This window comes from Streptomyces sp. NPDC126503, assembly GCF_040302405.1.
Taxonomy (GTDB): Bacteria; Actinomycetota; Actinomycetes; order Streptomycetales; family Streptomycetaceae; genus Streptomyces; species Streptomyces gulbargensis.
The window spans coordinates 1-82,149 of record NZ_JBEORS010000029.1; the positions used below are offsets into that span (position 1 = coordinate 1).

General features: G+C 72.8%; 81 protein-coding genes, 4 tRNA genes and 2 pseudogenes. 58 read left to right on the forward strand and 29 right to left on the reverse strand.

Going from position 1 to position 82,149, the window contains the following annotated elements:
* On the forward strand, nt 1-1,818 hold a 1,818-nt coding region (locus tag ABTY40_RS27335; RefSeq protein WP_352061935.1), incomplete at its 5' end, for an FtsX-like permease family protein.
* Between the two features lie 103 nt (nt 1,819-1,921).
* Here ABTY40_RS27335 and ABTY40_RS27340 read toward each other — a convergent pair.
* A complete protein-coding gene (locus ABTY40_RS27340) occupies nt 1,922-3,133 on the reverse strand; it encodes an MFS transporter (RefSeq protein ID WP_352061936.1) in 1,212 nt (403 codons plus the stop codon).
* Between the two features lie 125 nt (nt 3,134-3,258).
* On the opposite strand from ABTY40_RS27340, the gene ABTY40_RS27345 reads away from it, so the two are divergent.
* From ABTY40_RS27345 to ABTY40_RS27355, 3 genes are read left to right on the forward strand one after another with little or no spacing between them, the layout of a single operon-like run.
* Entirely contained in the window at nt 3,259-4,245 is a 987-nt protein-coding gene (locus ABTY40_RS27345; protein ID WP_352061937.1) for an ArsR/SmtB family transcription factor, read from the forward strand.
* 35 nt (nt 4,246-4,280) lie between these two features.
* Nucleotides 4,281-5,165: an alpha/beta fold hydrolase gene (locus ABTY40_RS27350; protein ID WP_352061938.1), complete on the forward strand. Its 885-nt coding sequence runs from the start codon at nt 4,281-4,283 to the stop codon at nt 5,163-5,165.
* Nucleotides 5,166-5,218: 53 nt separating this feature from the next.
* Nucleotides 5,219-6,280 carry an aldo/keto reductase gene (locus ABTY40_RS27355; RefSeq protein WP_352061939.1) on the forward strand — a complete coding sequence of 354 codons (1,062 nt, stop codon included), beginning with the start codon at nt 5,219-5,221 and terminating at the stop codon, nt 6,278-6,280.
* Nucleotides 6,281-6,431: 151 nt separating this feature from the next.
* Here the strand turns inward: ABTY40_RS27355 and ABTY40_RS27360 are convergent, their stop codons facing one another.
* On the reverse strand, nt 6,432-7,061 hold the full coding sequence (locus ABTY40_RS27360; RefSeq protein WP_352061940.1) for a MarC family protein: 630 nt from the start codon (nt 7,059-7,061) through the stop codon (nt 6,432-6,434).
* A gap of 136 nt (nt 7,062-7,197) precedes the next feature.
* Between ABTY40_RS27360 and ABTY40_RS27365 the strand changes: the two genes are divergently transcribed.
* Nucleotides 7,198-7,614, forward strand: a complete 417-nt coding sequence (locus ABTY40_RS27365) for a YciI family protein (RefSeq protein ID WP_352061941.1) — start codon at nt 7,198-7,200, stop codon at nt 7,612-7,614.
* A gap of 105 nt (nt 7,615-7,719) precedes the next feature.
* On the opposite strand, the gene ABTY40_RS27370 is transcribed toward ABTY40_RS27365, so the two are convergent.
* Complete coding sequence (locus tag ABTY40_RS27370) at nt 7,720-9,192, reverse strand: MFS transporter (RefSeq protein ID WP_352061942.1); 1,473 nt, start codon at nt 9,190-9,192, stop codon at nt 7,720-7,722.
* Between the two features lie 65 nt (nt 9,193-9,257).
* Between ABTY40_RS27370 and ABTY40_RS27375 the strand changes: the two genes are divergently transcribed.
* On the forward strand, nt 9,258-9,980 hold the full coding sequence (locus tag ABTY40_RS27375) for a TetR/AcrR family transcriptional regulator (protein WP_352061943.1): 723 nt from the start codon (nt 9,258-9,260) through the stop codon (nt 9,978-9,980).
* 152 nt (nt 9,981-10,132) lie between these two features.
* Nucleotides 10,133-10,420, forward strand: a complete 288-nt coding sequence (locus tag ABTY40_RS27380) for a metal-sensitive transcriptional regulator (RefSeq protein ID WP_352061944.1) — start codon at nt 10,133-10,135, stop codon at nt 10,418-10,420.
* 79 nt (nt 10,421-10,499) lie between these two features.
* On the opposite strand, the gene wrbA is transcribed toward ABTY40_RS27380, so the two are convergent.
* On the reverse strand, nt 10,500-11,108 hold the full coding sequence (gene wrbA / locus ABTY40_RS27385; protein WP_352061945.1) for an NAD(P)H:quinone oxidoreductase: 609 nt from the start codon (nt 11,106-11,108) through the stop codon (nt 10,500-10,502).
* 185 nt (nt 11,109-11,293) lie between these two features.
* Between wrbA and ABTY40_RS27390 the strand changes: the two genes are divergently transcribed.
* From ABTY40_RS27390 to ABTY40_RS27400, 3 genes and pseudogenes are all read left to right on the forward strand, one after another.
* A complete protein-coding gene (locus ABTY40_RS27390; RefSeq protein WP_352061946.1) occupies nt 11,294-11,929 on the forward strand; it encodes a TetR/AcrR family transcriptional regulator in 636 nt (211 codons plus the stop codon).
* 203 nt (nt 11,930-12,132) lie between these two features.
* Nucleotides 12,133-12,714, forward strand: a pseudogene (locus ABTY40_RS27395) (HhH-GPD-type base excision DNA repair protein); the annotation flags it as partial.
* A gap of 298 nt (nt 12,715-13,012) precedes the next feature.
* Nucleotides 13,013-14,566: a M28 family metallopeptidase gene (locus ABTY40_RS27400; RefSeq protein ID WP_352061947.1), complete on the forward strand. Its 1,554-nt coding sequence runs from the start codon at nt 13,013-13,015 to the stop codon at nt 14,564-14,566.
* A gap of 28 nt (nt 14,567-14,594) precedes the next feature.
* On the opposite strand, the gene ABTY40_RS27405 is transcribed toward ABTY40_RS27400, so the two are convergent.
* A complete protein-coding gene (locus ABTY40_RS27405) occupies nt 14,595-16,217 on the reverse strand; it encodes a helicase HerA-like domain-containing protein (protein ID WP_502990690.1) in 1,623 nt (540 codons plus the stop codon).
* 97 nt (nt 16,218-16,314) lie between these two features.
* On the opposite strand from ABTY40_RS27405, the gene ABTY40_RS27410 reads away from it, so the two are divergent.
* Together ABTY40_RS27410 and ABTY40_RS27415 are read left to right on the forward strand one after the other, a co-directional pair.
* On the forward strand, nt 16,315-16,611 hold the full coding sequence (locus ABTY40_RS27410; protein ID WP_003999914.1) for a type II toxin-antitoxin system VapB family antitoxin: 297 nt from the start codon (nt 16,315-16,317) through the stop codon (nt 16,609-16,611).
* 87 nt (nt 16,612-16,698) lie between these two features.
* Complete coding sequence (locus tag ABTY40_RS27415; RefSeq protein ID WP_352061949.1) at nt 16,699-17,334, forward strand: LytR C-terminal domain-containing protein; 636 nt, start codon at nt 16,699-16,701, stop codon at nt 17,332-17,334.
* A 51-nt stretch (nt 17,335-17,385) separates the two neighbouring features.
* Here ABTY40_RS27415 and upp read toward each other — a convergent pair whose 3' ends face one another.
* Nucleotides 17,386-18,021: a uracil phosphoribosyltransferase gene (upp, locus tag ABTY40_RS27420; protein ID WP_309052066.1), complete on the reverse strand. Its 636-nt coding sequence runs from the start codon at nt 18,019-18,021 to the stop codon at nt 17,386-17,388.
* Nucleotides 18,022-18,113: 92 nt separating this feature from the next.
* On the opposite strand from upp, the gene ABTY40_RS27425 reads away from it, so the two are divergent.
* From ABTY40_RS27425 to ABTY40_RS27465, 9 genes are all read left to right on the forward strand, one after another.
* Nucleotides 18,114-18,311 carry a hypothetical protein gene (locus ABTY40_RS27425; protein ID WP_345288337.1) on the forward strand — a complete coding sequence of 66 codons (198 nt, stop codon included), beginning with the start codon at nt 18,114-18,116 and terminating at the stop codon, nt 18,309-18,311.
* A gap of 323 nt (nt 18,312-18,634) precedes the next feature.
* Nucleotides 18,635-19,174, forward strand: a complete 540-nt coding sequence (locus ABTY40_RS27430; RefSeq protein ID WP_352061950.1) for a tRNA adenosine deaminase-associated protein — start codon at nt 18,635-18,637, stop codon at nt 19,172-19,174.
* The gene (tadA, locus tag ABTY40_RS27435) at nt 19,174-19,791 is read left to right on the forward strand and encodes a tRNA adenosine(34) deaminase TadA (protein WP_502990691.1); all 618 of its coding nucleotides are present in this window, start codon (nt 19,174-19,176) and stop codon (nt 19,789-19,791) included. Before ABTY40_RS27430 ends, tadA begins: the two co-directional genes overlap by 1 nt.
* 67 nt (nt 19,792-19,858) lie before the next feature.
* Nucleotides 19,859-19,943 (forward strand) — tRNA-Ser (locus tag ABTY40_RS27440).
* Nucleotides 19,944-20,403: 460 nt separating this feature from the next.
* Nucleotides 20,404-20,568, forward strand: a complete 165-nt coding sequence (locus ABTY40_RS27445) for a hypothetical protein (protein ID WP_345288341.1) — start codon at nt 20,404-20,406, stop codon at nt 20,566-20,568.
* Between the two features lie 9 nt (nt 20,569-20,577).
* A complete protein-coding gene (locus ABTY40_RS27450) occupies nt 20,578-20,871 on the forward strand; it encodes a Dabb family protein (protein ID WP_345288343.1) in 294 nt (97 codons plus the stop codon).
* Between the two features lie 232 nt (nt 20,872-21,103).
* Nucleotides 21,104-21,952, forward strand: a complete 849-nt coding sequence (locus ABTY40_RS27455) for an RNA polymerase sigma factor SigF (protein ID WP_309054369.1) — start codon at nt 21,104-21,106, stop codon at nt 21,950-21,952.
* A 235-nt stretch (nt 21,953-22,187) separates the two neighbouring features.
* The gene (locus ABTY40_RS27460; protein ID WP_352061951.1) at nt 22,188-23,201 is read left to right on the forward strand and encodes an RNA polymerase sigma factor SigF; all 1,014 of its coding nucleotides are present in this window, start codon (nt 22,188-22,190) and stop codon (nt 23,199-23,201) included.
* Between the two features lie 65 nt (nt 23,202-23,266).
* Nucleotides 23,267-24,103, forward strand: coding sequence for a hypothetical protein (locus tag ABTY40_RS27465; protein ID WP_352061952.1), 837 nt, complete (start codon nt 23,267-23,269; stop codon nt 24,101-24,103).
* Here ABTY40_RS27465 and ABTY40_RS27470 read toward each other — a convergent pair.
* Complete coding sequence (locus ABTY40_RS27470; RefSeq protein WP_352061953.1) at nt 24,090-25,028, reverse strand: oxidoreductase; 939 nt, start codon at nt 25,026-25,028, stop codon at nt 24,090-24,092. The two genes, ABTY40_RS27465 and ABTY40_RS27470, sit on opposite strands and share 14 nt — an antisense overlap.
* An 81-nt stretch (nt 25,029-25,109) precedes the next feature.
* Between ABTY40_RS27470 and ABTY40_RS27475 the strand changes: the two genes are divergently transcribed.
* Nucleotides 25,110-25,838: a TetR family transcriptional regulator gene (locus ABTY40_RS27475; protein WP_352061954.1), complete on the forward strand. Its 729-nt coding sequence runs from the start codon at nt 25,110-25,112 to the stop codon at nt 25,836-25,838.
* A 66-nt stretch (nt 25,839-25,904) separates the two neighbouring features.
* Here ABTY40_RS27475 and ABTY40_RS27480 read toward each other — a convergent pair whose 3' ends face one another.
* On the reverse strand, nt 25,905-26,129 hold the full coding sequence (locus ABTY40_RS27480) for a hypothetical protein (protein ID WP_345288356.1): 225 nt from the start codon (nt 26,127-26,129) through the stop codon (nt 25,905-25,907).
* Nucleotides 26,130-26,289: 160 nt separating this feature from the next.
* On the opposite strand from ABTY40_RS27480, the gene ABTY40_RS27485 reads away from it, so the two are divergent.
* Together ABTY40_RS27485 and ABTY40_RS27490 are read left to right on the forward strand one after the other, a co-directional pair.
* Nucleotides 26,290-26,748, forward strand: a complete 459-nt coding sequence (locus tag ABTY40_RS27485; protein WP_352062004.1) for a MarR family winged helix-turn-helix transcriptional regulator — start codon at nt 26,290-26,292, stop codon at nt 26,746-26,748.
* A gap of 117 nt (nt 26,749-26,865) precedes the next feature.
* Nucleotides 26,866-28,410: pseudogene (locus tag ABTY40_RS27490) on the forward strand (MDR family MFS transporter); the annotation flags it as partial.
* A gap of 161 nt (nt 28,411-28,571) precedes the next feature.
* On the opposite strand, the gene ABTY40_RS27495 reads toward ABTY40_RS27490, so the two are convergent.
* From ABTY40_RS27495 to ABTY40_RS27535, 9 genes are all read right to left on the reverse strand, one after another.
* A complete protein-coding gene (locus tag ABTY40_RS27495; protein ID WP_352061956.1) occupies nt 28,572-29,345 on the reverse strand; it encodes a TetR/AcrR family transcriptional regulator in 774 nt (257 codons plus the stop codon).
* A gap of 34 nt (nt 29,346-29,379) precedes the next feature.
* Nucleotides 29,380-30,948, reverse strand: coding sequence for an MFS transporter (locus tag ABTY40_RS27500; RefSeq protein ID WP_352061957.1), 1,569 nt, complete (start codon nt 30,946-30,948; stop codon nt 29,380-29,382).
* A 120-nt stretch (nt 30,949-31,068) separates the two neighbouring features.
* Complete coding sequence (locus ABTY40_RS27505) at nt 31,069-31,839, reverse strand: response regulator transcription factor (RefSeq protein WP_352061958.1); 771 nt, start codon at nt 31,837-31,839, stop codon at nt 31,069-31,071.
* Nucleotides 31,840-31,921: 82 nt separating this feature from the next.
* Nucleotides 31,922-32,803, reverse strand: coding sequence for an amidohydrolase family protein (locus tag ABTY40_RS27510; RefSeq protein ID WP_352061959.1), 882 nt, complete (start codon nt 32,801-32,803; stop codon nt 31,922-31,924).
* 271 nt (nt 32,804-33,074) lie between these two features.
* The gene (locus tag ABTY40_RS27515) at nt 33,075-33,953 is read right to left on the reverse strand and encodes a DUF2797 domain-containing protein (RefSeq protein ID WP_352061960.1); all 879 of its coding nucleotides are present in this window, start codon (nt 33,951-33,953) and stop codon (nt 33,075-33,077) included.
* A gap of 92 nt (nt 33,954-34,045) precedes the next feature.
* Nucleotides 34,046-34,870, reverse strand: a complete 825-nt coding sequence (locus ABTY40_RS27520; protein ID WP_352061961.1) for a BRO-N domain-containing protein — start codon at nt 34,868-34,870, stop codon at nt 34,046-34,048.
* 128 nt (nt 34,871-34,998) lie between these two features.
* A complete protein-coding gene (locus ABTY40_RS27525; protein ID WP_345288374.1) occupies nt 34,999-35,364 on the reverse strand; it encodes a PH domain-containing protein in 366 nt (121 codons plus the stop codon).
* 260 nt (nt 35,365-35,624) lie between these two features.
* Nucleotides 35,625-36,209: a GNAT family N-acetyltransferase gene (locus ABTY40_RS27530; protein WP_352061962.1), complete on the reverse strand. Its 585-nt coding sequence runs from the start codon at nt 36,207-36,209 to the stop codon at nt 35,625-35,627.
* Entirely contained in the window at nt 36,206-36,976 is a 771-nt protein-coding gene (locus tag ABTY40_RS27535; RefSeq protein ID WP_352061963.1) for a GntR family transcriptional regulator, read from the reverse strand. The genes ABTY40_RS27530 and ABTY40_RS27535 overlap by 4 nt, the downstream gene beginning before the upstream one ends.
* A gap of 445 nt (nt 36,977-37,421) precedes the next feature.
* Here ABTY40_RS27535 and kilB point away from each other — a divergent pair, with 445 nt between their 5' ends.
* From kilB to ABTY40_RS27610, 15 genes are all read left to right on the forward strand, one after another.
* Nucleotides 37,422-37,880 (forward strand): plasmid transfer protein KilB, encoded by a 459-nt coding sequence (gene kilB / locus ABTY40_RS27540; protein WP_352061964.1) that lies wholly within the window; start codon nt 37,422-37,424, stop codon nt 37,878-37,880.
* A gap of 139 nt (nt 37,881-38,019) precedes the next feature.
* The gene (locus ABTY40_RS27545; protein ID WP_352061965.1) at nt 38,020-38,286 is read left to right on the forward strand and encodes a DUF6284 family protein; all 267 of its coding nucleotides are present in this window, start codon (nt 38,020-38,022) and stop codon (nt 38,284-38,286) included.
* Entirely contained in the window at nt 38,283-38,471 is a 189-nt protein-coding gene (locus ABTY40_RS27550; protein WP_352057485.1) for a hypothetical protein, read from the forward strand. Before ABTY40_RS27545 ends, ABTY40_RS27550 begins: the two co-directional genes overlap by 4 nt.
* Nucleotides 38,468-39,664, forward strand: coding sequence for a conjugal transfer protein (locus ABTY40_RS27555; protein WP_352061966.1), 1,197 nt, complete (start codon nt 38,468-38,470; stop codon nt 39,662-39,664). The genes ABTY40_RS27550 and ABTY40_RS27555 overlap by 4 nt, the downstream gene beginning before the upstream one ends.
* On the forward strand, nt 39,661-40,002 hold the full coding sequence (locus tag ABTY40_RS27560; RefSeq protein WP_352061967.1) for an RRQRL motif-containing zinc-binding protein: 342 nt from the start codon (nt 39,661-39,663) through the stop codon (nt 40,000-40,002). The genes ABTY40_RS27555 and ABTY40_RS27560 overlap by 4 nt, the downstream gene beginning before the upstream one ends.
* A 13-nt stretch (nt 40,003-40,015) precedes the next feature.
* The gene (locus ABTY40_RS27565; RefSeq protein WP_352061968.1) at nt 40,016-40,231 is read left to right on the forward strand and encodes a hypothetical protein; all 216 of its coding nucleotides are present in this window, start codon (nt 40,016-40,018) and stop codon (nt 40,229-40,231) included.
* Between the two features lie 13 nt (nt 40,232-40,244).
* Entirely contained in the window at nt 40,245-40,625 is a 381-nt protein-coding gene (locus ABTY40_RS27570) for a DUF6251 family protein (RefSeq protein WP_352061969.1), read from the forward strand.
* Nucleotide 40,626: 1 nt separating this feature from the next.
* Nucleotides 40,627-40,818, forward strand: a complete 192-nt coding sequence (locus ABTY40_RS27575; RefSeq protein WP_352061970.1) for a hypothetical protein — start codon at nt 40,627-40,629, stop codon at nt 40,816-40,818.
* 75 nt (nt 40,819-40,893) lie between these two features.
* Nucleotides 40,894-41,109, forward strand: a complete 216-nt coding sequence (locus ABTY40_RS27580) for a DUF6257 family protein (RefSeq protein ID WP_352061971.1) — start codon at nt 40,894-40,896, stop codon at nt 41,107-41,109.
* A gap of 91 nt (nt 41,110-41,200) precedes the next feature.
* Nucleotides 41,201-43,336 (forward strand): FtsK/SpoIIIE domain-containing protein, encoded by a 2,136-nt coding sequence (locus tag ABTY40_RS27585; protein ID WP_352061972.1) that lies wholly within the window; start codon nt 41,201-41,203, stop codon nt 43,334-43,336.
* Nucleotides 43,337-43,595: 259 nt separating this feature from the next.
* Nucleotides 43,596-44,057 (forward strand): hypothetical protein, encoded by a 462-nt coding sequence (locus tag ABTY40_RS27590; protein WP_352061973.1) that lies wholly within the window; start codon nt 43,596-43,598, stop codon nt 44,055-44,057.
* Nucleotides 44,058-44,259: 202 nt separating this feature from the next.
* Nucleotides 44,260-45,159 (forward strand): bifunctional DNA primase/polymerase, encoded by a 900-nt coding sequence (locus tag ABTY40_RS27595; protein WP_352062005.1) that lies wholly within the window; start codon nt 44,260-44,262, stop codon nt 45,157-45,159.
* A 191-nt stretch (nt 45,160-45,350) separates the two neighbouring features.
* Nucleotides 45,351-46,511: a DUF3631 domain-containing protein gene (locus ABTY40_RS27600; protein WP_352061974.1), complete on the forward strand. Its 1,161-nt coding sequence runs from the start codon at nt 45,351-45,353 to the stop codon at nt 46,509-46,511.
* A 200-nt stretch (nt 46,512-46,711) separates the two neighbouring features.
* On the forward strand, nt 46,712-46,909 hold the full coding sequence (locus ABTY40_RS27605; RefSeq protein ID WP_352061975.1) for a helix-turn-helix domain-containing protein: 198 nt from the start codon (nt 46,712-46,714) through the stop codon (nt 46,907-46,909).
* Nucleotides 46,909-48,162 carry a tyrosine-type recombinase/integrase gene (locus tag ABTY40_RS27610; RefSeq protein WP_352061976.1) on the forward strand — a complete coding sequence of 418 codons (1,254 nt, stop codon included), beginning with the start codon at nt 46,909-46,911 and terminating at the stop codon, nt 48,160-48,162. The genes ABTY40_RS27605 and ABTY40_RS27610 overlap by 1 nt, the downstream gene beginning before the upstream one ends.
* Before the next feature lie 104 nt (nt 48,163-48,266).
* Here ABTY40_RS27610 and ABTY40_RS27615 read toward each other — a convergent pair.
* Together ABTY40_RS27615 and ABTY40_RS27620 are read right to left on the reverse strand one after the other, a co-directional pair.
* Nucleotides 48,267-48,339 (reverse strand) — tRNA-Arg (locus ABTY40_RS27615).
* A gap of 330 nt (nt 48,340-48,669) precedes the next feature.
* Nucleotides 48,670-48,760, reverse strand: a tRNA-Ser gene (locus tag ABTY40_RS27620).
* 214 nt (nt 48,761-48,974) lie between these two features.
* Between ABTY40_RS27620 and ABTY40_RS27625 the strand changes: the two genes are divergently transcribed.
* Both ABTY40_RS27625 and ABTY40_RS27630 read left to right on the forward strand, forming a co-directional pair.
* The gene (locus ABTY40_RS27625; RefSeq protein ID WP_352061977.1) at nt 48,975-49,430 is read left to right on the forward strand and encodes an SSI family serine proteinase inhibitor; all 456 of its coding nucleotides are present in this window, start codon (nt 48,975-48,977) and stop codon (nt 49,428-49,430) included.
* A gap of 183 nt (nt 49,431-49,613) precedes the next feature.
* Nucleotides 49,614-53,678 (forward strand): PAS domain-containing protein, encoded by a 4,065-nt coding sequence (locus ABTY40_RS27630; protein ID WP_352061978.1) that lies wholly within the window; start codon nt 49,614-49,616, stop codon nt 53,676-53,678.
* Between the two features lie 52 nt (nt 53,679-53,730).
* On the opposite strand, the gene ABTY40_RS27635 is transcribed toward ABTY40_RS27630, so the two are convergent.
* The 4 genes from ABTY40_RS27635 to ABTY40_RS27650 all read right to left on the reverse strand — a co-directional run bounded on the left by ABTY40_RS27635 (nt 53,731) and on the right by ABTY40_RS27650 (nt 57,130).
* Nucleotides 53,731-55,383: a long-chain fatty acid--CoA ligase gene (locus tag ABTY40_RS27635; RefSeq protein ID WP_352061979.1), complete on the reverse strand. Its 1,653-nt coding sequence runs from the start codon at nt 55,381-55,383 to the stop codon at nt 53,731-53,733.
* Between the two features lie 148 nt (nt 55,384-55,531).
* Entirely contained in the window at nt 55,532-56,089 is a 558-nt protein-coding gene (locus ABTY40_RS27640; RefSeq protein WP_352061980.1) for a SigE family RNA polymerase sigma factor, read from the reverse strand.
* 166 nt (nt 56,090-56,255) lie between these two features.
* Nucleotides 56,256-56,780: an O-acetyl-ADP-ribose deacetylase gene (locus tag ABTY40_RS27645; protein ID WP_352061981.1), complete on the reverse strand. Its 525-nt coding sequence runs from the start codon at nt 56,778-56,780 to the stop codon at nt 56,256-56,258.
* A 131-nt stretch (nt 56,781-56,911) separates the two neighbouring features.
* Nucleotides 56,912-57,130 carry an antitoxin gene (locus tag ABTY40_RS27650; protein WP_352061982.1) on the reverse strand — a complete coding sequence of 73 codons (219 nt, stop codon included), beginning with the start codon at nt 57,128-57,130 and terminating at the stop codon, nt 56,912-56,914.
* A gap of 191 nt (nt 57,131-57,321) precedes the next feature.
* Here ABTY40_RS27650 and ABTY40_RS27655 point away from each other — a divergent pair, with 191 nt between their 5' ends.
* On the forward strand, nt 57,322-57,615 hold the full coding sequence (locus tag ABTY40_RS27655) for a hypothetical protein (RefSeq protein ID WP_352061983.1): 294 nt from the start codon (nt 57,322-57,324) through the stop codon (nt 57,613-57,615).
* Nucleotides 57,616-57,719: 104 nt separating this feature from the next.
* On the opposite strand, the gene ABTY40_RS27660 is transcribed toward ABTY40_RS27655, so the two are convergent.
* Nucleotides 57,720-57,806 (reverse strand) — tRNA-Ser (locus ABTY40_RS27660).
* An 89-nt stretch (nt 57,807-57,895) separates the two neighbouring features.
* A complete protein-coding gene (locus ABTY40_RS27665; RefSeq protein ID WP_352061984.1) occupies nt 57,896-59,287 on the reverse strand; it encodes a S1C family serine protease in 1,392 nt (463 codons plus the stop codon).
* A gap of 218 nt (nt 59,288-59,505) precedes the next feature.
* Here ABTY40_RS27665 and ABTY40_RS27670 point away from each other — a divergent pair, with 218 nt between their 5' ends.
* The 3 genes from ABTY40_RS27670 (at nt 59,506) to ABTY40_RS27680 (ending at nt 62,418) form a co-directional block, all read left to right on the forward strand.
* Nucleotides 59,506-60,351, forward strand: a complete 846-nt coding sequence (locus ABTY40_RS27670; protein ID WP_352061985.1) for a glycerophosphodiester phosphodiesterase — start codon at nt 59,506-59,508, stop codon at nt 60,349-60,351.
* Between the two features lie 311 nt (nt 60,352-60,662).
* Nucleotides 60,663-61,268, forward strand: a complete 606-nt coding sequence (locus ABTY40_RS27675) for an ATP-binding protein (protein WP_345280542.1) — start codon at nt 60,663-60,665, stop codon at nt 61,266-61,268.
* Nucleotides 61,269-61,431: 163 nt separating this feature from the next.
* A complete protein-coding gene (locus ABTY40_RS27680; protein ID WP_352061986.1) occupies nt 61,432-62,418 on the forward strand; it encodes a DUF5926 family protein in 987 nt (328 codons plus the stop codon).
* 220 nt (nt 62,419-62,638) lie between these two features.
* On the opposite strand, the gene ABTY40_RS27685 is transcribed toward ABTY40_RS27680, so the two are convergent.
* Both ABTY40_RS27685 and ABTY40_RS27690 read right to left on the reverse strand, forming a co-directional pair.
* Nucleotides 62,639-63,292: a hypothetical protein gene (locus ABTY40_RS27685; RefSeq protein ID WP_352061987.1), complete on the reverse strand. Its 654-nt coding sequence runs from the start codon at nt 63,290-63,292 to the stop codon at nt 62,639-62,641.
* Between the two features lie 313 nt (nt 63,293-63,605).
* The gene (locus ABTY40_RS27690) at nt 63,606-64,289 is read right to left on the reverse strand and encodes a bifunctional DNA primase/polymerase (RefSeq protein ID WP_352061988.1); all 684 of its coding nucleotides are present in this window, start codon (nt 64,287-64,289) and stop codon (nt 63,606-63,608) included.
* Nucleotides 64,290-64,794: 505 nt separating this feature from the next.
* Here ABTY40_RS27690 and ABTY40_RS27695 point away from each other — a divergent pair.
* Together ABTY40_RS27695 and ABTY40_RS27700 are read left to right on the forward strand one after the other, a co-directional pair.
* Nucleotides 64,795-66,396 carry a PP2C family protein-serine/threonine phosphatase gene (locus ABTY40_RS27695; RefSeq protein ID WP_352061989.1) on the forward strand — a complete coding sequence of 534 codons (1,602 nt, stop codon included), beginning with the start codon at nt 64,795-64,797 and terminating at the stop codon, nt 66,394-66,396.
* Between the two features lie 182 nt (nt 66,397-66,578).
* On the forward strand, nt 66,579-68,039 hold the full coding sequence (locus ABTY40_RS27700) for an aminopeptidase P family protein (RefSeq protein WP_352061990.1): 1,461 nt from the start codon (nt 66,579-66,581) through the stop codon (nt 68,037-68,039).
* 54 nt (nt 68,040-68,093) lie between these two features.
* Here the strand turns inward: ABTY40_RS27700 and ABTY40_RS27705 are convergent, their stop codons facing one another.
* Nucleotides 68,094-68,717, reverse strand: coding sequence for an ATP-binding protein (locus ABTY40_RS27705; RefSeq protein WP_352061991.1), 624 nt, complete (start codon nt 68,715-68,717; stop codon nt 68,094-68,096).
* Nucleotides 68,718-68,978: 261 nt separating this feature from the next.
* Here ABTY40_RS27705 and ABTY40_RS27710 point away from each other — a divergent pair, with 261 nt between their 5' ends.
* The 9 genes from ABTY40_RS27710 (at nt 68,979) to ABTY40_RS27750 (ending at nt 78,761) form a co-directional block, all read left to right on the forward strand.
* Nucleotides 68,979-69,776, forward strand: coding sequence for a hypothetical protein (locus tag ABTY40_RS27710; RefSeq protein WP_352061992.1), 798 nt, complete (start codon nt 68,979-68,981; stop codon nt 69,774-69,776).
* Nucleotides 69,777-69,925: 149 nt separating this feature from the next.
* The gene (locus ABTY40_RS27715; protein ID WP_352061993.1) at nt 69,926-70,681 is read left to right on the forward strand and encodes a YcnI family copper-binding membrane protein; all 756 of its coding nucleotides are present in this window, start codon (nt 69,926-69,928) and stop codon (nt 70,679-70,681) included.
* A gap of 39 nt (nt 70,682-70,720) precedes the next feature.
* Nucleotides 70,721-71,458: an SCO family protein gene (locus tag ABTY40_RS27720; protein ID WP_352061994.1), complete on the forward strand. Its 738-nt coding sequence runs from the start codon at nt 70,721-70,723 to the stop codon at nt 71,456-71,458.
* Entirely contained in the window at nt 71,455-71,913 is a 459-nt protein-coding gene (locus tag ABTY40_RS27725) for a copper chaperone PCu(A)C (protein WP_352061995.1), read from the forward strand. Before ABTY40_RS27720 ends, ABTY40_RS27725 begins: the two co-directional genes overlap by 4 nt.
* A gap of 24 nt (nt 71,914-71,937) precedes the next feature.
* Nucleotides 71,938-73,887: a copper resistance CopC/CopD family protein gene (locus ABTY40_RS27730; RefSeq protein ID WP_352061996.1), complete on the forward strand. Its 1,950-nt coding sequence runs from the start codon at nt 71,938-71,940 to the stop codon at nt 73,885-73,887.
* 3 nt (nt 73,888-73,890) lie between these two features.
* Nucleotides 73,891-75,168, forward strand: a complete 1,278-nt coding sequence (gene efeB / locus ABTY40_RS27735; RefSeq protein ID WP_352061997.1) for an iron uptake transporter deferrochelatase/peroxidase subunit — start codon at nt 73,891-73,893, stop codon at nt 75,166-75,168.
* A gap of 30 nt (nt 75,169-75,198) precedes the next feature.
* The gene (gene pheA, locus ABTY40_RS27740) at nt 75,199-76,134 is read left to right on the forward strand and encodes a prephenate dehydratase (RefSeq protein ID WP_352061998.1); all 936 of its coding nucleotides are present in this window, start codon (nt 75,199-75,201) and stop codon (nt 76,132-76,134) included.
* Between the two features lie 534 nt (nt 76,135-76,668).
* Nucleotides 76,669-77,958 (forward strand): serine--tRNA ligase, encoded by a 1,290-nt coding sequence (gene serS / locus ABTY40_RS27745; protein ID WP_352061999.1) that lies wholly within the window; start codon nt 76,669-76,671, stop codon nt 77,956-77,958.
* Nucleotides 77,955-78,761, forward strand: coding sequence for an HAD family hydrolase (locus ABTY40_RS27750; protein WP_352062000.1), 807 nt, complete (start codon nt 77,955-77,957; stop codon nt 78,759-78,761). Before serS ends, ABTY40_RS27750 begins: the two co-directional genes overlap by 4 nt.
* 209 nt (nt 78,762-78,970) lie before the next feature.
* Here ABTY40_RS27750 and lpdA read toward each other — a convergent pair whose 3' ends face one another.
* On the reverse strand, nt 78,971-80,374 hold the full coding sequence (lpdA, locus tag ABTY40_RS27755) for a dihydrolipoyl dehydrogenase (protein ID WP_345280510.1): 1,404 nt from the start codon (nt 80,372-80,374) through the stop codon (nt 78,971-78,973).
* Nucleotides 80,375-80,495: 121 nt separating this feature from the next.
* Here lpdA and ABTY40_RS27760 point away from each other — a divergent pair, with 121 nt between their 5' ends.
* A complete protein-coding gene (locus tag ABTY40_RS27760) occupies nt 80,496-81,206 on the forward strand; it encodes a FadR/GntR family transcriptional regulator (RefSeq protein WP_352062001.1) in 711 nt (236 codons plus the stop codon).
* Nucleotides 81,203-82,149: MFS transporter (locus tag ABTY40_RS27765; protein ID WP_352062002.1), on the forward strand; the 947-nt coding region annotated here is incomplete at its 3' end. The genes ABTY40_RS27760 and ABTY40_RS27765, both read left to right, overlap by 4 nt.

The window sequence follows — 82,149 nt, forward strand, 5'->3', positions numbered from 1 at the left end:
CTCTACGCCTACATCGGCACCGAGGCGAAGGCCTTGCCTGACGCCGTTCCCCTCGGAACGTTCGGGAGCAAGTACTCGAGCCAAGAGGTCATCGAACCCTCCACCCTCGACGCCCTCCGTTTCACCCTTGCCTGTGTCGTCCTTCTCCCCCTCGTCATCTTCCTGTCCGTCTGCGCGCGGCTTTCCGGGGAGTCGCGGGCGCGGCGGTTGGCCGCGTTGCGGTTGGTGGGGCTCAGTGCGCGGGACACCATGCGGGTGAACGCGGGGGAGAGTGTGGTCGCGGCGTTCGTGGGGGCCGTGGTCGGGGTCGGGGTGTATGTCGGGGTCAATGAGGTGATGGCGCGGGTCGGGTTGCCCGGGTTGCACTGGTATCCGGAGGACGGGCGGCCGGGGTGGGAGACCGTCGCGTGGTGCGTGGTGGGGTGTCCGGCGCTGGCGTGGGGGGTGGGGCGGTTCAGTGCGCGACGGGCCGCGAAGTCGCCGATCAGTGTGCGGCGGACCGGGGAGCGGCGGGCGCCGCGGAAGGCGGGGGCGCTGTTGCTGGTGCCCGGGCTCGGGGTCATCGGCGGGTACTGCGTGCTCAGTGTCATGGGGCGGGACCCGTCGGGTGGGTCCGCCAGTTCGCTGCTCGTGCCCGGGGCCGTCCTGCTGACGGGTGCCGGGCTCGTGTGGGGTCTGGCGCCGATCACGGCGTGGCTGGCGAAGCGGGTGGCGGGGGCAGCGAAGTCGTTGCCGCTGGCGCTGGCCATGCGGCGGACCGAGGTGGACCCGGGGGCCTCGTTGCGGGTGGTCACCGGGCTCGTCCTGCTGGTCTTCGGGGCCTCCCTCACGCAGGGGGTGCTCGTGGAGTTGGACCAGGTGAGCCGGCGGACCGATCCGCTGCAGGAGTACCGGATCGAGCTGGACCAGATCGACGCGGCGCAGCGGCGGGCGCTGGAGCGGGTGCCGGGCGTGGTGGACCACGTGGTGTCGTACCGGTCCTGGGATCCGCTGGACGGGAGCGACGTGCCGCGGACCTCGATGGTGGTCGCCACCTGCGCGCAGCTCACCGCGATCACCCGGCGGGCGTCCGGCTGCGTCGACGGGAAGGTCATGCAGCTGCGGAACACCGACTCCGCCTTCGCGTACGACCCGAAGCCGGGTGAGCGGTACGCCTTCGCCCTGGAGGACGGGCGCAAGGCGATGTTCACCGTCCCGCGCGAGCGGGTCGACGTGCGCCCGTGGAGCGTGTCCGTCGTCGGGTCGGGCGCGCTGCTCGTGCCGCCGTCGCTCCTCCCGGCGGGCGTCGCCGAGGCGGGCGGGGCGCTGACGCTCGTGAGCGGCGCCGATCCCGTCACCGTCCGGAAGGTGCTCGACGGCATCGGCGCCGTCGCGCCCACCGCCGCCGTCGATCCGGTGGGGATCGTGGTCGAGTCCCTCGCGCAGCTCACCGTCATCCGCAGTCTGCTCGCCGTGGGAATGGTGCTGGGGCTCGTCATCGGGGTCGCCGCCTTCGTGGTGTCCGTGGCCGACCGGGCGATGGAGCGGCGGGGACAGGTGGCGGCGCTGGCCCTGCTGGGCGCCCGGGCCGGGACCTTGCGGGTGGTGCAGGTGGTGCAGGTGGTGCTGCCGTTGGCGGTCGGGCTCGGCGCCGCGCTCGTCACCGGCTGGCTGGCCGAATCCAGTTACCTGATCACCGGGGGCGGCACCGTGCACTGGGACTGGGACGCGCTGCCGCTGCTGTTCACCTGCGCGCTCGGGGTGCTGCTGGTCGCCGGGCTGGCCTCCGTACCGATGGTGCGGCGGCACGTCGACCCCGAGCACATCCGGCGGGACTGAGCGGCACGGCCGCGCCCCGCACGCCGACCGGGCCGTGGAGCACGCGGGGCGACGCCGGTGCTCCCGTCGCGGACGTGGGCGACGGGAGCACCGGCGGGACCGTTCAGGCCGCGAGGGTGTGGGCCTCGGCGGTACGGCGGGTGATGCGGGCGCTCAGGGACAGGAGCGCGGCCGCGGTGGCCGTGCCGGCGACGAGGGCCGTCCACCAGAGCGCGGCCGGGCCGAGCTGGGTGTAGACGGTGACGCCGAGGCTGAGGGCGGCGAAGCGGGCCACGCCCCAGGTCCAGCTGAAGGCGCCCTGGTAGCGGCCCCGGGCGTGTGGCGGGGCCAGGTTGGCGACGATCCCGGCGGCGATGCCGGCGACCACGACCTCGCCCAGGGACCAGACGACGACCGACACGGTGTAGCCGGCGATCCCGTCCGCGAGGCCGGTGAGCGCGACGCCCACGGCGATCAGCGCGCTGCCCGCGCTCTGCACCCGCAGCTGCGGGAAGCGGGCCAGCCGGGTCGTCACGAAGGGCTGGAGCGCGACCACGAGGACCGCGTTGACGGCCGCCATCGCGCCGTACACCGCCGGGGAGAGGCCGCTGTCGCGGACAGCTAGCGGCAGGGCGACCTCGGTGAGCGAGTACACGAACAGCTGCACCCCGAGCAGCGGGAGCAGGAGCAGGGTGAGGCGGTCCCGCAGGACGACTCCGTACCCGATGCCGTCCTTCTGCTGCGGGGCGGGCGCGGCGCGCGGCGGCTCCGGGAGGCGGAGGGCGACCACCAGGGCGTAGAGCAGCATCGAACCGGCGTCGACCGCGAACAGCAGCCAGTAGCCCTGGGCGGCGAGGTAGCCGCCGAGGACGCCCGCGACCGCCGTGCCGATGTTGACGCCCCAGCCGAGGAGCGCGTACGCCCGCCGGCGGTGCTCGCCCTCGACGGCGTCGGCCATCAGCGCGTACGCCGCCGGGGACACCGTGCTGCCGGCCGCGCTGATCAGCAGCGCGGCCACCGCCATCGTCACCACGCCCGGCGCGAGGAACAGGGCGCCCTGCGCCGCCGCCGCGCCGGTCAGGCCGAGGAGCATCGTGGGCCGGCGGCCGAGCCGGTCGGCGAGGACACCGCCGACGGCGGGGCCGAGGAGGTTGCCGGCGCCGAGCGCGCCGAGGACGTAGGTGGTCTCGGCACCGGTCACGCCCCGGGACGCGAGGAAGAAGACGAGGAAGGGGGTGACCAGGTAGCCGAGGCGGTTGACGATCGTTCCGGCGAAGACGGTCCAGACGAGGGGCGGGAGGCCCTGGAAGGGGGTGGTGGTCCGAGTGGCAGGCATGGGGGAAGACTGGCCGCCGCCCCCCGGGGCCCTCCAATGATTAAGCTCAGGCCGAATCCGGGCACCGGGGATCGGGGGAAGCGTTGCCCGCCCGGTCCGCCCCCACCCCTTCACGAGGTGAGACCGTGGAATCCGAACTCAGTTTCTCCGCCGCCGACCTCGCCCAGACGCGCTTCGCCGTCTCGCCCATGTGGGAGGTCGTCACCAGCTACCGCGCCCTCACCGGCGCGGCCGGGCCGGGCACCGTCGCCCCGCACCGACGCTGGGCCGCCCAGGTGCGGCCCCGGCTCGCGCGGGCCGGACTCGACCGGGGCTGGCTGGCCGCCCTGATACCGGCCGGCGGGTATCTGGCCGACTTCCTCAACCCCACGCCCGCCGGCCCGTTCCCCACCCTCTCCTCCGAACTCGACGCCATCCGCCGCACCCCCGCCGCCCAGGTCCGCGACGACCTGCGCAAACTCCTCGCGGAACAGCCCGGCAGCACCCGGCTCCAGCTGCTCGACCGGGAGCCCGAGCAGGCCCTGCGGAAGGTCACCGACGAGATCGACACCTACTGGGAGCTCGCCCTCGCCCCCTACTGGGCCCGCATCCAGAAGGTCCTGGAGGCGGACGTGTTCCACCGGGCCCGGCAGGTGGCCGAGCACGGCTCGGCCCGGGTCCTGGGGGAACTCCACGAGACCGTACGGTGGGACGACGGCACCCTGCGTCTCGTACGGCGGCACTGCGCGCTCACCCGCGACCAGGCCGGCTCCGGGCTGCTGCTCGTGCCCTCCGTCTTCGCCTGGCCCCGGATCCTGACCCGTTCCGTCCACCCCGACCCGCCCCAACTCGCCTACCCGGCACGCGGGATCGGCACCCTGTGGGAACCCCGGCCGGCCGCCGCCACCGACGCGGTCGCCGCCGTCCTCGGCCGGTCCCGCACCCTGCTCCTCACCGAACTCGACACCCCCGCCTCCACCACCCAGCTCGCCGCCCACTGCGGGCTCTCGGCCGCGGGCACGTCCCAGCACCTCATCGCCCTGCGCAACGCGGGCCTGGTCACCGCGCACCGCAGCGGACGCTCCGTCCTCTACGCCCGCACCGCCGTCGCCGACCAACTCCTCAACCCTTAGGCCGTGTCCGGATCTTGCCGGGGCATCATGGCCGCATGACGGCCACCGATGACACGGCGCGGACGACCGAGGGGGTCGTCGTACGGGACGGCGTACGGCTCGCGTACCGCGACCACCACCCAGGAGGGGCGGGAGGAGGCGGCACGCGGCCGCCCGTACTCCTTCTGCACGGGCTCGCAGGGCACGGCGGGGAGTGGGACGCCACCGCGCGCCTGCTGGCGCGGGCCGGGCACCGGGTCGTCGCCCTCGACCAGCGCGGGCACGGGAACAGCGAGCGGCGCCCGGCGGACACCTCACGCGCCGCGTACGTCGCGGACGCCGCCGCCGTCGTACGGGAACTCGGCCTCGGGCGGGCGGTGTTGGCGGGCCAGTCGCTGGGCGGGCACACCGCGCTGCTCACGGCGGCCGCCCATCCCGGCCTCGTCGCCGCGCTCGTCCTCGTCGAGGCGGGACCCGGCCGGGCCGACCCGGGGCTGCCGGGGGTGATCGGGCAGTGGCTGGCCGGCTGGCCGGTGCCGTTCCCCTCACGCGAGGCGGCCGTCGCGTACCTCGGAGGGGGCAACCGGCCCGTGGGGGAAGGCTGGGCGGACGGCCTGGAGCGGCGGGCGGACGGCGGGCTGTGGCCCCGGTTCGCTCCCGAGGTCATGGTGTCGTCCGTGGCGGAGAACGCCCGACGCGCCTTCTGGGACGAATGGGCGGCGATCACCTGCCCTGTCCTCGCGGTCCTCGGGGAGGGCTCCCGGGGCGGCATCGTCGGCGCGGAGGAGTACGCGGAGATGGCCCGGCTCCTGCCCCGCCTGCGGGGCGCGAGCGTGCCGGGCGCGGGGCACGACGTCCACCTGGAGCGGCCCGGCGTCCTGCACCGGCTGGTCACCGGTTTCCTCACCGAAGCTCTGGAGGGCGGGACCACGGAACGGTAGCGGCCGGCCAAAGGCCTTGCCCTGGAGCGCACTCCAATTCCTAGAGTGCGCGCATGCGCTATCGGGTACTCGGCGGGACCGGGATCGAAGTCAGCACCTACTGCCTCGGCACCATGATGTTCGGGGCGGTCGGCAACCCCGACCATCAGGAGTCCGTACGGATCATTCACGCCGCCCTCGACCAGGGCGTCAACTTCGTCGACACGGCCGACATGTACTCCGCCGGGGAGTCGGAGGAAATCGTCGGCAAGGCGCTCCGCGACCGGCGCCGCCGCGAGGCCACCGTCCTCGCCACCAAGGTCTACTTCCCCCTGGGCGAGGGCCGCAACAGGGGCGGGCTGTCCCGGCGCTGGATCACCCAGGCCGTCGAGAACAGCCTGCGGCGGCTCGGCACCGAATGGATCGACCTCTACCAGGTCCACCGGCCCGACCCCCGGACCGACATCGAGGAGACCCTCGACGTCCTCGGTGATCTCGTCACCCAGGGCAAGATCCGGGCGTTCGGCTGCTCCACCTTCCCGGCGGAGGACATCGTGGAGGCGCACACCGTCGCCGAGCGGCGCGGCCTTCGCCGCTTCCGCACCGAGCAGCCGCCGTACTCGCTGCTGGCGCGGGGCGTGGAGGCCTCCGTGCTGCCGGTGGCGCAGCGGTACGGGATGGGCGTGCTCACCTGGAGCCCCCTCGCCTCCGGTTTCCTCACCGGCCGGTACCGCAAGGGCCGTCCGATCGACCTCAGCACCGGGCGGCCCGCGCTCGTGCCGCACCGCTTCGACCCGGCACTGCCCACGACCGCCGCCAAGCTCGACGCGGTCGAGCAGTTCGTGGCGCTCGCCGACGACCTCGGCTGCACCCTGCCGGAGCTCGCGATCGCCTTCGCCGCCGCGCACCCGGCGGTGAGCTCGGTGATCATCGGGCCGCGCACCATGGACCAGCTGGAGGGCCTCCTCAAGGGCGCGCCGGTGCTGCTCACGGACGAGGCCATGGACCGGATCGACGCCATCGTGCCGCCGGGGACCGACCTGTACGCCCCCGACGGCGTGTGGCGTCCCGCCGCCCTCACCGACCCGGCCCTGCGCCGGCGGCCGTTGGGGGACCGGGCGGCGGCCGACGCCTGAAGCCGTACCGGCGAGCGAGGGCTCAGGAAGGCGGGAACTGTTCCGTGCCGACCACCGTGAGCGCGGACCCCTCGCTCGCCCCGTGGAGCCGCCCCACGAACGGACGGCCGCCGGGTCACCGGCCCGCCCCGCCCCGGACGGCGTCCGCGCGCTAGTGACGGGTGGGCAGTTCCGGGACGCCCAGGTCCGAGAGCCCGTCGAGGACCAGGTCGACCCCGACGGCGGCCAGCAGCAGGCCCAGGAGGCGGCCGAGGAGCTCGATCGTGGCGTGGTGGGTGCGGCGCAGGAGCCGGATGAGGAGCAGGACGCAGACCACGTCGAGGGCGATGACGGTCACGTACGCGCCGACGACCGTCGAGCGCCAGGTGAAGGAGTCGCGGGCCGCCGCCTCGATGAGGACCGCCGTCATCGCGAGCGGGCTCACCACGTACGGCATGAGCAGCTCGCGCACCCCGCTGACGAGGTCCGGGGCGTCCTGCCGGATCCCCTCGGAGCCGAGGTGGATCCCGAGGACGAGGCCGACGGCGTACAGGAAGAAGATGACGCCGCCGGCGAGCTGGAGCGCGGGGGTGCTGATGTGGAAGAGGTCGAGCAGCCAGGGCGCGGTGATGCCGGTGACCAGGCCGACGAGGACGGCGGCGGCCGAGGAGATGAGGGCGATCGCCCGGAGCTGCCGGACGGGGTGGACCTGCGCGAGGCCGGCGAAGGAGAGGAGCACCTTCGGGGGGCCGACGACGGAGAAGAAGGTGATGAAGGCGGCGGAGAAGGTGAATGCGTTCACACCGGCATGATGGTGCTCCCGGGTGATTTATCCGGCTTTCCCGACTCCTTCCCGCGCGGTGTCGAGAACGTGCCCGCCGCTCCGACTCTCCTGCGAAGGCGGCGGAGAGCTGCTGGGAAGTCCGGAGGAGGACGTCATGAAGTACCTGGTGATGGTGTTGGGCTCGGAGGCGGACTACGCGGCGATGACCGGCCGCGGTTCGGAGGCGAGCCCCGCCTGGAACAAGGAACAGCTCCAGGTCATGTACGACCACATGAACGCGATCAACGAGGAGCTGGCGGCCTCGGGCGAGATGCTCGACGCCCAGGGGCTCGCCGCCCCGTCCACGACCCGGTTCGTGACGGTGGACGGGGACGGCCGGCCGGTCGTCACGGACGGGCCGTACGCGGAGACGAAGGAGGTGCTGGCGGGGTACTGGCTCCTGGACTGCGCGAGCCTCGACCGCGTGACGGAGATCGCCGCCCGCGTCGCCCGCTGCCCCCAGCCGCCCGGGGCCCCGGAGTACCCGGTGGTCGTCCGCCCGGTCGACGAGACGGGACCGAGCCAGGAGTGAGGGCCGGCCCGATCCGGGACTGAGGGCCGGCGGGTCCTGGCTGAGGCTCACCAGGGGTGGCGGGCCGGTGGTCCGGCTCCCTCCGCCGTACCCGTTCACCCCCGCTCAGTGCATCCCGTGCGGCCCGCCCCTCAGGTGCGGTGTGCCGCGCGGGATGAGGAGGGGGGCCGTGAGGGCCATGGCCGCGGCGGCCACGGTGCAGAGGGTGAGGGTGGTGGTGAAGCCGTCCGGGCGGGGCAGGGACGTGGCGTCCAGGGCGAGGGTGGAGACGACGGCGACGCCGATCGAGCCGCCCAGTTCGTGGAAGGTGTTCACGATGCCGGAGGCGAGACCCGCCTCGTGCGGGGCGACGAGGCCGAGGGCGGTGGTGGTCGCCGTGACGAAGACCGCGCCGAGGCCGAGGGAGGCCGTCGCGAGGGCGGGCAGCAGGGTGGTCCAGGGGCCGGCGCCGCCCGCGGCCGGGTCGAGGAAGGCGAGGGGCAGGCAGGCGAGGGCGGCGAGTGCCATGCCTCCGGTGGCGCAGGCGCGCGGTCCGGCCGTGGCGATCAGGCGGGAGCCGAGGTGGGCACCGAGCGCCGTGGTGAGGGCGATCGGGAGGAAGAAGAGGCCGGTGCGCAGGGCGTCCAGGCCGTGGACGTGCTGGAGCTGCTGGGAGCCCAGGAAGAAGAAGGAGATCAGGAGCGCGGTCGCGACCAGCATGAGCAGGGAGCCGGCGGCGACCGGGCGCCGGGTGAGCGCCCGGGGGTCCATCAGCGGGGCCCGGCTCGCGCGTTCGACGGCGGCGAAGACCGCGTACAGGAGCAGCGCGCCGAGCAGGGGCAGCACCGTCGCCGGGGAGGCCCAGCCGGAGTCGCCCGCCCGAACGAGGCCGTAGACGAGGGCGCCGGTGGCCGTGGTGACGAGCAGTGCGCCGGGGACGTCCGGCCGGCATCCGGCGCGGCGCGGCGAGGGCGGCAGGAGCCTCGGGAGCGCGAGCAGCAGGGCGAGGCCGACGGGCACGTTGACGTAGAAGATCCACGGCCAGCCCGGGCCGGCGGTGAGCGCTCCGCCCAGCAGCACGCCGACCGCCGAGCCGGTACCGCCGAGGGCGGCCCACGCGCCGAGCGCGCGGGCCCGCTCCGGCCCGTGGAAGCCGGTGGTGACCAGGGCGAGGGCGGCGGGCGAGAGCAGGGCCGCGCCGATGCCCTGGGCGGTCCGGCCGCCGATCAGGACGGCGGCGTTCCCGGCGAGCCCGCAGGCCAGTGAGGCGGCGGTGAAGAGGGCCAGGCCGGTGAGCAGGATCCGGCGGGCGCCGAAGGCGTCGGCGAGGCGGCCGCCGAGCAGCATGAGGCCGCCGAAGCAGAGGGTGTACGCGGTGACGACCCAGGTCAGCGCGGTACGCCCGGGGCTGAGGTCGGCCGCGAGGGAGGGCAGGGCGACGTTCACGACGGTGACGTCGAGGATCAGCATGAACTGCGCGGCGCAGAGCAGCGCGAGGGCGGCCCAGCGACGCGGGTGCGCCGCCGGGGCTCCGGGCGGCGGGGCGTGGGGGTCGGAGTGGGCAGGGGAGGGCCTTGGCGCGGGATGTCCGGTCGTCATGAACTGAACCGTACGGATCAGTTCAGTTGAACTCAAGAGTTCAGTTGCGTTGGTACGCTGCCCCCATGACCGCCCAGCCCGCCCCCGGGGCGCCGCCCACCGGAACCGATGCCACGCCCACCTCCGAGGCGCCGGCCGCCCGGGGCGGCACCCGGCCTGCCCCCTCCGGCCCCCGCGCCGCCCGCAAGCGGCAGGCCATCGTGCGCGCCGCCCGCGACCTGTTCCTGCGGGAGGGCTTCGGCGTCGGCATGGATGCCATCGCCGCCGAGGCCGGTGTCTCCAAGGTGACCGTCTACAACCACTTCGGCAGCAAGGAGGCCCTCTTCACCGCCGTCGTCGCGGGCGCACTCGACGAGCCGCTGACCACCGGGCCGGAGGGGCCGGACCTGGCCGGGCTCGCGGAGGCCGCGGACCTGCGGGCCGCGTTCACCGAGGCGGGGCGCGCCTGGGTACGGGCCGTCCGCGCCGACGACGAGGCCCGGGCCCTGCGCAGCCTCGTCGCCACCGAACTGCACCGCTTCCCCGAACTCGGCCGCGCCTGGCGCGCCCACGGCCCCACGGGTCACCACCCGGCCGTCGCGGACGCCCTGCGCGCCCTCGCCGACCGGGGCCGCCTGGAGATCCCGGACCTGGAGGTGGCGGTGCTCCAGCTCTACTCGCTGCTCGTTTTCCCACAGATGGTCTTCGAGCAGTACGGGACGGAGCTCGGCGACGAGCTGGGTAAGCGGCTCCTCACCGACGGGGTGGAGATGTTCCTGCGCCGGTACGCGGCGCCCGGCACCGTCTGAGGCCGCCGCCGGGACCACCGGGTGCGGGCCCGTGCGAGCGGCGGCCGGGGAGACGGGTGCGGGCGCCGCGGGTGACATCCTGGGACCGGGACCGCGACGGACCCCCGTACAGGCAGAGGAACGACCCTCCGGGGCGTCCATGGAGGAGGATTGTGGAACTCGATCTCGCCGGCGCGGAGCTCAAGGCCGTCCTGAACCGGCTCCGCCGGGCACAGGGCCAGATCTCCGGCGTCATCCGGATGATCGAGGAGGGCCGGGACTGCGAGGAGGTCGTCACGCAGCTCGCCGCCGCGTCCCGCGCGCTCGACCGGGCCGGGTTCGCGATCATCGCGGCCGGCCTCCAGCAGTGCCTGACCGACGCCGGGGAGAACGGCGCGTCCCCCGAGGACCGCGAGGTCATGCGGGCCCGTCTGGAGAAGCTGTTCCTGTCCCTGGCGTGACACCGGCCCCCGTGGACGCGAGGACCCCCGGGCGACGCGCAGGCGCGCGTCGCCCGGGGGTCCTCCGTCTCGCGGCCGGTCAGTCGACCGCGAGGCCCTTCAGGCACTTGGTGACCTTGGTCAGGCGCTCGCCCTGGTAGCGGGCGGCCTGCAGGACGGTCTCGGACGGGGCGCCGTTGGCGCCGGGGTGGGCGGTGCCGTAGGGGTTGCCGCCGGCCGCGTACACGGAGGGGTCCGTGAAGCCGGGCGAGACGATGATCGAACCCCAGTGGTGGAAGGTGTTGTAGAGCGCGAGCAGGGTCGACTCGTTGCCGCCGTGCAGGTTGTGGGCACTGGTGAAGGCGGTGGCGGGCTTGTCCGCCGTGACGCCCCGCTGCCACAGGCCGCCCGTCGTGTCGATGAACTGCTTCAGCTGCGCGGCGACGTTGCCGAAGCGGGTCGGGGAGCCGAAGGCGTAGGCGTCGGCCCACTCCACGTCGTCCAGGGTGGCGACCTCGATGTCACCGGTGGCGTCGACGTGGGCGCGCCAGGCCGGGTTGGCGTCGATCGCGGCGTCGGGGGCGAGTTCGGCGGCCCGGCGCAGACGTACCTCGGCACCGGCCTTCTCCGCGCCCTCGGCCACGGCCTGGGCGAGCTGGTGAACGGCTCCGGTGGCCGAGTAGTAGATGACGGCGACCTTGACGGACATGACGGACTCTCCTCGATCGGATAACTTTCCGCTTCAACGATCCGAGGCTAAGTGGATAGCGCTCCGTTTAGCAAGGGCTGCCGGTATGCTCGAAACGGGACCCCGGACGCGTCCGGGCCCCACCGGGAGGCCAGGGGGGCCTTCCGTACGAGAACGGGGCGGCGCACGAGGACGGGAGCACGCTGATGAGCACGAGGAAATCGCAGGCCGGGGACGGTCCGGCGCCACTGCTCGGACTCCTGCCCAGCCGCGGGGCACCGGCCCCCGAGCGGGCCGACGCCGCCCGCAACCGGCGCAAGATCCTCGACGCGGCCGCCCGGATCGTCGCCGAGAAGGGCCCGGAGGCCGTCACCATGAACCAGGTCGCCCACGCCAGCGGCATCGGTGTCGGCACCGTCTACCGGCGCTTCGGGGACGTCTCCCAGCTGCTCTGGGCGCTCCTCGACGACCGCGAGCGCCAGTTCCAGGAGGCGTTCATGAGCGGCCCGCCACCGCTCGGACCCGGCGCCCCGCCCGGCGAACGCCTCGACGCCTTCCTCGACGCCCTCGTCGACCGGGTCGGGGAGCAGCGCGAGATCCTCCTCGCCGCGCACTCCGCCGCGCCGCGCGGCCGGTACACCGGCGGCGCGTACCGCGTCATGCACACCCACGTGGCGCTGCTCCTCGCCCAGCTGCGCCCCGGGGCCGACGGCAAGGTCCTCGCCCACCTCCTCCTCGCCCCCTTCTCACCGGACCTGATCCACCACCTGACCGTGGACCAGGACCTCTCGACGGACCGGCTCAAGGCGGGCGTCCGCGACCTGCTGAACCTCCGCTCCTGAGAACCGGGGCGGCGCGTGCCCCGCCGGCTGGAGGGGCTCGGGCACCCGCCTACGGAGGCGGGCCGGCGGCACGTCCTGGCGGCCCTCGCGCGCTTCGCGGAGGGGTGACGACCCGGCGGCCCGGCCCGCTCCCCGCGGGGCGGCACGTCCCGGAGGGGTGAGCCCGCCGGGCGGCCCGGCGGGACCGGCGGGATGATCGGAGCATGAGCCCCGAGATCCACCTCGCCCAGCAGCCGGAGGCCGACGCCCTGCTCGGCCGCTCCCCGCTCGCCGCGCTCGTCGGCATGCTGCTCGACCAGCAGGTGCCCATGGAGTGGGCGTTCTCCGGCCCGTACACGATCGCCTCCCGGCTCGGCGCCGACGACCTCGACGCGCACGACATCGCCGCCCGCGACCCCGAGGAGTTCGCGGCCCTGCTCTCCGGGAAGCCGGCCGTGCACCGCTACCCGGGCTCCATGGCGCAGCGGATCCAGCAGCTGTGCCGCTTCCTGGTCGAGGAGTACGGCGGCGACGCCGAGGCCGTCTGGGCGGACGTGCCGGACGGCCGCGAACTGCTCGCCCGGCTCCAGGCCCTCCCCGGTTTCGGGAAGCAGAAGGCGCAGATCTTCGTGGCCCTGCTCGGCAAGCGGTACGGGGTGCGGCCCCCCGGGTGGCGGGAGGCGGCCGGGGCGTACGGCGAGGAGGGCGCGTACCGCTCGGCCGCCGACATCACGGGGCCGGAATCGCTGGCGAAGGTCCGGGCCCACAAGCAGGAGATGAAGGCGGCGGCCAAGGCCGAGAAGGCCGCCGGAACGACCACCACCGAAGCCGCCGGAACCACCGCCGGAACCACGGCCACCGGAACCACCACGACCGGAAGCGGAACCGCCGGAACCACCACGACCGCAAAGGGGACCTCACGCGGCAAGACGAGCAAGAGCGACAAGGGGGCCAAGGCCGCCAAGAGCGGCAAAACGACCGGGAATTGATAATTCCGGGTGTCATTCCTGCTCATCCTGACAGGAATTGCGAAGGACCTGTTCACAGAGCGCCCCCCAGATCGCTAACTTCCCCTCTACCGCGTCCGTATCGGGAAGGACTTCTGTGAACGCAACCCAGCGTCGAGCCGCCGCCATTCTGGCCGCCGCCGCCCTCGCCACCCCCCTGGTCCTTGCCTCGCCGGCCACCGCCGGCCAGGACCCGGCGGCCGCCCCGGCCCGCGACGCCGCGAAGCTGGCGAAGAAGCTGGTCCGGGAGACCTCCGCGCAGGGTGCGTACAAGCACCTGCAGAAGTTCCAGGCGATAGCCGACTCGGCCGGCGGCCACCGCGCGGCCGGCTCGCTCGGACACGACGCCTCGGCCGCGTACGTGTACCAGCAGCTGAAGAAGGCCGGTTACCTCGTCTCGTACGAGAAGTTCGACTTCGTCTACACCGAGACGCTGGCCGAGAAGGCCTCCGTCCTCGGCGCGGCGCCCCGCGCGCTCGACATCAAGGCGATGACGTACACCAAGTCCACGCCGGTCGGCGGCATCGCGGCCGGTCTGGCCGCCGCCCCCGTCGACGCCGACGGCACCTCGGGCTGCGAGCCGGGCGACTTCGCCTCCGGCACCTTCACCGGGAAGATCGCCCTGATCAAGCGCGGCGGCTGCGCCTTCGCCGACAAGCAGAAGAACGCCGCCGCGGCCGGTGCCGTCGGCGCGGTCATCTACAACAACACCGCGGGCCTGCTCTCCGGCACGCTCGGCGACCCGGCCGCCGGGAAGATCCCGACCGGCGGCATCTCCCAGGCCGAGGGCGAGAAGCTCGCCGCCGACCTGGCCAAGGGCCCGGTCGACCTCTCGTTCGAGATCCGCCAGCTCCAGGAGAAGCGTTCCACCAACAACGTCATCGCGGAGACGAAGGGCGGCAACGCCGCCAACACCGTGATGCTCGGCTCCCACCTGGACTCGGTCACCGCCGGCCCCGGCATCAACGACAACGGCTCCGGCTCCGCCGGCCTCCTCCAGGCCGCCCTGGAGCTGGCCGAGTCCAAGGACAAGGTCCGCAACAAGGTCCGCTTCGCCTGGTGGTCCGCGGAGGAGGTCGGCCTCCTCGGCTCCGAGCACTACGTCAAGAACCTGACGGAGCTCGACCGCAAGGAGATCAAGCTCTACCTCAACTTCGACATGATCGCCTCGCCGAACTACGGCCTGTTCGTGTACGACGGCGACAACTCCGACAACGTCGGTGAGGGCGCGGGCCCCGTGGGCTCCGCCCAGCTGGAGCGCGACATCACCGACTTCATGGACAAGCGCGGGCTCCCGCACGAGGGCACCGACTTCACCGGCCGCTCCGACTACGGCCCGTTCATCAAGGTCGGCATCCCGTCCGGCGGCACCTTCACCGGCGCCGAGGGCATCAAGACCCCGGCGCAGGCGGCCAAGTTCGGCGGCCAGGCCGGCGTCGCGTACGACGTGAACTACCACGCCGCGGGCGACGACCTCAGCAACGTCAACATGACGGCCTTCGACGCCAACATCGACGTCATCGCCAACGCCGTGGGCACCTACGCCCACGACATCTCCTCCCTGCGCAAGCCGGTCGTCACGGTCCCGACCGAGGGTGACGCGGGCAGCGGCGGCGGCCTGCACGACGACCACCACGAGGTCACCGAGTAGGACGCCGGTCCCGGTCCCGGGTCCTCCCTCACCGCCGCCGGCGGGCGGTGCCGAAGAGGGAGCGGGTGATCTCCCGGCCCAGCTGGGTGCCCACCGACCGGGCCAGGGACCTGAAGATCCCGCTGCCGACGACCTGCTCGACGAGCGAGGGCTCCTCCTCCGGGGCCCTCGCTCCCGTGCCTCCGGAAGACGCGGTGCCGCCGGGACGGGCCGGCGCCCCGGGCCGCGCGGCGCCACCCGGGCGGCCGGCGGGACCCGCCGGTTCCTCACCGGCCGCGGCCCGGGCGGCCGCCTCCTCGGCCGCCGCCTCCGCCGCCCGCTGCTCGGCGGTCAGCTTCTCGTACGCCGACTCGCGGTCCACCGCCTCCGCGTACCTCCCGTACAGCGGCGAGGCCTTCACCGCCGCGTCGAGGACGTCCGGCGCGACCGGGCCCATCAGCGACTCCGGCGCCCGCATCCGGGTCGCCGCCACCGGCGTGGGCGCCCCCGTCTCACTCAGGACGGTGACCACCGCCTCGCCCGTCCCGAGCCCGGTCAGCACCTCCTCCAGGTCGTACGGCGAGTTCGGGAAGGTCCGTACCGTCGCCTTCAGGGCCTTGGCGTCGTCCGGGGTGAAGGCCCGCAGCGCGTGCTGCACCCGGTTGCCGAGCTGCGCGAGCACGTCCGCCGGCACGTCCTTCGGGGTCTGCGTCACGAAGAAGACCCCGACCCCCTTCGAGCGGATCAGCCGCACCGTCTGCGTGATCGACTCCAGGAAGGCCTTCGAGGCGTCCTTGAACAGCAGGTGCGCCTCGTCGAGGAAGAAGACCAGCTTCGGCCTCTCCGGGTCGCCGACCTCCGGAAGGTCGTGGAAGAGGTCCGCGAGCAGCCACATCAGGAAGGTCGAGAACAGCTGGGGCCGGTCCTGCACGGCGGGCAGTTCCAGGACCGAGACGATTCCGCGCCCGTCGTTCGCCGTGCGGAGCAGCTCGCCGGTGTCGAACTCCGGCTCCCCGAAGAACGCCCCGGCGCCCTGCTGCTCGAGGGCGGTGATCGACCGCAGGATCACCCCGGCCGTCACGGTCGACAGGCCGCCGATCCCCCTCAGCTCGGCCTTCCCCGTGTCCGACACCAGGAAGGCGACCACCGCCCGCAGGTCCTTGAGGTCCACCAGCTCCAGGCCCTTGGCGTCGGCGTAGTGGAAGATCAGGCCGAGGGACTGCTCCTGTGTGCGGTTCAGCTGGAGCACCTTGGAGAGCAGGAGGGGGCCGAAGCCGGTGACGGTCGCGCGCACCGGGATGCCGGGGCCGGTGCCGCCGAGCGCGTAGAACACGCAGGGGAAGCCTTTCGCCTCCCACGTCTGCCCCACCTCCGCGGCCCGCGCGCGGACCTTCCCGCCGTCCTGGCCGGGTTCCGAGATCCCCGAGACGTCCCCCTTGATGTCGGCGAGGAAGACCGGGACGCCCTGTGCCGAGAGCTGTTCGGCGATCAGCTGGAGGGTCTTCGTCTTGCCGGTGCCGGTGGCGCCGGCGACCAGACCGTGGCGGTTGAGGGCCGCGAGCGGGACGCGGACCGGCGCGTCCGGATGGCAGGCGCCGTCCCACAGCAGGGCCCCCAGATCGAGGGCCGGCCCGTCGAAGGCGTATCCGGCGGCGATCTCACTCACGCTCATGACGGGACCCCGATTTCACTTATGTCATGGTTTGCACCAGCATCCCACCGCCCCCGCGTGGCTGCGCCGGGAGCCGCTCGCCCGGTAGGCTTTCCGTGTGATCTTCAAGCGCATCGGAAACGGCCGGCCGTATCCCGACCACGGCCGGGAAAGCACCCGGCAGTGGGCGGACGTCGCCCCGCGCCCGGTCCGCCTCGATCAGCTGGTGACCACCAAGGGCCAGCTGGACCTGGAGACGCTGCTCGCCGAGGACTCCACCTTCTACGGCGACCTCTTCGCGCACGTCGTGAAGTGGCAGGGCGATCTCTACCTCGAGGACGGACTGCACCGCGCCGTCCGCGCGGCGCTCCAGCAGCGGCAGGTGCTGCACGCCCGCGTCCTGGAACTCGACTGACCCTTTCGGGGGCAGTTCACCCCCATCCGGACGCGATCACATGATCATCAAGTAGGCATCGCCGACGGGCGGCATTACGCTGCGCTCATGAGCATGCTCACTCCCCCCGGAATGGGCGGAAAATACCGCATCACGGGGGATGTCTACCCGCGCATGCGCCGCCCCCACCGCCGGCGCCGGATCGTCCTCGCCTCCGCGGCCGCCGTCGTCGTGCTCGGTGCCACCGGCTGGGGCACGCTCCAGCTCGTCGACGTCTTCACGGGCGGCGACGAGGGGACGAGGAGCGCGGCGGCCGGCAAGCAGGGCGCCGACTGCAAGCCCGCGCCCAAGCCGACGGCGGCGCCCGCCGCCGCTCTGCCCAGGCCGGCGCAGATCACGGTCAACGTCTACAACGCCACCCCGCGCAGCGGGCTCGCGAAGTCGACCGCCGACGAGCTGAAGAAGCGGGGCTTCAAGATCGGCAAGGTGGGCAACGCGCCCGCCGCCTACGACAAGAAGGTGCCGGGCACCGGGGTGCTGCTCGGGGCGAACACCGCCACCAAGGGGATCTTCCCCGTCCTGGCCACGCAGCTCGCGGGCGCCACGACGAAGGTCGACACCCGCGCCACGGCGGATGTCGACCTGATCATCGGGACGGCCTTTAAGAACCTGTCCCCGAAGGCGACGGCGGACGCTGCCCTGGCGGCCCTCGCCAAGCCGAAGCCGGCGCCCACCCGCTGCTGAGCGCGGGGCGGACGCCCGGGCCGCCCGCGGGACACGGCCCGCCCGGCCCGCCTACTCGGCGGTGCCGTACATGCGGTCGCCCGCGTCGCCCAGGCCCGGGACGATGTAGCCCTGCTCGTTGAGGCGCTCGTCGACCGAGGCGGTCACCACCGTCACCGGCGTGCCCGCGAGCTCGCGCTCCATGACCTCGACGCCCTCGGGGGCGGCGAGCAGCACGACCGCCGTCACGTCGTCGGCCCCGCGCCTGATCAGCTCCTGGATCGCCGCGACGAGCGTGCCGCCGGTCGCCAGCATCGGGTCCAGGACGTAGACCTGACGGCCCGAGAGGTCCTCCGGCATCCGCGTGGCGTAGGTCGACGCCTCCAGCGTCTCCTCGTTGCGGATCATGCCGAGGAAGCCGACCTCGGCCGTCGGGAGCAGCCGCACCATGCCGTCGAGCATGCCGAGACCGGCGCGCAGGATCGGCACCACCAGCGGGCGCGGGTGGGACAGCTTCACACCGGTCGTGGGCGTGACGGGGGTCTCGATGTCGACCTGCTCGGTCCGCACGTCCCTGGTGGCCTCGTAGGCGAGCAGGGTGACCAGTTCGTCGGCGAGCCGCCGGAAGGTCGGGGAGTCCGTGCGCTTGTCGCGCAGGGTGGTGAGCTTGTGGGCGACCAGCGGGTGATCGACGACGTGGAGACGCATGACTCAACAGTAGCCCGCCCCGTACTGGCATCGACTCGCGCCACTGGGGGAAGGTGGGGTCACAGGGACCCAGTCGCAGGGTGGTGTGGCCGATGCCGGACCCGGAAGAGACCGCAGGCCAGGCGCGCGGAAAGCCTGAGCCGGAGACCGACGCGGAGCGCCGCAGGCGCCGCGCCCAGTTCCTCCGCGAGCTCAACGAGGCCAAGGCCCTGCGCGAGCGCGTCCAGCCCCGCCGCGCCCGCGCGGCCCGGATGCGGCAGGCCATGCGGATGCGGACCTTCCGCTGGTGAGGCCACCGCGTGCCCGCGCGGGTGCGACCGTCTCGTGCCCCCGTCCGGACGCGGACGCGACCGTCTCGTGCCCGGTCCGAGCGCGGACGCGACCGTCTCGTACGCGCGCTCCGTACCGGCGCCCGGTACGCGGCACCTCCGTTGTGCGCCCCCTCCGTGCGCCGGGGTCGCGCGCCGCCCGATCGCGGTGTCGTTCAGACTGATGCACGACGCAAGAGCCGAAGACCTCTCCTGCGGCCCTTGTTTCTGTCACGATGCCGATTGGGCGGGGCATCAGGAGCGCGCCGCCGGATCGTCACACCTCTGATCAGTGGGAGAGTCAGGTGTACTTCGCCGCACTGCTCGCGCGCACCGAAGACGGGTGGGAAGCGAGCGACACGGAGCTCGACGACGTGGAGACCCTGTCCGATCTGGTCGACCGGGCCCGGGAGGCCTCGGCCGACGACGACACGGTGATCGTCTTCATCGAGCAGGAGGACGCGTGGTTCGGCATCGTCCGTGTGGAGGGTGAGGACGACCCCCGGATCTACGTCTCCGACGGCGCCGCCGCCACCCGCTCCTCGTACGGGGAGATCCTCATCCGGGAGATCCTCGGCGACGACCTCGACGATGCCGTCGACGACCTGGACACGCTGGACCTGGACGGTACGGAGGACGGGGAACCGCTCGACGTCCCGGCGGACGGCGACGACGAGGAGGTGGCCGGCCCCTCCGAGACCGTGCCCGCCGCCCCCGTGGGTGACCGGCTGGTCCTCGCGGACCTCGGCGTGCCCCCGAACGACCTCCTCGCGCTCGACAGCGACGCGCTCGCGGAGATCGCGGACGCGCTGGGCGCCGCGGAGGTCCTGGAGGCCGTGCGCTAGTGCCCCCGCACCTCCCGGCGGAGCCCGCGGGGCCGGCGGGCACCGCCGGCTCCCCTCCGCCCGCGCTCACGGACTCCACCCGCGCGACGGAACCCCGCCGCGCGGGCCCCGGCGGCGCCGAGGCCCCCGCGGCCCCCGCCCGCCCCGGACCCGCGCCCGACCCCGTACGGGATCCCTGGCGGTCCGCGATGCGGCTGGCGCTCGCCGAGGCCGACGCCGCCGCGGCGGCCGGTGACGTACCGGTCGGCGCGGTCGTGCTCTCCCCGGACGGCGAGGTGCTCGCCCGCGGCCACAACGAGCGGGAGGCCACGGGCGACCCGACCGCGCACGCCGAGGTCCTCGCGCTGCGCCGGGCGGCCGGGGCCACCGGCGAGTGGCGGCTGACCGGGTGCACGCTGGTCGTGACCCTGGAGCCGTGCGTGATGTGCGCGGGAGCGCTCGTGCAGGCGCGGGTGGCCCGGGTGGTGTTCGGCGCCGTCGACGAGAAGGCCGGCGCCGCCGGCTCGCTCTGGGACCTCGTCCGGGACCGACGCCTCAATCACCGGCCCGAGGTGATCCACGACGTGCTCGGTGAGGAGTGCGCACAGCAGCTGACGGCCTTCTTCCGGGCGCGCTGACCCACCGTCCGACCTGCGGCTCGATGCGGATTTCATCGCCGGGGGAGTTTGGGCTAAGCTCTCTCTCGGTAGCGTGTCCGAGCGGCCGAAGGAGCTCGCCTCGAAAGCGAGTGTGGCGCAAGTCACCGAGGGTTCAAATCCCTCCGCTACCGCTTCGACGGAAGGGCCCGGTGCGTGAGCACCGGGCCCTTCCGCATGCCCTCTCCGCCCCGTACGCGAAGGCCCGTACGCGGAAGGCCCCGGCGCTCGGGGAGAGCGGCCGGGGCCCGGGACGAAGGACGGGGGGAGCGGCATCGGGGGGACAAGCCGCTCCCCCCGGCGAGAACCGGTCCAGATGGTCCCGCGCCACGGTCAGGGGGGAAGCTCGCGGCGCGGACCCCGCAGTGCGGGCCGGTTCCACAGCCCGCGGATTCCTGCCAGATCCGTCGGGCTCGGTGTCCATCCTGCTCCCCCCACCCCCTCCCCGGGGGCGGCAAAAGGCCCCGATCTCCGGGTCCTTGGTCCATAAAGGCTCGGTTAGAGTGGCGCGGTCGTCCGGCGGAGACGGGCGGAGCCGGGCGGAGGGCGCCGAGCGGGGCGGAGCCGGGCGGGGACACGGGAGGGCCGGAGCAGATGGCACAGGCGAAGAAGATCGCGCTGTACGCGATCGGGGTCTTCGTGCTCTATACGATCATCACCTCCCCGGCCCGGGCGGCCGATCTGGTGCAGGTAGGGTTCGAGGGCATTTCCAGCGCCGCCCAGGGTGTCGGCGAGTTCATGACCGAACTCATCAACTAGGAGCCCTCCGTGATCCGCCATCTGGTCCTCTTCAAGCTCAACGAGGGCGTCGCCCGCGACGAGCCGCGCGTGGTCGCCGGCGTCGAGGCGTTCCGCGCGCTCGGTGACCAGATCCCCGAGCTGCGGTTCTGGGAGTGCGACTGGAACATCACGGACCGCCCGATCGCGTACGACTTCGCCATCAACTCGGCCGTCGAGGACACCGAGGCGCTCCAGCGGTACCTGGACCATCCGGCCCACCAGGCGGGTGTGGCCCAGTGGCGCGAGTTCGCCACCTGGGTGATCGCGGACTACGCCTTCTAGTCCCCGGCCCCTTCCCGGTCCGGTTCTCCGTCGCCGAGCCCCCCGCTGTTCAGGTGGGGGGCTTCGCGGTTTTCCGGCCTCCTCTTTCGGGTCCTTCATGTCCTCAACACGTGGTTATGCGGTGCTTGCACACAGTGGACATGTCTTGTGATGCTATGACCGCTTTTGACGGATGAGTTGACCGTAGTTGACCCAGTCGACCAGCTACACCAGCCAAAGGGGTGGCGTGAACGTGCCGGCCAGTACAGCGCCTCAGGTCCCGCCCCAGCACGAGGCAGGCGGAGCGGCGGACGCCCCGCGCCCCCGCCCCCAGAGCACCCGCGGCGCCGACACCCGCGCCCTCACCCAGGTGCTGTTCGGGCAGCTGAAGAACCTGGAGCCGGGCACCCCCGAGCACCAGCGGGTGCGCGGGGCCCTGATCGAGGCCAACCTCCCCCTCGTGCGGTACGCGGCGGCCCGCTTCCGGTCCCGCAACGAGCCGATGGAGGACGTCGTCCAGGTCGGGACGATCGGCCTCATCAACGCGATCGACCGCTTCGACCCCGACCGGGGCGTGCAGTTCCCCACCTTCGCGATGCCGACGGTCGTCGGCGAGATCAAGCGCTACTTCCGCGACAACGTCCGCACCGTGCACGTCCCGCGCCGCCTCCACGAGCTGTGGGTCCAGGTCAACGGCGCCACCGAGGACCTGACCACGGCCCACGGCCGCTCGCCCACCACCGCCGAGATCGCGGAGCGGCTGAAGATCGGCGAGGACGAGGTGCTCGCCTGCATCGAGGCCGGCCGCTCCTACCACGCCACCTCCCTGGAGGCCGCCCAGGAGGGCGACGGGCTCCCCGGCCTGCTCGACCGGCTCGGGTACGAGGACCCCGCCCTGGCGGGCGTCGAGCACCGGGACCTCGTCCGGCACCTCCTCGTCCAGCTCCCGGAGCGCGAGCAGCGGATCCTGATGCTGCGCTACTACAGCAACCTGACCCAGTCCCAGATCAGCCAGGAACTCGGCGTCTCGCAGATGCACGTGTCAAGGCTCCTCGCCCGCAGCTTCGCCCGTCTGAGATCCGCAAACAGAATCGAGGCGTAACCGGATCAGGTAGACCGGTTCGGAGTAACCTGACGGAGCACCAAAAGCCGTACACCCCTTGTTTCCTGCGGATATGCACCCTCGTCATGTCGACAAGTCACTACAGCGTGTTGCCGACATGTGACATTCTGCTGGAACCGAGTTTGCCGCAGCCCTGCCGCCGGTATTCAGGTGGAGGCTGCGTTCCTCAGATGGTCGCGGCCACCGCGACCGTCCGCGACCTCAAGGGGGTGGCATGTCCGCAGAACAGGGCAGCTCGAAGGTGCTCACGCTCACGCCCGCGTCCGTGACCGTGCCCGCGTCCGTCACCGCGCCCGCCGTCGTGTCCGGGTCCGACCTCGTGCCCGCGTCCGCGTCCCTGCCCGCGCCCCTCGCGGTGGCCGTGGCCCCGGGCGCGCCCGTGCAGACGACGGCGCCGACCGCGGCCGACAGCGACGGGACCCCCGCACCGCCGCCGACCGTCGTCCCCGAGGCCCTCGACACCCGCACCCTCTCGCGCTCCCTGTTCCTCCGCCTGCGCGCGCTCGACGCCGAAGGCGTCACCGCCGACAGCCCGGAGCGGATGTACGTCCGCGACACGCTCATCGAGCTCAACCTCCCCCTCGTGCGGTACGCGGCGGCCCGCTTCCGCTCCCGCAACGAGCCGATGGAGGACATCGTCCAGGTCGGCACCATCGGCCTCATCAAGGCGATCGACCGCTTCGACTGCGAGCGGGGCGTGGAGTTCCCGACGTTCGCGATGCCGACGGTGGTCGGCGAGATCAAGCGCTTCTTCCGCGACACCTCGTGGTCCGTGCGCGTCCCGCGCCGCCTCCAGGAGCTGCGGCTCGCCCTCACCAAGGCCGGCGACGAGCTCGCGCAGAAGCTCGACCGCTCGCCGACCGTGCCCGAACTGGCCGCCGTCCTGGGCGTGTCGGAGGAGGACGTGGTCGACGGCCTCGCGGTCGGCAACGCGTACACCGCCTCCTCGCTCGACTCGCCCTCCCCCGAGGACGACGGCGGCGAGGGATCGCTCGCCGACCGCCTCGGCTACGAGGACACCGCCCTGGAGGGCGTCGAGTACCGCGAGTCGCTGAAGCCGCTGCTCGCCAAGCTCCCGCCCCGCGAGCGGCAGATCATCATGCTCCGCTTCTTCGCCAACATGACCCAGTCGCAGATCGGCGAGGAGGTCGGCATCTCGCAGATGCACGTCTCGCGGCTGCTCACCCGCACCCTCGCCCAGCTCCGCGAGGGACTCATCTCCGACTGACCGGAGAGGACACGGAGTTCGGCGAACCGCCCGTCCCGTGCGGTGTCGTCGGCCACACTGACGGCATGGCACGAAGGAAGCCGGGACTCGTGACGGTGGCGCTCTGCCTCGGCGGAGCGCTGACCGCCTGCGGCATCGGCGGGGACGGCGACGACGGATACGCGCCCCTGGGCGCCGGCCCGGGGCGGCACGGCACCGTCACCCCCTCGGGAGCGGCTCCCCCGGGCGGCCCCGCCGCCCTCCCGACCCTCGCCTCCAGCACCCGCTCCCCCTCCCCCGCGCCCGCTTCGGCGTCCTCCGGTACGGATACGGGTACGGCGACGGGTCCGCGCACGGGCCCCGGAGCCGGGACGGGCGGCGGCACGGGATCGGACGTGTACGGCGGTACGGAACCGGGCACGCCGCCCGGGACGGCTCCGGCCCCGGGCCCTTCCCGTACGGACACCGCCACCGCCCCTCCCCGTACCCCTCCGCGCTCCGCGCCGGGCACGAGCGGGCCGGGCACCGGCCCCCGGCCGGTGCCACCACCGGCGGGAACGGCGCCCCGGCCGACCACCCCGCCCACACCACCGCCGTCCCCGACCCCGGCCCCCGCGCCCGCCGCGCTCACCGTCTCCGTGCCGGTCCTCGCGGACACCGACCGGCGCTGGTGCGAACGCGTGACGGTCACCTTCCGGAACACCGGCGGCACCCCCGTGGTCGCCGGCACCGTCACCTTCGCCACCCACGTCATCGGCGCCCTGGGCCTCGACTGGGGCACCGTCACCGGCTCCCGGCCGCTGCCCGCCCCGATCGCCGCCGGAGCGGCGCGGACGGAGACGTACACCGTGTGCGTGGAGTCCTGGCGGGTGCCGCCCGGTACGCGTGTGGACACCCGCGAGGTCGGCGCTACCTGGCGCTGAGCGCGAACCGTACGCCGGTCAGGCGCTCCGACTCCTCCCACAGCCGGCGTCCCGTGTCCGGGTCGGCCGCGGCCTCGGAGAGCCGTACGCGCGTCGGGTCGCCGCGCAGTTCACCGGGCCCGTCCGGGCCGATGAACTCGCCGCCCGTGACGGACGGTTCGGTCGCCGCGTACAGCTGCGGGAGGGCGCCGCGCTCGGGGCGCTGGGCGAACAGCGGGTTGCCGATGCCGCCGAGCACCACGCGCAGCAGTCCGCGGGTGTCCTTGGTCTGGAGGCGGGTGGCGGTGTAGCCGGGGTGGGCGAGCACGCTGCGGACGGGGCTGCCGGCCGCGCCGAGCCGGCGGTGCAGTTCGCGCCCGAAGACGGCGTTGGCGAATTTCGACTGGTTGTAGAAGGTCATCGGGGCGTAGGCGCGCTCGCCGGAGAGGTCGTCGAAGCGGAGCCCGCCCTGCCGGTGGTTGACGGAGCTGACCGTCACCACCCGCGGGTCGCGTCCCTCCGCGAGCCGGTCCAGCAGGAGCGCGGTCAGCGCGAAGTGGCCGAGGTGGTTGGCGGCGAACTGGAGCTCGTGCCCCTGCGGGCTCAGCGTGCGGGGCGGCGCCATGACACCCGCGTTGTTGACGAGCACGTCCAGGCGCGGGTGCTCGGCCCGCAGCCCGTCGGCGAAGGCCCGTACCGCGTCGAGGTCGGCGAGGTCGAGCCGTCGTACGTCGAGGAGTCCGGGATTCGCCCCGCCGGTCACCAGCTCGTCCACCGCCCGGTGGCCCTTCGCCTCGTCCCGTACGGCGAGGACCACGTGCGCCCCGCGGCGGGCCAGGGCACGGGTGGTGGCGAGGCCGAGGCCGCTGTTGGCCCCGGTGACGACGAAGACCCGCCCGGACTGGTCGGGGATCAGGTCGGCGGTCCAGCGCTGTTTCCTGGTCATGCGACACACGTTGCCGCTCGTGTCACCGAGTGTCAAGGGCGACTTTTGGTGTCACGCGGGTCACCGCACTACCATCACCCCGTGACCACCCGCCCCGCCGAGAGCAGCCTCGCCCAGCGCAAGCGCCAGCTCGTCGCGACCGAACTGACCGAGGCGGCCCTCCAGCTGCTCGCCCTCAAGGGCTTCGACGCCGTGACGGTCGACGAGATCGCGACCACCGCCGGCGTCTCCAAGCGCACGTTCTTCCGCTACTTCGCGTCGAAGGAGGACGTGGTCGTCCAGTTCCTGGCGGGCATGGGGGCCGACATGCGCGCCGCGCTCGCTGCCCGGCCGGCCGGGGAGCGCCCTTCCGAGGCGCTGCTGCACGCCGTCTCCGCGCCGCTGGCCGCCTGCGGCGACCACCCCGAGCGCACGCTGCCCGTCGTACGGCTCATCCTGCGCACGCCCGCGCTGCTCGCCCGTTTCCTGGAACACGAGGGGCGGTGGCGCGAGGAGTTGACCGAGGAGCTGGCGGGGCGGCTGGGGCTCGACCCGGCGGTGGAGCTGTACCCCCGGCTCGCGGCGGGCATGGCGCTCACCGCCTTCGACACGGTGCTGCACCGCTGGAGCGGCGGCGGCGCGGACGGGCCGGACGGGCCGGACGGCCCGGGCGAGGGGACGAAGGGCGGCGGCGCGGGGGCGGTCGGCGCCGGCCGGGGAGCCGACGGGGATGCGGGGCGTACGGGATGGGGGCACGAGGACCCGCTCGCGCTCACCCACCGGGCGTTCCAGGTGATCGCGCCGGCCCTGGACGCCGTACCGGCCCCGTGAAAGCCGGGTGGGCCGGGTCCGCCGGAAGCGGACCCGGCCCACCCGGGACGGTTCGAGGAGCGGTGGTCAGCCGAATGCCAGCCAGGCGACCGCCGCCAGGACCACGATCGCCGCGACCACGCCCACGATCAAGCCGACCCGGGGGCCGCCCGAGGGTGCCGGGGTCTGCTGCTGCCGCTGCGGGGTTCCCTCGTCGACGAAGGCGCGGAACATCTGGGTGCTGCCGGCGGGGTCGTAGGAGCCCTCGGGGCCCTGGCCCTGTCCGTACGGTGCTTGGGGGTTGTGTGCCATGGGCCAGGACCCTAGCGAAAGCGGGGTGACGGGCCCAAGCCCCGACGGCCCTGACCGCCCTTTGCCGATTCTTTAGCGCCGTTTGACCGATTTAGTTTGCCTGAAGCAACCATCCATCTCTATGGTTGCCCTAAGCAACAAGATGAGCTGGAGTGCCCCGATGGAGACGCTGGAGACGCGGAACCGGAACCGCTACGAGAACCTGGCCCGCCAGGTCAGCGCCATCGGCGCCGTGAAGCGCGGGCTCGCCCGGGTCCTCCCCGTCGAGTGCCAGGGAGGGGCCGCCGCCGTCCTCGCCCTGCTCCACCACCACGGCGACATGCGCATGAGCCGGCTCGCCGAGCACATGGCCGTGGACATGTCCGTCTGCAGCCGCCATGTCACCCACACCGTCGAGCACGGCTGGGTGGAGCGCCGGCCCGACCCGGCCGACCGGCGCTCCCGCATCCTCCGGCTCACCGCCGGAGGGCGGGACATGCTCGCCGAGCTCGACCGGCGGGTGACCGAGACCTTCGCCCGCAACCTCGCGGAGTGGTCCGACGACGACGTCGCACTGCTCACCGCGCTCCTCGCCCGGCTGCGCGACTCCTTCGGGGACTGCCGGGCGCACCACGCTTGAGAACCACTCCGGAACGACGTCAGACAAAGGAAGTTCATGGCTACGACCACACCCGACACCGGTGTGCGGGGCGCCCCCTCCGGTACTGGAGCCGGCGGGACCGCCGAGACCGCTCCGATGACGCACCGGCAGATCATGGAGGCGCTGTCCGGGCTGCTGCTCGGCATGTTCGTCGCCATCCTGTCCTCGACGATCGTCTCGAACGCGCTCCCCCAGATCATCACCGACCTGGGCGGCGGCCAGTCCGCGTACACCTGGGTCGTCACCGCCGCGCTCCTGGCGATGACCGCGACCACGCCCCTCTGGGGCAAGCTGGCCGACCTCTTCTCCAAGAAGCTGCTCGTCCAGATGGCCCTGATCGTCTACGTGGCGGGATCGATCGTCGCCGGTCTCTCCCAGAGCACCGGCATGCTCATCGCCTGCCGCGTCGTCCAGGGCATCGGCGTCGGCGGTCTGACCGCCCTCTCCCAGATCATCCTGGCCGCCATGATCTCCCCCCGGGAGCGCGGCCGGTACAGCGGCTACCTCGGCGCCACGTTCGCCGTCGCCACCGTCGGCGGTCCGCTGCTCGGCGGCGTCATCACCGACACCGACTGGCTCGGCTGGCGCTGGTGCTTCTACGTCGGCGTGCCCTTCGCGATCATCGCCCTGCTCGTCCTGCAGAAGACCCTGAAGCTCCCCGTCGTGAAACGGCAGGTCAAGGTCGACTGGTCCGGCGCCTTCTTCATCAGCGCCGCGGTCTCCCTGCTCCTCGTCTGGGTCACCTTCGCGGGCGACAAGTACGACTGGATGTCCTGGCAGACGGCCGCGATGGTCGGCGGCTCGGTGCTCCTCGGCGCGGTCTTCGTCCTCGTCGAGTCCCGGGCGAGCGAGCCGATCATCCCGCTGCGCCTGTTCCGCAACCGCACCATCACGCTGGCCTCGCTCGCCTCCCTCTTCGTGGGCGTCGCGATGTTCGCGGGCACCGTCTTCTTCAGCCAGTACTTCCAGCTGGCGCGGAACGAGTCGCCGACGATGTCCGGCGTCCTCACCATCCCGATGATCGCGGGCCTCTTCGTCTCCTCCACCGTCTCCGGCCTGATCATCACCAAGACCGGCCGGTGGAAGGCGTGGCTGGTCAGCGGCGGCGCCCTCGCCACCGCCGGCCTCGGGCTGCTGGGCACGATGCGGTACGACACCCCGTACTGGCACCTCGCCCTCTTCATGGCGGTCCTGGGCCTCGGCCTCGGCATGATGATGCAGAACCTGGTCCTCTGCACGCAGAACCAGGTCGCCCCGTCCGACCTGGGCGCCGCCTCCTCCGTCGTCACCTTCTTCCGCTCCCTGGGCGGTGCGGTCGGTGTCTCCGCGCTCGGCGCGGTCATGGCCCACCGGGTCACGGACTACGTGCGGGACGGGCTCGCCGAGCTCGGCCCGAAGGCGGCCGGGGCGATGGGCCAGGGCGGCGGCAGCGGGGCCATCCCCGACATGGACGCCCTGCCCGCGCCGATCCGCACGGTGATGGAGAGCGCGTACGGGCACGGCGTCGCGGACGTCTTCCTCTACTCCGCGCCCTTCGCGCTGATCGCCTTCCTGGTGACGCTGTTCATCAAGGAGGTGGCGCTCAAGAGCCACGGCGACAGCGCGCCGAAGGCGGGGGCGGAGAAGGAGAAGGCCGCCGCGTAGGACGTCGGGACCTCCGGGTCCCGCCGGACCGCACCGGCCGGCCGCACAGAACCCCCGGTCCGCTTCGAGCGGAGGCGGACCGGGTCACAGAGCGGGGCGACGAGCAGGGGACGGCTCGTCGCCCCGTCTCGTGTCTCCGGACAGCGGGACAGGCCCCTTCAGGCGCTCCGCCGGACCATGACCTCGATGCCGGCGATCAGGATGTCGAGGGCGTACGCGAAGTCCCGGTCCCAGATGACGGTGACGCTGTCGTGCGAGGCCCGCTCGTCGAGGAGATCCGCCATCGGTTCGAGCGCGTCCACGAACTGCGGTTCGTCCCGGAAGGCCTTCAGCGCCTCGCCGTAGAAGGCGTCCTGCGACATGCCGGCCTCGGCCGCCCGGCGCCCGAACTGGGCCTCGATGGTGCCGTACCCGTACACGAACTGGAAGACCGCCGACATCGTGCTCGGCAGGCGCTCCAGCGGCAGGCCGGTGGCCCGGATCGTTTCCTGGATCTTGGATCCGACCGCGATCGCGTGGGGACCGATGTTGAGGTACTGGCCGGCGCTCGGGGACATCCAGGGGTGGCGGACCAGCATCCGGCGGTACTGGAGGGCGAGTTCCCTGATCTGCTGCCGCCAGTCGCCGGCGGCGTCGACCGCCGCCAGGTCGATCTCGCCGTAGACGGTGTCGACGGCGTACTCGATGATGTCGTCCTTGGTGTCCACGTACCAGTAGAGGGACATCGCCGTGACGCCGAGATCCGTCGCGAGCTTGCGCATCGACAGCTTGGCCAGGCCCTCCTCGTCCAGGATGCGGATCGAGGCGGCCACGATCCGGTCCCGGTCGAGCCCGGCCGGGCCGCCCCCGCTGCGGGCGGCCCGGCCGTCCTTGTTCTCCAGCCAGACGCTGGAACGCGCCGGGTTCTTGGCCCGATCGGCTGCCTTGACCATCGCGTTCCTCCGTCTTCAGTCGTCCGCGCCCATGCTATGCAGACGCTCCGGCCTTCTCGGACGGGCCGCCCGGCTCCTGGGGCTCCCCGGCCCCGGTGGCGCGCTCGGCACGCTCGGCACGGGCGAGCAGCGCCGCCGCGAGGAGACCGCCCGCGAAGACGGCGACCGCGCCCACGAGCTGGCTGGTCTGGAGGCCCGAGGCGAAGGCGTCGGAGATCTCCGCCCGCTCGGCGTCCGTCCCCGCCGCGGCGAGCGCCGCGGGCAGCGAGGTCGCGGTGACGGTGACGAGCGCGGCGAACCGGGCGTTGAGGACGGCGCCGAGGACGGCGACGCCGAGGCCGTTGCCGAACTCGGCGAGGGTGCCGTTGACGCCCGCGCCCACGCCGGCCTTCTCCGGCGGGATGGCGCTCATGATGGCGTTCGCCATGGCGGGGTTGGAGACGGCGAGGCCGATGCCCATGAGGACCAGGCCGAGCAGCATGCCCCAGTACGTGCCGTCGGAGCCGCCGCCGATGAGCGCGATCGAGCCGAGGCCGGCCGCGACGAGGGTCATGCCGACGGTGACGGTGACGGGCGTGCCGAGCTTCATGACGATCCGCGGGCCGACGCCGGTGAGGTTGAGGGCGACGACGGTCAGCGCGAGCGGCGCCATCCTCAGGCCGGCCTCCAGCGGCTCGTACCCGAGCACGAACTGCAGGTGCTGGGTGAGCAGGAACATCGAACCGCCCATGCCGAACATGACCAGGATCGCGCCCGCGACCGCGCCCACGAACTTCTGGTTGCGGAAGAAGTGCATGTCGAGCATCGGGTACGGGACGCGCAGCTCCCACAGGGCGAAGCCGGCCAGCACGACGACACCGATCGCGGCGGGGACGAGCACCTCGGTGGAGGTCCAGCCGTGCTCCGGGCCGGTGATGATCGCGTAGACGGCGGCGGTCATACCGATCGTGGAGAGCAGCGCGCCGACCAGGTCCGGACGCTCGCCCTGCGGGTTCTTGGACTCGGGGACCAGCTTCACGACGGCGATCAGGCCGATCAGGGCCACCGGGATGTTGATGAGGAAGATCATTCCCCACCAGAAGTGGTTGAGGATCGCGCCGCCGATCAGCGGCCCGGCGGCGAAGCCGAGCGAGCCGACCGTGGCCCACAGCGCGATGGCCTTGACCCGCTCGGAGTCATCGAAGATCTGCATGACGACGGCGAGGGTGGTGGTCATGAGCAGCGCGCCGCCGACGCCCATGCCCGCGCGGGCGGCGATCAGCTGGGCGGTGGACTCGGCCAGGCCGGCGGCCAGCGAGCCGAGCCCGAAGAGGGCGAGGCCCGCGGCCAGCAGCTTCTTGCGGCCGTAGCGGTCGGCCGCGTTGCCCGCGGTCAGGAGCAGGCCGGACTGGACCAGCGAATAGGCGTTGATCATCCACTGGATGTCGCTGGTGGAGGCGTGGAGCTCCGAGGTCAGCGAGGGGATGGCCACGCTGAGCACGGTGTTGTCGAGCAGCACGGTGAGCTGGGCCAGGCAGATGACGCCGAGGATCAGCCAGCGCTGCGGGTGGCCACCGCCGACCGGGGCGGTGGGCGGTTCGTTCGCGGCGGTCGTCGCCGTCATGGGCAGGGCTCCTTGTACGGTGTACGAGAACTGACTCGTACACCGTACAAGGACTCTCGTACGCTGTATAGCAATTATTTTTCCGAGCGTCGGACGGCCGTCCCGCCCTCCCCTCGGGGGCTACTCGCCGGGCTTGAGGAGGTAGCCCGCGCCGCGCCGGGTGTGGATCATCGGGGACCGGCCCGCGTCGATCTTCCGGCGCAGGTAGGAGATGTACAGCTCGACCACGTTGGCCTGGCCGCCGAAGTCGTACGACCACACGCGGTCGAGGATCTGGGCCTTGCTGAGCACCCGGCGCGGGTTGCGCATCAGATAGCGCAGCAGCTCGAACTCGGTGGCGGTGAGGTGGATCGACACACCGCCCCGGGTGACCTCGTGACTGTCCTCGTCCAGGGTCAGATCACCGACGGTCAGCAGCGACCCGCTGCGCGCCTGTGCGGCGTCCGACCGCCGGATGAGACCGCGCAGCCGGGCGACGACCTCCTCCAGGCTGAACGGCTTGGTGACCTGGTCGTCGCCCCCGGCCGTGAGTCCGGCGATGCGGTCCTCGACGGCGTCCTTCGCCGTCAGGAACAGGACGGGGACCCCGGGCAGCTCCCGGCGGAGGGAACCGAGCAGGCTCAGCCCGTCGACATCCGGCAGCGTCACGTCGAGAAGGACGACATCGGGCCGGAACTCCCGTGCCGCGCGCAGGGCGGTGGCCCCGTCCCCCGCGCTCCGCACCGTCCAGCCTTCGTAGCGCAGGGCCAGGGAGAGCAACTCCGCGAGCGAGGCCTCGTCGTCCACGACGAGAACACGGACGGCGGTGCCGTCGGTACGCCGCGACTCGGCGCGCGTGCCACGGCGGGCGCCGGTGGCGGCTCGGGCGGGGGTGGTGGAGGTGACGGTCATGGCTCCACGCTCTCCGCCGCCGCTGAGAGGGCCCTTGCCCTTTCCTGTGAATTCCCTGAGAAACGGCCCCCGGGGCCTCAGCTCACCGTTTCACGTGAAACGGCCCCGGTTTCACGTGAAACAGCGCGGCCCCGTTCCCGTACAGGACGCCTCGCAGCCAGTCGTCCCCGAGACCGAGCCGTTCCAGGGCCTCCAGCTGGTGGACGTACGGGTAGGGGATGTTGGGGAAGTCGGAGCCGAGGAGGATCCGGTCACCGAGGTCCGCGAGCCGCTTGGACTCGGCCGCCGGGAAGGGTGCGAGCCGTTCGCTGAAGTCGGTGAAGGCCATGGTGGTGTCCAGCCGGACCTCCGCGTACCGCTCCGCCAGATCCAGGAACGCGCCGTACTCGGGCATCCCCATGTGGGCGACGATCACCGGCAGCCGCGGGTACCGGGCGAGCAGCCGCTCCATGGGCCCGGGGCCGGTGAACCGTCCCGGTGCCGGCCCCGAGCCGCAATGCACGACCACCGGCGTACGGCGCTCCGCGAGTTCGCCCCACACGCCGTCGAGGAGAGGGTCGTTGGGGTCGAAGCCGCCGACCTGGAGGTGCACCTTGAACACGCGCGCACCGGCGTCGAGCGCCTCGCGTACGTACCGCTCCACCCCGGGCTCGGGGAAGAGGGTCGCGGTGTGCAGACAGTCCGGGGTGCGCGCGGCGAAACCGGCGGCCCAGCCGTTGAGCCAGGCGGCCATGCCGGGTTTGTGCGGGTAGAGCATGGCGGTGAAGGCCAGGGCGCCGAAGCCGCGCAGCAGCGTGAGCCGGCGGTCCTCCTCCTCGCGGTAGGTGATGGGCCATTCCACGCCGGTCAGGGGGCCGACCGCGTCGAAGTAGGCCCACACCTTGTCGAGGACGTTGCGGGGCATGAAGTGGGTGTGCACGTCGACCAGGCCGGGCAGCGCCAGGCGCCGGAGAAGAGCGTGCACGGCCTGTGCCTCCCCCTCGGGCGGGGCGGCCGGCCGGGGCGGGACGGCCGATCCGGGCGGGACCGCTCGCCCGGGCGGCTCGGTCTGCTCGTACGGCTCCGCCCTTCGGGGCGGCTCGGTCCGTCGGGGCGGCTCGGTCCCGCCCGCTCCACCGGAGGTGAACGCGTCGTCGTGCGCGGGGGGTTCGGCCCCCGCCACCGGCTTCCGGGTCATGACCCCACCCTCACCGGACCGGAGGGCGCATGTCCATGCCCCCAGTGGAAGAGAGGTCTCAGAACAGCCCCTGTTGGCGGTCGGGCGTGGGCACGCCGGAGACGGGCACCGAGAACGCCGTCCCCTCCACGGCGCTCCCGGCCCTCTCCAGGGCCCACCCGCCCATGAGACGCGTGTCGAGCGCGAGGCAGCGCCCGGTGGGGTCGAGGAGGTGGACGTCGGGCCCGGCGGCGGCGAGCAGCCGTCCCGTGACGACACCGCCGTCCACCAGCTCGGTGACCGTGCCGGAGAGCGGCGGCAGCCCACCGGGCCGGTCGAGACCGAAGGCGCGCGCGTGATCGCGCGGCTCGCACGGCAACGGCTCCAGGGTCTCCGTCCACCCGCCGACCGCCCCGGCGCGCCCGTGCAGTTCCTCGATCTCCCGGGCGCGTTCGGCGGCGTCCGGCAGGGCGTGCCGTGCCGCCCGCTTCCGCTCGTACGGAACCCGGTCCGGGATGCCGAGCGCCTGCCGCAGCACTTCCTCGGTGCGCCGGGCGGCCATGAGCGGCCCCCGCCCCAGCCAGCTGAACGTGACGGCCCCCTGCTCCAGGAGCCGGGAGTCGCCGCGTGCCTCGCCGGTGATGCCGACCTTGGTCATGCCGGGCCCGAACCAGGCGAGGTAGACGCGGTACGGGCGCGGGTCGTCCGCCAGGGTGTCGGCGGCGACCGAGTGGGCGCGGTCGAGCCGTGCACACTCGGGGCAGCGCCCGCCGGTGGCCCGCCCCGCGATTCCGGCGCCCAGGGGGCAGGGGGTGCCCCGGGCTCCCGCGCACCGCCGGACGCCCGTGGCGCGGAAGGCGAGCTCCCGCCCGTACACCAGCGGGCTGACGCGCCCGCCGTGCCAGCGCAGGCCCGGCACTCCGCCGTCCCAGGTGATCCCCCGGCACCGCCACTCCACGCCGCCCGCACCTCCCTCCACCACGTTCGCGCCCCAGTCTCGCGCACGACCGTTCAGCGGCTCACGCCCCGCCCGGCCCGGCCCCGCCGCCCTCAGGGCAGCACGTAGATGCGGGTGCCGTCGGGGTCCGGGGCGCCGACCTCGCGCATGCACCCGCGTTCGAGGAGGCGCCGGACGCACTCGCGGACCCGTTCGCAGGAGAGTCCGGTGCTGCGGGTGACGTCCTGGGGCCGGTAGCGGACCCCGCCCCGTACGAGCGCCGGTGCCAGGCAGCTGGCCACCGTCCGCAGGTCGCCGGTGATCTGCCAGGACTCCACCAGCTCCTGCGGGGAGAGCGCGACGGTCGTCCCCGTCCGCTGCCGCGGCACGGCCGGCCGCTCAAGGGGGTCGGCGGCCCTTGAGAACTTCCGGCGGGTCTCCCGGAGGAGCTCCGCGTACGCGGCCAACTCGGCCCGGTCGGCGGCGCGCTCGTCGAACTCCCCCTCCAGCCGTACGAGCACGTCGACCAGCTCGGGCGGCAGGACGAATCCGGCGTGCGCCGAGGAGGGCTCGAGCCCGTACGCACCGTCGCGCTGCACTCCGGCCACGACCTCGGCCACCCACTCCCGGAACGGACCGGCCTCGGGCCTGCGGCACGCCCCGACGAGCTGCACGAGCCCCTGGACGTTCACCATCCGCGCCGAGGCCCTGATCCCGCTCCGGGCGAGTATCCCCGCGCCCGCGTCGATCTCCCGTGCGGACGCCACCCACGCCGGCGGCAGCCCCGCCCCCCGCAGCGCCTCCCGGCTCCCCGCGTACCCCAGCCGCCGGGCCACGTCCACGACGGGGAACCAGTGCGTCCCGTCCGGCGCGGTCAGCCGCCGCAGGCGCGCGCCGGTGGCGACATGCGCAAAGTCATCGATGTCGATCGCGTCCATCGATCATCACCTCCACCTCGCAAGCTAGGACGAAGGCATATTCAACTGACATTGAAATCAGACAGGTTCACCCAAAAGTGGAAGGCCCCGGGGTCCACCCCGGGGCCTTCCACCACAACATCTGGTACCTAGCGGGCCACGAACTGCGTCAGGATCGCCTGCACCTCGTAGATGTCGACGCCCTTGGTGAAGGTCTTCTGCACGGGCACGGAGTTGCCCGAGATCCAGATCTTCAGCTCCGCGTCCAGATCGAACGTGCCGGCGGTCTCCACGGCGAAGTGCGTGATGCTCCGGTACGGGATCGAGTGGTACTCGACCTTCTTCCCGGTGATCCCCTGCTTGTCGACCAGCACCAGCCGCCGGTCGGTGAAGAAGATCGTGTCCCGCACGAGCAGATACGCGGCATGCACCTGCTCCCCCTGCCCCAGCAGCCGCGCGTACTCCTGCTGCGCCTGCGCCGGATCGATCGCGTGCGCGTTCCCGAACAGAGCCATGCCCCAACCCCCAAGTCATACGAACCGAACCCCCGGACCCTAATTCCCCCGGGCCCCCGGCACAACGCAAGAGGCCCGGACTCTCGTCCGGGCCTCTCAGCTGTGTGCACTCGGCAGGATTCGAACCTGCAACCTTCTGATCCGTAGGCGCGTGCCAGCCCTGTCGGCCCGGCCTAGCTCTCAGGCTTCTCCCTGGTCGAGCAACGCCCGCGCACCGCCCGTTGTCCAGGGGCGTTGCCGTTTGTACGTGGACGTTGATGTCAGCGGGTGATGTCAGTTTGGTGCGAGAGCGGGATGGACGTGCCAGTCCGGTCAATGAACCCATGCGCCTCATTGGGCGTGGCAGCCCGTTGAGCGAGCCACCCTGAGACGCGAGGGCCACCGTTCACCGCGCCGCCTTCCGTGACGGTCCTGACGTGAGCGAATCCGTGTCGCAGGTAGTAGTCCTGGAGCTTGCTGTTCGTCGTCCAAGCGTCCAGCCGCAACCACACGGCACTGGAGTGGTACGCGCGGTCGCCGGCCCAATCGAGCAGCCGCCCGCCGAGATCGCGCCCGGCGTGCGTGCGTGCCACGGTGAGCTTGTTGATGAACACGGACGGCTCCTGGAGCTCTCGTGGTGTCCACAGTCCGTCTTCTGCCTCGGGAGTCAAGGTGATGGTGGCGGCGGTGGTTGCCCCATCGCGGACCATGTAGACGACGCCCGCTTCGATCGTGGCGAGCAGCTTGTCGGCAGGGTAGGGGCGCTGCCACTGGTCGATACCCAGCACCGTCAGCCATGAGGCTGCCTCTTCCCTGAAAGCGAGCAACGCTGAGAGATCACTGGGGTTCGCACGCTCGATGATCACGACTGATCCCCCTCTCGGGCGTCCAGCTTCCCGATCTCGTAGTTCATGCGATTCAGGTCGCCTCGGAACGTCGTGATCGTGCAACGAATGGGCCTGTCAGCCGAGTACCCGGTTCGCGTCCACAGCAGAACCGGAACGCCAGCTGGCACGTCCAGCAATCGCGCCTCCTCGGGGGTCGGCATCCGGGCCGAGATCTCATCGAAGTAGCCGATCTGCTCGATGCCGACGCCTGCGAGGTACCGGGTAGTCCCCTCGGCAACGTCACCCGGCTCCGCGAGTCGCGGGGCTTCTTTGACCAACCAGTCGGGGTAGTACGTCGCCTGCGTCGACCACGGCACGTCGTCCACGAACCGGTGGCAGAAGCGGAGGACGGTGGTGGACTGCGGATCCACCTTGAGGCGTTCCGCGACGTAGTCGTTGGCCGGCGTGACCTCGACCCGAAACGTTTGCGTCGGTCGACGGCCCGCGTTCGTGACATCCGTGCTGTAGGCGTCGCCGTTCTGGGGAAAGGTCAGGTTCTCGAAGCGGGAGGCATTCAGCTCGAACACCTCGTGCTTGCGAACCTCATAGCCAAGTCCCTGGCTGGATGAGATCAGACCCTCGCTCACCAGCAGGGCAAGGCCAGAGCGAACCGTGTTCCTAGACGCGCCGAAGCGTTCGCTCAGATCGCTCTCGGAGGGCAGGCGCGAACCCGGCGCATAGACCTTGTTGTCGATGTCGCGACGGAGCGCGTCGGCGACCTGCCGGTATTTCGGCTGCTTGTTCATACGCCCATCATGACGCACTCGCTCAACTTGTTGGTACATGTTGGCCCCGATCGCTTGACGACTCACAGTCCGTGGGTGCAACATCACTGCATCAGCTTGTACCAACAAGTTGAGCAGGTGGTGCAGCACCATTAAGTGTGCCCACTTGCGGTGGTATTCCCGCAGGTCGGGGGTCCACCCCCGTAAGGCAAGGGGCCCGGGACAGATCGGGCCGAGGGTCCCGGATCCCTGGTCAACCGGAGGGCGAGACCGAAAGGTCACCGTCTCGCACATGCCTGAAACGGGAGCGCGCTCCCGAAGGCGAGACACGTACAACCAACCTCCGCAGTGGTTTGACTGCGGCCGGTTGCCTCCTCCGCCCGTCCGGGCCCCTTCGCGGGGTGCTCGTACGGGCGGGGTTGAGGGGAGCCGGTAGATCCCATCCCGTCTTTTGAAGGAGTTCGCCATGGAAGCTGTTGTCACGAGCGTCATTGCTGTGGTCGGCACCCTGCTCGGTGCTCTGGTCGCTGGGCTGTTGCAGTACCGCCTGACGCGGCGGGAGCGGGTGGCGGTGCAGGCCGCTGACTTACGGCGGGAGCGTCTGGCGGCGGTGACCGCTCTGGTCGCGGCCCTGGCGGAGCACCGCCGGGCGATGTGGGTCCGTGAGGATCTGCGGCTGAACGACGCGGACCGGGCCGCTTACGAGCAGGCCCGGGCGACGAGCCACGCCACCCGGGCCGCGATCACCGCCCCGCTGACGGCCGTGAAGATCCTGGTTCCCGCGCTGGCGGAGCACGCCGGCACGGCTGCTCGCGCCACCTACGGTCTGCGTCACGCGGCCGATGCCGCAGTGCTCGATGCCCGCCGGACCGAGGCGATCGAAGCCGCTGACCGGCTCGTGGCCGCTGCCGCCGACGCCCTCTGATGTTGTTCGCCCCGATGGTCGCAGGCCGGGTTCGACTCCCGGCCGGGGCACGGGCCCGCCCCGAAAACGGGGTGAACCCCCGGTGCTGGAACACCGGGGGTTCGTTCGGGCCGTTCCTGGTTGAAGGGAGCACGACCCAATGAAGTCCATCGCTGCACTTCAGGCCGTTGTTACGGCCACCTCGTTCGACGGCGGGCCGTCGGATGCGGAGCTGGACGCGATCGAGCGTGAGATGCCGCTGATCGAGGCGGAGATCGAGCTGCTGGACGTGGAGATCTGGATGCTGGACCGTCCGGCCACCGCGCTGGACGAGAGGCGTCTCCGCCGGGCCCGTAACCGGGTCCTGGACGAGCGCCGGAACCTCACCAACCGTGCCGGCGTGGCGCAGTCGGGCGGTGCGGCGTGAACGCCCTCACCTACTGGTTCCTGCTGGCCCTGTGCTTCGCCACGGAGGTCTGGGGCATCGCGATCGGCGTCCGTGACCTCACCCTGGCCGGCGCCCTGGCCGGGTGCGGCGTCATCGCCGTCCACCGGCTCCTGCTGCGCGCTGACGCGTACGAGGAGTTCGCCGGGGCGGGTGAAGACCGGTGAAGCCCACCACGCACGGCCCAGGCCCGGACCTGTCGCCCGGCCACGAGCGGGACCGGCCGGCCGCCGATACGAGCGTCGCCGCTGCGGGGAAGCCGCTGGGCAAGGTTCAGCGGGTCGTGCTCGGGTTGGCGTTCGTGCCGATGCTCGCCACCGGCGGCGCCGGCGCCTACGGCACCTACACCAACATCACGTCCAAGTTCGGGTCGGGGACGGCGGTGGGTGCGGTCGCGGCCGGTGAGGGCGCGACTGCCGTCCTGGCGATCGTGCTGCTCGGCCTGACCCTGCTGGGGCAGTCGGCGCCGCTGGTCCTCCGGGCCGGGTTGTGGGCCCTGCCGGCCGCGGCGTCGGTCATGTCCGTCATGGCGGCGACCACCAAGGAAGAAGCCGTCATCTATGCCCTGACCCCGCTGGGCATGACCGCCTCCGCTGAAGGTGCCGCGTTCCTGGCGCGGCGGATCGTCGTCTACCGCGACGGACGCGACGCCGAGGCCGAACGCCGCGCCGCCGAGACCGTCCAGGCTCTCGCCTACCAGCGGGCGCGGGCCGTGAACCACCCCGACGAGAAGGTGCGGCGCCGGTCGGATCTGAAGGCGTGGAAGCTCGCCGCCCGTGTCGGCACCGGTGACCTCGCGCTCGGCGAGCAGCTTCTCGACGTTCAGCGTCAGCAGCTCGCCGCCGGCGCGAACGCCGCCCTCGCGGCCATGTTCGCCACCAACACCGCCCCTGTCCTCACGGATCGGGGTGGGATGGTGGTGGAGCTGGAGGTGGACCGGTCCACCGAACCGATCCACCCCGCAAATGCGGAGAAATCCCCCCAGGCCGCCACAGAACGGTCTACCTCTGACCTGCCCGTTCCCGCACTCGCCCCGTCACCTGCCGAGCTGGTGCCGAGCGAGCAGGAGGACCCGGCTCCGGCCGCGTCGGGCACGTCGTCTGGTCGGGTCACGGTCCGGGCCGTCGCGGCGGAGCAGGCGCCGCGGCGGCGGGCGACAGGTCGGGTCCCCGCCGCCGCCAAAACCACCGCACCGCGCCGCACCCGGGATGAACTCCTGGCGGAGGCGCGGCAGTTGACGGAGGGGTGGCCGGTTGAGCAGTTGACGGCCGACCGGATCCGGCGCGCGGTGCGTACGTCGCCGGAGAAGGGCCGTTGGCTGCGCGAGACGCTGCGGAGCGAGCGGGCTGAGGCGGCGTGAGCGCGCTGCCGGTCTACCGGTGGCGTCTGGCCCCGGAGGGTCTGGCGACGTTCCGGCAGCTGCGGGCGATGGGGATGCGCCCCGGTGGGCAGCCCGTCGTGGCGCAGCTGGAGCGGCCCCGCCGCCGGGGCCGCCCGCCGCTGGTCGCGTTCCTCTACCGCGTCGACCGGGCCAAGCCGGTCCGGCCGATGACCCCGGCGAAGCGGGCCGCGCTGGAGCGTGCGAACACCGCCCGGCAGATCTGCCCCGCCTGCGGGCGGGACGCCGGATATCGCATCCCCACCTCGCTCGGCACCTGCACCCCCTGTGCCTACCCCGACACCCAGGCCGCTGCCTGACTGGGAGATCACCATGCAGACCGCTGACATGCAGGGCTCGCACATGTACGTGCTGACTCTCCAGAACAACCGTGGCGCCACGTGCACGCTCACCGGCACCCACACCCCGCCCCCGGGCCGGACCCGCTTCGACACGCTTCTCCAGCTCCAGGCCGACGCGGCCCGCCACCTGCCCTCCATGGAGGGCGCGCCGGTCCTGTTCTTCGCCATGGAGCTCAACCACTTCTGAGAGGAACCCGGTCATGAGCAACCTGCCTGAGCCGGTCCGGGTCGTGCAGCTCCCGGACGGCACCTTCACCTACGCCGACCACCTTCCCGCCCCGCTCCAGCCGGGCCCGCAGGTGGTGCACCAGCACATCCATCAGGCACCGCCCGACCGGACGATGCAGCGCATCGCGCTCGGCTCCGGGATCGGCGCCGGCACGGTCGCCGCGGGCGTCTACTTCGGCCCGCTGCTCGTCGGCGCGCTGACCGCGATCGCCGCGAACCTCGCCCTGCTCGCGTTCCTCGCCGTCGCTCTGGCCTGGGGTGTCCACACCGTCGTGAAGTCGATCGGCGGCCCTGACGGGCAGCAGGCCGCGAAGACCGTCGCCAGGGCCCGCCGGGGCCGGAAGGGGAAGTGACATGTTCCGTGGCGGACAGAAAGTCCTGATCATCGCCTGCGAGGACGACCCCCGCGCCATCGGCAAGACCGGCCGGATCCTGGACGAAGTTCCCCCCGGGCCGCTCACGGGCGGCCGGTGGACCGTCGACCGCATCAGCATCTGGATCGCCCCGGTCCTGTGCCACGCCCACGAACTGAAGCCCATGGACTGACGGCTGCCTGCGGCCCCCGCCCGGTGCGGGGGCCGTGGGGAGTCGGGACAGTCCCGGCCCCGGAAGGGACCCGTCATGGCCCGTAAGACCGACGCCGCCGAGTACGACCCGCAGCACCCGCCGCTCACCGTCGGCGAGGGCGTGAAGTTCGGCTGGTACATCGCCCGCATGGCCAAGCGCGGCATCGCCGGCGAAACCGTCTACCAGGGCGACCTGGAGAAGAAGGTCGACCGCCTGCTGGACCGAGCACGCGACCGCGCCGAGAAGAACGCCAAGCAGAACCGGAAGTAGCTGTGCCCCGGGGCGGCCGACAGCCGCCAAGCATCCCGACCGCCCCGGGCCTTCCCCCTCCCACTCTTTCGAGCAGCAGGAGAAGACCAGCATGACCGACAACGTGGTGCGCTTGTTCAAGGACCCTGCCCCCGTTGAAAAACCCACCCCAGCTCCGGCGCCGCTCACGGTCGTTCCCGAGCAGGCCGAGCGGCCCGAGCGGTCGCGGCCGGTGCGGGTGCTCGTCCGCACCCGGCGCACGGTCGTCGGTGCGGTGAAGCACGAGAGGACCCGCACGGTTGCCCGTGTGACCGTGCGGCACGGTGCCTACCTGCTCGGCGGGACGCGGATCGCGGCCCGCCGAGCGTGGGACGGCCGGACCGGCGCCCGCTACCAGCGGCTGCTGCGTGCGGCGGAAGCCGCGGGCAACTACGAGGCGGCCGGCGAGTGGGAGGAGCGGCTGCACCGCTTCCGCGCGGAACGGCACAAGCGGCGCATGGACCTGCTCAAGGCCCCGCAGGACATGGCCAAGAGCGCCGCGCTCGGCACCGCCACCGGCATAGGCGCCCTCATCACCGTCGGTGTCGCCCTCGCCATCGCCACCAAGGACCCGTGGGACGTGTTCACCCCCCTGATGGCACTGGTCGAACTCGTACGGCTGCTGGTCGTGATCGTGCAGATGGTGTGGGGCCCGCTCGTCGCCCTCGGCCCCTGGCTCGCCCTGGCAGGCCTGTGGGCCCTGGGCCGTCACCAGGCCGCCGCCCCGCAGTGGTCCCTCCCCGCCACCTCCCGTGCCAGCGACGCCGGCGCCCCCATCACCCCCTCCATCGTCGTCACCGCGATGCGGGACCTCGGCATCGCCCCACTGCGCAAGGCCATCAAGGAAATGGGCGACGCAGGTGCGGCGATGCTCGGGCCGATCCGGATCGCCGGATGCGGCGTCGAGGTCGACGTCACCCTCCCCTCCGGCGTCTCCACCAGCGAGGTGCAGGCCCGGCGCAAGAAGCTCGCCGAGAACCTGTCCCGGCACGAGCACGAGGTGTTCATCACGATCCCGGAGGCCGCCCGCACGGTCCGGCTGTGGATCGCGGACTCCGGCGCCCTGGACGAGCCGATCGGCCCGTCCCCGCTGGCCCTGGACGAGACGATGACCGCCGACTACGCCAAGGGCCGCGCCCCCTGGGGCCAGGACCTGCGCGGCGACGAAGCGGCTCTCAGCCTCTACCAGCGCCACCTTCTCATCACGGGCAAGTCCAACCAGGGCAAGACCGCCGCCCTGCGTGCGCTGGCCTTGTGGCTCGCCCTGGACCGGCGGGTGGAGTTCCGGATCGCCGACCTCAAGGGCGTGGGGGACTGGGCCATGTTCGACGGCATCGCTGCCGTCCTCATCCAGGGCCCCACCGACGATCACGTCATCGACACCACCGAGATGATCGAGGATGTTGTCGCGGAGATGGAACGCCGCGTCCAGGCACCGCCCGGCACCAAGTTCCCCCCGCTGATCTGCATTGTCGATGAGGCGCAGGTCGCGTTCATGTGCCCGGCGGTCGGCGAGGACAAGCGGCCCTACGGCGGGTCCAAGGCCACGAGCCGGTACTTCATGGCCGCGCGGAAAATCCACAACCAGGGCCGTGCGGTGGACGTCCTGCTGTGGCAGGGCACCCAGGACCCCACCGACCAGAACCTGCCCAAGCTGGTCCGCGAGGGCGCCCACACCCGCGCCTCCCTCGTCCTGGGCACCGAGTCCCAGTCCCGCATGGCCCTGGGCGACAGTGCCGTCGACGGCGGCGCCGCCCCGCACCTGCTGCGCCAGGGCCTGGACAAGGGCACCGTCGTCGTCGCCTCGGACGGCATCAAGATCCCCGCCGGGCAGCCCTCCATCACCGTCCGCACCCACTACATCGACGACACCGCCGCCGCCCAGATCGCCGCCCGTGCCAAGGCCCTGCGCGACGGCGTCACCACCCTCACCGCCGTGGCCGACGACGAGGAGGAGCGCGACGCGCTCGCCGACATCGCCGCCGCGATCGGCGACGAGCCGAAGATGCTCACCCAGGACGTCCTCAAGCAGCTCACCGTCCTCGCCCCGGGCACCTACGGCGCATGGACGAACGGTGACCTCAAGCGCGTGCTGGAGGCCGCCGGCGAGGAGCCGAAGAAGTCCAACGGCCGCATGGTCGTCCACCGCGACCACGTGCACCGCGCCCTCACCAACCGCGACACCGGCGATTCCGCTTCTGTCATCTGACGCGGGGAGGCGAACGCGTCCGGGCCGGGGAGGCGGGGAGAACTCCCCACACCCCTCCCCCACCCGCCTCCCCCGCACTGATCAGCACAAACACCCATCCAGGGAGGCGGGGAGGCACCCCGCACCGACCTGCGAAAACCCCTCCATGACCCTCCCGGCGGGGGGTGCTCCTGCCTCCCCAAAAAAGCAGATCACCCATTCCGCTTACGGCCACACCCCACCACCGTCAAAGCCTCAACACCTCTGAGGAGCCCCGCTCGTGTTCGAGATCCGGATCATCTGCGACCCCTCCGAAACCGACCGCATCACCACCACGCTCGGCGCCGCCTTCACCACGGGGGCCGTCCGGCAGGCACCCACCCGCGACCGCACCCGGGCCCGGCTGTACGTCACCGCCGAACACACGCCGGAGCCCGAGTGGCCTACCCCCGAGCAGGCGTATACGGGGGCGCCGAGCATCGCCCGCGAGACCCGGTGGTGCTCCGAGCACGTCGACCACCCGGACTACGACGGCGAAGGCGACCGGGAGTTCTGGATCCGCTGGGCCGCCCTGCTCGACCGCCACGCCCTCAACGCCCGAGCACGCGGACGGCGGAGCCCCACCGAGGCTGACGCCGAGCACGTGGCCCGCCACCTCATGGACATCGACGGCGCCACCGTCATCTGCGACCCCCGCCACTACGTCCGCCAGCAGTACCACCGCTGGCTCACCCACCCGTAGCTACGCCGAGGGCGGCCCCCCATTCCGCCAAGAACCGGGGCCGCCCTCGTCAACCAGCACTACTCACAGAACTGGAGACACCCAGCATGACCCATACCCTCCCGATCCGGCGAGACGCCCGGACCGGACACCACCTTGATGCCGTGCTGCACCTGGCCCGGGCGGAGGTAGCCGCGTGAGCAGCGATCTGCCGTCCATCGACATGCCCGGCCTGAACCTTCTGGCCCACGCCATCGCCGCCGCTGAGCGCGGTTGGCACGTCTTCCCTCTCCGCCCCCGGGACAAGCGGCCCGCCGGCCACGGGGAGCGTGCCTGTCCCGGCACCGGCCGGTGCGCGGATGGGCACCGCACCCCGGAGCAGCGCGCGACCACGGATCCTGATCTGCTCGTGGCCGCGTGGACGCACGCGCCGTACAACGTTGGCATCGCCACCGGGCCGTCCGGGCTTCTCGTCGTGGACCTGGACACGGTCAAGGAGACAGACGAGAAAGGGACGCCTGACGGCGTCACAACCTTTGAAGCGCTCTGCGAGCGCGCCGGGCAGGCCGTCCCCCTCACCCACCGCGTGCGGACCGCCCGTGGCGGCATGCACCTGTACTTCACCCAGCCCCAAGGGGCTCGGCTCGGCAACACCGCCGGACGGCTCGGCAAGCACATCGACACCCGGGGCTGGGGCGGCTACGTCGTCGCCCCCGGCAGCGTCACCGACAACGGCGCCTACGAAGTCCTCGACAGCCGCCCCCCGGCTCCGCTGCCCGAATGGCTCCACCGGGCGCTCACCGCCCCGCGTGAGGCTGTCCGCACCCCGGCACCGGTCGTCATCCTCGGCGGCGGGTCCCGAGCGGCCGAAGTGGCGCTGGAGCGCGAGACCGCCGCCGTCGCGGCGGCCCAGGAAGGCGGACGGAACGCGCAGTTGCTCGCCTCTGCTCGGGCGGTGGGGCGGTTCGTCGCGTGGGGCGACATCCCCCGGCACGTGGCGGAGGAGGCTTTTCAGGGAGCGGGGGAGGCGGCGGGACTGCCCGCGGCCGAGTGTCGGGCCACGATCCGCAGTGCGCTGGACTGGTCCATCCGCACGGCCCGCCCCCGGCCGGCCGCCGCATGACCGGCCCCGAACCCGCTCCCCTGAAAAGCCCCACCCGTGCCGCCGACCGGCCTGCAGCCGCCGGTCCCGTGGCGCCGCCGGACGCCGTGGGCGCCGGAATGGTCGTCGCCGAAGGCGTCCCTTCTGGCTCTGACCCGCACCCGGCCGGCCACCCCCACCACACTCCCGCTCCCGCACGGAGGGACACCCGCATGCCCGAGCCCATCGACGGTGGCGCCCTGCTCGCTGAAGTCGAGCGCTTCCACCGCCGGTTCAACGTCTTCCCCCGCGAAGCCGCGTACGTCGCCGTCGCACTGTGGGACGCCCACGCCCACCTCCTCGACGCGTTCGACTCCACCCCGCGCCTGGCGTTCCTCTCCCCCGAACCCGGATCGGGCAAGTCCCGCGCCCTGGAGATCGTGGAGACCCTGGTGCCCAAGCCGATGGTGGCGGTCAACGCCTCCGCCGCCGCCCTCTTCCGCGCCGTATCCAGCGGCGAGGGGCGGCCCACGATCCTCTTCGATGAGATCGACACCGTGTTCGGCCCCAAGGCCGGGGACAACGAGGAACTGCGCGGATTCCTCAACGCCGGCCACCGCCGCTCCGGCGTCACCTACCGGTGCATCGGAGACGGCGGCAACCAGACCGTGCAGGCCTTCCCCTCGTACACGGCCGTCGCGGTCGCCGGTCTGGGATCCCTGCCCGACACGATCCTGACCCGCTCCGTCATCATCCGCATGCGCCGCCGCGCCCGAAACGAACGCGTCGAGCCCTACCGCCAGCGCCTCCACGAGAAGGAGGGCAACGCCCTGCGTGAACGCCTCGCCCTGTGGGCCGAACAGGTCCGCGAGCAGGTCAGCGACGCCTGGCCCGAACTGCCCGAAGGCGTCACCGACCGACCCGCCGACGTATGGGAACCGCTCCTCGCCGTCGCAGACGCGGCCGGCGGCGACTGGCCCGAGCGCGCCCGCGCCGCCTGCATCGAACTCGTCAAAGCCTCCCAGGCCGACGACAAAGGATCCCTCGGCATCCGGCTCCTGACCGACCTGCGCGATCACGTCATGGTCGGCGTCGACCGCCTGCCCACCATCGCCATCCTCGACCGGCTCAACGCCCTGGACGACGCCCCATGGGCCGACCTCCAGGGCAAGCCGCTCGACTCCCGCCGCCTGTCCCGGATGCTCGCCGAGTACATGAACGGCGACAACGAACCCATCGCCTCCCGCAACATCCGCACCGGCGGCGGGGTCCTCAAGGGCTACTACTCCACCGACCTCCACGACGCCTGGCAGCGCTACTGCCCGCCCCCCTCCCAGCAGCCGCTACAGGCGTCACAGCCGCTACAGCCCAGCTCAGAGCCCATCTCCGCGTAGCGGAGAACCCCCGATGTAGCGGCTACGCACACCCGCCAGACCGGGCCCGCCCAGCACCCCCGGACGGGCCCGGAACGTGCCGTAGCCGCTACACCCAGCCTTCCCGCTACACCCACCACGCCGCTGACCTGCGATGTAGCGGTGAAGCGCATGTAGCGGACTCTCCAGAGGGACGCCCCCGAGACCAAGGAGGCACCACCGTGACGACCGCGATCCCGACCAGCCACACCGCCGTGACCGTCCCCGAAGTCATGGCCGCCCTGAAGTACAGCCGCAGCAAGGTCTACGACCTCATCCGCTCCGGCGTCCTGCCCAGCTACACCGAGGGACGCGCCCGCCGCATCCCTCTCGACTCCCTGCACACGTACATGCGCAACAAGCTTGAGGAGGCCGCCTGATGGCCAAGAGGCGCGCGAACGGCGAAGGCACCATCACGAAGCGCTCGGACGGCCGGTATCAGGCTGCCGCGTACGTCTTCCGGCCGGATGGGACTCGGACCCGAAAGTTCGTATACGGCAAGACCCGCGATGAGGTGAACGACAAGCTCATCGAGATGCAGAGCAAGACGCGGCAGGGCATCCCCGCCGCCACGTCGGCCATGCCGTTCGGGGACTACCTGACCTACTGGCTCGCCGTCATCGCTCCGACGCGACTGAAGCCCGCGACGCTCAACAGTTACGAGGGACTGTCCCGGTTGTACATCCGGCCCGCGCTGGGGAAGAAGCGGCTCAACCGGCTCTCCCCAACCGACGTGCGCCTGTTCCTCGCCGCGTTCAAGGAGGGGTGCCTGTGCTGCATGCGCGGAGTTGACGCGGCCCGGCCCGAAGAGGAGCGCAATTGCTGCGCCGTACGGAAGTGCTGTGAGCGCCGGCCGTCGGCACGGACCGTGCAGTACGTCCACGCGGTGCTCCGGTCTGCCCTCCAGCAGGCAGTGCGCGAGGAGCTGATCGCCCGCAACGTGGCCAAGATCGTGGAGACTCCTACCGTGCAGCGTGAGGAGGTGCGCCCCCTGGACGCGGGGGAGGCCCGGCTGCTCCTCAGGGCCGCACGCGACCACCGCCTCTACGCTCTCTGGCTCCTGCTCGTCTCGACCGGGCTCCGACGCGGGGAAGTCCTCGGGCTCACATGGTCGGACGTCGACTTGGCCGCCGGGCAACTTCGGGTGCGCCGGAACCTTCAGAGGATCAAGCGGGAACTCCTCTTCGGCACGCCCAAGACAGCCCGGTCCATCCGTACGGTTTCGCTCCCGAAGCGGTGCGTGGACGCGCTTCACGCCCACAAGGCCAAGCAGGACGAGGAGCGGAAGGTGGCCGGCGCGAAGTGGAAGCCGCTCGACCACCAGCCGAGCGGGCTCATCTTCACCACGTCGACCGGGCGGGCCACCGACCCGCGCAGTCTGAACCGCATGCTCACGATCCTGTGCGCGAAGGCCAAGGTGCGCCGCGTCCGCGTGCACGATCTCCGGCACACCTGCGCGTCGCTCCTGCTCGCTCAGGGGGTCGACGCCCGGATCATCATGGAGACGCTCGGGCACAGCACGATCACGATGACGCTGGACACCTACGCCCACGTCATGCAGACGACGCTGCGCGCCGCGGCGGATCGGATGGATGACGCACTTGGGCCTGACACAAACGACAAGATCTTGTAGTCGGACGGTCTGATGGGATCGTCGGCCCGGCCGATCTAGGCATTGATGTCATCCGCTGATGTCAAAGGCCCCGCCGGGCGAACCGGCGGGGCCTTTGACCTGTGTGCACTCGGCAGGATTCGAACCTGCAACCTTCTGATCCGTAGTCAGATGCTCTATCCGTTAAGCTACGAGTGCTTGTTCTTTTTTCTTGTCCTCCGCTCCCCGGCCTTTCGGCCCGCTCGCGGCGACAGGAAGAACATTACATGACTGCCGCCGCCATGTGAAATCCGATCGGCCCACCCCTTGTGACCTGCGCAAACGCCTCGACCGGGTGAAGACGGAGGGGTGGGGGCCTCAGCCGGGTCCGGGTCCTGAAGGGGGCCGGAGGGGTGAAAGAGACCGGGGTCACACACGGGCGGGCGATCATGCCGGGGCGTCCGGGACGGGGTTTCCGCCGATGCGCCCCGGCACCCCCCGGCGGGAACGGAAGAAGCCCCGGCCTGAGAGGCCGGGGCTTCGGTAGGGCGGAGGCGGAGGGATTTGAACCCTCGATGGGCTTTAAAACCCAAACCGCATTAGCAGTGCGGCGCCATAGACCGGACTAGGCGACGCCTCCTCGCACCCCACGCGTACGCGGATGGTGCGTGCAGATGATGACACAGGCGAGCCTGGTGTCACCAATCGCTTTCACCGTACTAGTCCTCCGGGGCCGAGGGCAAAGCCCCACCCGGCGCACCCCGGTTGCGCAACGCTCCGCCTCCGGGAGCGTTAGTGGGGGTGGGGGCACGCGCATCCCGTGCCCTCCGTACATCCGTGCTCCAGGAGATCCCATGCTGCGCAGTCTCGTCCTCGCGACCCTCGCCACCTCCGCCGTCGGGGCCGCCGGGCTCGGCCCCCTGCCGCTGCCCCTGCTCGCGCCGGCCGCCGACTCCCTCACCGTGACCGTCAGCAACAGCGGCCACCCCGAGGCCGACGGCAAGTACGACCTGACCTGCGAGAGCAAGGGCGGGAAGGGCGGGAAGGCGACGATCAAGGCGGGCGGGAACCACCCGGCGGCCCAGAACGCGTGCGAGCGGCTCGACCACCTCGCGCGCCAGGGCGGGGACCCCTTCGCCACGGTGCCCGAGAACCGGTTCTGCACCCAGGTGTACGGCGGGTCCGCGACCGCCCACGTGACCGGCACCTGGCGGGGCCGCTCGGTCGACGCCCGCTTCTCCCGCGCCGACGGGTGCGAGATCGACCGCTGGCGGAACCTGGAGCCCGTCCTGCCCGCCGTGCGGGGATGAGGACCGGGGTTCCGGTGAAGATCCGGTGAGGTTGCGGCCGGGGGACCGGCCGCCGGTCGCCGTTAGACTCCCTCAGTGACAGGCTGCGGCCCGAGGGGCAAGATGGGGCCGGCCGGCCGGTAGGGCAAACGCAGCGAGCGAGTGCTGCGGGCAAGTGCAGTGCGTCAGGGAGGAAGCGTCGTCGTGAGCAGCAGGCCATCCCGAGGCGCTGCTCGCCTCGCCGCCATACTCGACGCCCTGCCCGACGGCCTCGTGCTCGTCAACTGCAACGGCACGGTCGTCAACGCCAACACCATCGCCCTCGGCATGTTCGAGACCCCCGGCACGGCGCTCGTCGGCCGCGGCCTCCTGGATCTGCTGCCCTCCTTCGACTCGCGCCTCATCCCGGGCTCGATGCGCCGCCCCGACGGCACCGACGAACGCGGCCGTACCAAGCCGACCCGGATGATGGCGCGGCGCACGGACGGCAGCGAGTTCCCCGTCGAGGTGACCTCCGCCAGCCTGGAGGACGGCCGCGAGGCGTACGACTCCTACAGCGGCTACACCGGCGACGAGCTGCTCATGCTCGTGGTCCGCGACCTCACCGGCACCCTGGACACCGAGGCCGAGCTCGCCCGCTCGCAGCGGCAGACGGAGATGATCCTGCGCGCCGCCTCCGAGGGCGTCGTCGGTACGGACACGGACGGGCGGGTCGTCCTCGTGAACCCGGCCTTCGCGCAGATCCTCGGCTACCGGGCCGGTGAGCTCGGCGGCGCTGAGCTGCACCCCCTGATCCTGAGCAAGCGGCCCGACGGCGAGCCCTTCCCGTACGAGGAGTCGCCGCTCGCCGACACGCTGAAGTCCGGCCGGAAGCACCGGGTCCGCGGCCAGGTGCTGTGGGCGAAGAACGGCGAGCGGGTGCCGGTCGACCTGACGACCGCTCCGGTGCGCGACGGTGACCAGCTCGTCGGCGCGGTGATGACCTTCACCGACCGCAGGCCGTACCAGGAACTGGTCGACACGCACGCCGCCGAGATCGCCGACCTGACGGAGCGGCACGCGACCGAACTCGCCGACCGGGCCGAGCGGCACGCGGCCGAGCGCGAGCAGGCGCAGGAGCGGTACGCGGCCCTCGCCGCCCGGCACGCGCAGCTGACGGCCGTCCTCGAGGAGTCGCTGCGCGGGCCGCTGGAGGAGCTGCGGACGCAGCTGGGCGCGCTCGCCGCCGACGACGCCGGCCAGCTCTGGCCGGAGGCCAACCAGGTCCTGCACCACCTCGCCGCCGGCTACTCCCGGATGACGGCGCTGGTGGACAGCGTCCTCGGCTACCAGCGGCTCGACGCGGGCGACGAGTCGCTCGACAAGCGGGTCGCGCTGCTCGACCGGATCGTGACGGCCGGCATCGACGCGGCCGTGGAGCTCATCGGTCCCGGGCGCGCCCAGTTCGCCGTGCACGCCCCGCCGATCGAGGCCGAGGTGGACGCGGGCCGGCTCACGACCGCGCTGGCGCACCTCGTGGCGGACGTCGCCGGGGTCGACTCGACCGGGCAGGCCCGTGCGGCGGGCGGCCAGGCCGGTGCCGCGCAGGCCGACTCCACGATCGTCGTGGCGGCCGCGCAGCGCGGGGACGTCGTACGGATCGAGGTCCGCGGACCGTACGCGGGCGGCGACCCGGTCCACGGCCCTGTCGTCCGCGGCATCGTGGCGGCGCACGGCGGCGTCGTGCAGACCCACGAGGTGCCGGGGACCAGTGGCGGCGCGTACGTCCTGGAGGTGCCGCTCGGCGCCGGCCGGGGCACGGTCCCCACGACCGAGCCGAAGCCCCAGCCCAACGTCCCCGGTACGCCGGCGCTGCCCGCGCAGGCCACCGCCACCCCGCCGAGGGGGGCGGGCACGGACGCGACCCCCGCCTCCGGCGCCCCGGCCCCCGGCGCCGTTCCGGCGGACGCGACCGCGGCCACGACCGGCACGGGTGGGACGGTGTCCGGCGGTACGACCTCCGGGGGTACGGCCTCCGGGGGCGGTCGGCGCAGGGCCCGGCGCGCGTCCACGGACGCGTTCCTGGAGGGCCCCGTGCCGGATACGGGCGCCGAACCCCAGCCAGGGGCCGGTGGCCGCCGCCGCGCCCGTACGGAGGAGAACCCGGCAGGTTCCGTGCCCCGTGGCGGGGCCGGGGACCTGATCCCCGCCCAGCAGAACGCCGGTCCCCCGTCCGGCGCGCCCGCCGAGCCCACCGGGCGGCGCCGCGGCCGCCCCGCCGAGGGCTCCGTGGTGACCGCCGCCGAGGGGGCGCAGGGACGTGCCGCGCTCGGCGCCGCCGTGCCGCCGCAGGGCGTCTCGGCCGAGCAGTCCTCCGCGCCCGCGCTCGCCCGGGCGCTGCCCGCCGTGGCCTCCGCCGCGCCGTCGGACGGGGAGGAGTCCCGGCCGACCGGACGGCGCCGCCGGGCGCTCGCCGCCGCGCAGGAGCGGGCGGCCGCGGCCGAGGCCGGTCCCCGTACCCCGTTCGCGCTGCCGCCCGCCGACGCCGATCGCGCGCCCCGGACCCCTCCCCCGGCCGACCCCGCCGGCCCCGCCGGCCCCTCCGGACCCTCTTCCGGTCCCGGGGACGCCGTCACGCCGCCGACCGCCGCCCAGCCGGTCCCGCCCGCCCCGGTGCCCCCGGCCGCGCCGGTCCCGCCCGCCGGGCCCGTTCCGACTGCCGGGCCCGTTCCGCCGGCGCCCGGTGCGCGGGAGCACGAGGCGGTACGGGGCGTCCCGGGTGCCGATCACACCCCGCCGCAGCCGCACCCGATGCCTCCGATGACCCCGGCGTCCCCGGTGCCTCCCGCAGCCCAGGTGACCCACGCGCCCCAGGAGCCCCGGGTCGCGCCCGCGCCTCAGCCGCCGCGGTCGCTTCCCCTGCCCCCGCCGCAACCCCAGACGCCGGCACAGGACGAGCCGGGCGCGCGGCCGCAGCCCGGACCCGGTGCCGGTGGACGCCGCCGGGCGGTGGCGCCGCCGCCTGCCCCGGCGCAGCCGCAGCCGCCGGGCCCGACCGGTACGGGGACCGGCACCGGATCCGTACCGCTGCCGCCCGAGCTGCCGATGCCCCAGGAGTCCACGCAGGGACGGGCGTTCAGCGTCCGCACGCTCGGGCAAGGCGTTCCCTTCGCCCCGCCCGCCCCGGCACCCGGCACCACACCCACGCCCACGCCCACGCCCACGCCCACGCCCGCCAACGGCTCCGGGCGGCGGCGGAAGCTCGCCACGCCGCCCGAGATCGACCCGCCGGCGCCCGTGCCGGCGGCTCCCGCCCAGCCCGGCGCCACCGGTCCCGTACCGGCCCGTCCCGGGTCGCCCGTTCCCCCGGCGCCCGCGGCGCAGCAGGACGCGGCGGTCAAGCCGGAGCCGCAACTCGGCCTCACGCCCGCCGTGTCCGAGGGCCGCGCGTACGCCATAGAGGCGCCGGCCGAGGGCTCCGCCGAGGGCCCCGAGCCGCTGGACGGCCCCGGTGGCGCGGTCGAGGTCGCCAACCGGCCCGCTCCGCGGCCCGTGGACGACGAACTGCCCCCGGAGCCGCTCGACAACCCGCGCCGGCTGCTCGTCTGGCCCGCGCCGGACGTGGCGACGCAGCAGGCGCTGAGCGACCGCGGTTACCGGCCCGTCATCGTGCACTCGCGGGAGGAGGTAGACGCGCAGATCGCCGCCTTCCCGGCCGCGCTGTTCGTCGACCCGCTCACCGGCCCGATCACCCGGACCGCGCTGCAGTCGCTGCGCCAGGCCGCCGTCGCCGCCGAGGTCCCCGTCCTCCTGGCGGCCGGACTGGGCCAGGCGACGCGGGAGGCGGCGTACGGCGCCGACCCCGCCGTCCTCCTCAAGGCGCTCGCCCCGCGCGACAGCGAGCAGCACCCGTCCCGGGTTCTGCTCATCGAGGAGAACGAGCACATCGCGGAGGCGCTCGCCGCGACCCTGGAGCGGCGGGGGATGCTCGTGGAGCGGGCGGCGACCGACAGCGAGGCCGTCGCGCTCGCCGCGGAGGTGCGGCCGAACCTGGTGGTGATGGACCTGATGCAGGTGCGCCGCCGCCGGGCCGGGATCATCGACTGGCTCCGGGCGAACGGGCAGCTCAACCGCACCCCGCTCGTCGTCTACACCTCCGCCGACCTGGAGGAGGACGAGCTGCCGAAGCTCACGTCGGGCGAGACGGTCCTCTTCCTCGCCGAGCGGTCCACCAGCGCCGAGGTGCAGGCCCGGATCGTCGACCTGCTCGCGAAGATCGGCACCAACTAGGCGAGGCGGGGCAGGGGTTCACCCCCTGCCCCGGCCGACAGCAGGCTGCCGGCTACAGCTGGGTGACGTCCAGCTCGCCCTCCGCGTACTGCCTGCGGATGACCTTCTTGTCGAACTTGCCGACGCTCGTCTTCGGGACCGCGGGCACGACCGCCCAGCGCTCCGGGAGCTGCCACTTCGCGATGCCGCCCTCGGTGGCGAGGAAGGTCTTCAGCGTCTCGTAGTCGGCCGTCGCCCCCTCCTTGAGGACGACGGTGGCGAGCGGGCGCTCGCCCCACCTGTCGTCCGGCACGGCCACGACGGCCGCCTCGGCGACCTCCGGGTGGGCCATGAGCGCGTTCTCCAGTTCGACGCTGGAGATCCACTCGCCGCCGGACTTGATGACGTCCTTGGCGCGGTCGGTCAGGGTCAGGTAGCCGTCGGGGCTGATGATGCCGACGTCCCCGGTCTTGAGCCAGCCGTCCTCGCTGAACTTGTCCTCGGGGCGGAACGCCTCGCCGTCGGCCCCGCCGAAGTAGGAGCCCGCGATCCAGGTGCCGCGCACCTCCAGCTCACCGGCCGACGCACCGTCCCAGGGGAGGTGGTCACCGGCCGGGCCGACGAGCCGTGCCTCGACGCTCGCCGGGAACCGGCCCTGGGTGACGCGGTACGGCCACTCCTCCTCGGCGCCCAGCCCGGCCGGCGGGTGGGACATCGTGCCGAGCGGGGAGGTCTCCGTCATGCCCCAGGCGTGGCAGAGCCGTACGCCGAGCTTGTCGTACGCCTCCATGAGCGCGGGCGGACAGGCGGCGCCGCCGATGGTGACGTGGGTCATCGAGGAGAGGTCCCGCGGGTTCGCGGTGACCTCGGCCAGCAGGCCCTGCCAGATGGTGGGGACGGCCGCGGCGTGGGTCGGGCGCTCGCGCTCGATCATCTCGGCGAGCGGGGCCGGCTGCAGGAACCGGTCCGGCATGAGCATGTTGACGCCGGTCATGAAGGTGGCGTGCGGCAGGCCCCAGGCGTTCACGTGGAACTGCGGGACCACGACGAGGGTCGTGTCCCGGTCGGTGAGGGCCATCGACTCGGCCATGTTCACCTGCATGGAGTGCAGGTAGATGGAACGGTGGGAGTAGACGACGCCCTTGGGGTCGCCCGTGGTGCCGGAGGTGTAGCACATGGCGGCGGCGGTGCGCTCGTCCAGTTCCGGCCAGGGGTACGTGGTGGGGCGGCCGGCGATCAGCTCCTCGTACTCGTGGACGCGCGGGGCGACGCCGTCCAGGAGCGACCGGTCGCCCGGGCCCGCGACCACGATGTGCTCGACCGTCGGCAGGTGCGGCAGCAGCGGGGCGAGGAGCGGCAGCAGCGAACCGTTGACGAGGACCACGCGGTCGGCGGCGTGGTTGACGATCCACACCAGCTGCTCGGGGGGAAGGCGCAGGTTGAGGGTGTGCAGGACGGCGCCCATGGAGGGGATCGCGAAGTACGCCTCGACGTGCTCGGCGTTGTTCCACATGAGGGTCGCCGTGACGTCCCCCGGTTCGATGCCGAGTTCGTCGCGCAGGGCGTTCGCGAGCTGCGCGGCACGGTCGCCGATCTCGGCGAAGGTGCGGCGGTGCGGCTCCGCCTCACCGGTCCAGGTCGTGACGGTGGAGCCACCGTGGACCCGCCGGCCGTGCTCGAGGAGGCGGCTGATGTTGAGCTGTACGTCCTGCATGGTGCTGTACACGGGGCGTCCTCCCGGTGGGCGCTACGTGGCAGAAAGGGTGTGGAGATTCTGCGCACATACCGAGCGGTATGTCACTACCCGGGAGTACGGAGATTGCCAGTGATGACTGGCGGATGTCCACGGCCGGCCCTCCGGGGGTGGCCGGCGCTCACCGTACGGGTACCAGCTCCGGGTCCTCACGGAGTTTGCCCAGGGCGCGGGAGACGGCGCTCTTGACCGTGCCGACCGACACCCCGAGCACCTCGGCCGTCTGCGCCTCGCTGAGGTCCTCGTAGTACCGCAGGACGACCATCTGGCGCTGCCGCTCGGGAAGCCTCATCACCGCCCGCCACATCGCGTCGTGGAGCACCTGGCGCTCGGCCGGGTCGGGGACGGGGAGGCCGGCGGGCTCCGGCAGGTCCTCGCAGGCGAACTCGTCGACCTTGCGCTTGCGCCACTGCGAGGTACGGGTGTTCAGCAGCGCCCGGCGGACGTACCCGTCGAGGGCGCGGTGGTCCTCGATGCGCTCCCAGGCGACGAAGGTCTTGGTGAGTGCCGTCTGGAGGAGGTCCTCGGCGTCGCACGGGTTGGCGGTGAGGGAGCGGGCGGTGCGCAGCAGCACGGGCCCGCGCGCCCTCACGTACGAGGTGAAGGACGGATACGGCGCCGGGCCGGTCGCGACTGTGGAGGCGCCGGCGCAGACGGGGCCAGGGGGTGGCGGAGTCATGGCTCCACGCTAGGAGCGGCGGGGTGTGCGGCGGATCGGCCCCAGGTCCCGAACCGCGGTCCCCCTCAGGTCGGAGGAGTGGGGATGTCTCCACCTCCTCTGGGTGGAGCCGCCCCCCTGCCCGGCTCAGGGTCACCGCATCGGCGCGGTGACCCCGGGTTCTCCGTCAGCCCTCCGCGCCGGAGCCGGTGAGAGCGGCTTCGAACGCGGCGTACGCCTCCGCGCCGAACAGCACGAACCGCACCTCCTCCACCCCGGTCGCGGCCGACCGTACCGTCTCCACCGCGATCCGGGCGCCGTCGTCCATCGGCCAGCCGTAGACGCCGGTGGAGATCGCCGGGAACGCGACCGTACGCGCGCCCAACTCGTCCGCGACACGGAGCGACGCGCGGTAGCAGGAGGCGAGGAGGGCCGAGCGGTCCTCGTCCCGCGACCACACCGGGCCGACCGTGTGGATCACATGGCGGGCCGGGAGGCGGCCGGCCGTCGTCGCCACGGCCTGTCCGGTCGGCAGACCCCTGCCGTGGTGGGAACGGCGCAGGTCCTGGCAGGCGGCGAGGATCTCCGGGCCGCCCCGGCGGTGGATGGCCCCGTCCACGCCTCCGCCGCCGAGCAGCGAGGAGTTCGCCGCGTTGACCACCGCGTCCACTGCCTCGGTGGTGATGTCTCCCTGGACGAGCACGATCCGCACTCCGCCACCCCTTCCCCGGTCGTTCGCCGGTACGTGTGCCCGCCACCGTACGGCCTCACGGGTGTGGCCCCGCACCCGCTCGTCCGCGGATGCGGGGCCACCGCCGTTCTCTCCCTGGGGCGTACGCCGCCTCACTGGCGGGGCGGCGTCTCCGGGGGCGGCGGAGTCTGCCCCGGCTCGGTGCCGCCGTCACCCAGGCGCTGCTTCAGCTGCGACTGGGCCGTGTCGACATGACGGCTGTACTTGCTCCGGGTCCGGGCGTCGACCGCGTCACCCGCCTTGTCGACGGCCTTGCCGGCCTGATCCTCGTGGCCCTTGAGCATGCCCTTGAGCTTGTCGAACACAGACATCTGGCCCTCCTTGCGCGGTTCCAGGCCCTTCCAGCATCCCGGCCCCACGCCGATCCCGCATCCGCTGCCCCGGACGACCGCACGGGCGCGCCCCGGGCCGCTGGCTCCGGGGGCCGGTCGGTGTCACCGGCGCGTACCGCTGCCGTCGTCCGGCGGGGCAAGTGGCGGGGCGGGGAAGGGATGATGCCGCCATGGCAGACGAAGCGAAGCGCTCCCTCGGTGAGCTCCATGCGGGCGAGACGGTCCGGGCGACCATCACCGGTCACCAGCCGTGGGGGCTCACCGCCGAGCTCCCCGGGTACGAGCCCGTGGGTGCCTCGCTGGACGTGATACGCCGGGGCGATGAGCCCGGAGTGCGGCGCCTGGTCCGGGAGTTGCCGCCCGTGGGGGCGACCGTCGACCTCGTCGTCGGCGACGTGCGCGCCTGGCACCGCGCGCCATGGATCTGGGTGGACCTCACGGCACCCCGTCCAGGCGACGGGTGACCGTGCCCTCCCGTGCCCCGCCGGACGGGGGCGGCAGGGATCCAGGGAGCCCGGACGACCGGACGGCCCCCGACCGCTGTGCCTGGTCAGGGGCCGTTCACGTGCGGTGGGTGTGGGATTTGAACCCACGGAGACATCGCTGCCTCGACGGTTTTCAAGACCGTTCCCTTAGGCCGCTCGGGCAACCCACCTCGCCCCGCCGCCTCACCAGGGGCGGAGCGGGTACAGCGTACCGGCTGGGCGGTGGGGGCGGGGCGGGGACGGGTGGAGGGAGCGGGGGTCAGCTGTCGCCGGTGCGCTGGCCGAGGGTCACCGTGGTCTTGGCGGTCTTGCCGTCGCGTTCGTAGGTGATCTCGACCGAGTCGCCGGGCTTGTGCGTCCAGATCTCGCTGATGAGGGTCGGGCCGCTGTCGATCGTGCGGCCTCCGAAGCCGGTGATGACGTCGCCCGGCTTCAGACCCGCCTTCGCCGCGGGGCCGCCCGGGGTGACGGAGGTCGTGCCGCCGCTGCCCTGGGCGGCGATCATGGCGCCGTCGCCTCGGCCGGCCATGTTCACCGTGGCTCCGATGACCGGGTAGACCGGCTCACCGGTCTTGATCAGCTGCTCGGCCACGTTCCTGGCCTGGTTGACCGGGATCGCGAAGCCCAGGCCGATCGAGCCCGCCTGGGACTGGCCGAAGCCGTTGCCGGTGGACTGGATGGCCGAGTTGATGCCGATCACGGCGCCGCTCGCGTCCAGCAGCGGGCCTCCGGAGTTGCCCGGGTTGATGGAGGCGTCCGTCTGGAGGGCGCTCATGTACGAGTTGCCGCCGCCGGAGCCGTCACCCGAGGCGACCGGGCGGTTCTTGGCGCTGATGATGCCGGTGGTGACCGTGTTGGAGAGCCCGAACGGCGCGCCGATGGCGATCGTCGAGTCGCCGACCGCCACCTTGTCGGAGTCGCCCAGCGGCAGCGGCTTCAGGCCGTCCGGGGCGCTCTTGAGCTTCAGCACGGCCACGTCGTACCCCTCGGCGCGGCCGACGACCTCCGCGTCGTGGGCCCGGCCGTCGGAGAAGGTCACGGAGAGTTCGCCGCCCTCCGCCGCCGAGGCCACCACGTGGTTGTTGGTGACGATGTGGCCTTCCTTGTCGTACACGAAGCCGGTGCCCGTACCGCCCTCGCCCTGGCCGCCACCCGACTTGGCCTGGATGGTGACCACGCTCGGCAGGGCCTTCGCGGCGACGGCCGCGACCGTGCCCGGCTCGCGCTTGAAGGAGGCCGGTGCCTCGCCCGAGGAGACCGTCGTGGAGCGGGTGCCGTCGTCGCCGCGCTGGGCGGCCCAGTATCCGATCCCGCCGCCGACACCGCCCGCGACGAGCGCCGCGGCCAGGACCGCGGCGACGAGGCCGCCGGCCTTTCTGCGGGGCGCGGCGGGCGCCGGGTACGGGGACGGGTGCGGCTCACCCCAGGCCGGAACGGCGGGCGGGGGCGGCGGCCAGCCGGACCCGGGCGCGGCGGGTCCGCCCGGGGGCACCGGCGGCACCGCGCCGCCACCGGCGTGCGCGGGCGGTGCGGCGGGGGGCGCGGGCGGGGGTGTGGGGGGCGCGGAGGGCGCGGGCGGCGGGGCGGGAGCGGCGGACGGGGCGGTCGAGTCGTCCGCCGGGACCGGCGTGCCCTCGTTCTCGGTGCTCACAGCTCGCTCTCCTCGGTGGCGCTGGTGTGCGGGTACGGGGTGGGGGGTGCCCGGTGCGCTCGGTGCTCCGGGCAGGTGCCAGGGATCGTGTGCCCAGCTTTTCCCACGACACGTCAGACCGCCGTAAGCCGGAGCTGTGCATCCACGCTCCCTCCTTTATATACGGACAGAACGGGCGTCTCCCTCTCCGGTCGCTCCGCCAATGGCACCATGACGCGGTGACTCACGCACGGCAGCAACCGAACCGCGCCCCCGTCCAGGTCGTCGCCCACCGCGGGGCGTCCGAGGACGCACCGGAACACACCCTGGCCGCCTATGTGAAGGCGATCGAGGACGGCGCCGACGCCCTGGAGTGCGACGTCCGGCTCACCGCCGACGGCCACCTCGTCTGCGTCCACGACCGGCGCGTCAACCGCACGTCCAACGGCCGCGGCGCCGTCTCCGGCCTCGAACTCGCCGACCTCGCGGCGCTCGACTTCGGCGCCTGGAAGGAACGCGACGAGGTCGGCGAGAGCCCTGACTGGGGCGACCCCGGCTACACCTCCGTCCTGACCCTCGAGCGCCTCCTGGAGCTGGTCTCCGACGCCGGACGCCGGGTCGAGCTCGCCATCGAGACCAAGCACCCCACCCGCTGGGCGGGCCAGGTCGAGGAGCGGCTGCTCCAGCTCCTGAAGCGGTTCGGGCTGGACGCGCCGGACTCCGCCGACGACTCGCCGGTCCGGGTCATGAGCTTCTCGCCCCGCTCGCTCCACCGGATCGCCGCGGCCTCGCCGACCCTGCCGACGGTCTCGCTCTCGCAGTTCGTCTCCCCCCGGCTGCGCGACGGGCGCCTCCCGGCGGGCGCGCGGATCGCGGGGCCCTCCATCCGGATCGTCCGGCACCACCCCGCGGTGATCATCCGCCTCCAGAAGGCCGGTCACCAGGTGCACGTGTGGACGGTGGACGAGCCCGAGGACGTGGAACTGTGTCTCCGGCTCGGTGTCGACGCCATCATCACCAACCGCCCCAAGCAGGTCCTCGCCCAACTCGGCCGGGACGGAAGCCGCGGGCCCTCCCTGGCCTGAGCCGAGATCCGGCCGGAGGAGCCTGGGCCGGGACCCGGCCGGGGCCTGAGCCGAAACCCGACCCCGCCGTGAGCCGGGGCCCGAGCCGAAACCCGACCCCGCCGTGAGCCGGGGCCCGAGCCGAAACCCGACCCCGCCGTGAGCCGGGGCCGAGCCGAAGCCCGTTCGTCCGTGGGCGGGGGCCCGACACGCCGTGAACGGGAGGCGCCTCCGCCGGGGCCGTACCGCCTCTCCCGTACCCCTCGGCCCCACCCGCCCCAGGGCTTGCGGGGAGTGCACCGGCGCGTTCGGCGCGTACGCGATCGTCACGAGTGCCTCATCACACGCGGAACAGTCGGTTTCCGGCCCATGCCATTGGGGCATCCACACCGTGGCGTGGGGCAAAGGAGGTCTCGGGGGTGGCGTTGGTGGTGGCACAGGAGGTGCCCACGTCGTCGAGCATGGCCGTACCCCATGGCCCTGCGGGCGTGGGTGAGGCACGGCACCGGATGCGGGACGAGCTGTACCGCAGCGGGGTGTCCGAAACGGTCGTCGACGACGCGGTACTGATCCTTTCCGAACTCCTCAGCAATGCCTGCCGGCACGGCAGACCACTGGGCCGGGGGGACCGGGGCGACGGGGACGTCCTCGCGGCCTGGCGGCTCGATCCGTCGGGCGGTCTGATCGTCGAGGTGACGGACGGCGGTGGTCCCACACGGCCCGTTCCCTCGAAGCCCTCGGTCACCGCGCACGGCGGCCGCGGGCTGAACATCATCGGGGCCCTCGCCCAGGACTGGGGCGTACGCGACAGCGCCACCGGTGAGGTCACCGTCTGGGCGGTGGTCACCGAAGGACACCGCCGTGAGGACTTCGCGACCCGGGTCGTCGGCGGCGGCCCCGCCCTCGGCTTCCTGGACGCGTACGACGACCTGGACTGAGCGACCGCTCCCTCCCCCGCTTCCGGCCGGGCCCGCCCCGGCCGGAAGCGGGGGAGGCGTACGCGTACGGGCCGGGCGACGGCCCGGATGAGGGGTCCCGGCGGCCGGGGCGGCTAGGCTCGCGCCCGACACAGCACCGCCGCGATCGGGAGACAGCCCCACCATGGCCAAGAAGCGCCCCCAGACGAAGGCCGGAAAGGCCGGCAAGACCGGCCAGGCACAGGTCACGAGCGGGGAGATCCCCGTCGTCGGCGCGCGCGAGCCGTGCCCGTGCGGTTCGGGCCGCCGCTACAAGGCGTGTCACGGCCGGGAGGCCGCGCACGCCGTCACCGAGCACGTCCAGCGCCCCTTCGAGGGCCTGCCCGGCGAGTGCGACTGGGTGGCCCTGCGCGAACTCGTGCCCGCCGCCACCGTGCCGCTCACCCTGAAGGGCGGGCTGCCCGAGGGCGTGCCGTCGGTGACGCTCGCGACCGTGCTGCCGATGGCCTGGCCGGCGCTCCGCCGCGACGACGGCTCGGTCCTGCTGGGCCTGCAGAACGAGTCCTCCTCCGGTGACCTGGCGCGCGACATGGCCGACACGCTCCAGCGCGCCCTGGAGACCGAGCCGGGCAACCCGGTCCCGCCGCGCCGGGTGCCGGCCGAGGGCCCGCGCCTGCAGGATCTGCTCGACCCCGAGGGCGCGTTCGCGCCGGAGGTCCACCCGGGCTTCGAGTTCTGGGTCCCGCAGTCGGCCGACGGTGCCGACCCGGAGGTCGCGGCCTCGCTGGAGCGGGCCAACGCCGCCGCGATCCCGACCGTCAAGCTCACGGGCGTGGACGCCGCGTACTGGTGCGAGACCCCGGACAAGAACCACCTGCGCTGGGTCATGCCGCACCCCGAGGAGGAGCTCCTCGACGCGCTCGCCCGCCTCCAGGCCGCCGGGGAGACCGGCCTCGGCCAGGACACCCGCCTCGTGGGGTCGTTCCGCGCCCACGGCCTGATGGTTCCGGTGTGGGACCTGCCGACCTCGATGACGGCCGAGGAGTGCGAGAAGCCGGCCGCCGAGTTCGCCGAGCGGCTCGCCGGGGCGCTCGCCTCGAACGCCCCGCTCACGGCGGAGGAGCGGCGTGCACGCGGCGGCCTCACGAACCGTCAGGTGACTCTCAGCTGATACCCCGGGTGGTATGAGTCACCGGCAGACCGACCGGTCGGTGACTTCCACCACAACCCGGCCTACGGGCGGGTAAATCCCTGTCCGAATAACCGAGATCGAATTTGCGAACAGCAGATCTCTTGTTACCGTTCTGGAAGCCCGGTCGCTGGTGCATCCCCCGTCGCCAGCGACCGGGCGTTTCCATGTCCGCCTCCGCCCGCCCGGAGGTGTTCGACGCTCAACTTCCTTCGCCCTCCGCCGTGTTGCCGCCCGCGCGCAACAGAAGCGGACCACTTCCCTCCGCGCCTGCGCCCTTCTCCTCCGCACCCGCGAATTCCGCCACCGCCGTATAGGCCGTGAGCCCGTCGCCACCACGTTCCTGGGGCGTTTCGCAGCGCCCGGGTTCGTCCTGCGCCGCGACGCGGCAGCGGACCTGAACGGTCCGCCCTCCGGGTGCCATGAGCGTGAGATACGCGTCGAGTTCCCGGCCCGTGGCGTTGCGGTAGTACGTACGGCCCCAGGTGTCGGCGCCCTCCGCGAGGACACAGGTCTGCGCCTCGATGCCCTCCGGAGAGGCGAGTTCCGGCCCGCATCGCGCGACCCGCTCGGGTACGCCGGCGGACGCGGAGCCGCCGGGTGCGGGATCACCGGATGCGGGGGCGGGCGGGGCGGCGGGGGTGCGGTTCGGGACCGGCCCGGCCGGCGCGTGCCCGGCGGTACGGGACCCGGAGCCGGGGCCCGGGCCGCCCGCCAGATCCCCGGGCGGCGCGGTGGCGTCCGTACCCGGCGTTCCCGCGCCCTCCCCCGTCCCGGTGCCGCCCGCCGAAGCGGCGACGGGGAGCAGGACGGCGGCGATGACGACGGCCGCGAGCACGGCCCCACGGAGGTTCATCGGAGGTTCACCGGACGCATGAGGTCCACCTGCTCCTGGAGTCGTACGGCGGCTGGGGATCCCGGACGGTGGGGCGAACATAGCGGGGCCCGCCGGACATCCGGCGGGCCGCACACCCGTTTCCCGTACGCGCCGGGCCCCACCGCACCCGTTCGGGTGAACGGCGGCGGACCGGAGGAAGGACCGGGAGGAAGGTCCCGGACGTCGGCGAAGCCTCCCGGAGAGCGGTCCGAGAGGTGAGGACCAGGTGATGAGGACCAGGTGACGAGAACAGGAAGGTGGACGAGGCAGGAGGACAAGGCCCGGGGTGGGGTCAGTACGCGAGGCGGCTGCCGCCGTCCGGCGCGCTGGTGCTGGCCTCGACCAGGGCGTCGACCACCGCCTCCACGTCGGGCAGCCACGGCCGCGCCGATCCGGCGAGCGGGGCCCGCTCCCAGCACACCTGCCCGGTCCCGGCGACCGAGGGCGGGAGCAGCAGATAGCCGCCCTCCCCGTGGAACCGCAGCGAGCTCGGCACGCTGTCCTTCGCGTGGAGCAGCTCGCCGAGCCGTTCGAGGCCGTACGGGGCGACGAGGATCGACCACCGGGTCGGGGTCGCCACCACCGGGCCGAGCCGGATCCCCATCGCGTCGAGCGCGTCGAGCGCCCGCGCGCCCGCCGCGGCCGGGAGGCTCACCGCGCAGGGCGCGCGGCCCCCGGTGGCGAGGACCACCGGGGCCTCCGGGCGGCGGGTCCACCACCAGCGGATCATCCGCTCGTCGGTGGTTGCCGCGAGGAGCCCGGGGTCGTAGGGGTGCGCGCCGGGCACCGCGCAGGAGGGGTCGGGGCAGGCGCACACCGCGCCCGCGGTCGTACGGGTCGTCGTCGAGCTCAGTCCCACGCCCGGCAGGACGGGCCAGTCCCACTCGACCGCGAAGGTGACCGCGGCGTCGAGCCGGGCGGTCCTCCCCTTGCGCCGGAACCGGAGCCTGCGTCGCCTTCCGAGGATCTCGCGCATGAGCGCTCGTTCCTTTCCGTTGAACGCCGAATCCACATCACAACACGTGCAGATCACTTCACCGTGCGTATCAGCGCGTACAAGGACGGCGGTGCGCCGCCCCGCGTCGGGGCGGGGCCGGCCGGACCGAAGCCGGTCGGAGCCGGGACGCACCCGGTTCGGAACAGTTCCCCGCCACTCGGTGACGGACCGCGGCCTGCGGCGTACTGGACGCCGGGGTTCCGCATCTCGCTCCGGGGCACCTTCAACTGCCCCTGCCTGTCACCGATTACGTACCCAGGACGTTCGGGATGACGCGCTGTGAAACGACGCCAGTCGACCGCAAAAGGTGCACACCGGGGGCAATTTTCGGCCAAGTTCGCCGCCAGTTCAACCCCTCTGCACAACCTCACGGACACCACAAGTCCCATGGGGACAATGCTGGACATCGCTCCACGGGTGCGTGTACATGTGGAGACATCGAGCGGCGCAGAATCAGCAGAATCACCTGGGGGTTTGCGATGCTATGGCGTCAAACGCACCGGTCGGAAAGCCGACCGAGATGAGCACCCCACACGTGCCGAAAGTGGCCGGAATCGATTCAACGATTCCCGCTCCCCCGCACACTACGGCCCCCCTCCCCGGGGCGCCCCCCACGGCCGCGTCCACCGGCCGTGACCGTCCCTCGGATGCGGCCTCCCGGGCCGCCCCCGACCGGGCCGACGGGCCGACGGCCCCCGCCCCCGGCCTGCTGATCCAGGACCGCCTGGCCGCCTGGGTCTCCGACCTCACCACCCTCCACGAACTCACCGAGCGCCTCATCAGGACCGCCTCCCTCGACCGGGCCCTGCGCGAACTGCTCACCGCCGGCGCCGCCCTCGTCGGCGCCCGCCGGGGCATGGCCGTCCTCGAACCCGCCGACGGCCTCGGCCCCGCCACCACCATCGGCCTCGGCCTCGCCCACGCCGACCTCGGCACCATCGAGACCCTCCCGCGGCACGTCACCAGTTACGGACGCCTCCTCGAAGGACTCGAAGGACTCGAAGGACTCGAAGGACTCGAAGGAATCCAGGGGCGCGAAGGGCCGGGAGGAGCCGAGGGGGCCGGTGGGCGCCGTGGTCGCCACCGGCCCGTGCCCGACCCGATCGCCGTTCCCGACGTCCGTACGGAGTCGGGCCTCGACCCGCGCCACCGGGAGGTCGCCGCCCGGCTCGGTTACGCCGCCAGTTACGCCCTGCCGCTCGCCACCGAGGAGGCGGGCCGGCTCGGCGCCGCCGTCTGGCTCTACGACGAGCCCGCCGAACCCACCGAACGTCAGCGGCACCTCATCGGCCTCTACGCCCGCTTCGCCACCGAGCACCTCGCCCGCCTCCTCCAGGTCGAACGGGCCCGCGCCGACGTCACCACCGTCGCCGAGGAACTCCTCCCCAGCCGCCTCCCGCGCGTCCCCGGCGTCCGGCTCGCGGCCCGGCACCGCACCGGTCCCCGCGGGGGCGGCCACTGGTACGACGCGCTGCCGCTGCCCGAGGGCGCCCTCGGGCTCGCCGTGGGTTCCGTCACCGGCTCCGGGCCGAGCGCGCTCGCGGCCATGGGGCGCCTGCGCGCCTCCCTGAGGGCCTACGCGGTCATGGAGGGCGAGGACCCGGTGGCCGTCCTCTCCGACCTGGAGCTGCTGATGCGGGTCACCGAGCCCGCGCGTGCGGCGACCGCGCTGTTCGCCTACGCGGAACCGGCGCGGCGCCGGCTGGTCCTCGCCGGGGCCGGGCACGCCCCGCCGCTGATCATCGGGGACCACCGCACCGCGTTCGTGGAGACCTCGCTCTCCGCCCCGCTCGGGATGCTCTCCTGCTGGGAGGCGCCGAGCGTCGAGCTTTCTCCCGCGCCAGGAGAAACGGTGCTGCTGTACACCGACGGGCTTCTGCGCCGCACCGGCGACGCCATGGACCGGGCCTTCGCCCGGCTGCACGCGGCGGCCGCGGGCGTACCGAGGGCGGACCGGGCCGACCCGGACGCCGTCGTGGACCACATCCTGCGGACCCTGCTGCCGGACGGGCCGGACACGTACGCGGCGGGCTCCGGCGGGCCGGACGACGAGGACGTGGTGCTGCTCGCGGCCCGCTTCGACTGAGCCCACGGGACGGCCCCGCCCGCACGCGCCGCTCCCCTCCGCCCGCCGGTACGGCGCCCCTCCCGTAGCGCAGCGGACACGCGCGGTCGCTGCCCGTCGGGGGCCTTCCGGCCCTGGGGGACCCCTTCCGCACGACCGTACGATGGTGGGGGTTCAGTGTCGTACCAGGAGGAGGCAGACCCGTGGCCGAGGAGCTCACCCCGGAGACCCCGGAAGAGACCGAAGACCAGCCGATCAAGCAGCGCAAGAACGGCCTGTACCAGGGCGTCTCCGACGAGCTCGCCGAGAACATGAAGTCCGGCTGGGCCGACACCGAGCTGCGGGACCTCACCCCGATCCCCCAGGCCGAGCGGACCGCCGCCCGCCGGGCCGCGCTCTCCGCCCGCTTCCCCGGCGAGCGCCTGGTGATCCCCGCCGGCAAGCTCAAGACCCGGTCGAACGACACCGAGTACAGCTTCCGCGCCTCCACCGAGTACGCGTACCTCACCGGTGACCAGACGCAGGACGGCGTCCTCGTCCTGGAGCCGGTGAAGACGGGCCACCGGGCCACGATCTACCTGCTGCCCCGCTCCGACCGCGAGAACGGCGAGTTCTGGCTGGACGGCCAGGGCGAGCTGTGGGTCGGCCGCCGTCACTCCCTCACCGAGGCCGAGCAGCTCCTCGGCATCCCGGCCAAGGACGTGCGCGAGCTGCCCGAGCGCCTGAAGGAGGCCACCGGCCCGGTCCGCGTCGTCCGCGGCCACGACGCCGGCATCGAGGGCGCCCTCGTCGACAAGGTCACCGCCGAGCGCGACGAGGAACTGCGCGTCTTCCTCTCCGAGGCCCGTCTCGTCAAGGACGACTTCGAGATCGCCGAGCTGGAGAAGGCCTGCGCCGCCACCGCCCGCGGGTTCGAGGACGTCGTCAAGGTCCTCGACAAGGCCGAGGCCACCAGCGAGCGGTACATCGAGGGCACCTTCTTCCTGCGCGCCCGCGTCGAGGGCAACGACGTCGGCTACGGCACCATCGCCGCCGCCGGCCCGCACGCCTGCACCCTCCACTGGGTCCGCAACGACGGCGCGGTCCGCTCCGGCGACCTGCTGCTCCTCGACGCCGGTGTCGAGACCACCGAGCTGTACACCGCCGACGTGACGCGCACCCTGCCGATCAACGGCCGGTACACCGACATCCAGCGCAAGATCTACGACGCCGTGTACGAGGCCCAGGAGGCGGGCATCGCCGCGGTGAAGCCGGGCGCCGCCTACCGCGACTTCCACGACGCCGCCCAGCGCGTGCTGGCCGAGAAGCTGGTCGAGTGGGGTCTGGTGGAGGGTCCGGTCGACCGCGTCCTGGAGCTCGGTCTCCAGCGCCGCTGGACCCTGCACGGCACCGGTCACATGCTCGGCATGGACGTCCACGACTGCGCCGCCGCGCGCACCGAGGCGTACGTCGACACCACCCTGGAGCCGGGCATGTGCCTGACCGTGGAGCCGGGGCTCTACTTCCAGGCCGACGACCTGACCGTGCCGGAGGAGTACCGGGGCATCGGCGTCCGGATCGAGGACGACATCCTCGTCACGGAGGACGGCAACCGGAACCTGTCGGCCCAGCTGCCGCGCCGGTCCGACGAGGTCGAGGCGTGGATGGCCGCCCTGAAGGGCTGATCGTCGACACTCGCGCCGAAGCCCCCGCCGGTCCTCCGGCGGGGGCTTCGGCGTTCAGGCGAGGAGGAGGGACGGGCTGTCCTTCCATTTGAGGATCTTGTCGAAGCTGACCACGGCTCCGCCGAGGCCCGAGCGGTTGCCGAACTGCACGTGGTCCGCGAGTTCCTCGATCAGGCGCAGGCCCCGCCCGCTCTCGGCCTCGGCGACGGCGAGAGCACCGAGGGACGGGCCGCCCGGCACGGGTTCGTCGAGCACGGTTTTGACGAGGGCCGGTGCGGAGCCGCCCGATGCCGCGTCGGCAGATACGGAACCGGTGGACACGCAAGGGGCGGACTCCGGACCGACAGACACGGAATCACTCGCTCCGGAAAAGCCCGCCAGCGGCCGGCGGCCGACCCCCGGGAAACCCGGGCCCGAATCGGCGACCTCGATACGGCAGGTCTCGCCGTCCAGATAGGCCGTGACCCGGTACGCCTCCGAGGCCGCGCCCCGGCCCGCCCCCGTACCGCCGCCGCCGTGCTCGACCGCGTTGGCGCAGGCCTCGGTGAGCGCGACGGACAGTTCGTACGACACGTCGGGATCGACACCCGCCGTCTCCATCGTGCCCATCAGGAGCCTGCGGGCGAGCGGCACGCTCGCCGCCTCGCGCCGCAGATGGAGTGACCACCAGATGCTCATGCTCCAGCCTCCCGGCAGCGGCTCGACATACCGATACGTATTGCCCTGCGCACCGGTCCGTAAGCCCCCGGTGAGGGCAAGAGCGCTCGTTCGGCGGATGCACCGGCCCGGACGCCGGTGTATGACGGCGGGCCGCGCGGGAGCGGACCCGGCCGGTCACTCCGCCACCCCCAAGCACCGCAAGTCGAGCAAGTCCCCCAAGTACGACCTTACGGACCTGCCTCCTGCCGGTGACCTCCGTGGTGCGATGATGGGCCCGCCATGTCTGCCCCGCCGCTCGCTCCACGGCTGCTGAGGGCCGCGGTGTTCGCCGCGGTCTGCGTCGTGCTGTCCGGGCTCGGGCACGCGCTCGCCGCCTGCGCGGGCATCGCGCTGTGGTCCCTGCTCGCCGGTTTCCTCGGCGTCTTCGGGGTCGTCCTCCTCTTCACCGGCCGTGAGCGGTCCCTCGGCTTCGTCGTGGGCGCGCTCGCGGGCGGGCAGCTCGGCCTCCACGTCCTCTTCGGCGCCGGCCAGCGGCACCTCGCCCTGAGCGAGCAGGCCGACGACGCCCTCGTACGGCTGGCCGCCAAGCTGGTCTGCGGGGCGAGCGCGGCGACCCTCGGCCCCGCCGAGGCCGCCCGGATCGTGCGGGACGCCGGGCTGGACCCGGCGGCCGCCACCTCGGCCGCCGCCCACGCCCACCCGGGCGCCGCCGCCGTCACGACGGCCGGGCCCGCCGCCGAACTGCTGCCCAGCCTGCCCATGCTCCTCGGCCACCTGCTCGCCGCCCTGGCGACCGGCTGGCTCCTGCGCCGCGGCGACCGGGCGCTCGTGGGCCTGGTCCGGCTCTCCGAGCAGGGCGCCACGGAGCTCGCCGCCTGCGCGCCCGTCCGCGCGCTGCGGGCCGCGCTCCGCCTCGTACGGGCCCTGCTCGCCGGTCTGCCGGCCGCGCCCGGCACCGGACCGCGGCCCCGGCTCCGCACCGCCTCCGACACCTCGCCGCCACCGGTGGCCGAGGCCCTCCAGCACACGGTGATCCGCCGCGGCCCGCCGGACGCCGACTGCGTCCTCGCAGCCTGACGCGGTCCGCTCGTCCGGAGCGGGACCGCGCCCGTCCGCACGCCCGGCCGGGGCCCACCGGCCCGCGGCCCGCCCGGGACATCGTCCCGTGGCGCGACACGGCGTGCCGGTCACCCTTCCGCCCCTCCGAGCTGGAGTGTCCTTACGCCATGAACGTTTCCCGTGTCCTCGTCGCCGGTGGCACCGCCGCCGCCTCCGTCCTGCTGCTGTCCGGCACCGCCTTCGCGCACGTCGGTGTGCAGCCGCAGGGCGAGGCCGCCCAGGGCGGCTACGCGACCGTGAACATCAAGGTCCCCAACGAGCGCGACAACGCCTCCACCGTGAAGGTGGAGGTCAACTTCCCCCTCGACCACCCGCTCGCCTCGGTCATGCCGCAGCCCGTCCCGGGCTGGAAGGCGGAGGTGACCCGGACGAAGCTCGACAAGCCGCTGGAGCTGCACGGCAAGAAGATCAACGAGGCGGTCTCCAAGGTGACCTGGACCGCCGACGGTTCGAAGATCGGGCCCGGGCAGTTCCAGCAGTTCCCGCTCTCCCTCGGCCGGCTGCCGGAGAACACCGACCGGCTCGTCGTGAAGGCCATCCAGACGTACGACAACAAGGAGATCGTGCGCTGGATCGAGGAGCAGAAGGACGGCGCCGAGGAGCCGCAGTTCCCGGCCCCGGTCCTGAAGCTCGCCCCGGCCTCCGGCGACCACCACGGCGGCGCGGCCACCACCGCTCCCGCCCCCTCGGCCTCGGCGTCCGGCACGGACGCCGGCACCAAGGACAGCCACGCCGACGCGGCGGACGAGAAGACCGCCTCCTCCAGCGACACCACGGCCCGGGTCCTCGGCGTCATCGGCATCCTGGTCGGCGCCGCCGGTGTGGCCTTCGGTGTCCTCGCCGGACGCCGCCGCTCGGCCTGACGGCCGCCCCCTCATCCGCAGCACTCGGAAAGACACAGCATGTCCGTAGAGAAGACATCCCCCGCGACGTCCGGTGGTGAGCAGCGCGGTACGGCCCGCCCCGGGCGGCGTACCCCGCTGATCGTCGCGGCCGTCGCGATCGTCGCCGCCCTCGGCCTCACCGCCGCCGTCGGCCTCAACGGCGGGGACGACAAGCCCGCCCCCTCCGGTGCGGTCGCCCAGGTCTCCGGGGGCACCACCACCACGAAGGCGGCCACGGTCCTCGACCGCCCGTTCACCAAGCCCGACCTCGTCCTGACCGACACCAAGGGCGAGACGTACGACCTCCGCGAGCGCACCCAGGGCAAGCCGACGCTCATCTACTTCGGCTACACCCACTGCCCCGACGTGTGCCCGCTGACGATGAGCAACATCGCCGTCGCCAAGAAGAAGCTCCCCAAGGCGGACCAGGAGAAGCTCCAGGTCGTCTTCGTCACCACCGACCCGGAACGGGACACCGCCGCCGAGCTGGCCAAGTGGCTGCCCGCGGCCGGCGACCCCTCCTTCGTCGGGCTCACCGGTGACTTCTCCGCGATCCAGGCGGGTGCCCGCCAGATCGGTATCGGCATCGACCCGCCGAAGAAGGAGAAGGACGGCACGGTCGTCTCCATGCACGGCGCCCAGGTGATCGCGTTCTCCCCGAAGACCGACCAGGGCTACGTCCTGTACGGCGAGGGCACGACCGTCGAGGACTACGCCAAGGATCTGCCGAAGCTCATCAAGGGGGAGAACCCGTGACCCGCCGCACCACCGTCCTGTCCGTCGCCGCCACCGTCGCGCTCGCCGCCTCGGTGGCGCTGACCGGCTGCTCCTCCGGCGGGGACGAACCCCGGCTGCAGGTCAGCGGGGCGTTCATCCCGCAGCCGGTCTCGGACATGGCCGGCGGTTTCCTCACCATCACCAACAGCGGCGGCGCGGCGGACAAGCTCACCTCGGTCACCAGCCCGCTCTCGGACGACGTCACCATCCACGAGACCAAGAACCAGAAGATGGTGGAGGTGCCGTCCTTCGACATCCCCGCGAACGGGAAGCTCACGCTCGAACGCGGCGGCAACCACATCATGTTCATGGAGCTGAAGTCGAAGCCGAAGCAGGGCGACAAGGTCCGTGTCGAGCTCCACTTCGAGAAGTCCGACCCGATCGAGGTGGAGGTCCCCGTCGAGGCTCCCCACCACAACCCGCGGCAGCACTGAGCTCGTTGACGGAGTGACACAGAGATGACAACCACCGCCCCGCGCCTCGGTACCGCCCTGGTCCGGCTGCTGCTCGTCGCGGCCGCGCTCCTGGGCACGCTCCTCGCCGGCGCCGCCCCCGCCTCCGCGCACGCGGCGCTCACGGGGAGCGACCCGAAGGACGGGGCGGTGGTCGCCACCGCCCCCAAGGAGGTCAACCTCACCTTCTCCGAACAGGTCGCCATGAGCGCCGACTCGATCCGGGTCCTCGACCCGGCGGGCCGGCGCGTCGACACCGGCGAGATCATCGACCTGTGCAGCGGTGCCGTCGTCCGGTACGGGGTGGCGCTGCGCGCCGGGCTCCCGGACGGCACGTACACCGTCGCCTGGCAGACGGTCTCCGCCGACAGCCACCCCATCGCCGGGGCCTTCACGTTCTCGGTCGGGGCGCCCTCGGCGACCTCGGTCGCGCTGCCCGAGCGGAGCCCGGGCGGCGGGCTCGTCGGTGTGCTGTACGGGATCGCGCGCTATCTCTCGTACGCCGGCTTCGCCGTCCTCGTCGGCGGCGGCGCCTTCGTGCTGGTCTGCTGGCCGCGCGGCGCGGGTGTCCGGCCGGTGCAGCGGGCCGTCGTACGGGGGTGGCTGACCCTGACCGGCGCCACCCTGGCCATGCTGCTGCTGCGCAACCCGTACACCGGTTCCGGCGCCCTCGCCGACGCCTTCGACCTGGCCGGGCTGAAGGCGGTCCTGGAGACCAAGACCGGCGCCGCCCTGACCTCGCGGCTGCTGCTGCTCGGCGCGGCCGCCCTGTTCGTCGCCGTCCTCTTCGGCGCCTATGCCCGGCGGACGGACCCGAAGGAGCGCAAGGACCTGGCCTTCGGGCTCGGTCTGGGCGGGACGGTCGTCGCGGCCGGCATCGCGGGGACGTGGGCGCTGGCCGAGCACGCCTCGACCGGATTGCAGCCCGGGATCGCCATGCCGGTCGACATCCTGCACCTCCTGGCGGTCGCCGCCTGGCTCGGCGGTCTCACGGTCCTGCTGGTGGCGCTCCACCGGGCGCCGTCGGTGGAACGCGCGGCCGTCGAGCGGTTCTCGAAGGTCGCCTTCGGTTCGGTGGCCGTCCTGGTGGCCACCGGCGTCTACCAGTCCTGGCGCCAGGTCGGCTCCTGGTCCGCGCTCACCGGCACCCGGTACGGGCAGCTGCTGCTGGTCAAGATCGGGCTGATGGCCGTGCTCGTGGGCATCGCCTGGATCTCCCGCCGCTGGACGCGCCGCCTCGCGGACGCGGCCCCGGGGGCGACGGACGAGGACCGGGCCGAGGGGGACCTGGACGCCGGGGACCTGGACGCCGATGATCCGGGCCGGGAACCCGGCGCCGACGAGGCCTCCCCGGAGACCGGCGGCGGGGCGGAACCCGACCCCGAGCGGGCCGCGCAGCTCGCCCGGCAGCGGGCCGCCGTCGCCACCGCCCGCCGCAAGCGGGAGCGCGACGCGGACCCGGAGCGGAGCGGGCTGCGCCGCTCGGTGCTCACCGAGGCCGCCGTCGCCGTCGTGCTGCTCGCCGTCACGACCGTCCTCACCTCCACCGAGCCGGGCCGCACCGAGGAGGAGGCGGGCCGCGCCACCACCACCGGAACGGCCGCCGTGCCCGACCGCCCGGTCGACATCCGACTGCCCTTCGACACCGGGGGCACCGAGGGCCAGGGCGTGGTCCGGCTGAGCCTGGACCCCGGCCGCACCGGCGCCAACGCGCTCCACCTCTACGTCGAGCGCCCCAACGGCAAGCCGCTCGACGTCCCCGAGATCAGGGTCGCCCTCACCCTGGAGGAGAAGGGCGTCGGGCCGCTGCCCGTCGCCCCCGACCGCATCCAGACCGGACACTGGAGCGCGAGCGGCGTCCAGATCCCGATGCCCGGCGACTGGCGGATCCAGGTGACCGTCCGTACCTCCGAGATCGACCAGACCACCATCGAGAAGAACGTGAAGATCGGCTGACCCGTGACCGAGCGCGACAACGACATCCTTGAGATCTCCCGTCGGCGGCTGCTCGGCACCGTCGGCGCGGCGGGCGCCGCGGGACTCGTCATCGGCGCGGCCGGCGGAGCAGGCGTCTCCGCCGCCGTGTCCGACGGCGGTTCCGGGGGTGCGAGCGGTCCCGGCGGCACTCCCGCGCTGTCCACGGTCGGTGCGACCGAGGTGATGTTTCACGGGAAACATCAGGCGGGCATCACCACCCCCTCCCAGTCCCGCGGCCACCTGGTCGCCTTCGACCTCGCCCCCGGCGCGGGCCGCAAGGAGGCCGCCGCCCTGCTGCGCCGCTGGTCGGCGACGGCGAAGGCGCTGATGGCGGGCGCGGCACCGGCCGGTGACACGGGTGTCGCGCTCGACGCGGGCCCCTCCTCCCTCACGGTCACCTTCGGCTTCGGCCGGACCTTCTTCGACCGGACGGGGCTCACGGCCCGGCGTCCGGCCGAACTGGACCCGCTGCCCGCCTTCTCCTCCGACGCGCTCGACCCGCGCCGTTCGGAGGGCGACCTGTGGGTGCAGATCGGCGCCGACGACGCCCTCGTCGCCTTCCACGCCCTGCGCGCCGTCCAGAAGGACGCGGGTGACGCGGCCCGGGTGCGCTGGCAGATGAACGGCTTCAACCGCTCGGCCGGCGCCACCGCGAAGCCGATGACCGCCCGCAACCTGATGGGGCAGATCGACGGCACCGGCAATCCGAAGCCGGACGAGCCCGACTTCGACCGCCGGATCTTCGTCCCCGTCGGCGCGCCCGGGGGTCAGGAGTGGATGGCCGGCGGCTCGTACGCGGTGGTGCGCCGCATCCGCATGCTCCTCGACGACTGGGAGAAGCTCTCCCTGGAGAAGCAGGAGAAGGTCATCGGGCGCCGGAAGTCCGACGGGGCCCCGCTGAGCGGCGGCACCGAGACCACCGAACTCGACCTGAACAAGCTCGGCCCGGACGGCAGGCCGGTGATCCCCGACAACGCGCACGCCCGGATCTCCGCCCCCGAACAGAACGGCGGGGCGGCGATGCTGCGCCGGCCGTTCTCCTTCCACGACGGGATCGCCCCGGACGGCACCCCGGACGCCGGGCTCCTTTTCGTCTGCTGGCAGGCGGACCCGCTGCGCGGCTTCGTGCCCGTGCAGCGGAAGCTCGACCGGGGCGACGCGCTCTCGCCGTTCATCCGGCACGAGTCGAGCGGCCTCTACGCGGTGCCCGGCGGGGCTGCCGAGGGTGAGTACGTGGGCCAGCGGCTGCTGGAGGGGTGAGGGGGGCACGGGGCCCATTAGGGTGACGGTATGTCCGCCACCCGGTATACGTATCTCGGTCCCGAAGGCACCTTCACGGAGGCAGCGTTGAGGACGCTGCCCGAGGCAGCGACGCGGGAGCTGGTCCCGATGGTCTCGGTGCCGGCCGCCCTCGACGCCGTGCGGAACGGGGAGGCCGCCGCCGCGCTCGTACCGATCGAGAACTCGGTCGAGGGCGGGGTGACCGCGACGCTGGACGAGCTGTCCTCGGGCAAGCCGCTGATGATCTACCGCGAGGTGCTGCTGCCGATCGCCTTCGCGCTCCTCGTGCGTCCCGGGACCGCGCTGTCGGACATCAAGACGGTCACGGGGCACCCGGTGGCGCAGCCGCAGGTACGGAACTGGCTGCGGGCGCACCTGCCCGAGGCCACCTGGGAGTCGGCCGCCTCCAACGCGGACGGGGCCCGGCTGGTCCAGGAGGGCCGGTTCGACGCGGCCTTCGCGGGAGAGTTCGCGGCGGCGACGTACGGGCTGGAGGCGCTGGTCACCGAGATCCACGACGCGGAGAACGCCGAGACCCGTTTCGTGCTCGTGGGCCGCCCGGCGCGGCCGGCGGCGCCGACGGGTGCCGACAAGACCTCGCTGGTGCTGTGGCTCGGTGACGATCATCCGGGTGCCCTTCTCGAACTGCTCCAGGAATTCGCGGTGCGGGGGGTGAACCTGATGCTGATCCAGTCCCGGCCCACCGGCGCGGGCATCGGGAACTACTGCTTCGCCGTGGACGCCGAGGGTCATGTGGCGGACCGGCGGATGGGTGAGGCACTGATGGGCCTGAAGCGGATCTGCCCCAAGGTGCGGTTTCTCGGCTCGTACCCCAGGGCGGGTGTCGCGCCGGAGGACGTGCGGCCGCTCCGGCGGGGGACGTCGGACCAGGAGTTCATGGCGGCCTCCGATTGGCTCGCGCGGGCCCAGGACGGCCGGGCCTGACCCGGCTCTCGGGTCTCTCCCGAGGATGACCGGCCGTCCCGTTCTGCGGAGGCGTTCGTCCACAGGCACGGACCACTAGTCCTACCTGCATATTTTTCGGTTACCCACAGAGGTTTTCCACAGGCGCTCGGCCAACCTGGGGACAAGTCGACAACACGCACCGACAAGGTCGACAAATCGCCCCGGTCGCCCTAGCGGACCGGCCCCTCGTCCACAGCGAGCCGCAGCGCCCGGGGCGGCACGATTCCCGGAATCACCCCTTTGGAACGAGCAATTCCCACCCGAATGAGTACCAAAATGATGTTTGATCACGGAAATGCCCGGGCCGGAACGGAGAATCCCCGCGATCTTCCTCCCGATCCACAGAACTTCCGCACACCCTGTGGATAACTAATGCCGCTCGCCGCCTTCACGGCCCCGGAGCGGTGGCCCGCGTGCGGCCTCCGGAATTCCCAAGCGGTTCAATCCGGGCAAAACAACACGCGCGACCTTATCCGGTGGGGGCGGGTGAGAACGCCCCGGTAGCCTGGTGGGGTGATTGACCTTCGCCTGCTCCGTGAGGACCCCGACCGTGTTCGCGCCTCCCAGCGCGCCCGTGGAGAGGACGTCGCGCTCGTCGACGCCCTGCTCTCCGCCGATGAGCGGCGCAGGTCGTCCGGCGTCCGCTTCGACGAGCTCCGATCCGAGCAGAAGGCGCTCGGCAAGCTGATCCCCAAGGCCACCCCCGAGGAACGCGCCGCGCTCCTCCAGAAGGCCGAGCAGCTCAAGACCGACGTCAAGGCCGCCGAGGCCGAGCAGAACGAGGCCGACGAGACCGCCAAGCGCCTCCTCCTCCAGCTCGGCAACATCGTCCACCCCGACGTGCCCGTGGGCGGCGAGGAGGACTTCGTCGTCCTGGAGACGCACGGCACCATCCGCGACTTCGCGGCCGAGGGCTTCGAGCCCAAGGACCACCTGGAACTCGGCGAGGCGCTCGGCGCCATCGACGTCGAGCGGGGCGCCAAGGTCTCCGGCTCGCGCTTCTACTACCTGACGGGCGTCGGCGCGCTCCTGGAGCTCGCCCTCGTCAACGCGGCCATCGCCCAGGCCACCGAGGCCGGCTTCATCCCGATGCTGACCCCCGCGCTGGTCCGCCCGCGGGCCATGGAGGGCACCGGCTTCCTCGGCCAGGCCGCGGAGAACGTGTACCACCTGGAGAAGGACGACTACTACCTCGTCGGTACGTCCGAGGTGCCGCTCGCCGCGTACCACATGGACGAGATCATCGACGCCGACAAGCTGCCGCTGCGCTACGCGGGCTTCTCGCCCTGCTTCCGTCGCGAGGCGGGCACGTACGGCAAGGACACCCGGGGCATCTTCCGCGTCCACCAGTTCGACAAGGTCGAGATGTTCTCCTACGTCGCGCCCGAGGACGCGGAGAGCGAGCACAAGCGGCTCCTGGAGTGGGAGAAGCAGTGGCTCACCTCCCTGGAGCTGCCCTTCCAGGTCATCGACGTCGCCACCGGCGACCTCGGCGCCTCCGCCTCCCGCAAGTACGACTGCGAGGCCTGGATCCCGACCCAGGGCAAGTACCGCGAGCTGACCTCGGCCTCCAACTGCGACGGCTTCCAGGCCCGCCGCCTCTCCGTCCGCATGCGCGACGAGCAGGGCGGCAAGAAGACGGTGCAGCCGCTGGCCACCCTGAACGGCACCCTGTGCGCCGTCCCGCGCACGATCGTCGCGATCCTGGAGAACCACCAGCTCGCCGACGGTTCGGTGCGGGTCCCCGAGGTGCTGCGCCCCTACCTCGGCGGACGTGAGGTCCTGGAGCCGATCTCCCGGTGAGCCCCTTCCCCTACCGCCTGGTCGCGACGGACCTCGACGGCACGCTGCTGCGGGCCGACGAGTCCGTCTCGGACCGTACGCGGAACGCGCTCGCCGCCGCCACGGCGGCGGGCGCCGCGCACATCGTCGTCACCGGCCGTGCCGTGCCCTGGACCCGGCACATCCTCGACGACCTCGGCTACGACGGGCTCGCGGTGTGCGGCCAGGGCGCGCAGGTCTACCACGCCGGTGAGCACCGGCTGCTGACCTCGCTCACCCTGGACCGGCAGCTCGCCGGACTGGCGCTGTCGAAGATCGAGGCGGAGGTCGGGCCGCTCGCCCTGGCCGCGAGCCGGGACGGCCTGGAGGGCGAGGTCCTGATGGGCCCGGGCTACCGGGTGCACGAGGGGCCGCTGCCGTACGTGCCGTACGAGGACCCGGCGGAGGTGTGGGCGGCGCCGCTGACCAAGCTGTACATCCAGCACCCCACGCTCACGGACGACGAACTGACCCGGGCCGCGCGCCAGACGGCCGGCGGGCTCGTGGACGTCGTCATGGCCGGGCCGGGGATCGTGGAGATCCTGCCGCTCGGCCTCAGCAAGGCGACGGGCCTCTCGCTGGCCGCGCGCCGGCTCGGCGTGAAGGCCGCGGAGACCATCGCCTTCGGCGACATGCCCAACGACATACCGATGTTCGGCTGGGCGGCGCACGGCGTGGCCATGGGCAACGCGCACGCGGAACTGCGGGCCGTGGCGGACGAGGTGACCGCCACCAACGAGGAGGACGGCATCGCGCTCGTCCTGGAGCGCCTGCTGGCCGCCTGATCCTGTCCGTACCGTGCCGAAGGCCCGCTCCCGGGAGGGAGCGGGCCTTCGTGGGTCGCGGCCCGCGCGGACCGTGGTCCGCGCGCTCGAAGCGGCCGGCCCCGGGGAATCCCCCGTGTCCCCCGCCCAACCAGTGTGCGCCGGGCGCCCGTTCGGACGCGAACGCTTTTCCTCGTGGGGAGGGGTCGGGGGCCGGCCGCCGTGGCGCGTCAGAAGTTGATCATGTGCCCGGCGATGCCGTGGATCGCTTCCTTGACGGCCTCGCCCAGGGTCGGGTGCGCGTGAACGTTGCGCGCGACCTCGTGGACGGTCAGGTCCCACTGCTGAGCCAGGGTCAGCTCGGGCAGCAGCTCGGTGACGTCGGGGCCGATCAGGTGGGCGCCGACGATCTCGCCGTACTTCGCGTCGGCCACGATCTTGACGAAGCCGGTCGAGTCGCCGAGGCCGTGCGCCTTGCCGTTCGCCATGAAGGGGAACTTGGCGACCTTGACGTCGTAGCCCTTCTCACGGGCCTGCGCCTCGGTGTAGCCGAAGCTCGCGATCTGCGGCTGGCAGTAGGTGGCGCGCGGGATCATCGCGTAGTCGAGCTCCATGGTCTCGGCGTCCGCGATCGTCTCGGCGGCGATGACGCCCATGGCCTCGGCGGTGTGCGCGAGCATCAGCTTCGCGGTGACGTCACCGATGGCGTAGATGTGCGGCACCGAGGTGCGGCAGCGGCCGTCGACGTCGATCGCGCCGCGCTCGGTGAGGGCGACACCGGTGCTCTCCAGGCCGTAGCCGGAGACGTTCGGGGCGAAGCCGATGGCCTGGAGGACCTTGTCGGCCTCCAGCACCTTCTGCGCGCCGTCCTTGCCGGTGACGGTGACGCGGACCTGCGGGCCGGACTCGTCGATCGCCTCGACGCGGGTGGAGGTGAGGACGTCGATGCCGAGCTTGCGGTACTGCTTCGCGAGCTCCTTCGAGACCTCCTCGTCCTCCAGCGGGGCCATCCGGTCGAGGAACTCGACGATGGTGACCTTGGTGCCGTAGTTGTTCAGGACGTACGCGAACTCGATGCCGATCGCGCCGGCACCGGCGATGACGATCGACTTCGGGGCGTCCTCGGCGAGGATCTGCTGCTCGTAGGAGACGACCCGGTCGCTCAGGGAGGTGCCGGGCAGCAGCCGCGGGCTGGCGCCGGTGGCGATGATGCAGTTCTCGAAGGTGATCGTCTGCGTGGTGCCGTCCGACTTCGCCACCTGGAGGGTGTTCGCGTCGAGGAAGGTGCCCCGGCCGTCGAACTCGGTGATCCCGTTCTTCTTCATCAGGAAGTGGACGCCCTTGACGCGGCCGTCCGCGACCGTGCGGCTGCGGCGGAACGCCTCGCCGTAGTCGAAGGAGACGGTGCCGTCGACCTTGATGCCGAAGGTCTTGGCCTCGTGGTGGAAGATGTGGGCGAGTTCGGCGTTGCGCAGCAGCGCCTTGGTGGGGATGCAGCCGACGTTCAGGCAGACACCGCCCCAGTACTTCTCCTCGACGACCGCGACCCGCTTGCCCAGCTGGGCGGCGCGGATGGCGGCGACGTAGCCGCCGGGGCCAGCTCCGAGTACGACGACGTCGAAGCGGTCTGACATGACTGACTCCCGAAGGTGGTGAGGGTGTTCGGTCCGCGTACGGCCCCACAGTAGTCCCGGGACCCCCGCGTGGTCAGTTGTAGGATGACTGGGCAACCGGGCATTTGAAGGGGAAAGCGGCATGGCACTCAGAGCGGCGGGGCGGACCTCGCTGGTGGACTCCGTCGTGGAACAGCTCCGTTCCCAGCTCGCCGACGGGGAGTGGGCGGTCGGCGACCGCATCCCCACCGAGCACGAGCTCGCCCAGCAGCTCGGCGTCGGCCGCAACACCGTCCGCGAGGCCGTGCGCGTCCTCGTCCACGCCGGTCTTCTGGAGTCCCGCCAGGGCAACGGCACCTTCGTCAGGTCGGCGGCCGACCCGGCGGCCGTCCTGAACGGCGTCCGGCACGCCGGCGCCCGCGACGTCCTCGAACTCCGGGTCGCCCTGGAGGCCGAGGCCGCGCGCCTGGCCGCGGTACGGCGCGACACCCACGACCTGCTGCGGCTGCGGGCGGCGCTGGCCACCCTTCGGGAGGAGGGCGACCGGGACGCCGACGCGGACCTCGCCTTCCACATGGCGGTGGTGGGCGCGACGCACAACGCCGCTTTCATCGAGGTGTACCGATTCTTCTCCACCCAGGTTCACGAAGTCCTGGTGGCCGCCCTCGGTGACCGGGCGATGCCCCCGGTGGACATCGACGCCCACGAGGCCCTCGTGGCGGCCGTCGAGGCGGCCGACCCGGAGGAGGCCGAGCGCTGCGCCCGGGAACTGCTGCGGGCCCCGATCGAGACGGTCGAGGCACTGACGGCCGAGGCCGGGATGACCACCACCGCTCCGGAGCCGACCCGATGAGCCCGCGTACGGACCTCCCGGGAGCGCGGGCCACCGACGCCCCCGGCATACCCGGGGGCGCGCCGCCGCTCGTCGACGCCGAGGCCGGGGTCCGGCCCGCGCCCGGGGGCGCGGCCGCGCGCCGCGCCCTGCTCGCGCACCCGGCGGTACTGCTCGTCGGTATCGTCCTCGCCTCCCTCAACATGCGGGCCGCGCTCGCCGGGGTGGCCCCGCTGGTCGGCGAGATCGCGGACGACTTCGGGCTGTCCTCCACGGCCAGTTCGCTGGTGACCTCGGTGCCCGTCCTCTTCCTGGGGCTCGGCGCCCTCGCGGCCCCCTGGCTCGGCCGGCGCTTCGGCGCCGAACGCGTCCTGTTCGCGGCGCTGCTGCTGCTCGGAACCGGCATCCTCGCGCGGGTGCTGCCGTCCGTGTACGCCCTCTACGCCGGCGGCGTCCTCGTCGGCACCGCCATCGCCCTGCTCAACGTGCTGATGCCGGGCCTGATCAAGCGGGACTTCCCCGACCGGGCCGCGTCCATGACCTCCGTCTACACGGGCGCGATGATCGCCGGCGCCACGGTGGCGGCCGCCGCGGCCGTCCCCCTGGAGGAGGCGCTCAGCGGCGGCTGGCGCGGCTCGCTCGGCTTCTGGTCGCTGCTCGCGGCCGTCGCCGCACTGGCCTGGCTGCCGCAGGTGGTGATCGCCCGGGGCCGTACGGGCCACCAGGGACGGGCCGTCCCGGCCGCCTCCGGCCGTCCGGCGGGCCTCCGGCGCTCCGCCCTCGCCTGGCAGGTGACCCTCTTCATGGGTCTCCAGTCGCTGTGGACGTACGTCCTGGTCGCCTGGATGCCGACCATCTTCACCGACCACGGCATGAGCCGCTCCACCGCCGGTGTCATCTTCGCCTTCAACAACCTGACCCAGGTCGCGGGCGCCTTCGCCGTCCCGCTCCTCGCCGGCCGGAC

Coding starts and splice junctions, on each gene's coding strand:
- wrbA (WP_352061945.1), bottom strand. CDS start 11,108: ATGTCCGTCAAGGTCGCCGTCATCTACTACTCGGCCACCGGAGCCGTT.
- ABTY40_RS27685 (WP_352061987.1), bottom strand. CDS start 63,292: ATGAACCTCCGTGGGGCCGTGCTCGCGGCCGTCGTCATCGCCGCCGTC.
- ABTY40_RS27575 (WP_352061970.1), top strand. CDS start 40,627: ATGTTCCGTGGCGGACAGAAAGTCCTGATCATCGCCTGCGAGGACGAC.
- ABTY40_RS27580 (WP_352061971.1), top strand. CDS start 40,894: ATGGCCCGTAAGACCGACGCCGCCGAGTACGACCCGCAGCACCCGCCG.
- ABTY40_RS27500 (WP_352061957.1), bottom strand. CDS start 30,948: ATGACGGCGACGACCGCCGCGAACGAACCGCCCACCGCCCCGGTCGGC.
- ABTY40_RS27365 (WP_352061941.1), top strand. CDS start 7,198: ATGAAGTACCTGGTGATGGTGTTGGGCTCGGAGGCGGACTACGCGGCG.
- ABTY40_RS27545 (WP_352061965.1), top strand. CDS start 38,020: ATGAAGTCCATCGCTGCACTTCAGGCCGTTGTTACGGCCACCTCGTTC.
- ABTY40_RS27460 (WP_352061951.1), top strand. CDS start 22,188: ATGTCCGCAGAACAGGGCAGCTCGAAGGTGCTCACGCTCACGCCCGCG.
- pheA (WP_352061998.1), top strand. CDS start 75,199: ATGTCCGCCACCCGGTATACGTATCTCGGTCCCGAAGGCACCTTCACG.
- ABTY40_RS27480 (WP_345288356.1), bottom strand. CDS start 26,129: ATGGCACACAACCCCCAAGCACCGTACGGACAGGGCCAGGGCCCCGAG.
- ABTY40_RS27520 (WP_352061961.1), bottom strand. CDS start 34,870: ATGGACGCGATCGACATCGATGACTTTGCGCATGTCGCCACCGGCGCG.
- lpdA (WP_345280510.1), bottom strand. CDS start 80,374: ATGTCAGACCGCTTCGACGTCGTCGTACTCGGAGCTGGCCCCGGCGGC.
- ABTY40_RS27390 (WP_352061946.1), top strand. CDS start 11,294: ATGAGCACGAGGAAATCGCAGGCCGGGGACGGTCCGGCGCCACTGCTC.
- ABTY40_RS27680 (WP_352061986.1), top strand. CDS start 61,432: ATGGCCAAGAAGCGCCCCCAGACGAAGGCCGGAAAGGCCGGCAAGACC.
- upp (WP_309052066.1), bottom strand. CDS start 18,021: ATGCGTCTCCACGTCGTCGATCACCCGCTGGTCGCCCACAAGCTCACC.
- ABTY40_RS27650 (WP_352061982.1), bottom strand. CDS start 57,130: ATGTCTGTGTTCGACAAGCTCAAGGGCATGCTCAAGGGCCACGAGGAT.
- ABTY40_RS27505 (WP_352061958.1), bottom strand. CDS start 31,839: ATGACCGTCACCTCCACCACCCCCGCCCGAGCCGCCACCGGCGCCCGC.
- ABTY40_RS27695 (WP_352061989.1), top strand. CDS start 64,795: ATGGCGTCAAACGCACCGGTCGGAAAGCCGACCGAGATGAGCACCCCA.
- ABTY40_RS27465 (WP_352061952.1), top strand. CDS start 23,267: ATGGCACGAAGGAAGCCGGGACTCGTGACGGTGGCGCTCTGCCTCGGC.
- ABTY40_RS27525 (WP_345288374.1), bottom strand. CDS start 35,364: ATGGCTCTGTTCGGGAACGCGCACGCGATCGATCCGGCGCAGGCGCAG.
- ABTY40_RS27445 (WP_345288341.1), top strand. CDS start 20,404: ATGGCACAGGCGAAGAAGATCGCGCTGTACGCGATCGGGGTCTTCGTG.
- ABTY40_RS27565 (WP_352061968.1), top strand. CDS start 40,016: ATGCAGACCGCTGACATGCAGGGCTCGCACATGTACGTGCTGACTCTC.
- ABTY40_RS27535 (WP_352061963.1), bottom strand. CDS start 36,976: ATGAACAAGCAGCCGAAATACCGGCAGGTCGCCGACGCGCTCCGTCGC.
- ABTY40_RS27720 (WP_352061994.1), top strand. CDS start 70,721: ATGTCCGTAGAGAAGACATCCCCCGCGACGTCCGGTGGTGAGCAGCGC.
- ABTY40_RS27585 (WP_352061972.1), top strand. CDS start 41,201: ATGACCGACAACGTGGTGCGCTTGTTCAAGGACCCTGCCCCCGTTGAA.
- ABTY40_RS27375 (WP_352061943.1), top strand. CDS start 9,258: ATGACCGCCCAGCCCGCCCCCGGGGCGCCGCCCACCGGAACCGATGCC.
- ABTY40_RS27610 (WP_352061976.1), top strand. CDS start 46,909: ATGGCCAAGAGGCGCGCGAACGGCGAAGGCACCATCACGAAGCGCTCG.
- ABTY40_RS27495 (WP_352061956.1), bottom strand. CDS start 29,345: ATGGTCAAGGCAGCCGATCGGGCCAAGAACCCGGCGCGTTCCAGCGTC.
- ABTY40_RS27715 (WP_352061993.1), top strand. CDS start 69,926: ATGAACGTTTCCCGTGTCCTCGTCGCCGGTGGCACCGCCGCCGCCTCC.
- ABTY40_RS27655 (WP_352061983.1), top strand. CDS start 57,322: ATGGCAGACGAAGCGAAGCGCTCCCTCGGTGAGCTCCATGCGGGCGAG.
- ABTY40_RS27355 (WP_352061939.1), top strand. CDS start 5,219: ATGCGCTATCGGGTACTCGGCGGGACCGGGATCGAAGTCAGCACCTAC.
- ABTY40_RS27340 (WP_352061936.1), bottom strand. CDS start 3,133: ATGCCTGCCACTCGGACCACCACCCCCTTCCAGGGCCTCCCGCCCCTC.
- ABTY40_RS27425 (WP_345288337.1), top strand. CDS start 18,114: ATGCCGGACCCGGAAGAGACCGCAGGCCAGGCGCGCGGAAAGCCTGAG.
- ABTY40_RS27640 (WP_352061980.1), bottom strand. CDS start 56,089: ATGACTCCGCCACCCCCTGGCCCCGTCTGCGCCGGCGCCTCCACAGTC.
- ABTY40_RS27570 (WP_352061969.1), top strand. CDS start 40,245: ATGAGCAACCTGCCTGAGCCGGTCCGGGTCGTGCAGCTCCCGGACGGC.
- ABTY40_RS27705 (WP_352061991.1), bottom strand. CDS start 68,717: ATGAGCATCTGGTGGTCACTCCATCTGCGGCGCGAGGCGGCGAGCGTG.
- ABTY40_RS27600 (WP_352061974.1), top strand. CDS start 45,351: ATGCCCGAGCCCATCGACGGTGGCGCCCTGCTCGCTGAAGTCGAGCGC.
- ABTY40_RS27350 (WP_352061938.1), top strand. CDS start 4,281: ATGACGGCCACCGATGACACGGCGCGGACGACCGAGGGGGTCGTCGTA.
- ABTY40_RS27405 (WP_502990690.1), bottom strand. CDS start 16,217: ATGAGCGTGAGTGAGATCGCCGCCGGATACGCCTTCGACGGGCCGGCC.
- ABTY40_RS27595 (WP_352062005.1), top strand. CDS start 44,260: ATGCCCGGCCTGAACCTTCTGGCCCACGCCATCGCCGCCGCTGAGCGC.
- ABTY40_RS27690 (WP_352061988.1), bottom strand. CDS start 64,289: ATGCGCGAGATCCTCGGAAGGCGACGCAGGCTCCGGTTCCGGCGCAAG.
- ABTY40_RS27730 (WP_352061996.1), top strand. CDS start 71,938: ATGACAACCACCGCCCCGCGCCTCGGTACCGCCCTGGTCCGGCTGCTG.
- ABTY40_RS27370 (WP_352061942.1), bottom strand. CDS start 9,192: ATGACGACCGGACATCCCGCGCCAAGGCCCTCCCCTGCCCACTCCGAC.
- ABTY40_RS27470 (WP_352061953.1), bottom strand. CDS start 25,028: ATGACCAGGAAACAGCGCTGGACCGCCGACCTGATCCCCGACCAGTCC.
- ABTY40_RS27760 (WP_352062001.1), top strand. CDS start 80,496: ATGGCACTCAGAGCGGCGGGGCGGACCTCGCTGGTGGACTCCGTCGTG.
- ABTY40_RS27710 (WP_352061992.1), top strand. CDS start 68,979: ATGTCTGCCCCGCCGCTCGCTCCACGGCTGCTGAGGGCCGCGGTGTTC.
- ABTY40_RS27625 (WP_352061977.1), top strand. CDS start 48,975: ATGCTGCGCAGTCTCGTCCTCGCGACCCTCGCCACCTCCGCCGTCGGG.
- ABTY40_RS27485 (WP_352062004.1), top strand. CDS start 26,290: ATGGAGACGCTGGAGACGCGGAACCGGAACCGCTACGAGAACCTGGCC.
- kilB (WP_352061964.1), top strand. CDS start 37,422: ATGGAAGCTGTTGTCACGAGCGTCATTGCTGTGGTCGGCACCCTGCTC.
- ABTY40_RS27415 (WP_352061949.1), top strand. CDS start 16,699: ATGAGCATGCTCACTCCCCCCGGAATGGGCGGAAAATACCGCATCACG.